Source organism: Diaphorobacter ruginosibacter, assembly GCF_014395975.1.
Classification (GTDB): domain Bacteria; phylum Pseudomonadota; class Gammaproteobacteria; order Burkholderiales; family Burkholderiaceae_C; genus Diaphorobacter_A; species Diaphorobacter_A ruginosibacter.
The window spans coordinates 4,157,931-4,271,630 of the sequence record NZ_CP060714.1 but is presented as its reverse complement, the minus strand read 5'-3'; the positions used below and the strand labels follow the sequence as shown (position 1 = coordinate 4,271,630).

The window sequence follows — 113,700 nt, the reverse complement described above, 5'->3', positions numbered from 1 at the left end:
CGGGGCCGATGGTGCCGCCCGCGCCGGTGGAGTCGCGGTGCGCCACTTCGCCGTCATAGACGATGGTCACGGTCTCGAAGCCGCGGTGCGGGTGTGTGCCCACCCCCAGCCGCTGGGTGGTGGCGGGAAAGTGGTGCGGCCCTGCATGGTCGAGCAGCAGGAACGGGCTGAGGGCGCGGCCGTGGTCGCCGTAGCTGAACATCGAACGCACGGGAAACCCGTCGCCCACCCAGTGGGGGCGCGGTGCTTCGTAGACACCCAGAATCTTCTTGATGGCCATGCTTTTCTCCTGGTGCGGGGCCGGTGGCTCGTTGTGTTGCTTCGAGTGCTCCGGCGCCGTCGTTGAACATGGGTATAAGTATGGGGATGGAACGATGAATTGAGTAGACGCTAATATTCAGTCACAGAGTTCCATTTTTGAGACGATGACACACCCTGATCTCAATGATCTGTATTACTTCGCCCAGGTGGTGGAGCATGGCGGCTTTGCGCCGGCCGGGCGCGCGCTGGGCATTCCGAAGTCCAAGCTCAGCCGTCGCGTTGCGCAACTGGAAGAGCGCCTTGGCGTGCGGCTGATCGCCCGCTCCACGCGGCGCTTTGCCGTCACCGATGTCGGCCAGCGTTATTACCTGCACTGCCGTGCCATGCTGACCGAGGCGCAGGCGGCCGAGGAGTCGGTCGCGCTCACGCAATCCGAACCCGCGGGCGTGGTGCGCCTGAGCTGCCCCGTGGCGCTGCTGTCCATGCGGGTGGGCGCGATGCTCGCGAAATTCATGGCGCTGTATCCGCGCGTGGAACTGCACGTCGACGAGACGAACCGCCGCGTGGACGTGGTGGGCGAACGGCTCGACATCGCGATCCGGGTACGTCCGCCGCCGCTGCAGGACAGCGACCTTGTGCTGCGCGTGCTGGCCGAGCGGCGCCAGTGCCTGCTCGCGAGCCCGTCGCTGATCGCGCGCTGCGGAGAGGCAGCCGGCCCCACCGATCTGTCGCACTGGCCGTCGCTCGACATGGGTATGCCGCAGGGGACGCACCGCTGGGTGCTGCGGGGCCCCGGCGGCGAGCGTGCCGAGGTGCGACATTCGCCGCGCCTGGTCACCCAGTCCATGCAGGCGCTGATCGAGGCCGCGGTGCAGGGCGTCGGCGTGGTCCAGTTGCCGCGCATGCTGGTGACCGAGCAGTTTCGCCGGGGCGAGCTCGTGCAGGTCCTTCCGGGCTGGGAACCACGGGAGGAGATCGTCCACGCCGTTTTTGCCTCGCGCCGCGGGCAGCTTCCGGCGGTGAGGGCGCTCCTGGATTTCCTTGCCGAGGAATTCAAGTCGCTCCACGAGGACTGAGCCCCCGAAGGTCGCAGGCAGGCAGCGGGGATTCGGTGATCGGTACAATTGACACCAGTTTCCCCAGGCAGACCGAGGATCACGTCCTCCTGGTGTCCGATCCATCCACCCGGGCCGACGCAACGCGGCTTGCGGCAGGAGTGATACGAGTCGGGCTTCCGCGCGGCGCCGGCATTCGGACAGATGGTGCTCAAGGGGTTGATTTACAAAGGAATTTCCATGAGCCTCAAATGCGGCATCGTGGGCCTGCCCAACGTGGGCAAGTCCACTCTTTTCAACGCGCTGACGAAAGCCGGCATTGCCGCCGAGAACTATCCGTTCTGCACGATCGAGCCGAACACCGGCGTCGTGGAAGTGCCCGATCCGCGCCTGAAGGACCTGGCGAAGATCGTCGAGCCCGAGCGCGTGGTTCCTGCGATCGTCGAGTTCGTGGATATTGCCGGCCTGGTGGCGGGCGCATCCAAGGGCGAAGGCCTGGGCAACCAGTTCCTCGCGCATATCCGCGAGACGGACGCCATCGTCAACGTGGTGCGCTGCTTCGAGGACCCCAACGTGATCCACGTGGCCAACAAGGTGGATCCGATTGCAGACATCGAAGTCATCCAGACCGAGCTGTGCCTGGCCGACCTGGCCACGGTGGAAAAGGCCTTGAATCGCTACAGCAAGGCCGCCAAGTCGGGCAATGACAAGGAAGCCGCCAAGCTGGTGTCGCTGCTCACCCCGATCCAGGCCGCGCTCGACCAGGGCAAGCCCGCGCGCACCGTGCCGGTGAGCAAGGAAGATGCGCCGCTGCTCAAGTCGTTCTGCCTGATCACCGCCAAGCCCGCAATGTTCGTGGGCAACGTGTCGGAAGACGGTTTCGAGAACAACCCGCTGCTCGACAGCCTGAAGGCCTACGCCGCCGCACAGGGCGCGCCCGTGGTGGCGATCTGCGCCAAGATCGAGGCCGAAATGTCGGAGATGAGCGATGAAGACCGCGACATGTTCCTCGAGGAAATGGGCCTCGAGGAACCGGGCCTGAACCGCCTGATCCGCGCCGGCTTCAGCCTGCTGGGCCTGCAGACCTACTTCACCGCCGGCGTGAAGGAAGTCCGCGCCTGGACCATCCACGTGGGCGATACCGCCCCACAGGCGGCCGGTGTGATCCACGGCGACTTCGAACGCGGCTTCATTCGCGCGCAAACCATCGCCTTCGACGACTTCATCCAGTACAAGGGCGAACAGGGCGCGAAGGACGCGGGCAAGATGCGTGCGGAAGGCAAGGAATACATCGTCAAGGATGGGGATGTGATGAACTTCCTGTTCAACGTCTGACCGGGATCTGAAGGGAGCGCGCTGCTGCGCGTAGACCATCGCGCCAGCATGAGCCGCCCACGGTTCGTGCTGGCGTTTTGCATTTGAAGACCCATCAAACCCGCTATTCTTGCGGCTTCTCACCATGGAGGCATTCCAAACATGAAGCCGCAATTTCGACGCTGCGCCATCGCCCTGGGTATCACGCTGGGCATGGCGCTGATGGCAGCACCGGTCACCCATGCCGAGACGCTGAAGAAACCTGCGCTGGACGCGATTGTTGCCGCGCAGGCGGTGCCGTCTTCCACCAGCTTTGCGCAGTTCCTGAACCAGGTTGCGCAGCAGAACCCCGGCGTGGCGCCCGCCGTGGCGCGCTATGCACAGGGGCAGGCGCTGCAGGGCGATGATCTGGTCAATATCGCGCGCCTGCTGGGTCTCTACACGCGGCTGACGCAGGAGAGCCAGGTGCTCGCGAGCGTCGAGCAGATGGTGGAACTGCCCACCGTGCGCGATGCCAAGATTCCGCCGCACGAGCACCCGGCGATCGTTGGATTCGGTGAGCTCGTCGAGAAGATGTCCAAGGACTTCGGGCTGCAGTTCCGCAATGTGGACAACCGCATCTTCGAGGTGACCTTGCCGGGCTCGGGTGCGGAGGAGTTCGGCATCCTCACGCACGCCGACGTGGTGCCCGTGGTGCCGGCGGAGTGGGTGATCGAGGGCCGGCAGATCGATCCGTTCAAGGTCACGCGCATGGGCGACCGGCTCTATGGCCGTGGCACCATTGACGACAAGGGATCGATCGCCACCGTGCTCTACGCGATGAAGGCGGTGAAGGAGGCGAAGCTGCCGCTTGCGCGCAGCATCCGCCTGATGATCGAGACCACCGAGGAGACCGGCGGCGATGCGATGAAGTACTACCGCGAGAAGACCAAGCTGCCCGAGCACAACATCGTGCTCGACAGCAAGTATCCCGCCGTGGTGGCCGAGAAGGGCACGGGGGCGATCAAGGCGTTCTTTGCCGACGTGAAGCCCGACGCGCAGCAGCCGGCGATCACGGCGATGGCGGGCGCAGCCTCGTCCAATGCCATTGCGCAGACCGCCACGGCGACCATCGAGGCGGGCGATGCCGAGGCCCTGGCCCGGGTTGCTCAGAAGCTGCAGGCCGCGAAGGATGGTTTTGTCGACGGCCACCAGAAGCTCGGAAAATTCGGCATCGACATCGTGCCCGGTGCCCACAAGATCGATATCAAGGTGACCGGGGCATCGGCCCACGGCTCGCGTCCGGAAGAAGGCGTGAACCCGGTGCCGCGCATGGCGCTGTTCGTGCAGCAGGCCCTGCTTGCCGAAGGCGAAAAGCCGCTGCTGCAGGGCAACCAGTACACCGACGCGATCCGCTACATCAACGGTGTGTATGGCCTCGACTATTTCGGCAATGCGCTCAAGCTCGCCTATGCGGACGATTTCATGGGGCCGCTGACGATCTCGCCCAACTTCATCAAGGCAGCGAACGGCCAGTTGGAGGTCACGGCCAATGCGCGCATGCCGCGCGGCAAGTCGCCCGAGCAGTTGAAGGCCGAGGTGGAGAAGGGCATTGCCGGCTGGAGTGCGGCCGCCAAGATACCGGTGAGGATCGACTACACCCAGGGCAACTGGATGGCGCGCGATCCCAAGGGGGCGTGGCTGGCGACGTTGCTGAACATCTTCGGCGACACCACCGGCCTCGATGCCAAGCCCGTGCCCACGGCCGGCAGCACCACGGCCAAGTTGATGCCCAATGCCATCAACTTCGGCCCTGCCATGCCGGGCAAGAAGTACACGGCGCACAACGCGCTGGAATACAAGGAACTGCCCGACCTGCAGGCCGACATGCAGATGTTCACCGAGATGCTGGTGCGCATCGGCAATCTGCAGCAGATGCAGTAAGTAGCTGTCAGGCGACCGCTGCATCGGCGGCAAGACGGACGACCTGCCTGGCATCCAGGCAGGTCGTCCGTACTTCAGGGTGCGGACGGTGCTTGTCAGAACTCCACGTTCGCGGAGATCCAGAGCCTGCGGCCCTCGAGCATGTTGTTGTAGAGGTTGGAATAGGTCTTCACGCCGCCTGCGTTGTCATAGCTTGCGTAGCGCAGGAAGTCCTTGTCGAACAGGTTGTAGATCGCCGCGTTGATGCTGACCTGCTTGTTCACGCGGTAGTTGCCGCCGATGTGGAACTGCGAATAGGCGCGGTAGTTGCCCAGCGCCGCACGCGCCTTGTCGTCCTCGCGGTAGCGCGAGCTGCGGTATTCGGCGCGCATCCAGGTGCTGAACTGCGGCGTCACCTTCCAGTCGAGTTTGGCATTGAGCATGTGCTTGGGTGTGTTGTAGAGCGGGTCGCCGGCGGATGCGCCGCTCTTTTGCACGCTGCGCGTGAAGGTGTAGTTGGTCGTTGCGCTGAGGCTGGTGGTGATCGGCAGGCGCGCGCTCAGCTCGAGGCCCTTGGTTTCGGCCCGGTCGACATTCACCGATTGCGCATAGGTGTCCACGGCGGGCCAGCTGCCGTAGTCCACGCAGCCCGGGCGGTTGGGCTGGGGCGCCCAGCTGCAGTTGAGCAGGCCCTTGCCCTCGGCGATCTTGTCCTTGAATTGGTTGAAGAACAGCGTGCCGCCGAACACCGATCCGCGCTGGTTGTCATACACCGACCCCAGCTCGAACGAGGTGCTGGTTTCCGGCTTGAGGGTGGGCGTGCCGATGGTGGGACGCGTACCCTGGGCGGTGAAGCCCGTGATGCCATCGGCCAGCTGGTCCAGGCGCGGCGTCTTGAAGCCCCGGCTCACGCCACCCTTGACGGTCCATTGGTCCGTGGCGTTCCACACGGCATACGCCCGCGGGCTGAAGTTGCCGCCGAAGCGGTTGTGATGGTCGTAGCGCGCGCCGAGCGTCAGCGTGGTGTTGGGCAGGATCTGCCATTCGTCCTCGCCGAAAACTGCCCATTGCTTGTGCGTATACGGGGCCGGAGCAACGCCGTCCACCATCTTCGCGTTCCAGTGCTGCGCGCCGACGGTGGCGAGATGGCTGTTGCCGAGCGCGGTGACGTACTTCGCGTCGAGGATGGTGTTGGTGGATTCCAGGTCGCGGCTGCTGCCAGGCTGCTTGCCGGGCGTGCCGTTCGGGATGGTGCGGCCCAGCGTTTCGGTGGTGTTGCGCGTGAGGGCCGTTTCGAGGCGACCGCCGCCGATCCTGGCGTTGTAGGCCAGCACGGCCTGATCGCGGTTGAAACGCATCTCGGGCGCGTAGCCCTGCACGCCGAGCGTGCCGAGCTGGCCCCGGGAGTTGTCATAGGTCTGGCGTGAGGTGTCCAGATCGAGGTAGAGCTCGTGGTCCTGGGCCGGCAGCAGCGTGAGCCGCGTGCCGAGCGTGCGGATGTCGGCCTTCACGGCGCTCGGGCCGCGCAGGCTGATGGTGGCATTGCCGGCATCGCCCGTGGGCTCGAGCTCGGATGCCTCGCGATGCCAGGTGCTGGCACGCACGGTCAGCCCGAGCATGTCCTTGCGGATCGGGCCGCTCAGGTAGACATTCGCGCCGTAGTTGCCGCCTCTGCGATCGTCGGACTGCAGCGTGCCGTTGACGCTGGCCGACCCTGTCCATTCCTTGCCGACCTTGCGCGTGATGATGTTGATGACACCGCCCATGGCGTCGGAGCCGTACAGCGTGGACATCGGCCCGCGGATCACTTCGATGCGCTCGATCGCGGACGGGGGTGGCAGAAAGCTCGTGGAGGTCTCGCCGAAGCCGTTGGGCGTGACATTGCCCGCAGCGTTCTGGCGGCGGCCATCGATCAGCACCAGCGTGTATTCGCTGGGCATGCCGCGGATGCTGATGTTCATGCCGCCGGTCTTGCCCACGTCGTTGCCGACATCGATGCCCTCCACGTCGGCCAGGGCTTCGGCGAGGCTGGTGGTGCGCTTGCTCTCCAGTTCCTCGCGCTTGATCACGGTGATGCTGGCGGGGGCTTGCCTGAGTTCCTGCTCGAAGCCCGTCGCGGAGACGACGACCTCGCTCAGTTCGGCGGAAGGGCCGGTGGCCTGGGACCATGTGGCGGCGGGCGCGAAGCAGGCTGCGGCAGCCAGGGCCAGGGGAACAGGGCGCGGCAGGCTGGCGCCGCGCGGCATGCGTGATGGCATGGAAAACACTCCAGAGAAAAAGACAGGGGGTAACGGAAGACCGTTGGCAAACCGTCCAAGTCGTGCGCTCTGAAATGCTTTGTGTATGCGATGCTGACCCGTTGAGGCGGGTGGAATATATAGCAATAAGAATGATTTGTATTTGAATTCAATCAAGATTCCGGAGATTGGATACTTCCATCCGATGAATGCGAGTTTCGTGTTATGAGGGTGGTCTCTGAACGAATGGGGCGCCTGGCAGTGACATGCGTCGATCTGATGCATGCAGAGGTTCCCCGGCTCGTCAATCTACTCCCGGCCGGACGACGGGCGGCATGTGATAATTTTCGACAGCCATTCACCGGCGCAGCCGCCCGCAGACAGATCCCACGCCCCTTGACGCACAAAGACCCTCATTCCGTACAAGCCGACCTGGTGGCGGTGCTGGTCGCCGTGACGGCGGGGCAGCCACGCGTGCTCACCACGCAGGACGGCATCACGCTGCCCGCGGGGCCTTTCACGGCGGGGCATCGGTCGCTGCAGGCCAGCCTGCGTGAGTGGGTGGAGAGCCAGACGCATCACCCGCTGGGCTATGTGGAGCAGCTCTATACCTTTCCCGACCGTGATCGCTCGGAGGCGCTGGGCACGCGCGCCATCTCCATCAGCTATCTGGGCCTCACGCGCGAGGTCGACGACAGCGGCAGGGCGCAGCCGGGCTGGCACGACTGGTATCGCTATTTCCCCTGGGAGGACTGGCGCAGCGGCGAGCCCGCACTGGTCGCCAAGGTGATTCTTCCGCGCCTGCGCGAGTGGAGCCGCGGCGCGGCGGATGCTGCCTCGAAGAAGCTGCGCGCACAGCGCGTGGCGGTGATGTTCGGGCTTGATGACAACGCCTGGAACGAGGAACTGGTGCTGCAGCGCTACGAACTGCTGTTCGAGGCCGGCCTCGTGGAGGAGTCCCGCCGCTACGGCATCCACTCATCGCGCGACGTGCTGCTTCCCGGAGAGGGCATGGGGCACGATCACCGCCGCATCCTGGCGACGGGTATTGCACGGTTGCGCGCCAAGATCAAATACCGGCCGGTGGTGTTCGAACTGATGCCGCCCGAGTTCTCGCTGCTGCAGCTGCAGCAGGCGGTCGAGGCACTGGCGGGACGCGATCTGCACAAGCAGAATTTTCGCCGCCAGATCGAGCAGCAGGCCCTGGTCGAGGAAACCGGTCAGATGGCCCTGGGCGGTTCGGGCCGTCCGGCCAAGCTGTTCCGCTTCCGGCGCAACGTGATCCTCGAACGCGCAATGTCGGGCAACAAGCTTCCGTTGGCACGAGGCTGAAGACGGCGGCTGCTTTCCATTCCAATGCTGGCAATGGGGATGATGATCCTGTCGTCTCATCGATTTGTGCTCATAATCAGCATAAGTTCATGGCGCGCCGCGCTTCCTTTTTTTGGCAAAATATACTCAAAATGAGCATTAAAGACATCAAGGCCCTGCCCATTCCCCCGCTGCCCGACGTGATGCTGGAGCCATTGGTGCGCATGGCGCTGCTCGAGGACCTGGGGCGTGCGGGAGACCTGACCACCGACACCATCGTGCCCGCGGATGCCAGGGCCGAGCTGCGGCTGGTGGCTCGCCAGGAAGGCGTGCTCGCGGGCATCGATCTGGCGCGCATCGCCTTCACGCTGATGGACGCGCGCACCGAGTTCTCGCCCGGCTGCGCGGACGGGACCTTGCTGCAGCCGGGTACGGAGATCGCACGCATTCGCGGTTTCAGCCGGGGGATGCTGAGCGCGGAGCGCACGGCACTGAACTACCTGTGCCACCTGAGCGGCGTGGCCACGGCCACGCATTCGATCGCGCAGGCGATTGCCGGCACGGGAGCGCGCGTGACCTGCACGCGCAAGACCATGCCGGGCCTGCGTTCGCTGCAGAAGTATGCGGTGCGCGTGGGCGGCGGAAGCAACCACCGTTTCGGCCTCGACGATGCGGTGCTCATCAAGGACAACCACATCGCGCTGGCTGGCGGCATCGAGAGTGCCGTGGCGCGCGCGCGTGCCGGGGTCGGCCACATGGTCAAGATCGAGCTGGAGGTGGACACGCTCGCGCAGCTCGAAGCGGCGCTTGCGCTGGGCGTGGATGTGGTGCTGCTGGACAACATGAGCCTTGATGACCTGCGCTCGGCGGTTGCCATGGCAAAAGGCAAGGCCATCACCGAGGCGTCGGGCCGCATCACGCCAGAAACGGCACCCGCCGTGGCGGCGACCGGTGTCGACCAGATCGCGGTCGGCTGGCTCACGCACAGCGCGCGCGTGCTCGACATCGGCCTCGATGCGTGATTGCGAAGGACGCCCTCGCTCCCCTCATGCCGAGATCGCACATATGCTCCAAGGAGAGAAGACGGTGCTGAAGCGACGGTTTTCATGGATGGTGCTGGCATTGGTTGCCGCGTTGCTGGCCGCCGGGGTCTGGGCGTCACGCACGGGCCGGGCGGCGGTGCGTTTCGAGAAACCGGTCACCATCGTCGTGACGTTTCCGCCCGGCGGCGGAACCGATCTGCTTGCGCGGCGCCTGGGCGCGGCGATGCAGGAGCGGCTGGGGCAGACGGTGGTAGTGGAAAACCGTCCCGGGGCCAGCGGCAACATCGGTGCGCGCTACGTGGCGGAAGCGGCGGCCGATGGAACCACCCTGTTGATGGTGAACAGTTCGTTCGCGATCAACCCGGGGGTGTACCAGCACCTGGACTTCGATCCTCGCAAGGACTTTGCCGCGGTGGTCAATGCGGGCACCATCGCCTCGGTGCTGGTGGTGCCGCAGGCGAGCGGCTATCACTCGCTGGCGGACCTCGCACGCGACCTGCAGGGGCAGCATGGCGCGCTGCTGCCGTTCGCCTCGTGCGGCAACGGCACGCCCCAGCACCTGGCGGGCGAGATGATGGCCCGCGCGCTCGATCTTCGGCTGCAGCACGTTCCCTACAAGGGCTGCGGGCCGGCCATCACCGACGTGGCATCGGGGCAGGTGCCGCTCGGCATGGTGACGGCCAGCAGCGCGGCCCCCATGATCGAGGCCGGCCGCGTGCGTGCGATTGCGGTGACGTCCGTGCACCGCCTCGCGCAGTTGCCGGGCGTGGCCACGGTAGCGGAGCAGGGCGCGCCAGGATTCGAGGCGCAGCAATGGCACGGCCTGCTCGCGCCCGCTGCCACGCCCGTGCCGGTGATCGAGCATCTGCATGCCGTGCTGGCCGCGATCCTGCGCGATCCCGCCATGCAGCAGTCGCTGCAGGCGCAGGGATATGTGCAGCAGGAGCAGAGTCCTCAGCAATTCGGACGATTGATTGCATCCGACATCGATCGCTATGCCGATCTGAGCCGGCAGCTGGGTTTGCGAGTGGATTGAGGCGGCCCGAGCGCGAGTGGCTGTAACGCTCTGCGTCGGGACACGAATGCGTCACCTGCCTGCGTGATAATGCGCCCGCTTTCGAGGGTGAAACGAGACTGGAAACGGGCGCACATGACAGGAAAATTCCAACGACACAACGGGGCCGCGTGTCTGTCGACGGCGGCAATGCTGGCGCTGCTGACGCTCGGCGCGCCCGATGCGCGGGCCGCGCGCCCGATGATCACCGATGATGCACGCGTCGTCGATCCCAAGGCCTGCCAGGTCGAGAGCTGGGCGCGCCGCAACCAGGACGGCACCAACGAATTCTGGGCACAGCCCGCCTGCAATTTCACGGGCAACCTGGAGGTGACCGTGGGCGGTGCAGTCACGCGCGAGAGCGGGGGATCCACGCGTGGTTCGGCGCAGGTGCTGCAGGGCAAGACCCTGTTCAAGCCGCTTGATGCCAACGGCTGGGGCTGGGGTCTTGCGCTGGGCACGATGCGTGATCCGGGTGCCGGAGGTGGTCGCAACTGGTATGGCTATGTTCCCGCGAGCTTTTCCTTCCTCGATGACCGATTCGTGCTGCATGCCAATGTGGGCTGGCAGCGCGACCAGGGCACGCGGCGAAACCACGTCACCTGGGGACTGGGCAGCGAGGCGCAGCTCAGCGAACGCACCTTCCTGATCGCCGAGACCTTCGGCGCGGCGGACGGCAAGCCGCACTACCAGATGGGCGTGCGCTACTGGCTGGTGCCGGAGCGGGTGCAGGTCGACACCACCTACGGCAACCGCTTCGGCGGCGGAGGGGATCGCTGGATCTCGGTGGGGCTTCGCCTGCTGTCGCCGGCATTCCTGCCCTAGGGAGCCTCTGCAAAACTCCCTGCCATCGTCTGAACGCGGCCTCGGGCGATCCGCGTCCAGCCGATTGGCGAGGGTCTTGCAGAGGCTCCCTAGCCTTCCGCAGCCCCGGTCCTTCAGATGGACACCGCGTGCAGCAGCACGGTCGTCATCACCAGGTAACGCAGGAACTTGCCGATCGCCATGTAGCCTGCGCAGGGCCAGAACGGCAGGCGCATCCATCCGGCCACGGCGCACAGCGGGTCGCCCACCACCGGCAGCCAGCTCAGCAGGCAGGTCTTGGCCCCGAAGCGGCGTAGCCAGATGCGCACGCGGCGCTCGGTGCGCGTGAGTTCGCGCGGCGGCTTGGCGTCGTGGGTCAGCTCCGGATGCCCGGCGAGGCGCCGCCGCCGGGCGGCGTCCCAGGCCTTGTGTGCGCCGAGGCCCATCCACCAGCTCACCATGCCGCCGAGCGTGTTGCCGGCGGTCGCCACCAGCACCGCGGGCCAGAACAGGTCCGGGTTGAGCTTGATGAGGCCGAACACCGCCGGCTCCGAGCCAAGCGGCAGCAGCGTTGCCGAGATGAACGACACCAGAAACACCGTGCTCAGCCCGAATTGGGGCAGGGCAAGCCATTCCAGCAGTTGATGCAGCCAGATTTCCATAGGGCTTCAAGTGTAGGGCCGGCGCCATGTCCCTCCCCTGTGGGGAGGATGCCCAGTGGGTGCCCGCCGTCAAGCGGGAGCCCCACCATCCGCGTTGGCCTTGTCGGTATTCCCGTTTGCCTAAAATTTGGGCAGGTATAATCGCGCCTCTTTTCAAGCGCATTGCCGCATTTTTCAGCACACTCCCCTATGTCCGCCCTGCACATCGGCCCTATTCCATTGGCAAACAACCTGTTTGTTGCGCCAATGGCGGGTGTCACCGACCGGCCTTTCCGCCAGCTCTGCAAGGCGCTGGGTGCGGGCTACGCGGTCAGCGAGATGGTCACGTCGCGCAAGGATCTGTGGAACAGCCTGAAGACATCGCGCCGCGCGAACCATGAGGGTGAACCGGGGCCGATCTCCGTGCAGATTGCCGGCACCGATGCCGAGATGATGGCGGAGGCCGCGGTCTACAACATCGAGCGTGGCGCCCAGATCATCGACATCAACATGGGCTGCCCGGCCAAGAAGGTCTGCAACAAATGGGCGGGTTCCGCGCTCATGCAGAACGAGAAGCTGGCCGTGGAGATCGCCCAGGTCGTGGTCGAGGCGGCCGTGCCCTACAAGGTGCCGGTCACGCTCAAGATGCGCACGGGCTGGTGCGACGAACATCGCAATGCCGTCACGCTGGCGCGCGCCTTCGAGGGCGTGGGCATCCAGATGCTGACGGTGCACGGCCGCACGCGCGAGCAGGGCTACAAGGGGTCGGCCGAGTACGACACCATCACGGCGGTGAAGAATGCCGTGGGGGTGCCGGTGGTCGCCAACGGTGACATCGACAGTCCCGAGAAGGCGCGCGACGTGCTTGCCATCACCGGGGCCGATGCCGTCATGGTGGGGCGTGCGGCGCAGGGCAGGCCCTGGATCTTTCGGGAAATCGGGCACTTCCTCGCGACGGGCGAGCATCTCGCGCCGCCGCTGGTGGCCGAGGTGCGCAAGCTGCTGCTCGACCATCTGCAGGATCACTACCAGCTCTACGGCGAGCTGACCGGCGTGCGCAGCGCGCGCAAGCACATCGCCTGGTATGTGCGCGCGCTGCCCGGCGGCGATGCCTTGAGGCAATACATCAACACTTTGGATGACTGCGCTGCGCAATGGCGTGCGGTGGCCGACTACTTCGATGCGCTGGGCGCACGGATGGATCGCCTGCCGCGCGTTGAAATTGCGCCATCGACTGACGCAGCATTGGAATTCAGGGAATCGACCCATGAGCAAGAACAACATTGAAGAGTCCGTTCGCGAGAGCCTGCAAAGCTATTTCCGCGATCTGGATGGGGAGTCTCCCGACGGCGTGTATGACATGGTCATCCGCCTGGTCGAAAAGCCGCTGCTGGAGGTGGTGATGACCCACGCCAACGAGAACCAGTCGCGTGCGGCGGAATGGCTGGGCCTGAACCGCAACACGCTGCGCAAGAAGCTTGTGGAGCACAAGCTGCTGTGAGCTGAAAGAACCACACACCGCGGCCGCTGCCCGGCGACGCGGAAAGATCTTGCAGCGAGCGGCCTGCAAGGTCGTCCACGATCCATTGACTTGAACCTTCGCTGTACAAAATGAAAGCACTGATCTCCGTCTCCGACAAAACCGGCATCGTCGAATTTGCGCAAGCCCTGCACAACCTCGGCGTGAAGCTGCTGTCCACTGGCGGCACCGCCAAGCTGCTGGCCGACAAGGGCCTGCCCGTGACCGAGGTGGCCGAAGTCACGCAGTTCCCAGAGATGCTGGATGGCCGCGTGAAGACGCTGCACCCCAAGGTGCACGGTGGCCTGCTTGCGCGCCGCGACCTGCCCGAGCACATGGCGGCTCTCCAGGAGCACGGCATCGACACCATCGACCTGCTGGTGGTGAACCTCTATCCCTTCGAGGCCACCGTTGCCAAGGCGGGCTGCACGCTGGCCGACGCCATCGAGAACATCGACATCGGCGGTCCCGCGATGGTGCGCTCCGCCGCGAAGAACTGGAAGGACGTGGGCGTTGTGACGGCCGCCGACCAGTACGATGCCGTGCTGGCCGAGCTGAGGGCGGGCGGCAAGCTGTCCAACAAGCTGCGCTTCGAGCTCTCGGTGGCCGCGTTCAATCGCATTTCCCAGTATGACGGCGCGATCTCCGACTATCTGTCGTCGGTGAAGTTCGAGGACGAGAAGCTGTCCGAGGAATACGTGCCCGAGCGCACCGCATTCCCCGGCCAGGCGAATGCCCAGTTCATCAAGATCCAGGATCTGCGCTACGGCGAGAACAGCCACCAGCAGGCCGCGTGGTACCGCGACCTGTACCCGGCCCCCGGCTCGCTCGCCACGGGCGTGCAGCTGCAGGGCAAGGAGCTCTCGTACAACAACATCGCCGACGCCGATGCCGCATGGGAATGCGTGAAGAGCTTCGACGAGCCGGCCTGTGTGATCGTCAAGCATGCCAACCCCTGCGGCGTGGCCGTGGGCAAGGATGCACACCAGGCCTATGCCAAGGCCTTCCAGACCGATCCGACCAGCGCGTTCGGCGGGATCATCGCGTTCAACCGCCCCGTGGACAAGGCCGCTGCCGAAGCGGTGTCCAAGCAGTTCGTCGAAGTGCTGATGGCGCCCGAGTTCAGCGCCGAGGCGCTCGAGATCTTCAAGGCGAAGGTCAACGTGCGACTGATGAAGATTGCCTTGCCCCAGGGCGGCAAGACCGATTGGGACAACGGCCGCAACGCCGTGGAATCCAAGCGCGTGGGCTCGGGCATCCTGCTGCAGTCGGCGGACAACCACGAATTGCAGCTGGCCGACCTGAAGATCGTCACCGTGAAGCAGCCCACGCCGCAAGAGCTGCAGGACCTGCTGTTCGCCTGGAAGGTGGCGAAGTTCGTGAAATCCAACGCCATCGTGTTCTGCAAGAACGGCATGACCATGGGCGTGGGCGCGGGCCAGATGTCGCGCCTTGATTCCGCGCGCATCGCATCGATCAAGGCCGAGGCGGCCAAGCTCACGCTCCAGAACACGGTCGTGGCGAGCGATGCGTTCTTCCCGTTCCGCGACGGCCTGGACGTGGTGGTGGATGCGGGCGCTACCTGCGTCGCCCAGCCCGGTGGCTCGATGCGCGATCAGGAAGTGATCGACGCGGCGAACGAGCGCGGCGTGGCCATGGTGTTCACCGGCGTGCGTCACTTCCGTCACTGATCTTCCCGACGTGACGGATAGCTACGACGAAGACGATGTGCCCCGCCGCCCCAGGTGGATTGGCTGGGCGATCGTGATCTTCATGGCGCTGATCGCATTCGGCGTGCTCAACGTGGGCTGGCTCATCATGCGCCCCACGCCCGCCGCCGATGCGATGAAATCCATGCTCGAGGCGCGGCCCGAGCTCGCTGCCGGCAAGGCACTCATCGAGGGTTCGGACTGCATGCGCTGCCACGGAATGCAGCGCCATTTCGTGGGCCCGTCCTTCGAGGCGATCTCGGCCCGGTATGCGGGGGAGGCTTATGCAGTGGAGCACCTCGCACGCCGGATCCGCGAAGGCAGCGTAGGCATCTGGGGCAACGTGATCATGCCGCGCCATCCGCAGATCACACCGGAACAATCGCAGCAGATGGCGGCCTGGGTGATGGCGGTGCCGCCCGCCGCCCCCGAGGCGGCCAGCCAGGTCAGGCCTTGACCAACTCGCCGGGGCGCCCGGCGAGTACCTTCCAGCTGGCATCGGCACTGGCCTTGTAGGTGGTGCTGGTCACCGTATCCACATAGATCCATTGTGATGTGCAGGCCTCGGACGTTGCCGTCACGATCATGTAGCCGCGTCGTGCCGTGTCGCAGTAGCGCAGGTCGGGGATCAGCGTCTCGAGGGCATTTTTCAGGACCGGCGGCTCGATGGACAGGTTGGCGTCGAAGCCCGGCGAGCTCACCGATGCCGTTGCAAACTCGACTCCCACGGCGGCGCCGCCCTGTGTCTTGAGCACGCTGGCCCAGGCGTTGTGCGTGTCCCCCGAGAGCACCACGAGGTTCTTGCCGAGCTGCTGGCTCATCGCGAGCACGCGTTCCCGCGCCGCTGCGTAGCCGTCCCAGGCGTCGAGGTTGTAGGGGATGCTCGGCTGCGCGAGCACGGCCTTGTCCGCTGCAGTGAGCTGCTCTGGGCGGGTCCGCGCAAGCGTTGCGATGCGCAGATACTCACCCACCGAGACGCCGCCTGGCAGGCCCATGAAGCCGAGCAGCAAGGGCGCGGGCACGTTCATGCGGCCCATCACGACCTGCTGGCCGAGCACCTGCCAGGTCGCCCTGGAGGCCGCCATGCCCTGCTGCAGCCATGCGGTCTGCGTGCTGCCCATGAGCTCGCGTGCCGGGTCGCCGAGCGCGGCCTGCAGCGTGGCAGGCAACTGCGCTGCGGGCACACTGAGCAGCTTGGCGTAGTCGAGCTGCTGGTCGCGGCCGATGACGCGTGTGTCCAGCATGTGCAGCGCAAGCAGGTCGCCGAAGGCAAAGCTGCGGTAGATGATCTCCGCACGGCCCACGCGCGTGGGCATCCACTCGTGGTACGCCTTGATCGCGGCGGCCTTGCGCACCGCGAAGTCCCCTTCGGCCGATGGCTGGTGGTTTTCGGCGCCATCCCTCCAGGTATCGTTGCAGATTTCATGGTCGTCCCAGACGGCAATCATCGGCATCTGCGCATGCAGCTTCTGCAACTGCGCGTCGGTCTTGTACTGCGCGTGGCGCAGCCGATAGTCCTTGAGCGTGACGGTCTCATTGACCGGATCGACCACGCGGCCCATGGCGGCGGCCTGCGGCGAGGCATAGACGCCTTTTTCGTATTCGTAGATGTAGTCGCCCAGGTGAACCGCCGCGTCCACGTCGGCATGTGTCGCCGCGTCGCCGTAGACGTTGAAGAAGCCTTGCGGGAAATTGGCGCATGAGAACACGGCCAGCTTGACCTGCTTGACGGCGCCCTGCGGCAGCGTCTTGGTGCGGCCGACCTGCGAGGCCTGCGTGGCCACGCGAAAGCGGTAGTAGTAGACCGATGCCGGCTGCAGGCCCGCGACGTCGACCTTGACGGTGTAGTCCTGGTCCACCGACGTGCGGGCCTGGCCCTGCGCGACGATGCGCTGAAAACCATTGTCGCTCGCGACTTCCCACTGCACGGCGATGTCGCCCACGAACACGCTGACGGGCGAGACGCGCGTCCACAGGATCACGCGGTCGGTGAGCGGATCACCGCTGGCGACCCCATGCAGGTACTGGACCTGGGGGTCGGTGCCATTGTCGGAGCCACCCCCGCCGCAGGCCGCGAGCGTGCCGCTCAGGCCGGCGGCTGCGCCCCAGGCGAGCTGCCGGACGAAGGTGCGTCGGCTCGTAGAGGACGCTGCCGGGGATTGTTCGATGAGATTGATGAGACGGTTCGGCCGCATGGCATGGACGGGTTGGAGTTGTACTCCGACCAGTCTTGCAATGCGCGATGACACCGTCATGAAGCGCCGACCGGCCGGCCCGTCGCGATCTTAGAAGAATGCGGCGGCCGGCGGGGTGTTGTGCGGGAAGGGCTTCCCCGTATTGCTCCTCACGGAGTGCTGTCATGCACTCCGCAGACCCACGTTCCTACAGTGTCCGGAACACCTCGCGCGCCGCCTCGACCGTCTTGTCCACGTCCGCATCGGTGTGGGCGCTGCTCACGAATCCGGCCTCGTAGAGGGCGGGCGCGAAATAGTGGCCGCGGTCGAGCATGCCATGGAAGAACTTGTTGAACACCTTGCCGTCGGTCTTCATGACCTGCGGGTAGCTGGTGGGCAGCTCGGGCAGGAAGAAGAAGCCGAACAGGCCACCCTGGTGATCCACGCTGAAGGGCAGGCCCGCCGCATCGGCTTCCTGCTTGAGGCCGGCCATCAGGCGTCCGGTGCGCGCGTGCAGGGCATCGTGGAAGCCCGGCTGGCTGATGAGTTCCAGTGTCTTCAATCCGCAGGCCGTGGCGATAGGATTGCCCGACAGCGTGCCTGCCTGGTACACGGGGCCGAGCGGCGAGAGTTTTTCCATGATCTCGCGCCGCGCGCCGAACGCTGCCATGGGCATGCCGCCGCCGATCACCTTGCCCATCACCGTGATGTCGGGCTGGAATCCTGCGATCTGCCGGGCATACAGGCTTTGCGCGCTGCCGAGCGCGACGCGGAATCCCGTCATGACCTCGTCGTAGATCATCAGTGCGCCATGTTCCCGCGTGAGCTCGCGGATGCGGCGCGTGAAGTCCACCGAGGCACGCACGAAGTTCATGTTGCCTGCAATGGGCTCCATGATCACGCAGGCGATCTCGCCGCCCAGCTTGGCAAAGGCTTCTTCCAATTGGCCGATGTCGTTGTATTCGAGGACGATGGTGTCCTTGACCACGTCGGCAGGCACCCCGGCGGAAGACGACGCGCCAAAGGTCGCCAGGCCCGAGCCGGCCTTCACCAGCAGCGAATCCGCATGGCCGTGGTAGCAGCCATTGAACTTGATTATCTTGTTGCGGCCCGTGAAGCCCCGGGCCAGGCGCAGTGCGCTCATGCCGGCTTCGGTGCCCGAGCTGACAAGGCGCACCATGTCCATCGACGGCATGATCCTCAGGATGGCCTCGGCCAGCTGCACTTCGCGCTCGGTCGGAGCACCATAGGAGAAGCCTTCGAGAACGGCCTTCTGGACTTCGGCGATCACCTCGGGGTGGCCGTGGCCCAGGATCATGGGACCCCAGCTGCCGATGTAGTCGGTGAACTGCTGGCCGTTGGTGTCCCAGAAGTACGCGCCCAGCGCATGTTCCACGAAGCGCGGGGTACCGCCCACCGCAGCGAAGGCGCGCACGGGCGAGTTCACGCCGCCAGGGATGACCTGCTTGGCGCGCTCGAAGAGGGAAACGTTTGAATCAGTGGGATGTGTCATGAGGAGGAATCTGAAAAGCATCGACGTCCGGGACGTCGCCGGATTCGGAGGACGATTCGTCGTCTTCTTCGTCGTCATCGGGCTGGGCCCAGAACATGCGGTCGGGGAGCAGCTGGCCCATGCCCGGGCGATAACCTGCCATCAGGCAACCATCCAGGTAGAGCAGTGCCTCGCGCGTGGCATCGCCGAGGTCATTGTCACAGGCGATGAGCGCTGCGAGCGCGGCGGAGAGGGTATCGCCGGCGCCGGCGAAGCTGACCTCGAGCCGCTCGAACTGTCCGCTGCCCAGAATCGCCTGGCCCGATGTGAGCACGTTGTCGAAATGCTGGTTGTCCACGGGCACGCCGGTCACGAGCGTGTAGGACACGCCGAGCTGCGAGGCAGCCATGGCGATCTCGCGCGCAGTCGGCGGGCGGTCGCTGTCCCAGTCGGGAAGCAGCCAGCGGCGCAGGGTGCTGTGGTTTCCTACCAACACGGAGGTTTGCGGAAGCATCAATTCCTGGAAGGCATCCAGATACTGGTCAATGAGGTCGTCGCTCCACCAGGAAAGGTTGGGCATGTAGGCGACCACCGGAACCTCCGCATAGTCGGCCGCCAGCTCGGCGATCACGGCCAGATTCTCGGGGCTTCCCGCAAACCCGACCTTGATGGCCTGCACCGGCATATCCTGGAAGACGGTACGTGCTTGATCTGAAACAGCTTCGTCGTCAATAGGGAAGAAATCGACAATCTCTGTTGTATCCCGGACATAAGTGCCGGTCACAATAGTCAGAGCATGCGCGCCAACGGAGGCCATGGCGATGGCGTCTCCCATCAATCCTCCGGCCCCGCTGGGGTCATTGGCGTTGAACGTCACTGCGCAGACAGCGCCCGCGACCTCTTCGGAACCGTCGTTCTCCGACGGGGTGGAATGGGGAAGTGTGGGGTCTTGTTTCATGTACAGGTGCCAGCGTAGCCGGTGGCACGAAAGCTGCATCTCTTCGTGATGTCTAGATACAATCGTTGCATTCTATGTGAAGGCTATTTAAGCTGTGACAGACTCGAAAACTTGGATGTGTTTGATTTGCGGGTGGATCTATGACGAGGCGGAGGGGGCTCCCGAGCATGGTATTCCACCGAATACGCCATGGGAACAGGTACCCATGAATTGGACATGTCCGGAATGCGGCGCTCGGAAGGAAGATTTCGAGATGGTGCAGATTTGACGCAGAACTATCGCCTTTGCGATTTTCAGATTCCCGGGAGCGGTAGAAATTGACTACAGAAGCAAATCCTACGTTCAAAGTGCTTGTTGTCGATGACAGCAACACCATTCGACGCAGCGCAGAAATCTTTCTCAAGCAGGGTGGCCACGACGTGCTGCTGGCCGATGACGGTTTCGACGCGCTCTCGAAGATCAACGACTTTCAGCCGCAATTGATTTTTTGCGACATTCTGATGCCCAAGCTCGATGGCTATCAGACATGCGCCATCATCAAGCGCAACGCGAAGTACGCTGACACGCCCGTGGTCATGCTGTCTTCCAAGGATGGTGTGTTCGACAAGGCGCGCGGCCGCATGGTCGGCTGTCAGGAATACCTCACCAAACCGTTTACAAAAGACCAGCTGCTGCAGGCTGTGCAGCAGTTCGGCAACATGGATCAAGGAGTTAAGTAATGCCAATTCAGAAAGTGCTGGTTGTCGATGATTCGAAAACTGAATTGATGTATCTGACCGATTTGCTGCAAAAGCGCGGTCTGCAGGTGCGCACCGCGGAAAACGCGGACGAGGCGATCAAGCGCCTCGCGGAAGAGAAGCCCGACCTGATCCTGATGGACGTCGTGATGCCCGGCCAGAACGGCTTCCAGCTCACCCGCACGATCTCGCGCGATCCGTTGTTTGCCGATGTGCCGATCATCATGTGCACGAGCAAGAACCAGGAAACCGACCGCGTCTGGGGCATGCGCCAGGGCGCGCGCGGCTACATCACCAAGCCCGTCGATCCGGCCGAACTGCAGGCCAAGATCGACGCGCTGAACTGACGAACTCCTCCTGAAAACTACCTAGCGGATCCATGGCCAATCGCGAAGCCCTCAGAGAGCTCCAGACCCGACTTGCCAGTCGCCTCCAGGCGGCCAAGGCAGAGGGCTCGAACGTGTCGTCCTGGCTGGCAGTGGAAACCGCTGGCGAGCGTTACCTGCTGCCTCTCGGGCATGCCGGTGAAATCTTTCCCTGGAACGGTGTCCAGGCGGTTCCCTATACGCACCCCTGGTTTCTGGGCGTGGCCAACCTGCGGGGCTCGCTCATGGGCGTGGTCGATCTGGGAGGGCTTGCGGGCACTGCCGTCGCGCGCACCGAGCAGAGCCTGGCCGACTCGAGCCTGCTGGCGATGAATCCGGCTCTGGAAGTCAATTCGGCGCTCCTCGTGGACAGGCTGCTCGGCCTGCGCGGCACGGATGCCTTTGTGTCTTCCGAACCCCCGGCCGAAGGCGCACCCGAGTTCTTCGGCACGCGCTACACCGATGGACAGGGCGCGCTCTGGCAGGAACTGAATCTGCAGGCGATGGCCCAGAGCCAAGCGTTCCTGAGTATCGGTGTTTGACGTCGGCGTTTGATATTGGCGTTTGAGATTTTCTGTAAGGCTGCACTATGTCTTTTTCACTTGACAAACTATTCAAGCGCAAGGACGCCAAGTCCGCTGAAGGCGCAGACCCGGCGATCGGTGCATCCGAGCAGGACTCCCTGGTCGCCGGCTCCATGGCCGATTCGTTCCAGAACGAGGGCATGTACAGCGTGCAGGGCGATCCCAGCCAGCCCTCGCAATTCGGCGACGATGATGACTTTGCCAACCAGGACGTCGTGTCGCTGCCGCTGCTGGGCCGTGCATCGCCTGCTGCCCACCAGCGCAAGCTGCTGCTGCTCCTGGGTATCGGCCTTGTCGTGCTGGCGCTGATCGCCGGCTGGGTGCTGCAGCAGTCCAATCGCGTGGCGCAGCAGCTCACGGCGACGGGCCAGTCGCTGATGCAGTCGCAGCGTCTTGCGAAGGCGGTGTCGCAGGCTCTGGTGGGTGCCAACCAGGCATTCCCGGACGTGAAGGAAAGCTCCACCGTGCTGGGTCGCAACGTCAACGCACTGAACAGCGGCGACAGCGAACTGGGCGTGCAGTCGCTTGGCGACAACTTCAAGGCCGACCTGGATGCGATCTCCCCCCTGGTCGAGCGCGCAGAGCGCAACGCCAAGGTGGTGATGAGCCAGCAGAAGATCCTGACCCAGGTGGGTGACGCTCTGCGCACCATCAACCGCCAGTCGGCCGACCTGCTGGAGATCGCGGAGACGGTGTCCTCGCTCAAGCTGCAGCAGAACGCATCGTCCGCAGAAATCTCCGCCGCCGGCCAGCTCGTGATGCTGACCCAGCGTATCGGCAAGTCCGCCAACGAATTCCAGACGACCGAAGGCGTGAGCCCCGAGGCCGTGTTCCTGCTGGGCAAGGACTTGAACTCCTTCAAGGAGATCGCCCAGGGCCTGCTTGACGGCAGCTCCGAACTGCGCCTGCCCGCCAGCCGCGATGCGCAGACGCGCGAGCAGCTGGAAGGCCTGATCAAGCTCTATGACGAAACACGCACCCAGGCGGGTGCGATCCTGGGCAACCTGCAAGGCCTGGTGTCCGCGCGTGAAGCGCAATCCGCCATCGTGGCGGACAGCGAGCCGCTGCGCCGCGGCCTGGAGCAACTGCAGACCAAGCTGTCCGACCAGAGCGGTATCGGCATCGGCCAACTGATCGCACTGGTGCTGGCCGGTGTGTTCGTCGTGTTCTGCGGTATCGGTATTTCCCGCGTTCAGCTGGGCGACTCCCGCAATCGCCAGGCGGCCGCCGAATCGATGCAGCGCGATGCGAAGCGCCAGGAGCAGGAAGCCAAGCGCGTGAACGACGCGAACCAGGCCGCCATTCTGCGTCTGATGAACGAACTGCAGTCGGTTGCTGAAGGCGACCTGACACAGGAAGCGACCGTGACAGAGGACATCACCGGCGCCATTGCCGACTCGGTGAACTACACGGTGGAAGAATTGCGTCAGCTGGTGGGTTCGGTGCAGAACACCGCGACCCGCGTGGCACAGACGACGGCACAGGTGGACGCCACCTCGACCGAACTGCTGGCGGCTTCCACCGAACAGCTGCGCGAGATTCGCGAAACCGGCCGCTCGGTTCTGGAGATGGCGAACCGTATTAACGACGTGTCGGTGCAGGCGCAGGAATCGGCATCGGTTGCGCGCCAGTCGCTGCAGGCTGCCGACCAGGGCCTGACCGCCGTGCAGAACGCCATCGGCGGTATGAACTCGATCCGCGACCAGATCCAGGACACCTCCAAGCGGATCAAGCGCCTGGGTGAATCGTCGCAGGAGATTGGTGAAATCACCGAACTGATTTCCGACATTACCGAACAGACCAACGTGCTGGCCCTGAACGCCGCCATCCAGGCCGCATCGGCCGGTGAAGCGGGCCGGGGCTTCTCGGTGGTTGCGGAAGAAGTGCAGCGCCTTGCTGAACGCTCCGCGGACGCCACGCGCCAGATTTCGGCGCTCGTGAAGGCGATTCAGACCGACACCCAGGATGCCGTGGCCGCCATGGAGCGTTCCACGCAGGGTGTGGTGGAAGGGGCTCGCCTGTCCGACTCCGCCGGTACTGCACTGACGGAGATCGACCGCGTGTCGCGCCGTCTGTCCGACCTGATCGAGCAGTTCTCGACTTCCACATCGCGCGAGGCCGAACTCGCCAACGAAGTGGCCGAGAACATCCAGCACATTTTCGCGGTGACGGAGCAGACCGGAGAGGGTACGCGTACGACGGCCCAGCAGGTGCGAGAGCTGTCGCAGGTGGCCGAGGAGCTTCGCCAATCCGTTTCGCGTTTCAAGATTGCCTGAGCTGTTGTTTCCTCTTTAACGAACTGGCCCTTCGCGGGCCGGGGACGAATCCATGTCATCTCTTGAGGCTGTGAACGCTTCGGTCACTGATTGGACACACGGCGAGCAGGACCTGGGTCCGCTCGCGTGGGTGCTTGATGAACTCCGCAAATCGCTGGATGGAACGGTCAAGGCGATGCGCCGCTTTGTGCGCGACGCAGAAGTCGCCCGCGAATCCGATCTGGCATCCCTTGACGTCGGTCCGCTGCGCATCGCGCGCCAGCAGCTGCACCAGGCCAGCGGTGCGCTGGACATGGTGGGCATGGTCTCGCCCGCGCTGATCCTGCGTGCGCTTGAATCGGCGGTGCAGAAATATGTGCAACGCCCCGAGCTGTGCACCGACGAGGTGGCCAACACGATCGAACGTGCCAGCTTTGCACTCGTTGCCTATCTGGAGAGCGTGCTGGCGGGCAAGCAGGTTTCCGCCGTGTCGCTGTTCCCGCAGTATCGCGAGGCGCAGGCGCTGAATGGCGTGGAGCGCGTGCATCCGGCCGACCTGTGGCCTGTGGAGCGGCGCTTCCGCGAGCCCGAGATGGCGATCACCGTGCCGGCACAAGGCTACGACGCCGAGGCGCGGGGCAAGCTCGACAATGCGGTGCTGCGCATCATCAAGGGCGGCGACCAGGGCGCGGATGCCGAGCTGTTCCAGCTGTGCCAGGGTTTCGCGGCCGGCGAGGCCGACAAGCAGATCCGTTCGTTCTGGAAGGTCTGCAGCGGCTTCTTCGAAGCGCTGGTTGCGGGCCTCGTCAAGCCGGATGTCTACGTGAAGCGGGTGGCTTCGCGCGTCCTGCTGCAGTACGCAACGCTTGCCAAGGGTGATCGCACCATCGCCGACCGCCTGATGCACGAACTGCTGTTCTTCTGTGCACAGGCGAAGGCACCCGAAGGCGCGGCCTCGCAGCCGGCCACGCCGGCGCTCGACGCCGTGCGCAATGCATTCAATCTGCAGCGCCACCAGCCTGTCGACTACAACGTCGCGCGCTTTGGCCTGTATGACCCCGCCGTGCTCGCGCAGGCGCGCAAGCGCATCGGCACGGCGACCGAGACATGGTCGGCGCTGGCTGGCGGCGACCGCAACAAGCTCAAGCCTTCGGTGGACCAGTTCAGCCTGGTCTGCGACTCGCTGCGCAAGCTGCATCCGGGCAGCGAGCCGCTGGCGGCCGCGCTCACGCATGCCGTGGAAGCCACGGCACGCAGCGGCGAGCCCCCTGCGCCCGCGCTGGCCATGGAGGTGGCCACCGCGGTGCTGTACCTGCAGGCCTCGTTCGAAGAACTCGACGTGGCGCAGGAGCACATGGGCGAGCGCGCACAGCGCCTGGCCCAACGCCTCGACGGCGTGGTGGCTGGTGGCGAATCGCAGCCGCTCGAGTCCTGGATGGAGGAGCTGTACCGCCGCGTCAGCGATCACCAGACCATGGGCAGCGTGGTCGATGAACTGCGTGCCACGCTGGCCGATGCGGAAAAATCGATGGACCAGTTCTTCCGTACGCCGGAAGATGTGTCCGTGCTGAACAACGTGCCGGGCCGCCTGGGGCAGATGCGCGGCGTGCTGTCGGTGCTGGGTCTCGACCAGGCATCGCATGCCGTGGTGCACATGCGCGATACCGTGGAGCGCCTGGTGGTCGGCACCGTGCCCGAAGAGGAGCGTCCTGCGGTTTTCGAGAAGCTGGGCAGCAGCCTGGGGGCCCTCGGCTTCCTGATCGACATGCTGAGCTACCAGCGCACGATGGCGCGCAAGCTCTTCGTCTACGATGAGGCACAGGGCGAGCTCAAGCTGGTCATGGGCCGGGCCAAGCAGCATCGCGCGGACGATCACCCGGCTGCAGTGGACGGCGCGGTGGATGCGCGTGGCGCTGCGCCGCTGGCCCCGTCCGTGCCAGAGGCCGCGCCGGTCGCAAGCCCGCTGAACGTGGCCGCAGCAGTGCCGCAGGCATCGGTGCAGCCAGACAGCGTTGCTCCCACCACGTCGCGCGAGCTGGAAAACCTCGGCTTCGACCTGGAGCTCGACAACAGCGCCATGGCGCCCGTCGATTCGCCCGTCACCATTGCCGTCGAACCCATCCAGCCGCCCGCATCGGCCCCGATGCCCGCGCCCGGCGAGGAAGACGATGAACTGCTGCAGATCTTCCTGGAGGAAGCGCGCGAGGTGATCGGCAACGGCAACGCTGCCATCGAGACGCTGGTGCGGACCCCGTCCGACCTGAGCGAGCAGACGACGCTGCGCCGTGCATTCCACACGCTCAAGGGCAGCTCGCGCATGGTGGGCCTGAACGACTTCGGCGAAGCCGCCTGGTCGATGGAGCAGGTGCTCAATGCCTGGCTCGCGGAGCAGAAGCCCGTGCAGCCCGATCTGCTGACGCTGTCGGCCGACACCCTGAACGCCTTCGCGCGCTGGGTGGACGACATATCTGCAGGCAACGCCGCCGGCTGGAACCCGAAGGTGTTCTGCGCATCGGCCGATGCCATGCGCACGGAGGGGCGCCTGGTTCCGCTGGCGTTTACCGCAGCGGCCGTCGTGCCCGAGGCAGAGGTGCCGGCCGTTGCCGAAGGCGCCGCCGTCTTCGATCTGCCGGAACTTGAACCGGGTACCGATGGCGTCGTAGACGCAGGCACGGCAGCAGCCGATGCGTCGGCCCTGGACAGCGAGCCTGTGCCCGACTTCAGCGCGACCCTGCCATTCGAGCTGGACACCGCCGATGTGGCCGAGCCTGCTGCGGCCGTGCCGGCCATCGACCCCGCCACGGTGCAGGAAATCGACTTCTCGGTGTTCGAGCAGGCCCAGGAAGCAACGCTGATGGCCGAACTCGCGGAGCAACCCAGGGAAGGGCCACGGCGCGAAGTGCATGTGGCCAACCTCGAGCCGCACGAACTGCCCAACCTCGGCCTGACGGACGAAGCGTTTGCTCCGGGCATCCTCGATCGCAAGCTCGAGGCACGGGCGCAGGCGCTGTCGCTCGATGCGCTCCCCGCCATCGAGGAGCCGCAGCCGGCCGACGCGCTCTCGCTCGAGCCGGAGGAGAAGGCGTCCCCATCGGCAGAGGGCCTGCAGGTGCAGGAACTGCCGGAGGTGGACTTCGACGTGTTCGAGGCAGAAGTCCGGGCCGATGCTGCTGCGGCCCCCGTGGTGTCCGCAGAGGTGTCCTCGCTCGACATCGACGTGCCCTCGCTGTCTCTGGAGCAGGAAGCCGCTGGCGCGCAGGGCGATGTACCGACATCCGCCGCCGGAAACGAGTTCTTCGCATCGCATGAATTCGAGGCCGAATTCGTGCAGGAAGAGCCCGCAGCCGAGCCCGCTCGGGAAGCGCTTGCCGAGCATGTGGATGTGCCGCAGTCGATCTCCGACTTCACGCTGGAAAGCGCTCCTGCCCTGGCCGCCGAGCCCGTGTCGGAGGAAGTGATCGAGCCTGTTGCCGAATCTGCTGCAGAACCTGTGCCCGAAGATGTGGCGGAACAGGTGGACGAACCACAGCAGCCCGTGCAGGAGACAGCACAGGAAGCGGTGGACGAATCCGTCAAGGTCATCGGCGCACTGCGCATCTCGCTGCCGCTCTACAACGTCTACCTGAGCGAGGCGGAGGAGTGGTCGCAGAAGCTCATCAGCGACCTGCAGATCTGGCACGATGCGCCGAACAAGCCGGTGCCGGAGTCGACGATTGCCCGCGCGCATTCGCTGGCCGGAAGCTCCGCCACGGTGGGTTTCTCCGCGCTGTCGGACATGGCGCGCATGCTCGAACATGCCCTGCAGCACATCCAGCCGCAGCAGTACGCGGTGCCGGCCCAACTGGCCGTGTTCCAGGCCGTTGCCGAGGATATCCGCCGCCTGCTGCACCAATTTGCGGCGGGATTCCTGAAGGACCCGAGCCATCAGCTGATCGGGCAGTTGCAGGAGGTGCTGGACTCCGAACTGATCAGCGGCATGGCGCCGCTGTCGGAGCAGGAGACACAGGCCGAAGCGGTAGCATCGCAAGCCGCGGCAGTGGCAGAGCCAGTGCGCGGCTATGTCGCGCCGGCCCTCTCGGTGCCGGTTCCACAGCACACCGGCTTGCAGGCGCTGGAGCCCGACTCGGGCATGAAGGCCATCAGCCACCACGATGAATTCGATGCGGTGGACGTGATCGATCCCGATCTGTTCCCGATCTTCGAGGAAGAGGCAATCGAACTGTTGCCGGCGCTGGGCGGAGCCCTGCGCCAATGGTCGACCAACCCCGAAAACCTGGCGGCACGCAGCGAGCTGCTGCGCGCGCTGCACACGCTCAAGGGCAGTGCGCGCCTTGCCGGCGCCATGCGCCTGGGCGAGATGGCGCACCGCATGGAAACCGACGTCGAGCACATCGACAAGGACACTGCGCACACCGACGACATCGAGCCGCTGCTCACCAAGCTGGATGCGCTGCAGGAATCGTTCGTCGCGCTGCGCCAGGCGGGCGGCCAGCCTCCGGTACAGCCCGAACTCGTGGTGGCAATGCAGCCTCCCCTGGTGCCCGCGGTTTCTGTGGCCGAGGTCACCGCTGCCGCCATGCCAGTGGGCACATCCGCATCCGCATCCGCAGCCCAGGTGGCGCGCCCGCTCACGCTGCAACTGGCGAGCGTCCGCGCACATGCGGGCCAGACCGTTCGCGTGCGTGCGCAGCTGCTCGACCGCCTGGTCAACCAGGCCGGCGAGGTGATGATCGCGCGCTCGCGCCTCGATGCACGCATGGTGCAGATGCGCAGCTCGCTGACCGATCTGACGGGCAACCTCGAGCGTCTGCGCCAGCAACTGCGCGACATCGAGGTGCAGGCCGAAACGCAGATGCAGTCGCGTCTGGCGCTGTCCAAGGACACGGCGGCAGGTTTCGACCCGCTCGAGTTCGACCGCTTCACCCGCGTGCAGGAGCTGACACGCATGATGGCTGAGTCGGTCAACGACGTGGCCACCGTGCAGCGCAACCTGCAGCGCGCGATGGAAGGCGCCGAGGACGACCTGATCAGCCAGGGCCGCCAGGCGCGGGAACTGCAGCGCGATCTGCTGCGCACCCGCATGGTGGAGTTCGACAGCATCTCCGAGCGCCTGTATGCGCTGGTGCGCCAGGCATCCAAGGAGACGGGCAAGCAGATCAAGCTGGATATCGCGGGCGGCTCCATCGAGATGGACCGTGGCGTGCTCGATCGTATGACACCCGCCTTCGAGCACTTGCTGCGCAACTGCGTGGGCCATGGCATCGAGAGCCCCGAGGTGCGTGTTGCCGCGGGCAAGCCGGCGAACGGCTCGATCACCATTGCCCTGCGCCAGGAAGGCAACGACGTGGCGGTCGAGTTCCGCGACGACGGCGCTGGCCTGAACGTGGGCCGCATCCGCGAGAAGGCGATCGAGCGCGGCCTGATCACTCCCGACATGCCGGTGAGCGATGTGGAGGCTGCGAACCTGATCTTCATGCCGGGCTTCTCCACGGCGACCGAAGTGACGGGCCTGTCGGGCCGCGGGATCGGCATGGACGTGGTGAGAACCGAGGTGAACTCGCTGGGCGGCCGCATCGAAACCTCGACCGTCGTGGGCCAGGGCTCCTCGTTCCGGCTGGTGCTGCCGCTGACCACTGCGGTCACGCAGGTGGTGATGTTGCGTGCGGGCAATCTGTCGATCGGCGTGCCCGCGAGCCTGGTCGAGGTCGTGCGCCGCACGACCGCCCAGGAGCTCTCGAATGCCTACAGCTCGCAGGCGTTCGAGGAGGGCGATGAAAGCCTGCCGTTCTACTGGTCCGGCGCACTGCTGCAGTCGTCGCTGAACAGCACGGAGGCGAACGCCAAGATCCGCCCGGTCGTGATCCTGCGAAGCGCGGCCCAGCGCATTGCCATGCACGTCGACGAAGTGCTGGGCAACCAGGAAGTCGTGGTGAAGAACCTCGGCCCGCAGCTCTCGCGTCTGCCCGGCATGGCCGGCATGTCGGTGCTGGCATCGGGTGCCGTCGTGCTGATCTACAACCCGGTGGCGCTGGCCACGGTGTATGGCCAGAAGGTGCAGGAGGCCACGGTCGCCGCGGCGCAGGCGCAGCAGCGCAGCAGCGACGCGGCAGCGGATGGCGACGCCCCGGCCGCACCGTCCCTGCCGCTTGCGCAGAGCACGCCGCAGGTACCGCTGGTGCTGGTGGTCGACGATTCGATCACCGTGCGTCGCGTCACGCAGCGCCTGCTGCAGCGCGAAGGCTATCGCGTGAGCCTGGCGGCCGACGGCCTGCAGGCACTGGAGCGCCTGCAGGAAGAGCGTCCGACGGTGGTGCTGTCCGACATCGAAATGCCGCGCATGGACGGCTTCGACCTGGCGCGCAATATCCGTGCGGACCAGCGCCTGAAGGACCTGCCGATCATCATGATCACTTCGCGCATCGCGGAGAAGCATCGCGAACATGCGATGGAGCTGGGGGTGAATCACTACCTCGGCAAGCCATACTCCGACGAGGAATTGCTGGGGTTGGTGCAGCATTACTCGATGCTGGAGGCCCAGGCCGCTGCGGCTGGTTGATTGCCTGCTGCTTCGTTCCTCCTTTGAAAGCCGCGGGATGGGGTCTCGCGGCTTTTGTTTTTGCCGAGGTCTTTTTTAGGGCAGAGGCCGGGGGCAGTCCCGGCCTCCCCCTCAAACAAGAAAGCAGGAGTTGAATCAGCCAACCCCATCGAACCCACTCCGCTCAGCCAGCCGCCGTGAGTCAGTTGGGAAGAGGTATGTATGGCAGCTCGTGCCTTGGAGCTTCGTTGGGGCGGGGTTAGGACTTGGCTGCCCGCGGTGCCGGATACTCGCCCTGTGCATGTCCTGGAAAGACTTACGGAAAAAGTCCCCACTTTCCGATCCCGGGGCAGGCCGCCCCATCGCCGGTAAAATGGCGGCATGTCTGAACCCGTGCCCATGAACCTGACGAACCACTTCCTGATCGCCATGCCGGGCATGGAGGACTCGTCATTCACCAAGAGCGTGGTGTATCTCTGCGAGCACACGGAGAAGGGCGCTCTCGGCCTCATCATCAACAAGCCTTCGGAAATCAATCTACAGAGCCTGCTGGCCAAGGTCGATCTTTCGCTCGGCCGGGACGATCTGACCGACGAACCCGTCTTCCAGGGTGGCCCGGTGCAGACCGAACGGGGATTCGTGCTGCACGATCCGATGCGTGCGGGAACGGAAGAGGATGGTGAGACGGCCTATGCGTCGACCATGCAGATTCCCGGCGGGCTCGAGATGACCACGTCCAAGGACGTGCTCGAGGCGCTGTCCGAAGGCGTGGGGCCGCGCCGGGTGCTGGTCACTCTGGGCTATGCGGCTTGGGGCGAGGGGCAACTCGAGACCGAGCTGGCCGAGAATGCCTGGATCACCGTGAATGCCGATTCGGCCATCATCTTCGACACGCCTGTCGATGAGCGCTATGACCGCGCGCTGTCCCTGCTGGGGCTGCAGTCGTGGATGCTCACCCACCAGGCGGGACACGCTTGAGCGGCGGCATGTCAGTGACCGCCGCCTCACCAGCTTCCAGCGTCCCGGAAAATTTCCAGTCCTTTCTTGCCTTTGATTTCGGGGTCAAGCGCACCGGAGTCGCTGTCGGCACGCGCATGCTGCGCAGTGCCACGCCGCAGGGCACGATCAAGGCAGAGGGCGAGGCCGCCCGGTTCACGCAGGTGGGTGAACGCATTCGTGAATGGCAGCCCGATGCACTGGTGGTGGGCGTGCCCTACCACCCCGATGGCGCACCGCACGAGAACACCGCGCGGGCGCTCAAGTTCGCGCGCCAGTTGCGCGGGCGGTTCGGCCTGCAGGTTTTTGAAGTGGATGAGCGCTACAGCACCACCGAAGCCATCGCCAGCGGCGCCGCCGATGCCGATGCGGCCTCGGCCTGCATCATCCTGGAACAGTTTTTGAGGAATCTTCCATGAGCACTGCCCCGTCATCTCCATCACCGTCAAACACATCCCCGCAGACCGCCCATGGCGGTCATCTCACATTGGACGCCGAGGGTCTGTACCGGGAACTGCTGCGTGGCGTGCGCTCGATGCGCACGGAGGGCACCTACCTGGCCGGCGTGGCTTCGGGCGGCATGTGGCTTGCGCAGCGCCTTCAGAAGGATCTGGGCCTCGCAGGCGAAGCGGGGGTGCTGTCCTCGTCGCTGCATCGCGATGATTTCGCGCGCCGGGGCCTGGCATCCAGCGTGAGCTCGGTGCTGCCGTTCGACGTGAACGGTGCCGACATCATCCTGCTGGACGATGTGCTCTATACCGGCCGCACCGTGCGCGCCGTGATCAATGAACTGTATGACTACGGCCGCCCGGCCAGCGTGAGGCTGGCGGTGCTGGTCGACCGCGGTGGCCGCGAGCTGCCGATCGAGGCGGGGTTCGCCGCGGCGCGCGTGGCGCTGCCCGCCCATCAGTCGCTGTCGCTGGCGCGAGCGGAAGACAGCGGTGCATTCCATTTCGAAGTCAAAGTCAAAGAGGCCTGACGGTGCTGTACAAGCGCAATCCCCAACTCAACAAGAACGGTGAGCTGATTCACCTGCTGTCCACAGAAGGCCTGCCCAGGGACATCATCACGCACATCCTGGACACGGCATCCAACTTCGTGAGCGTCAACGACCGCGAGGTGAAGAAGGTGCCGCTGCTGCGCGGCAAGAGCGTGTTCAACCTGTTCTTCGAGAACTCCACGCGCACGCGCACCACGTTCGAGATCGCTGCCAAGCGCCTGTCGGCCGATGTGTTCAATCTCGACATCGCGCGCAGCTCGGCGAGCAAGGGCGAATCGCTGCTCGACACCATCGCCAATCTCTCCGCGATGGCGGCCGATATCTTCGTCGTGCGCCACAGCGAGTCGGGTGCGCCCTATCTGATCGCACAGCATGTCGCGCCGCACGTGCATGTGGTGAATGCCGGCGACGGCCGCCACGCGCACCCCACGCAGGGGTTGCTCGACATGTACACGATCCGCCATTACAAGAAGGATTTCTCGAACCTGACCGTAGCCATCGTGGGCGATGTGCTGCATTCGCGCGTGGCGCGTTCGGACATCCATGCGCTCACCACGCTCGGTGCGGCCGAGGTGCGCGTGGTGGGCCCGCGCACGCTGGTGCCCGGCGATCTCGCGCAGATGGGCGTGAAGGTCTTCAACAAGCTGGAAGAGGGCATCAAGGACTGCGACGTGATCATCATGCTGCGCCTGCAGAACGAGCGCATGAGCGGTGCGCTGCTGCCTTCGAGCCAGGAATACTTCAAGAGCTTCGGCCTGACGCCCGAGAAGCTGCGGCTGGCCAAGCCCGATGCGATCGTGATGCATCCTGGCCCGATCAATCGCGGCGTGGAGATCGACTCCGCCGTGGTCGATGGGCCGCAGGCGGTGATCCTGCCGCAGGTGACCTTCGGCATCGCGGTGCGCATGGCGGTGATGTCCATCGTCGCGGGCAATGAGGCCTGATGGCACCGTGCGAAACGAACGAACAGGAAAAGTTGGAAGCAGGTAGGCACCGAACCATGAAGCTACTCATTCAGAACGGCCGCGTCATCGATCCGGCCAGCGGTCTCGACAAGGTATGCCATGTGGCGATTGCCGCGGGACGCATCGTCGCCATCGACCGCGAGCCCAAGGACTTCACCGCGAACCGCGTGATCGATGCCAAGGGCTGCTACGTGCTGCCCGGCCTGGTCGACCTGGCCGCGCGCCTGCGCGAGCCCGGGCACGAGCATGAAGGCATGCTCGAGTCGGAAATGGGCGCGGCGGTGGCTGGCGGTGTGACCAGCCTGGTCTGCCCTCCCGACACCGATCCCGTGCTCGACGAGCCCGGCCTCGTCGAGATGCTCAAGTTCCGCGCCGAAAAGCTGCACCAGGCGCGCCTCTTCCCCCTGGGAGCGCTCACACGCGGCCTGGCGGGCGAGGTGCTCACCGAGATGGCCGAACTCACCGAGTCCGGCTGCGTGGGCTTCAGCCAGGCGGATGTGGCGCTCAAGAGCACGCAGGTGCTGCAGCGTGCACTGCAGTACGCGGCCACCTTCGGCCATACCGTGTGGCTGCGGCCCCAGGAGCTGTACCTGGGCGGCGGCGTGGCGGCCAGCGGCCCGCTCGCGACGCGCCTGGGCCTCTCGGGCATCCCCGTGGCGGCAGAGACCATCGCGCTGCATACGATCTTCGAGCTGCTCAAGCCTACTGGCGCACGCGTGCACCTGTGCCGCATCTCGAGCGCAGCGGGCATCGAGCTGGTGCGCCAGGCCAAGGCCGTGGGGCTGAACGTGACCTGCGACGTGAGCATCAACTCGCTGACCTTCACCGACGCGGACATCGGCTATTTCGACAGCCGCGCGCGCCTCATGCCGCCGCTGCGCCAGCAGCGTGACCGCGATGCGCTGCGTGCCGCGCTGGCCGATGGCACCATCGACGCGCTGGTCTCCGACCACACGCCGGTCGACGAGGATGCCAAGGTGCTTCCTTTCGCTGAAGCCGAGCCCGGTGCGACAGGCATGGAGCTGCTGCTGTCGGCCGCCATCAAATGGTCGGCGGATGCGGACGTGCCGCTGTCCCGAGCGCTGGCGGTCGTCACGGCGGAGCCGGCACGGGTGCTGGGGGCGTCGCTCGGAACGCTGCAGGCCAGCGTGGGGCGGCTCGTCGAAGGCGGCGTGGCGGACCTGTGCGTGGTCGATCCCGCGAGCTCGTGGGTGGTCACGCCCGAGGCGCTGCGCAGCCAGGGCAAGCACACGCCGTTCGCAGGCTATGAACTGCCGGCCCGCGTGACCTGCACGCTGGTGGGCGGCCAGGTCGCCTTCGAGCGCGGCTGAGCCAGAGGCATGAACCGGATGCTGCCGTCTCGCCGCGGTATGCCGTGATGCTGCGCGCATTCAAGGCCCTCTGGCGCGTGGTGCGCCTCGCGCTCCATGCACTGCAGGGGCTGCTGATCGTGCTGCTGCGCTTTCCCAGGTTGTCGGCGGAGCAGCAACAGGCGCATGTGCAGGCATGGTCGCTGAAGATGCTGGCGATCGTCGGCATCACGCTCGAGGTGCGCGGTCAGCCCGTGGCGGGCGGCCCCGTTCTGATGGTGGCCAATCACCTGTCGTGGCTGGACATTCCCGTGATGCATGCAGGGCGCTACTGCCGCTTCATCTCCAAGTCCGACGTGAAGGAGTGGCCGATCGTGGGTACGCTCGCGACGGCTGCGGGCACGCTCTACATCGAGCGCACCTCCCGGCGTGATGCGCTGCGCATGGTTCAGGCCATGCAGGATGCGCTGCAGGCACGCGAGGTGCTTGCCGTGTTTCCCGAGGGCACGACGGGCGACGGCCGAGAGCTGCTGCCGTTCCACGGCAACCTGCTGCAGGCCCCGATCGCGACGGGAGCACCGGTGCAACCCGTGGGCCTGCGGTTCGTGGACCGGGCCAGCGGTCAGGTCAGCCACGCACCGAGCTATATCGGGGACGAAACGCTGCTGGGATCGATCTGGCGCACGCTGGTGGCACCGCCGATCATCGCAGTGATCCATTACGGCGCGCCCGAAACGGCCGAAGGGCATGACCGGCGCAGCTGGAGCCTGCATCTGCATGCGCGCGTGGACGCGCTTCGCAAGACCTGAGGGCTGAGGACAAAGGGGCTGCGGCTCGCGCCCTCCGTTGCTGCGTACACTCGTGCGCATGAACCCATCATCCAGCACATCCTCTCCCCGTGTCACCATCTATCACAACGCCCGCTGCAGCAATTCACGCGGGGCCCTCGCGATCCTGCGCGAGCAGGGTATCGAGCCCGAGATCGTGGACTACATTGCCCAGCCCCTGGATGTATCGCAGTTGAAGGCACTGATCGGCCTGCTGCGCGTGCCCGTGCGCGACGTGATGCGCAGCAAGGAAGCGGTTTTCCAGGAGCTGGGACTCGATGCCGCAGGGGTCTCCGATTCGCAACTGATCGAAGCCATTGCGCAACACCCGATCCTGCTCAATCGTCCCATTGTCGTCACGGGAGAGCGGGCGCTTCTCTGTCGCCCGCCGGAGTTGGTCCGGAATCTGTTGGAAAACTGATTCCTTTAATAAAACTTACAAACAATAGTGATAACCCTGAGTTTTGCTCTGATGAATGGCTAAGATCAGACTTTTTTTGACGCATTCCATACAATCCGCTGAAATTACTTACGAGATCTAACAAAACCACATAACGAGATCTCGCCGGTGAAACCCACAACACCTGGAACAAGCATGCAACGCAATGATTGCCTGGTGGTCAAGGAATTCGGCGCAGCATTCGGAACCAAAATCGTTTTGGCGGATGTGGAATTTGTCCTGGAACAGAACTCCATCACGGTGTTGATGGGGCCATCCGGCTCGGGCAAGTCCACGGTTCTCCATTCGCTCGCCGGGACCTATCTCGACCATCCTCGCTACCGATCATGGGGACAAGCGCTTTATCAAGAGCGCCCGATCTCGAAGGACAACCACCCACCGCTCGTGCAGCAGCACGTGCGAATCCTCTCCGGCACGGTGCAGGACGCCCTGGTGGAGCTGGTGCGTGCGCAGCTGTCGCTTTCGCCGCTTGCGCTGCGCGAGTGGTGCGTCGCCTATCTTCGCGATGCCGGCTTCCCCGATCTCGAGTCGCTGCTCGACCATCCGTTCACCGATCTCTCCGACGTGCAGATGCGCGCCGTCGCCATCCTGCGCGAGGCGGCGGTCGCACCGTCGGTTTTGCTGGTCGACGAACCCACCGCAGATCTTGACGACTATGACGCGTTCCTGCTGGTCGATCTGATGCGGCAACTGGGCCGCAGGATGTCGCTGCTGGTGGTCACCCACAACCAGAAGCAGGCTCGCCAGCTTGCGCAGCGCGTGATCCTGCTGGCGGGCGGCAGAGTCCAGGAAGAGCGCGCGGTCGAGGACTTCTTCAATGCGCCGCTCTCCGAGGCCGGCCTGCAATTCATCCGCACGGGCAGCTGTTCGGTGGCGGCACTGGACGCCGACCCGAGCACGCTGGCCGAAGGCGTGCCTGCGCCGGCGCCCCTGCCGGCCGAGGCACTGACCGCGGCCGCATCCGGGCAGGAGCCCCAGGCTGCACCGCTGATGAGCACGGCGGTGCTTCCGGGCGGGATGCCCACCCTCAACGAGCCTCATGCCGCGCAGGGCGCCGTCGCTGCGTCATCGGGCGGTCCCACCGGCTTCCTGTGGATCGTGCCGGGCAAGCTCGCCGGCGCGGCCATGCCAGGTGCCGTGGACGACATCCATCACGATCTCGCGCTGCTCAAGCGCGTGGGCGTCACCACCCTCATCACGCTGACCGAGCGCGACATCGACCAGGCCGCGCTCGCGCAGCACGGGCTCAAGAATGTGCACCTGCCGGTCTACGACCGCGAGGCGCCGAGTCTCGGGCAGATCCAGATGCTGCTCAAGCGCATGGAAAGCCTGATGAGCCGTGGTGACGTGCTGGCGGTGCACTGCCTTGGCGGCCTGGGCCGCACGGGCACGGTGCTCACGGCCTGGCTGATACGGGAAGGGTTGACGGCCCAGGAGGCGCTGCGACGCGTGCGCCTGCTGGATCCCAGATATGTGCAGAGCGCCGAGCAGGAGGTGTTTCTGCATGAGTACGAAGAGCTGATCCTGCAGAAAATCATTTGAATTCAATCTACATAAAAGGGGAGTTTGGAAATGAGTTTTGACGACGCTTTAAGCAAGGCCGCCGCATCGGTACCCGAGTGCGTGGCAGCGGGCTATGTGGACGTGGCATCCGGCATGCTGCTGTCGCTGAAGACCGTGGATTCGCACCCGCGCCAGGTCATCGACCTGCTGGCGGCCGCGACAGCCGACATGTTCAACGGCCCGAACGTGAGCACCATCGAGCGCATGTTCAAGAAGGCGCGAGGCCTTCAGGACGATGGCTACCACTATTTCCAGGAAATCATCGTGAACAGCGAGAACCTGATTCACGTGTTCATTCGCGGCAAGCTCAATCCCGAATACGTGGCCGTGTTCGTGTGCCGCAAGACCGCCAACCTGGGCATGGCGCTGACGAAGGCGCGGCTGGCGATGCCACCGCTCGAAGCCGCCTTCTGAGCATCGGTACCTCTGCCGTGCACACAGGAAGAGACCCCCGCCGGGGTCTCTTTTTTTATACCTCCCGCCGAATCTGCAGGCCCGAATCCGCTTCCCTAAGTCTGCCCTAAGTGTCCGTATTCAAACTTTGTCTCCATGGAACTCCGGTAGAGGTCCGCAGAGGAAAGGCAAGGTTGAAAATGAACACTATGATGAAGACTCCCCGTGGTCTGGTTGTCGCGCTGGTAGCCGCGGGCGTGATAGGCGGCGCGGGTGCGGGACTGGCTACCAGTCATTTCGCGAGAGCGGAGCAGTCGCCCGTGGCCAGCATGGCGCAAGGCGTTGCCGCCAGTGGTGGTGCGACGAGCGCATTGCCTGGTTTCGCGCAGATCACGCGGCAGAACGGTCCGGCCGTTGTGAATATCAGCGTGAGCGGTACGCGCCACGCCAGCGCTGCGTCTGGAGATGATGACGACGATGCGCCCGCTGCCGCGCAGCAGCGCATCGACCCCGAGGATCCGTTCTATCAGTTCTTCAGGCAGTTCGGCATCCCCGCGCCGGGCATGCAGCAGCGCCAGATGCCGCGCGACGTGCCTGTGCGTGGCGAGGGCTCCGGATTCATCGTGAGCCCCGACGGCATCGTGCTGACCAATGCGCACGTCGTGAAGGATGCGGACAGCGTCACGGTGAAGCTCACCGACCGCCGCGAGTTCAAGGCCAAGGTGCTGGGCAGCGATCCCAAGACCGATGTGGCCGTGCTGAAGATCGACGCGAAGAACCTGCCCACCGTGAAGATCGGCGACACCCGGTCGCTGAATGTGGGCGAGTGGGTGCTGGCCATCGGTTCGCCGTTCGGCTTCGAGAACAGCGTCACGGCCGGCGTGGTAAGCGCCAAGGGCCGCTCCCTGCCCGATGACAGTTCCGTGGCCTTCATCCAGACCGACGTGGCGGTGAACCCCGGCAATTCCGGCGGCCCCCTGTTCAACGAGCGCGGCGAGGTGGTCGGCATCAATTCGCAGATCTACAGCCGCTCGGGCGGTTACCAGGGACTGTCGTTCGCGATCCCGATCGAGGTGGCCACGCACGTGAAGGACCAGATCATGGCAACGGGCAAGGTCGAGCATGCGCGTCTTGGCGTGATGGTTCAGGAGGTGAACCAGACGCTGGCGGACTCGTTCGGTCTCGACAGTCCCGAAGGTGCACTGGTCTCCAATGTGGAGAAGGGCGGTCCCGCCGACAAGGCCGGTCTGCAGTCGGGCGATGTGATCCGCAGCGTGAATGGCCAGAAGATCGTGGGCTCTGGCGACCTGCCGGCCTACGTGGGCATGGCCGCACCCGGTGCAAGGCTCGAGATGGAGGTGTGGCGCCAGGGCAAGAAGGTGGATCTGGTCGCGTCGCTTGGCAATGCCAGCGACAAGGCCGCCAAGGTGGCCAGCAGTGGCGACAAGGCTTCGCACGGCAAGTTGGGTGTGTCGCTGCGGCCGTTGCAGCCGGATGAGCGCAAGCAGATCGGCGCGGAGGGCGGCCTGCTGATCGAGCAGGCACAGGGGCCTGCCGCGAAGGCCGGCATCCAGCCGGGCGACGTGCTGCTGGCCGTGAATGGCACACCGGCCAAGGATGTGGAGCAGGTGCGCAGCGCCATCGCCAAGGCCGGAAAGTCGGTGGCCCTGCTGGTGCAGCGCGACGGCACGCGCATATTTGTGCCGGTGCAGTTAGGATAAGAGCAGCCGCGCGCCGCAAGGCGCGGTTGCAAGCCAGGCTTCCAAGGAGCTTTTCCTGCTTTCTCACACAGGTGATTCGGACCATGCGATTGCTGCTGGTGGAAGACGACATCATGATCGGCGAGGCCGTGCAGGATCTGCTGCGCGCCGAGCGCTACGCGGTCGACTGGGCCCGCGACGCAGCGAGTGCGGACACCGCATTGCGCACGCAGGGCTACGACCTCGTGCTGCTTGACCTGGGGCTGCCCGGGCGCGATGGATTGAGCGTGCTGCGTGACATGCGCACGCGCAGCGACCGCACGCCGGTGCTGATTGCCACCGCGCGCGATGCCGTCTCCGAGCGTGTGAAGGGGCTCGATGCAGGGGCCGACGACTATCTTCTCAAACCCTATGACATGGACGAGCTGCTGGCCCGCATCCGGGCACTTACGCGCCGCGCAGCGGGCCGTGCCGAACCCGAGTACGAGCACCAGGGTGTGACGATACGGCCGGCCACGCGCGAGGCCGCGGTCCATGGACAGCCGGTGGTGCTATCCGCACGCGAGTGGGCGGTGCTGGAGCCCTTGCTGGCCCGGCCCGGCGCCGTGCTCTCGCGCCAGCAGCTCGAAGACAAGCTCTACGGCTGGGGCGACGAGGTCAGCAGCAACGCGGTCGAGGTGTACATCCATGGCCTGCGCAAGAAACTGGGCGCCAGCATCATCGTCAATGTGCGTGGCGTCGGCTACATGGTGCCCAAATGAGGATCATCCCCCCGAGGCGCTGCGCGTCTTTCCCCTTGTCCCGCATCGCGTGGCGATGCTGCTGCGGCTTTTGCATGGGCCTGAGGCGCGCATGAACCTGCAGATCCGTCGCCTGCCCACCGCGCTCAGCAAGCGCCTGTTGCTGCTCATCTGCGCGGCCATTGCGCTCACGGCGATGCTGCAGGGGGCGTTCGCGTATCGCAATGCCCTGGCGCAGACCGACACCCTGTTCGACTACCAGATGCAGCAGACGGCATTTGCGCTGCGCGCGGGGCTGCCCGTCGATGCACGGGGACATGCGCAGGGCACACCGTCCGAGGACGAAAACCGCGAGTTCATCGTACAGGTGTGGACCAACGAAGGCCTGCGCATTTTCGAATCGGCACTGGGCGCGGCCTTGCCGCAGAACGCGGTGCTCGGATTCGCCGACGTGAACGCGCGTGGCACCACCTACCGTGTGTTCTCGCTGCAGACCCGATCGCAGGTCATCCAGGTGGCGCAGGACATGCGCGTGCGTCGCCTGCTGGCGCGCGAGGCGGCATGGCAGAGCCTGCTGCCGATTGCGCTGCTGGTACCGCTGCTCGCTTTGGCCGTGTGGTGGGTGGTGCGCTCGTCGCTCGCGCCAGTGCAACGGGTACGGCGCGAGATCGCCTCGCGGCGGCCGCAGGACCTCTCGCCCGTGGCCATGGACGATCTTCCCGACGAGGTGCAACCGCTGGTGAGCGAATTCAATGCGCTGCTCTCGCGCATGCAGCGCGCCTTCGAGGCACAACGGCATTTCGTGGCCGATGCGGCGCATGAGCTGCGCTCTCCACTGGCGGCCTTGAAGCTGCAGGTGCAGGGCCTGCAGCGCGCATCGGATGATGCCGCGCGAGCGCAGGCAACGGCCCGGCTGGTGGCAGGGATCGATCGTGCAACCAAGGTCGTCGAGCAGCTCATGCTGCTGGCGCACCAGGAGGAGCGCGCCGCGGCGGGCGGTATCGACCAGCGTGTGCGGCTCGATGACATCGCGCGGCAGGCGGTGGCCGATGCCGCACCGTTTGCAGCACAACGCCACATCGACCTGGGCCTGGCACAGGCGGCCGAGGTCACGGTGGCCGGGCGTGCTGACGCGCTGCAGGTCCTCATGCGCAACCTCATCGACAACGCCATCAAGTATTCACCCGAAGGTGCGACGGTGGATGTGCTCGTGCAGCAGGACGGAGATGAGGCGTTGCTCATCGTCGACGACAGCGGGCCGGGCATTCCTGCGGAGCATCGTGCGGATGTCATGCAGCGCTTTCACCGCGCCGCCCGCGAGGGTGCTGCCCAGGTGCCGGGCAGCGGGCTGGGTCTTGCAATCGTCGAATCGATTGCGCGCGAGCATGGCGCTCAGGTCACGCTGGACACGGCGCCGGAACTGGGCGGGTTGCGCGTGACCGTGCGCATGGCCTCACTTTGATGCGCGCAGCTGAACGCCGTCGAGCGATGGCGCATGGGTCGAGGGCAGGGGCGATGCCACGGGCTTGCCGAACCGCGACGTGGATGAGCCGCCGCCGTCGCGCAGGTGTGCCTCCCACTGTTCGCGGGCCTCGCTCACTTCCTCGGTGGTGCGGGCGACGAAGTTCCACCAGATGATGATGGCCTCTTCCATGGGCTCTCCGCCAATCACGATCAAGCGGCTACCCTGTGCGCAGTCAAGCGCGATGGATTCCGTGCCGACGGGCAGATAAAGCAGCTCCCCTTCGGGCAGAGGCTGTCCGTCGACCTGTACCTCGCCGGACAGCATCAGCACCGCATGCTCGAAATCCTTGCGCAGCGGCATGGAGGCCTGGGCGCGACGACCCTCCTCGATCTGCTCCGCATGCAGGTCCACGCCCATCAGCGGCGTGTGCACTTCGGCGGGAGACAGCAGCCCGAGAGCCTCGCCCGCGAGCACCGTCGCCGTGAAATCGCCGACCCGCGTTTGCGGCAGGTCGGGGTAGTGCTGGAAGCGTGGCTCGCCATGGCGATGCGATTCGGGCAGCGCGATCCACAACTGGGTCGCGTGGATGTGCCAAGGTTCCTGGCTTTCCTCCGAATGCGCAATACCGCGGCCTGCCGTCATCAGGTTCACCTGGCCGGGCCGGATGATCTGCTCGCTGCCCAGGCTGTCGCGGTGCAGCACCTCGCCGCGGATCATCCAGGTGAAAGTCTGCAGCCCGATGTGGGGGTGCGGTCCCACCTGCATGCCCGGCGGCTGCGGGTCCGCGGGGCCCGCGTGATCGAGGAAGCACCATGCGCCCACCTTGCGCAGCGTGCGCTGCGGGATCGCGCGGTGGATGGGAATGCCGCCCACATCCGCAATGCGGGTCGGCAGATGCTGGGGCTGGAGGTCTTGTGTGGTGCTCATGGTGGCGCTTGTTGGTCTGGCTTGCAAAGGGGATGCGCCAGTATCGACCGAGGCGCGATTCCGTGCAAAGCAGCCAGGATATTCGCGGGCTTTCACTGCGGCACGCGACACGACGGCGTTCATTTTTTTACAACTGCGCCGCAACTCTGGCGGATGGCTGACACGCCGAACATTCAGGCTTTGATAACTTCAGGGTTCACACACGGATGGATCGTTTTCTCGATCCAGCGACGTGGCCGCTTCGCGCATTCAATCAACGCGCGATTCTGGTGGCCATGATTTCGCAACCACAACAGCATGGTTTCAGTACCCCGCCTCGTGCGGGCTGCGGGCGGGTGTGCCGGGCGATGACATCGTCATCGTGCGGTCACACACGCATGGAATGTATGCGCATTGATTTCAACCAGAAGGAGGATCCACATGAACCCACAATCGACAGACAACGGCGCGGCACCCACAACGGGCGAAACCGCGGTCGAGGTACAGCGCTTTCCGGATCACTTCCGCGCACGCGTCGATGGCAAGGTGCAGCATCGTCCGGGTGACGGTGTTCTGGAGGATATTCCGGTCGGAACCGAGGTGCAGGTCGATACCGCGCTCGCAAGCTATGTGCTGTCATGGAACGACACGGACGATCATCCGATGATCGTCACGCTGGCCAAGCGGGAATTCGAGTTTTATGTGGATGAGGGGGCGATTGTGATTGCGATCGGTGCGGCGGGCTGACCTGCCTGGTGCGAATCACCCAGAATGAGGCATTGGAGTTGCTGCCTGCCCATAGATAGTCGAGTTGGGCGCATCTGCTTTCTATGTTTTAGGGCGGAGGCACTCCCGGCCTCTGTCCTAAAAAAAGACCTTGGCAGAAAACCGCCCCGGGCGATCTTTCCCGCGCGAGGTCAAACGCTCTCGCTCCAAGTTCCCAACAAAGAAAATGCCAGTCAGCGTTTAACTGACTGGCATTGGCCCGAAGGCGACTCTCTGATCAGCCTGGTCGCCTGCGGTTTCGCGCCAGCCCGAACATCGCCAGCAGCGATGACAGGGCGATCAAACCCCATTCACTCAGTGTCGGGACAGAGGTGGGTGCGATTGCCACCGGTGCGGCTGCAATCGTTATGCTGAAGTCCTGCGTGGCCGTATGCAGCGGAGCAGCCTTTGTCACTGACTTCGGCAAGCCTTCGCTGTCCACCACCGTAATGCTGAAGTTCGCTGTTTCAGCCTTGGTGGGTGAGCCGGAAATAACACCGGTTGCGGGGTGGAGGTTCAGACCTGCAGGCAGGTTGCCGGACAGCGAGAAGGAATAGGGTGGAAGCCCTCCAGTCACCGAAAGCGAGGCGCTGTAGGCAGTGCCGACGGTGCCGGGGGCCAAAGCGATGGGGGAACCTGCACCCACAAATGCAAGGTCTGTGCTGGGCGTGACAGGTGCACTCTCTGCGGATGGCTGGCTGTCGCCTCCATCATTGGTTGCCACGACCTTGAACTTGTAAGAAGTACCGTTGGTCAAGCCTGTGACGGTGCAGCTGGTTGCTGGCTCCGTTGCCGGAGGTACGACCTCACTGGTGCAGGAGCCGTTCGGAGCTCCTGTAACGGTGTACTTCGTGATGGCCGGACCTGCGTTGTTGGGAGCCGTCCAGTTCACGGTGACCTGTCCGTTGCCTGGAATTGCCTGCAGGTTGGTCGGTGCGGAGGCAAGGCTCAGGTTGAGAAACTTCACAAACTGCACCTCGAAGTCCGAGTCATAGTTGGCATCGTTCGTCTGATCGCCAAAAACGATGACCCCCTGCTGGGGGCCTGTCGATGCCATGGGACGGGTGAGTTTGGGCGTTGCCGTTCCTGCCACGATCTCGTCAAAAGAGGCATCCACAAAAACGTCAAGTTGGCTGTTGCTGTAGCGGATGGCGTATTCATGAAACTGGGTTGCATCGTTTGTAACGGCAGCCGTGTCATCCGCCCACCCTATCGTGTTGGTATCGATATAGAGCATCGCCGAGCGTTGGGTTGGGGTTCCAAGGTTCGAAAAATTATCTCCAACGCTGAACATCAATCCAGCATCGTGGGAATTATGGGTATTGACTGCATACACCTTGAGTCGTATGGATGCAATGAAGCTGTTGGTCCCCGTAGCGTATGTATACAGGTTTGCATCACTCGTTCGGGAACCACTCGCGGTTTTCGTTTTGAAGCGGGTTGTGCCGGCAGATGTGGTGACATCGGGTGTACCTAGTTGAGTCTGTGACCAGGCTGGAGCCATTGGCGCGCTGCTGCCGTCATAGATCACCACGGGTGCCGCATGGGCAGCAGGCCATAAAAGAGCACTTGCAAAGGCAAGGCACCAGGTCGAAGCTTGCAGGGATCTTTTGCGCATGGCGACGTCACCGAAAGTGGAGATGAGGTTGAATTCTATTGCGTATCGTTAGCGTTTGTTAACGGCTCCGCAATGAGATTGGCAGGCATCCGGTGCCCACCGGATAGAAGTTCAAACACGATGCGTGGTGATGTGGCGCGGGACTACCTCACTGTCAAGCGCCTGATCGACCTGACGATGTTCGCGATCAACGTGGGTATGGCCGGCGCGTGCGGCTCCCAGGCCGTGCAGAACATCAATGCGGGACGGGTGGAGCAGGGCTGCTGCAACCTGATCGCCTGGACGCCCACCGGCGCGCCGAACTGGAGCACCGCAGGCGGGGTGTTTGTTCAGGGGCTGCAGAACCGGAGGCAGGCAGAGCGCAAGCTGTGCCTTGAGCAGTCATGACCGTGAACCTCAAGGTATTGATCGCTCTGGCCATCTTCGCGCTGGGGCTGGCCGCTGGCTGGGCCGTCAACGGCTGGCGCGGCGCTGCCAAGGTGGCCAACTGCAAGACGGAGCAGGCCCAGGGCGTGGCCACCCGCGCCGAAGCCGCGCGCCAGGACGAAACCCAAACAGCAGCAAAGGAGCACCAGCATGCAGCATCGACCATCACCATCACCATCACCATCACCATCACCATCACCATCTCCGACACCCTCACGACCGCGAAATCCAGCGTGGACGATCAGCTGCGCGCTGAGCTTGCTGATGCTCGCCGCCTGCAGCTCGACGCCACCCGCAGAGCCGCCACTTATCGCGCGCAAGCCCAAGCCGACGCCCAGGCCCGCAGCGATCTTGCGGATCGATCCGAAGCCCTCGACCGGCAGCTTGCAGAGGGGCTGGGAGTGGTCGCAGAACTCCGCGCGGATCTTGGGCGACGAGACGCCGAGGTGAGCGCGCTGTGTGACTTGGCCAACGCCGACGCGACGCTGCTGGGGGAACCAGGTCGCGCATGTGCCGGCCAATGAAAAGCCGCCCGAAGGCGGCTCTCAGATCAGCCCTGACGCTGGCGGCTTCGCGCCAGCCCAAACATCCCGAGCACGAACGATAGACCAATGAGTGCCCATTCTGAGAGTGTTGGAACGGGCGTTGTCTCTGTTGGCTGTACTGAAGTCTTGCAATCAATGAGTATGTTTGTCACATTGGAATCAGCAATTTGACCTGATCCATTTGAGAGTGAACAGACTGCACCCTTCGGCTGGCTACCTATTGTTACGGCATACGACGACCCACTCCCCATTGATGAGGGAAAGACGAACGGGCCATTTGACGTCAGGGTAATCACATCACTGCCATTTGACACTTGTAGTGCTGTCCCTGGTTGCAAGCCCGTGATTTGGCCTCCAACCGTGTAAGTTGGGGGTGAATATTGGCAAGCAATATTAGCAGTCGAGGCTGACTGCTGAACGCCGACGCTCGCCGAAAAATCACCTTGCGCAGGATCAATTGTGTTCGTCAATGACGTGTTGCATGTATTCACGTCCGACGACCATTGCACATCAACAGTAATAGCGCATTGTCCATTGGCAGGGATACTCCCGTTATTTAGAGTGACTAACTGTCCGCTCAAAGTGGGAGTGGCGCCGCATGTGGATGTGGAAGAAATAACATTCAATGGGGATGGAATTAAGTCTGAAACATTGACCCCAGTAGCATTCCATGCGTTCGGATTTGAAAGGGTGATTGTGAGTTGACTGCTTGCGCCAGGGGTGACAGTAGCGGGGGAAAATGCTTGAGCCAATGTCGCCGGCTCGGGTAATTTACACGATGCATCCGCTTCCAACGCAGCTAGCATTGCATTTCCAATTTTTCCATTGTTGCCACTATTGTCGAGCATTGAGGCATCAATTGATGTGATGAGGCACGATCCCAAGCCGTTGTTTGAATCGTTTGCTGGCAAAATGACTGTGTATGCATTGATGTTTCCGATATTGGTCGGCGTTCCTCCTTGTGGGAGGTATAGGACATTATTTGCAGGGACGTTGGTCAGCGGACGATACCTATTTCCGAGCATCGGATTGAGGCTGGTAAAGCTCGAACTGAAGCTGGATTGGGTATTTAAAGGGAAGCTGGTGTGAGATGAGTTATATGTTCCTGTCGCCACATTGGAAAAAGGAGTCCCCCCCATTTCCCTTAAAACATCTACCATCCAGTTGTAACCTGTTGGGCTGCATGTTGAGCACCCATCAGTGAAAAGGATTACCTGAGGAATAGTTCGATTGGCAATCGCACTCTTAATTGCTGCTAAGTTGTCAAGCCTTGGAGAGGGGGTTGCGTAGACCGTTAGAACAACAAGAGTGTCATATGGACCTCCTGTTGTAAATGTACTTTCTGAAATACTGCCTGGAGTATCCAGTGTATTCACATGCGTAACATTGCCGGTCCCGCCGAATTCTGTAATGGCAGCATTAAAAATGGGGGCTGCCACTGCGTCGTTTGCCGTTAGCATTAGCACTTTGGCTGAGGCGTTATTTATGCCGATGATTGCAAAAAGCGCAATGAAAAATGTCCTTATAAATGATGATAAATTCATTATTGCTCCCGAGATAGTAGCTGATTTCGTTTAACGAATAGGCGCTCGGTCTTTGATTATTGGTCTTTTTGTTTGGATTTTTGACATAAGGCGAGCCGCACTATTGCCAATGATCGTAACTAAACGTGCTCATGTAAAGTGCAAAATCCCCTGGTATTTCAAAGTAATCTATCAACAAATGTTAATTAATGTTCCTAATCAATAGGAATTTTCAATCTTTAAGACGGTAGGCAGCCGTCGAAGGCCTAGCATGGGGCGTCGTGCGCGTGCTGTATGCGATGGCGTGGATGAAGGGGCTATGGGTGCACTGGATCCGGCCAGCCCGATGTCCGAATTCCGGCATCGGAACAATCCAGCTCACTCCCGAGGTCAAGAAGTGATTCCGACGTTGATTATTGAGAAGGCTGCACCTGGCGAGTACTTTGTTGGGGTTCGGTATGAACACTCTGTGGTTCAGGTCTATACAGTTGCCTCCATACATGAAGCCATTGGCGAAGCTGTGACCCTGATCCCGAGTGCGTATGCGTTTCACATCTGGCTTGAGCATGTGAGCATGTGAGCATTGGCACCACCCCGGCCCTGAGCATGCGGCATGACGCCGAGACCTTGGCCAACCGCCTGAAGCTCTTGCACGGGCAGTTCCGGGGCTGAGCTTGCCGGAAGAAATCCGGGAACCTTCCGGCCTGTGCCGACCCACTCCGGCGCCCCCTCTGCTGTGCGGCCACATTCCGACGGTGACAGGGATAAGGAAAACTCATGGCAGGGACTGATCATTTTAATCAATCGGTGACTATTAATAAAAAAAGGCCCTTGGGCCTTTTCTTAAATAAATCGCGCTAGAATGGTACTACGGTTGGTACACTAGTTGAATACCTGGATATTTTGCCAAATAGAGATCTAATGGCTGAAATTGAGAAATGCGAGATGTTGGATTCCCTCCACCTATAACATCTTCACATGATGTGTTAGCTGTAGAGATGAGACCAGTCCCATAGAGGTTTGCATCTTTGTAAAGGACTACTGGTCCCCCTGAGTCACCGCGTGTACCGCAAAGATTCGTGCTTATAAGCATTGCCAATCTGTTTGGTCGCCCTGGCTGATTGACGGGAGATAATGTCACTGGGCCAGTTACATCCCCGCATCTCCAGCCTGACATCCAACCATCTGCACACACAAAGCTCGCAACTGGAGAGCTTCTAACGCCTCTAATTGGCACACCTCCACTTCTCAAAATTGGACTAGGAGTATGAGCATTATTCCAGTTTGAAACCGATGCTGCATCAATTTGATGGTTGTTAGTGAACTCATCGAGCCAAACGTTACCTATGAACATGCCACTAGATTCAATGCCTGGGCCCCCATTATTAAAATTTCCCTCTGTGGCGACCTGACTTGGTAAATCAATACAGTGCCCGGCTGTAATTACGTTGTAATAGAGCCCGTCAACTATTGAATTAAACCCCGCCGTACAGGCTTGTCTCTCCACTCCGCCTTTCAAGAGAATTGGTTGACCATGATAAATTGTAGCTACAGGAACCGGTTTGCGCGCCTCTATAAAATAAAGCATTCCCATGTCATATCCAAGCTCTTTTAATGCGTTGGACACCTTTTCTATTTCTCCTGGATTGACTCGAACTACCAAAGCGTTGTTCTGGTAATCAAGTGAAGCAGAAGTAATTTCAAAGGGAGCAGAAGAGTTTGTGATGTACTTAAATAGCAGGTCCTCATAAACATCCATCAATTGCTTATGAGAATATTTGACAACGATGACTTTAATATTTTTATCGTCTTGAATGGCTTTGCTTGAAAATTTAGTGCTCGTAGTGGCAACTACTTGATATGCTGCATTTTTGTCATCATAAGCTATCCAAGTGCCGGCATAATATTCGCCTAGATCGGAAATAATTCGTTCGGTATTGTCAGCTGCATTTGACGTTACTTGTGCATTTTCGGGGGTAAGGTATTTTCTAATGCCCACCTTGTCGATTGCTTCGTCTATGGTCCGAAAGCCAGGTTTGCCTGCCGTTGCCTCTTCTGGTCTGTAATCATTGTCCGCTGCGTAACCAATAAAAGAAATCGCCATCCCTGCAGCAACGGCAATAGCATTTTTAAAACTAAAGATCGATTTCATAAGGCATTCCTCGTCTTTGATTCTGGTTAACTTCGTTTGGTAAAGTTAGAGAATCTCATGTGAGATTCATAGCTATTAAATATAATTTACTATATTTATAAATAGTGGTAAACCCTATATATTGCTGATTGGTTATATTTGTCGTTTTGAATGATTCAGACCTGGACAGGCGACGAGGCAATACTCGTCGGTTGCCTCGCTCTGGAGCCGCGCGCGAGCGTCTGGCGGGCCGTTCCGGGGCCGCATTGGAGCGCGTGGAAAGTGGCGGCGGGGCTGGGAAAAAGTCCCCGCAAAGTCCCCGAGGGTGTGGAGAAAAGCCTAAGCCATTGATTTCATTGCGAGGCAATGGCCTCTCCGACAGGAATCGAACCTGTATCTAGCGCTTAGGAGGCGCTCGTTCTATCCATTGAACTACGGAGAGAGGGGTCTTCGCTCAAGGGCGAAACCCAGCATTGTACGGGCAGCGAACCGGTGTTGCAGGAAATGGCCGTTTTCGGGAGCCATCTGCCGGTTGGAGCGCCGGGCCCGTCTGTTGCAGGCCCGGCGCTCGCGCCGGCTCAATCCTTGCGCACCGTGTAGATCAGGTCGATGGCGCTGGTGGCTCCGGTCTGGCCGCGCACGGTCAGGCGGCGGGAGAGGTCGTAGAAGATGTAGATGGTGCCCATGGCGCCCGAGAGGCTCTGCTCGTAGGTGAGGTAGAGCTTGTCGGACAGGCGCTTGCCCAGGGTGAGTGCGGCGCCGGAGGCGTCGGTGCCTTCGCTGGGGCCCTTGAAGCCGACTTCGTCGAGGCCCAGTCTGCCAGCGATCTTGCCGCTGCCGCTGTTGCCGCCCGCAAGCAGCGCGAGTGCTGCCTGCTGGAGCAGGGCGCTTTCCGCGCCGCCGGAGGCGGGGTCACGGCCCATGACCACCCACGAGAGTTTTTCCGCATCGGGCAGCTCGGGGTCCGAGTACAGGCTCACGCGCGGTGCCATGGCCGTGCCCAGCACCTGCACGCCCGCACGGACCGAGATGTTGGGGCGGATCGCGAGGATGTCGAGCGACGGGTTGTTGTACGGGCCGTTGAAGCGGATGAGTCCGGATTCCACGTCGAGGGACTGGCCCCAGGCGCGGTAGCGGCCCTGTTCGGTGCGCACTTCGCCGGTGATGCGGGGCGGCCCGCCAGGAACGCTGGCGCCCTGGATTTCCAGGTCGCCGCGCAGGCGCGTGGTGATACCGAAGCCCTGCAGCGCAAAGTCGCGGCCCAGGTCGAGCTTGACCAGGATGTCCGGCAGCTTGCGCGGCACGGCCCGGGCATTGGCCTTTTCCGTTGCCAGCCGCTGCTTGCGCGCCTCTTCTTCTGCCGCCTTGCGTGATGCGGCGGTGTGCACCACCACGTCCTTGTCGAGCGAAGGCGCCGATTCTTCCGGCAGGATGATGGTGGCGCGGTCGGTGGTGATATCGCCGCGCAGCGTGAACTGGCCGTTGTCCAGTTTGGCGCCCAGCGTGCCGGATACGCTGACCTGTCGGTCTGCGCGCACCAGCACCTGCAGCTTCCTGGCCGTGGCCTGCAGGTCCATCACGAAGTTGCCGCCCTGGCCTTCGCCGGCGGGAGCGATCCACTGGGCAAAGCCGCTGCCCGTGAGCTCGCCGCCGTCTTCCGGCGCGTTGGTCAGGTTGCCGCTGAAGCCCAGGATGCGTGCGCTGCTGCCCCTGCCGCCCCGGATGCGGAGTTCGGTGATGTCGAGGCGCGTGCCCTGGAGTTTGGCGCGCAGCACGCCCTGCTGGAGGTCGATGCCATCGATCACTGACAGCATGCTCAGGTTGTCGGCCTTGATGTCGCCCGCCCATTGCGGATTCGAGCGATCGCCGGAGATGACCGCGTCGGCCTGCAGCGTGCCGCTGACGCGCCAGCCGGGCGGAGCGAACAGGGACCAGATGCCCATGTCGGGCATGCGTGCACTGAGCTTGCCCGACAGGGGGGCTTTCTCGTCCCAGGCCCATTGCCCGTCCTGCTGCACGAGCTGGGTCGTGAGGTCGGCGGTGACCGTGCCTGCGCGTTCACTGTCCCACACCAGCTTGGCGTTGACGCTGCTGCCTTGTGCGCGCACATCGATGCGTGCGTCCTTGATGCGGGCACGCATGCCCGCGCCGGTCACCTTGCGTGTGGTCTGCGCATTGCCCGTGCCTCCTGCCACGTTCGGGCCGCTGGTGCGGATCACGGTGGTGCCGCCCGTGCCGTCATCGACCGCCAGGCGCAGGTCGCCAGCGGCGCGCTCGACCGTGAGCAGGGCCTTCAGTTCGGGGCCGGTGGTGTCGATGTCCCATTGGCCGTTGAAGCTCAGGTCGCCGCTCAGGCCGGCGGCGGCGAGTGGCGGGTCGCCTTCGCCCATGCTGAACGCGTCGGCCCACGCCAGGGGAATGCCCTTGACGTTGCCCGTGCTGCGGAGCGACCAGTTGCCGTCGCCCGCCTGGGTGGCGCTGGTGTCGTTCCATGCCAGTGAGACCGGCGGCAGCGGCTCTGCCTGGGCGCGGCGCTGCGGCATGGCGGGTGGGGTGATCTGCAGGGCGCCGGCCGAAACCGCGTAGCGCGTGGACAGCACGACCTTGTTGCCGCGCGTTGCGCCGGTCTGCTGGGAGAGGGTCACGGGCGAGGGCGATTGCAGCCTCACGTTCCAGGGACCGGGCTTGTCCTTGCCGAGGCCCAGTTCCGCCTGCAGCTTGCCGATGGCTGCGTTCCAGTCCAGCGGAGCGGCACCGCTGCCGGTGGAGAGGCCCGCCTGCAGCGCGGTGGCGAGCCGAATGCTCTGTGTGTCGCGGCGCGCCGTGGTGTCGAGCGTGATGTCGGCCTTCTCCGGGCTGCCCTGCGCCTGGAGCGCCAGCGCGGGCACCACGATGGCCTGCTCCGCGGGCGTACCCGCGGCCTGGTAGCGCAGGTTGTCGCCGCGCAGGTCGGCCTTGATCTGCAGGCCGCTTGCGGGCAGAGGGGCACCTGCGGCGGCCTGCAGGCGCTTCAGCAGGTTGCCGTAGCCGCCGCTCCAGTCGAGCTGCAGCCGTGCCTTGCCGTCAAGCTTCGCGCCTCCCAGCAGGTCTTCCTTCACGCCGGGCAGGCTGTGGGCCCAGGCGATCAAGGCGGGCGCGGACTGGAGCTGCAGGGCCGCCTGGCCCTTTCCGTTGGCGGGACTGATCTGGCCGTTGGCCTCGAGCACGGCACCGGGCACTTCGGCCTTGAGCTTCGCGCGCGCGTCCTGCTGCTCGACGTTGTACTGCACGGCAGAGGCCTGGATGGCGGCCTGCAGCGCTTCCACCCTGAGCTGCGAGAGCGACAGGACGGGCTGCTGCCATTCGCCCTTGGCCGCGAGCGTCTGGATGCGCAGCGACTTGCCGCTGGCGCGCGGCGTAGGGCCCGAGGCCTTGAGGTCGGCCTCGAACAGCACCTTCCGCGCGGCGTCCGCGCGTGCGCTCAATGTGCCCTGCAGCGGGGCGGCGTCGAGCGTACTGTACAGGTCGGCGGGGTTGAGCTGCTGCACCCTGGCTACGCCCTCGAACATCTGGCTGGCGGGCTCGAAGTAGCCGGCCGCCTCGATATGGCCCTTGCCCACATCGATCTGCGCCTGCTTCACCTGCCACCGTTCGCCGGTGTAGAGCACGTCGGCGGAGATGGCGTCGAGCGGCAGGCGCTGCTTGTCCCACGCACCGCGCATGGTGTTGGCGAAGCGGGCCTTCAATTGCCACTGCTGCCCGGCCTCGGGGGCTTCACTCCGGACCGGTCCCGCGTCCAGCTCTCCGCTCAGCAGGGTGCGCGGACCCTGCGGCCAGAAGGCCGCGACGTCCACGTTCTTCAGCGAGGCCTGTGCCGTATGCAGGGGCTGTGCCTGCCAGGGCATCACGTTGGCCTGCACATGGGCCTGCATGGGGGCCTGCATCGGCTCGGCACCCGCTTTCTTCTCTTTGCCCGCGCCATTGCTCACATGGTTGCCGGGGATGGCGCTTGCCTGCGCGGTCACGTCGATGCTCGCGGCCTCGGTCGCGAGCGTGCCACTGGCCTCGACCTGTGCGGAGACGGCAATCGTCGAATCATCCTGTGCCATTGGGTTGGGCACCTGCAGGTCGCCCGACGCCTGCGCCTGCAACTGCATGGGGCTTGCGCCCTGCAGCCTGAGCCTGGCCTGGTAGCGGCCGTCTGCCCAGCGCACTTCGTTCACGTCGAGCTGATGCGCATCGCCGTCGTAGGCATAGTGGCCGGTGAGGCCGTCCACCGTGGTTTCCGGAGGGCCTTCCCAGATGATCCTGTCCACGGCGAAGGGCAGGTCGATCTTGATCGGCAGCGTAAGTTGTTCCAGCGGCGAGGAGGGCTCCTTCGGTTCGGTGCCGGGCGTGCTTTGGAGGCGCAGCTCGGCGATGTGGACCTCGCCCAGCTTGAGCGTGCGCGAGAGCAGCGGCTGCAGGCTCCAGCCGATCCGGGCATCGCGCAGCTGCACCCGCATGGTGGGGCTTTGCCATTGCAGCGAGCCGATCCGCCCGCCCGCGCGTACCGAACCCGTGACTTCGCGCGCCTCGAGATGCTGGCCTTCGGGCAGCAGGCGTGCGACCCGCTGCAGCGTGTTGGCCAGCGAGTCGTCGCGGCCGGCCCACCACCAGAATGTACCCAGTGCCGTGACGATGACGAGCACCAGCGCGAGCAGCAGCCAGCCCAGGCCGCGCAGCAGGCGGCGGCCGGCGGAGCGGCGCGGCGGCCCTCCCGAAGGAGACGGCGCGGACGAAGATGAGGACGAAGGCGAGGGCACCTGTGCTGCGCCGGACGAGGATGCGGTCATGTCTGCCGATCCGTTCACTTGAGAATCCACCATGATCAGAAATTGAAACCGAGTCGCAGGTGCAGGCGCAGCTGGTGCTCCTGCAGTCCATAGGCCAGGTCGGCCTGCAGCGGCCCGACCGGGCTGCGCCAGCGGATGCCGGTGCCGACGCCCACGCGCGCATACATGCGGTTGACGTCATCGCCCACGGTGCCCGCGTCCACGAAGACGGCCTGCTCGAAATCCTGCGTGTTGCCCTTGATGACGATGGGGCGCTGCCATTCGACGCTACCCGCCGCGAGATAGCGGCCGCCGATGACCTTGCCGTTGTCCGTCTTGGCACCGATCGACTGGTAGCCATAGCCGCGTATCGAGTTGTCGCCGCCGGCTAGGAACATCAGCGTCATGGGCAGGTCGGCGTCGCTTTTCGCCGTGATCGCGCCGCCCCATGCGCGCAGCTGAAGCCGGCTGCGGCGCTGGGTTTCATCGTCGGGCTTGCCGAGGGGCATCAGGGTCATCCAGCGCCCCGTCACGCGCGTGAACGGCGTGCGCTGGGGCGTGAGCGTGGTGCCCACGCCTGCCTCCCAGGCGAAGCCGTAGCCCGAGGTGGGCGAGATGTTGTTGTCGAAGTAGCGGCCCGTCCAGCCGTAGTTGGCCAGCAGGGATGAGCTGGCTGGGGGCGCGCCCGAGCCCTGTGTCTTGGCCCAGTCGTACTGCAGGTAGTAGTTGCGCTCGATGCGCTCCTCCGACTTGGCGCGGCCGGCGCGCAATTGGGCGGAGTTCACATCGAAATCGCCCACGGGCTCGCGCTCGAGCTTCGCGCCGACGAAATTGCGCCAGTAGTCTTCGCCCGGCAGGCCGGTGAGCTGCGTGGAGATCAGCGGATTCTTGCGGTCGATCTGCAGCTTGGTCACCGCACGCCAGTTGAGGCCGGGCACCTTGTTGTGGATGTGGTCGATCGACAGGCGCGGGCCGGTATCGGTGCTCACGCCCACGCCGAACACCCATTTCTGCAGGCGCGCCTCGCGCACCTTGGCGATCACGGGCGAGGTGACATCGGAGCCCTGCTCCGCGCGTGCCTCCTGCTGCTTCTGCTCGGAATCCCCGAGCGAGGCCTTGGGCGTTTCGGCCAGGGCCAGGAACACCGAGTCGAAGTAGCCGCTCGAGACCAGGCGCTGCTGCGTATCGAGCATGACGTTCTGGTCGTACACCTTGCCCTCGGGCAGGCGCGCGATGCGCGCGAGGCCCACGGGGTCATAGCGCTCCGTGCCCTCGATGACGAGCGGGCCGAAGGTGTAGGCAGCCCCGGGATCGTAGGTCACCCCGACGCTGGCCTCGTTGTGGTCCGCATCCACGTCGGCCAGGCTGGTGTCGATGCGCGCGGTGGGATAGCGCCTTGCCTGCAGCACCTTCAGGCCGCCGCTCTTGGCGCTGCTCCACTGCGATTGAGAGAATGGCTCGCCGGGCTTGAGCGGCCACTGGTCGCGTATCGCATCGCGCTGCGCCTTGCCCTCGGGATCCTGTGCGTTCGCGCCGCTGAAGCGGACCTCGCTGTGCTTGATGGTGGTGGCCGGGCCGGGGTCCACGTTGACGATGACCTTGCGCGGAGCCTCTTCGGACTCGGGTGTTTCCTTGACTTCCACCGTGACCGTGGGGCTGAAGTAGCCCAGGGTGCCGATCAGGTCGCGCACATTGGCGCTGGTGGCGCCCAGCAGCCGCGTGAGTTCGCGGCGCTGGAGGTCGGACTGGTGCTGGAAGCGCTTGAGCTCGAGATGCTTCTGCAGCAGGTCGCGCACCTCCTTGGGGGCCTCGACCTCGAGCGTGAATGCGGGCTTGCCGCTGGCCGCGGCGACTGCGGAGTCGTCCTGGCGGTCTTCCTTCCTGGACAGCAGACTGCAACCGCTCAGTGCCAGAGCGGTCGTGATGAGGAGAGCGGACCTGATGGCCGGAACATGCAGTTTGCTGGATTGACGCATTGAGTTATTTGGAGAGCAGCCGCATGGCCTCCTCGAGTCCTTTGAGGGACAGTGGATACATGCGGTTGCCCGTCAGTTGCTGGATGATGCTGATGCTCTGGCGATATTCCCAGACGCCTTGCGGCTCCGGGTTGATCCACGCGAACTTGGGGAACGCGTGGATCAGTCGCTGCAGCCATTCGGCACCGGCTTCTTCGTTGTTGTACTCGACGCTGCCGCCGGGCTGCAGGATCTCGTACGGACTCATCGTGGCATCGCCGACGAAGATGAGCTTGTAGTCCTTGTTGTACTTGCGGATGATGTCCCAGGTGGGGTACTTTTCCGAGAACCGGCGGCGGTTGTTCTTCCACATGAAGTCGTAGACGCAATTGTGGAAGTAGTAGAACTCGAGGTGCTTGAACTCGCTTTTCACGGCGGAGAACAGTTCCTCCACGCGCTTGATGTGCTCGTCCATCGTACCGCCCACGTCCATGAGCAGCAGCACCTTCACGTTGTTGTGGCGCTCCGGAATCATCTTGATGTCGAGGAAACCGGCATTCGCAGCGGTGCTGTGGATGGTGTCGGGCAGGTCGAGTTCGAGCTCGTTGCCCTCGCGCGCGAACTTGCGCAGGCGGCGCAGCGCCACCTTGATGTTGCGCGTGCCCAGTTCCTGGTTGTCGTCGTAGTCGCGGTAGGCGCGCTGGTCCCACACCTTCACCGCGCTCTTGTTCTTGCCCGGCCCGCCGATGCGGATGCCCTGCGGGTTGTAGCCGCCATGGCCGAACGGGCTGGTGCCGCCCGTGCCGATCCACTTGCTGCCGCCCTCGTGGCGCTCCTTCTGCTCTTCCAGGCGCTTCCTGAGCGTCTCCATGAGCTCGTCCCAGCCCATCTTCTCGACGGCGGCCTTCTGCTCGGGGGAGAGCTCGCGCTCCAGCATCTTGCGCAGCCATTCGGCAGGCAGGTCGCGGCGCAGGTCGGCGATCATCTCCACCCCCTTGAAGTAGGCCGCGAATGCACGGTCGAACTTGTCGAAGTGCTTCTCGTCCTTCACGAGGATGGTGCGCGAGAGGTGGTAGAAGTCGTCCATGCTCCAGCCGTCCTCGGACTTCGGTCCGACGACACCTGCCTCCAGCGCCTCGAGCAGCGTGAGGTATTCCTTCACCGAAACGGGCAGCTTGCCCGCGCGCAGTGTGTAGAAGAAATCGATCAACATACGGACTTCTCGGTTGGTGCGTGAGGACGGGAGCCGCGGATGCGAGACATAAGGGGCGAGAAGGCGCCGTGGGCGTCCGGGCTCTCTCGTTTCGCTTTGCGGAATCCGGCCATCATGCGTTAGGGACGTTAATTCGAAACAGGCTTGCGCTGCGTAGGGCATTGCCGCAGATTGCCTCGTCCGCGCGGGTTTTCGGAAACAAGACGCACGGACGGGCCGTTCGGCGAGCGGCTGCCACGGCGCGCAGGCCCGCAGACCGGCAGCGGCCTTATTTTCCGGTGTTCCCGGGGGATGCGGCGGCATGTGCGCGCGCCATGCGCCAGCGCCTGGCGATGTTCAGGCCGAATCCGCCCCCGAGGCCGACGAGCGCGATGCCGAGGATGCTGCGCGTGTCGTAGCCTTCGGAGAAGATGTCGAACCCGAGCAGGTGACCGATTCCGAAACCGATCAGTGCTCCACCAAGGAATCCGACGGCATCGGTGGCACCCTCGACGAAGAGGCGTCGGACGTCGCTCATGACGGTTCCTTTCAGCGGTTGCGCTGGTTCATGAATACCAGCTTCTCGAACAGGCTCACGTCCTGCTCGTTCTTGAGCAGCGCGCCCACCAGCGGCGGCACCGACACCTTGTTGTCGGCGCTTTGCAGCGCCTCCATCGGAATCTCCTCCGCGACCAGCAGCTTGAGCCAGTCGATCAGCTCGCTGGTCGAGGGCTTCTTCTTGAGGCCCGGCAGGTTGCGGATGTCATAGAAGGTCTTCATCGCCACGGTCAGCAGCTCGCTCTTGAGCCGGGGGAAGTGCACATGGACGATCTCGCGCATCGTCTCGGCTTCGGGGAACTTGATGTAGTGGAAGAAGCAGCGGCGCAGGAATGCGTCAGGCAGTTCCTTCTCGTTGTTCGAGGTGATGAACACCAGGGGGCGATGCTTGGCGCGAATCATTTCGCGGGTTTCGTAGCAATAGAACTCCATGCGGTCGAGTTCGCGCAGCAGGTCGTTGGGGAACTCGATATCGGCCTTGTCGATTTCATCGATCAGCAGCGCCACGGGTTCCTCTGCGGTGAATGCCTGCCAGAGCACGCCCTGCACGATGTAGTTGCGGATATTCTTCACGCGCTCCGAGCTTTCCGCATCGCCCAGTTGGCTGTCGCGCAGACGACTGACCGCGTCATACTCGTACAAACCCTGTTGGGCCTTGGTGGTGGACTTGATGTGCCACTGCAACAGCGGCATGTTCAATTCCCTGGCCACCTCCTCGGCCAGCATCGTCTTGCCGGTGCCGGGCTCGCCCTTGACGAGCAGTGGGCGCTGCAGTGTCTTTGCCGCATTCACTGCGAGTTTCAAATCCTGGGTGGCGACGTAATTCTGTGAACCTTGGAATTTCATGGGCCGTATTTGAGGGAAATCGTTGATGAATATGCTTGACAGTGGCTGGCTATAATCGCCAAGCTCTTTCCTAGAGCGCCTACACGAGACCGGGACAACTCACTCAACACAGATTGTGCGCGGAAAATGAAAAGAACGTTCACCACGATATTCGGCCTGGCTGTCGCTTTGGCGACCGGCATGGTTCAAGCCCAGGAAATCAAGGGAGACGCGAAAGCCGGGGAAGGCAAGGTCGCGATGTGCATTGGCTGCCACGGCATCGTCGGCTACCAGGCCAGCTTCCCCGAGGTCTACCGGGTGCCGATGATCTCCGGCCAGAATGCCAAGTACATCGTCAATGCGCTGACCGAGTACAAGAAGGGTGAACGCAAGCATCCGACCATGCGCGGCATCGCCGATTCGCTCTCCGAGCAGGACATGGCCGATGTGGCCGCGTTCTACTCCACGCACACCAAGGACGTGCAGCCCGCGCCCGACAAGGCCCGCGAGCCCAATGCGCAGGTTGCCCAGCTGCTGCAGAAGGGTGCCTGCATCTCCTGCCATGGCGCGAACTTCTCCAAGGCGATCGACCCGTCCTACCCCAAGCTCGCAGGCCAGCACAAGGACTACCTGTACGCCGCGCTGCGCTCCTACAAGGATGAGAAGAACCAGTACCTCGGCCGTACCAACGCCATCATGGCAGGCATGGCCAAGCAGTTCACCAATGCGGAGCTGAAGGAAATCGCGGGCTACATCAGCTCGCTGCCCACCGAACTGCAGACCCTGCCGGAATCGCGCTTCCGCTGATCCCGCGCTCGTCTTTCTCCTCATCCCTCCAGCCCGCAGGTCAGGTGACCTGCGGGCTTTTTCGTTCGTGTCCCGGAGAAAGAGGCCGCGCCGGCATGCGTCGATCAGGCTCGTGCGGTGGGCCTCAAGGTATTCTGGCAAGGATTGGTGCGGTATGGCCGCGTGACTTGGCTCAAGAACCATCACTGCCTAGAATGGCTGGATGCATCGTTTCATCGCGTCCATGACCCTTCGGTCGCTGTCCTTGCCGACAGCGGAGATGGTGGCTGCGCGCCTCTGTCAAGGGACGGGTGTTCAGAAACCAGCCTCACCGGCCGCAGATTCCTGAGCCCGGCGGCTTCCCCCAAGCCTTCTTCTCCGCCAGCGCGTCATCGATCTCCGAACCGCCGGGCCCCTCTCCAGTCTTCATCATGCCGAACAGTGCTGCAGCCGCAAGGTGGGCACCTGTCGTGTGTCTGCCCGATCCGGACGGGGTGCACACCCAGCGTGTCGAAATACATACATGCAGGGAAGTACCCATTCACCTATCGGCTCCAGAGGTGAACAGTCACATTCAATGATGACGCAGCCGTGCGGTGGCAGTGAGCGCCCGCCCGGCCGGAGAAGTTCGTCGTCATGGACTTGCCGTTGCATCTCCATCCACAGGCAAGCCGATTTCCGGGAGGAGGACGCTCATGAGAATACAGACCATTGCAGCATTGACAGATTTTTCAACCCAGGCCGAACAGGCGCTGGACCGCGCGGCATTGCTGGCCGCGCAGCATCAGGCCCATCTGATCCTGGTCTACGCGGCCGAGGAGCTCAATCCCCGGTTCGTGAACCCGCAGGCGCGGCTCGAGCAGCGGGCGCGCCAGTTGGCGCGCCGCCATGAGATCACGGTGAACACGCGGGACTTCGACGAGATCAGCGACGTGGCCGACCGGGCGCTGGCCGCCGCAGCCGTGGCGGACCTGCTGGTCATGGACCGGCGCATGGAGCGGGCGTGGTCGCGTCCCTGGCGCGGCTCCACGCTGGCGCACTGCCTGCGCATGAGCCCATGCCCGGTACTGGTCGTCCAGCAGCCGATTCCGGATGTCGAGGACCTCTCGGCCCACTATGCGCGCATGGTGGTGGCAGTCGATGGCACGGGCCGCTCCCGTGAAGTCCTGCAATACGCGGCCAACCTGCAGACAGTGGCGGCGGTCGACCTGTTCCAGGCCGAAGGCGGAATGCAGCAGGAGCTTGAGCAGTACCGCGACGAACTGCAGGAAGAGGCGGATGATCGCCGCCTGCGCATCAAGGACGCCTTCGATGCACGCCGCAACCGCGTGGACAGCCACACCGGCGCGCGCGACGTGACGCGCCAGCTCATGGTGCAGCAGCAGCGCTCGGGGGCCGACCTGATCGTGATTGGCGCGCCGCGCCACCACTGGATGGACCGCTGGGCACTGAGCGCACGCGGGGCGCGTCTGATGGGGCTGGTGTCGTGCGACGTACTGGTCTGCGGCCAGCTGCCGCAGGACCGCAAGGACCTGGAAATGCCGGACCTGCGCGGTGACAGCCGGCTGCCGCAGTTCAAGTTCTGATCGGATAGGAGGCATGCAGCGGAGCTCTAGGCTCCCGCAGGCCTTTTCTCGCTCATCACGAAGGTTCGGGATCGAAAGTTTGGGCTTTCCAAACGACAGCCTGAGCAGCGTGCGCCCGCTATGAACTGGTCACTCCAATGCTGAGATGGCCCCTCAGACGCGACGCAAAGGCGCAGACAGTACTTTGGTACGGCAAGCCTTTGCAACAAAGTATGAGGGGCCATATCAGCAGCTCCACACGAAGACTCTTACCGCAAGCGCTAAACGTCCATTCGTCACGCGACTCAAAGGACCCGGTATTCCGCGAAGAACCTTTTCCCTTTCAGTCGCGCGTGGCGCGGCGCTGTACGGCGGCTACATAGGCATCGCCGTCTGGCGGCCGGCCGGAGCGCTGGCTCTCCCAGAGCATGGTACCCAGGCACTCCATGGCGGCGTGGTGCGCGTCATGCAGTGAATCAAGACGCTTGGACAGCAGCTCGACCGCCTGGCGGATGCCGCGTGGCTGGTCGATGCTGCACTGCTCGCTGATCGACAGGTGCATCGACAGGTGCAGGAACGGATTCGTGCGATCCGGTGTTTCGTCGTAGTTGCGCTTGACCGCTTCCTCGGCATCGGCGAGGTCGGCGCGGTATTCGGGATGTTCCTCGATCCACAGGGCGGCCAGGGTCTCGATGGCCTCCATGGGTTGATGGGCTTGCTGCTTGGCGAGTGCGCCACAGAAGAAACGGCGCACGTCGGCTTGGGACGGGTTGAACATGATGGGGGCAGGGTAGCACGGGGCCCCTGTCCCGCGCCGGCGTAGGACTTGCGTGACGCTCTGGTTCTTCGTGGAATACCGGGCGGAGTGCATGGGTTTGCGTGGCGAATGGACGGGCGGTGCTTGGGGTGAGAGTCTTCGTGTGGGGGTGCTGATATGGCCCCTCATACTTTGTTGCAAAGGCTTGCCGTACCAAAGTACTGTCTTCGCCTTTGCGTCGCGTCTCTTGGGCCATCTCAGCATTGGGGTGAACAGTTCAAGGCGGGCGCGCGCTGCGAAGGCGGTCGTTCAGAAAGCCTTCTTCTCTGACAAGGCTCGATGAACCAAAAAAAAGCCCCGGCCGAAGCGCGGGGCGAGGTTGCGAGAGGAAATCGGGTCGGGGCGTTCCGTTCAGGTGGCGGAGACGGCCTTCTGCCAGGCTTCGTAGAGGTCTTCGCCTTCGTCGCGCACGCGGTGGCTGATGAGGGCCATCTCGCGCTCGCGTTCGGGCTTGGCCAGTTCCACATAGCCGCGTGCGGCGGACAGGTCGTAGGGCTCGCCGTCTTCATTGGAATAGGCGAAGTACACCGTCTTCACGCCGGCCAGCAGCATGGCCGTGTAGCACATGGTGCAGGGGTAGCCGCTGGCGTAGACGACCGCGCCCGACAGGTCCGTGCTGCCCTGCGCCTTGGCGGCCATGCGCACGGCCTGCATTTCGGCATGGGCCGACGGGTCGCACAGATCGTCCACCTGGTTCACCGCACGGGCCAGCACCTTGCCGTCCCTCACCAGCACGGCGCCGAACGGCCAGGTGGCCTGCTTGCGCCCCTTGACGTTGCCCATGGCCAGGCGGATGGATTCGATCACGTACTTTCCCGTGTCGTTACGGTCGGTGGTGTTGCTCATTGGGTCATTCCCTCTGGTTGAAAAAATGGTGGTCAGCTGCCGCGGTAGGTATTGAAGAACCACGGCGAGCAGAGCATGGGCACGTGGTAGTGCTGCGCTGCGTCGAAGATGGAGAAGCGCACCAGCACTTCTTCGGAGAGCGCAGTGGGCTCCTTGAAATGCTCGCCCACGTAGAAGCGCAGCTCGAAATCCCCGGTACGCGCCGCTGCCGCCGCCATCATGGGAGCGTCGGTGCGGCCGTCGGCATTGGTGCGTGTGCTGGTGATGCGCTGCGCGGGCTTTTGCGCAATGTCATAGAGCTCCACCCGCATGCCGCTGATGGGGCGGCCGGTGGTGAGGTTGAGTACATGGGTGCTGATGCCTGCCATGGGATCTGTCCTTTGGATGTGCCTGTCACTTGCCTGTGGATGGGGGAGGGAGCGTTGCGTTGCCTCAGCTGCCGCGCGAGTACGTGTAGCTCCAGGGGCCGAACTGGATCGGCAGGTGGATGCGCTCCGAGACGTTCGCGATCTGGAAGCGCACCGGCAGCTTGGAGAGGAATGGCGGCCGCGGCAGCTTGGTGGCTCCCTTGGAGGCAAAGTAGTCATCCACGTGCAGCAGCAGCTCGTAGCGGCCTGCGCGGTAGCTGTCGTCGATCAGCAGCGGTTCGTCGGCGCGGCCATTGGCGTTGATGGTGAACGAGCGCACCAGCGCATAGGCCTCGCCGTCGAAGCGCGAGAAGTCGATGCGCAGGCCGGTGGCGGCCATGCCGTGGTAGGTGTCGATCGTGTGGACCGTCAGGCGCGGGCTCACACCGTGCAGCACGATGGGGCCCGAGCTCTGTGCGGGGGCTGCGGGCGCAGGTGCATCGGCCGCGTGGGCTCCGCGTGCGGCCACGAGGGCCGAGGCGCCGAGAGCGAGGCCTCCCAGTGCGAACTGGCGGCGTGCGGGAACGAGGGGCTGCGTGCCGGAAAGGTGGTCGGGATGGATGTCTGGATGGTTGTGGCGGGGCATGGGCCGGTCTCCTTGTTTTGCGGAATGCGGTTGCGTGGGCTTTTGGCGGGCTTCAGCGGCTCTTGCGGCGCTGCATGCGGGCGATGAAGGCGATGGCGAGCACGGCTGCCATCGCTTCCACGATGGCCACCAGGTACAGGCCGGGAGCGACCTTGCCCGTCGATGCCTTGATCAAGCCCATCAGGTAAGGGGCTCCGAAGCCGGCCAGGTTCGCAACCGAGTTGATCAGTGCCACGCCCACGGCGGCGGCGCCACCGCTCAGCAGCATGTTGGGCATCTGCCAGAACACCGGAATGGCGCTCATCGTGCCCACCAGGGCCAGCACCATGGCGGTCAGCGCCAGGGCCACGGGAATGCTGCTCATGCCCATGGTGAAGGCGAGCGCCAGCAGGCCCGTGGCACCCACGAGGGCCGAACCCGCGAAGTGCCAGCGCACCTCGCCGCGATGGTCGGAATGGCGACCGTTGAGAATCATGCCTGCCGCGCCCAGCACGTAGGCCGCTCCGGCGATCCAGCCCACTTCCATGGGGGTCGTGAAGCCGGCTTCACGGATCACGGTGGGCATCCAGAACGTCAGCGTGGAGTTGGCGCACAGCAGGCAGAAGAACACCGCGATCAGCAGCCACACCATGGGGTTGGCGAACAGGGTGCGCCAGTCGCTGTGGCGTTCGCCCTGGGCCTTGTGGTCGAGCTCGAGCTGCTGGCGGATGATGGCGCGGTCGTTGTCGGTGAGCCACTTCGCCTGCTCGGGACGGTCGGTCATGTAGAAGTACGCGAAGATGCCGGCCAGCACGGAGGGGATGCCCTCGATGATGAACAGCCACTGCCAGCCATGCATGCCGTGCGCACCCGCGGTCCAGGTCATGATGCCGCCTGCCAGCGGGCCGCCGAGCACGCCTGCGATGGCCGATGCCGACATGAAGGTGCCGAAGGCCTTGGCACGGCGCTTGGAGGGATACCAGTAGGTCAGGTACAGGATGACGCCGGGGTAGAAGCCCGCCTCGAATGCACCCAGCAGGAAGCGCAGGATGTAGAACTGCGTTGGCGAGGTCACCCAGGCCTGCAGGATGCAGATGACGCCCCAGCCGATGGTGATGCGCATCACCGTCTTCTTGGCGCCGATCTTCTGCAGCAGCATGTTGGAGGGCACTTCGAACAGGAAGTAGCCGATGAAGAAGATGCCTGCGCCGAGGCCGTAGACGGCTTCGCTGAACTTCAGGTCATCGAGCATCTGCAGCTTGGCGAAGCCGATGTTGACGCGGTCCAGCCAGGCCAGCACCCACAGCACGCCCAGGAAGGGCAGCAGGCGCCAGGAGATCTTGGAATAGGTGGCGTCGACCTGGTCTACAGAAGAGGCCGCGCCACTGATGGGCACACTTTGAGCGTTCATTGCGAGTCCTTGTCTCAGGAATTTGTAGTTGGGGTTTGCGGACACTTTCATGGTCGCGGGTTGCGGCGATATGCGAAACTAGGCAGCTGCTATGAGCCGCATAGCAAAATGCATATTCATAGGGAAAACACGTGTCTCGCAGTGAAGATCCGTTCGACACTTACCTGCTGCGTGTGCTATGCACATTGATCAGCGAAAAAAGCGTGTCCCGTGCCGCCATCCGCCTGAATCAATCGCAGCCGGCCATCAGCGCGGCGCTCAGGCGCCTGCGCGCCGTCTTCAACGACCCGCTGCTGGTGCGCGACAAGAACCGCATGGTGCCCACGGCGCGGGCTCTGCAGGCCGTGGAGCAGGCGCGTGCGGCCCTGACGCTGATCGACGGCCTGCTCACCTCGGGCAAGGAGTTTTCCGCCGACACCACGCAGCAGCGCTTCACCATCGCCACGCCCGACTACCTCGCACCGCCCTTCATGGGACGCGTGGTGCAGCTCATGCGCGCCCAGGCACCGGGAGCGCGCCTGGTGGTGCTGCCGCTCGGGCCGAACTTCGACTACGAGCAGGCGCTGCAGAACGGCGACGTCGATATCGTCATCGGCAACTGGCCCAACCCGCCAGAGCACCTGCACATCTCCACGCTGATCGAGGACGAGGTGGTGTGCCTGCTCGACGAGCGGCACCCGCTGGCCGCCCCGGGCCAGCTCACGTCCGAGCACTACCTGCAGGCGGCCCACGTGGTGTTCACCCCCTATTCGCCGGACCAGCGCGGCGTGGTGGAGAGCAGCCTGGGCACCATGCGCGTGAGCCGTGACGGCCGCGTGCAGTGCACCTACTTCTCGCAGGCTCCGGACCTGCTGGTGGGCACCGACCTGCTGCTCACCACCAGCCGCCATTTCGCGGCCTACCACGCGCGGCGCCTGCCGCTGGCCATGGTGCCGCTGCCCGTGGGCAACCGCACCATGCGCTTCTATCAGCTGTGGGCCACGTCGAGGCACCGCGACGCCGCCCATATCTGGCTTCGCGGCCTGCTGGGCCAGGCGTCGCAGGTCCTGTCCGAACCAGCGTAGCCCGCTGCTATACGCTCTATAACAAGTCAGGACTGTGAGGGGCGCGGCGCGCTTCCTACACTGGCCGCATGACTACCAACACGATCTCCTCCGTCCCCACGCTCGACGAGCTCAACGCCATGACGCCTGCCGCGTTCGTGGAGGCGCTTGGCGAGGTCTTCGAGTACGCGCCCTGGGTGGCCGAATCGGCTGCGGCACAGCGCCCGTTTGCCAGCATCGATGCGCTGCACGCGGCGATGATCGGTGCCGTGCATGCCAGCCCGCGCGAGCAGGCCGTGCGCTTTCTCTGCGGCCACCCCGAGCTCTCGGCCAACGCGGTGCGCTCCGGCACGCTGACCGCCGATTCGCAGCAGGAGCAGCAAGGCGCGGGCTTTGGCGAGATGGCCCAAGAACAGGGTGAGCGCCTGGCCGCGCTGAACCAGACCTACCGCACGCGCCACGGCTTCCCGTTCATCGCCTGCGTGCGCCACTACACGCGCGTCGGCATCTTTGCCGAGCTGGCCTCGCGCACCGAACGCGGCACCGAGCAGGAGTTTTCCGAGGCGCTGCGCCAGATCGGGTTCATCAGCCGCCTGCGCCTGTCGCAGCGCGTGCGTGGCTGACGGAGCACCTGCTGCTCACTGACTTTCACTGTCGCTGCAGCAGCGGATCGCCGGCAAACAGTTCCACCACCCAGTCCACGAAGGCGCGCACCTTGGCGCTGAGGTGCGAGTTGGGCGGGTAGACCACGTAGATGGGCAGCGGCAGCTGGGCCCAGTCCGGAATGATCCTTACGAGCTCGCCACGCTCCAGATGCGGTTGGGCCTGGAACGTGGTGATCTGCCCGATGCCGTGGCCCGCGAGCAGCACCGACGTGTAGGCATTCGATTCGTTGACGGTGATCGTCGAGGGCGCGCTGATCTCGATGAGCTCGCCCTCCTTCTGGAACTCGAGTGGATAGGGCCGTGCGGACACGCGCGCGAAATACAGCACGCTGTTGTGGCCCTTCTCCAGCTCGCGCGGATGCGTGGGCGTGCCGTGGCGCTTCAGGTACTCGGGCGACGCCACCGTGATGAACTCGAGGTTGCCCACGCGCCGCGCCACCAGCGACTGGTCGGTGAGTTCGCCGCCGCGGATCACGCAATCCACGTTGTCGCCGATGAGATCGACCGGGCGGTCGCTCACGCCGAGGTCGATCTGGATGTCCGGATAGCGGGCCTGGAATTCGGCCAGGTGCGGGATGATGAGCAGCCGGGCGATCGATGAGCCCACGTCCACGCGCAGGCGCCCGCGCGGGGTGGCGCGCACCTGGCTCATGCTGGCCTCGAGATCGTCGAAGTCGGCCAGTACGCGCACGGCGCGGTCGTAGTACGCCGCGCCGTCGGTGGTCACGGTCACGCGGCGTGTGGTGCGATTGAGCAGCTTGACCTTGAGCCGGTCTTCCAGGGCCTGGACGTGCTTGGTCACAGTGCCCTTGGGCAGCTGCAGCGAGTCGGCGGCGAGCGTGAACGTGCCCGACTCCACCACTCGCGCGAAGATGCGCATTGCCTGTATCTGATCCATGTACGGGACTCCCGGTGCCTTGCAGAAGGTGCTGGATTCTCACATGGGTTCAATGCACGATTGTTCGGGTTTTGGAAACAGTGCGGGCAAGGAATGGTGATTGATAGGTAGGATCGCAGGCAATACAGTTCAATCCCATCTGCCCCAACCCGTGAGGCACACCATGTCCACCAGCAAACCAGCATCTTCCCGTCCCGTACAGCAAGCGCGTGTCACCGACACCATCGTCCCGATGGAGTCCGGCGAAGGCGTGGCGGTGCGCGTGTATGGCAGCAAGCCGCCGGCGGGGCAGAGTGTTCCTCTCGTGCTGCATTTCCATGGCGGCGCCTTCATCGATGGCGATCTGGACAGCGGCTGCACCGTTGCCGGCCTGTTGCAGGCCGCGGGGGCGCGCGTCGTCTCGGTTGCCTACCCGCTGTCTCCCGAGCACCCGTTTCCGCGTCCATTGGAGATCGGATACGTCGTGCTGCAGTGGTGCTACAAGCATCGCACCCGGCTTGCGGGCAAGGGGGCGCAGCTGTATGTGGCGGGCGAGGAGGCAGGGGGGAACCTGGCCGCCGGCGTGTGCCTGATGGCGCGTGATCAACGCCATCCACCGCTGGCCGGACAGATACTCATCTCGCCCATGCTCAATCCCTGCGCGGGCACGCCGTCCCTGCGGGCCGTCACGGGCGAGGCCACCGATTGCAAGTGGGCCCAGGGCTGGCTCAAGTACCTCGGCTGCACCTACGACGCCGTGCATCCCTATGCGGTTCCCGCCATGGCGCAGCGGCTGGCCGGGCTGCCGCCCTCGCTCATCCTGGTGGGCGAAGGCGACCCCATGCGTGACGAAGCGCTCGCCTATGCGGCGCGACTCAAGGGTGCGGGACTCATGGTGCAGGAACATGTACTCGACGAGGCCAAGCAGTGGCCCGACGCATTGCTGGAGCCGGCCCCGGAAGGCTGCCCGTGCGCACCGCAGGTGCAGGCCCAGGTCGGTATTTTCTTCGAGGCGTCGCGATGTCACATGCCCAGTTGAACCCTTGATCGAATCTTCTTCGTGAGGGCGCCACGCGCGGCCACTCTCCAGGGTGAGGAGAGCGGCGCATCGCGCGTGACGTCCTGAACACACCACCCGCCACCACACCACTGTCATCGAAAACCATTGCCTGCGTTGGCAAGGATCAGCTGTCGGCTCTTGCAGGCCGCAGGGGAGATCCGTTGCCGCGTGAATCCGACAAGGCACTTTGCCGACGCCTCCACTTTTTCTTGAACAGGAAGTCATCATGAGCCATCCACACAACCCCGTTTCTTCGCAACGCCGCCGCTGGACCGGGATCGGCGCCGCGGTGGCCACCGTCGCCGCGATTGCCGCTGCGGGCGGCACGGTCTTCGGACTGCAGAGCTCGCACGCGAATGCGCCGGCGGAAAACGCCGCCCCCGCGGCCGTGCCGGTATCGGTCTCCGCAGTGCTGCACCAGGAGGTGAGCCTGTGGGACGAGTTCTCCGGGCGGCTGGAGGCCGTGCAGCGCGTGGACGTGCGTCCGCGCGTGGCCGGGGCTCTGCAGTCCGTGCACTTCAAGGAAGGCGCGCTGGTGAAGGCGGGCGACCTGCTGTTCACCGTGGATCCCGCACCCTTCGCCGTGGAGGTGGACCGCGCACAGGCCCAGGTGGTGGCTGCCCGGGCGCGCATGAGCTACGCCCAGAGCGAGGCCGAGCGCGCCGCGCGCCTGTGGGACGAACGGGCCATCGCGCAGAAGGAGCTCGATGAGCGCACGAACGCGCAGCGCGAGGCCGATGCGAACCTGCGCGCCGCACAGGCGGCTTTGCAGACGGCACAGCTGAACCTGGGCTACACCCAGGTGCGTGCCCCGGTGGCAGGCAAGGTGGGGCGCATCGACGTCACCGTGGGCAACCTCGTGAGCGCGGGGGCCGGCGCGCCGGTGCTGACCACCCTGGTATCGGTGAATCCGATGTACGCGAGCTTCGACGCCGACGAGCAGATCGTCACCAATGCCCTGCAGGGGTTGCAAAGCGGCAAGAGCGCTCGCGCGCTCATCGAGAGCATTCCCGTGCAGATGGGCGTGGGCACGAGCGGCGACACGCCCTACCGCGGCCACCTGCAGCTCATCGACAACCAGGTCGATGCAAGGAGTGGAACGGTGCGCGTGCGCGCGGTGTTCGACAACGTCGATGGCGCGCTCATGGCCGGGCAATTCGCGCGCATCCGCATGGGCCAGCCGCGCAGCCAGGAGGCGCTGCTCATCAATGAGCGCGCCGTGGGCACGGACCAGAGCAAGAAGTTCGTGCTGGTGGTCGGCGAGGGCAACAAGGTCGAGTACCGGGAGGTGCAGCTCGGCGCGCCCGTGGACGGCCTGCGCATGGTGACCAGCGGCCTGAAGGCCGGTGAGCGCATCGTCGTCAACGGCCTGCAGCGCGTGCGTCCCGGTGTGGTGGTCGCGCCGCAGGATGTGCCGATGCAGGCGAAGTCCGAACTCGCGGGCGGCGAGGCCGCGCCGAAGAAGCCCATGGCCTGAGGGCCGGGGACAACCCACAAGAAGAACACATCATGAACCTATCCCGATTTTTCATCGACCGCCCGATCTTCGCGGGCGTGTTGTCGGTGCTCATTTTTCTCTCGGGCCTGATCGCCATGCGCGCGCTGCCCATCTCGGAGTATCCCGAGGTGGCGCCGCCTTCCGTGGTGGTGCGCGCGCAGTACCCGGGCGCCAGCCCGAAGGTGATCGCCGAGACCGTGGCCACGCCGCTGGAGGAGTCGATCAACGGCGTCGAAGGCATGCTCTACATGGGCAGCCAGGCCACGACCGACGGCGTGATGACGCTCACCGTCACCTTCAAGCTCGGCACCGATCCCGACAAGGCGCAGCAGCTCGTGCAGAACCGGGTCTCGCAGGCCGAGCCGCGCCTGCCCGAGGAAGTGCGCCGCCTTGGCGTGACCACGGTGAAGAGCGCGCCCGACATCACCATGGTGGTGCACATGGTCTCGCCCAACAACCGCTACGACATCGACTACCTGCGCAACTACGCGGTGCTCAACGTGAAGGACCGCCTCGCGCGCATTCCGGGCGTGGGGCAGGTACAGATCTTCGGCGGCGGCGACTATTCCATGCGTGCATGGCTCGACCCGCAGAAGGTGGCGCAGCGCGGGCTTTCGGCCAGTGACGTGGTGGCGGCCATCCGGGGCCAGAACGTGCAGGCGGCGGCCGGCGTGATCGGAGCATCGCCCGGATTGCCCGGCGTGGACATGCAGCTTTCGCTCAACGCCCAGGGCCGTCTCTCGACCACCGAGGAGTTCGGCGACATCATCGTGAAGACCAGCGCCGACGGCGCGGTGACGCGCCTGCGCGACGTGGCACGGCTGGAGCTGGGCGCGGCCGACTATTCGCTGCGCTCGCTGCTCAACAACGAACCGGCCGTGGGCATGGGCGTGTTCCAGGCACCCGGCTCCAATGCGCTCGAGATTTCGAACAATGTGCGCCAGACCATGGCCGAGCTGCAGAAGAACATGCCCGAGGGCGTGGAGTACCGCATCGCCTACGACCCGACGCAGTTCGTGCGCGCCTCCATCGATTCGGTGGTGCATACGCTGATCGAGGCCATCGCGCTGGTGGTGGTCGTGGTGATCCTGTTCCTGCAGACCTGGCGCGCCTCGATCATCCCGCTGCTGGCCGTGCCAGTGTCGGTGGTGGGTACGTTCGCCGTGCTGCACCTGCTGGGCTTCTCGATCAACGCACTGAGCCTGTTCGGCCTGGTGCTTGCCATCGGCATCGTGGTGGACGATGCCATCGTGGTGGTCGAGAACGTGGAGCGCAACATCGAGGCGGGATTGACCCCGCGCGAGGCCACCTACCGCGCGATGCGCGAGGTGTCCGGTCCCATCATCGCGATCGCGCTGGTGCTGGTGGCCGTGTTCGTGCCACTGGCCTTCATCAGCGGCCTCACGGGGCAGTTCTACCGCCAGTTCGCAGTGACCATTGCCATCTCCACGGTGATCTCGGCCATCAATTCGCTCACGCTGTCGCCGGCGCTGGCCGCATTGCTGCTCAAGGGTCATGACGAACCCAAGGATGCGTTCACGCGCGGCATGGACCGTGTGCTGGGCGGGTTCTTCCGTCGCTTCAACGCCGTGTTCCATCGCGGCTCCGAGGCCTACAGCGGCGGGGTGCGCCGCGTGATCGGCCACAAGGCGGGCATGTTCGCGGTGTACCTGGCACTGGTGGGCGCGACCTGGGGCCTGTTCCACATGGTGCCGGGCGGCTTCGTTCCGGCGCAGGACAAGCAGTACCTCGTCGGCTTCGCGCAGCTGCCCGATGGCGCAACGCTGGACCGCACGGACGACGTGATCCGGCGCATGGGCGAGATCGTGAAGAAGAACCCGAACGTGGAGGACGCCATCGCCTTCCCGGGCCTGTCGATCAATGGCTTCACCAACAGCTCCAACTCGGGCATCGTGTTCGTGATGCTCAAGCCGTTCGCCGAGCGCACGCGCGCCGACCAGAGCGGCGGTGCGGTGGCGGGCCAGCTGAACCAGGCGTTCGGCGAGATCCAGGAGGCGTTCATCGCCATGTTCCCGCCGCCGCCAGTGGCGGGCCTGGGCACCACGGGCGGCTTCAAGCTGCAGCTCGAGGATCGCGGCTCGCTCGGCTACGAGGGCATGGACGCAGCCGTGAAGGCCTTCATGGCCAAGGCTTACCAGACGCCGGAACTCACGGGCCTGTTCACGAGCTGGCAGGTGAACGTGCCGCAGCTCTATGCCGACATCGACCGCACCAAGGCACGCCAGCTCGGCGTGCCCGTGACGGACATCTTCGAGACGCTGCAGATCTACCTGGGCAGCCTGTACGCCAACGACTTCAACCAGTTCGGCCGTACCTACAGCGTGCGCGTGCAGGCCGATGCCGCCTATCGCGCGAAGGCCGAGGATGTGGCGCAACTCAAGGTGCGGTCGACGACGGGCGAGATGGTGCCGCTGTCCGCGCTCATGAAGATCAAACCCAGCTTCGGCCCCGAACGTGCCATGCGCTACAACGGCTTCCTGTCCGCCGACGTGAATGGCGGACCTGCCCCGGGCTTCTCCTCGGGCCAGGCGCGCGAAGCCGTGGAGCGCATTGCGGCCGAGACACTGCCGCAGGGCGTGGGCTTTGAGTGGACGGAGCTGACCTATCAGGAGATCCTCGCCGGCAACTCGGCGGTGCTGGTGTTCCCGCTGGCCATCCTGCTGGTGTTTCTGGTGCTGGCCGCGCAGTATGAAAGCCTGACGCTGCCCATCGCCATCGTGCTGATCGTGCCGATGGGGCTGCTGGCCGCCATGACCGGCGTGTGGCTCTCGAACGGTGACAACAACGTGTTCACGCAGATAGGACTGGTGGTGCTCGTGGGGCTGTCGGCGAAGAACGCGATCCTGATCGTGGAGTTTGCGCGCGAACTCGAGTTCGTCGGGCGCACTCCCGTGCAGGCCGCGATCGAGGCGAGCCGCCTGCGCCTGCGCCCGATCCTGATGACCTCGATGGCCTTCATCATGGGCGTGCTGCCCCTGGTGCTGTCCACCGGTGCGGGCGCGGAGATGCGCAGCGCCATGGGCATCGCCGTGTTCTCGGGAATGATCGGGGTGACGGCGTTCGGCCTGTTCCTCACGCCCGTGTTCTACGTGCTGCTCAGAAAGCTCGCGGGCAACCGGCCGCTCGCGCACCACGGTGCGCATGTGGCACCGATTGCGGACACCGGCTCGCCCTCCCTGGCCGCCTCCGCGCAGCCGATGCTGGCCGCGCCACGCGGTCACGACGAATGAAGAAAGCAGCCATGAACAGGGAGAACCCCATGAAGACCATGAAGAACGCGTGGAGCCGCATGGCACTGGCTCCGCTCGCCGCCGCCTTGCTGCTCGCGGGCTGCGCGACCGCGCTGCCGCCGGCCGAACCGCTGGCGGGCGTGCAGCCGCCGGCCGCGTTCAGCACGCCGCAGGAACAGGCCTCCTGGACCACGGCGGCGCCTGCCGAGGCCCAGCCGCGCGGCGAGTGGTGGCGCGCATTCGCGGACGCCGAACTGACGGCGCTGGTCGAGCGCGCGGCCGTCGCCAACACCGATGTGCAGACCGCCGCCGCACGCCTGACCGAGGCGCGCGCGCTGCTGCGCTCGGCCGATGCGCAGCGCATGCCGCAGCTCGGTGCCTCCGCGGGGGCGGCACGGCAGGCTGGCGCCAATACCGCCAATGGCACGCAACCCGCCACGCTGCTCACGGCGGGCTTGAACCTGTCCTATGAGGTCGATCTGTTCGGCCGTCTCTCGAATGCCAGCGAGGCCGCGCGCCAGGACGCCCAGGCGCAGGCCGCCCTGCTGCAGAGCACGCGGCTGATGGTGCAGGCCGATGTGGCGCAGACCTACCTGCAACTGCGCTCGCTGCAGACCGAGCGCCAGCTCGTGCAGCAGAGCCTGTCCGCCTATCGCGACACGTTGCGCCTCATCGAGAGCCGCCACCGCGCGGGCGATGCGGCGGAACTGGATGTGGTACGCATGCAGAGCGAAGTCTCCACGACCGAAGCCGAGACGCTGGCGCTTGAGCGCCAGCAGGCCACGCTCACGCATGCGCTGGCGGTGCTTGTCGGCGACGTGGCCACGGGCTTCGTGCTGCCGGCTCCGGCAGGCCAGACCGCGCTGCCGGTGATCCCGGCGGGAGTGCCCGCAACGGTGCTCGCACGGCGGCCCGACGTGTCTGCGGCGCAGGCACGGGTGCTGGCGGCGCAGGCCCGCGTGGGCGTTGCGCAGGCTGCATGGTTCCCCGCCATTTCGCTCACGGGTGCGGGGGGCTTTGCCTCGCCCGATCTGGGCGACCTCTTCAAGTGGTCGGCCCGCTCCTGGGGACTGGGTGCGCTGTTGTCGCTGCCGATCTTCGATGGCGGTCAGCGCGCGGCGCAGGAGGAGGGTGCCAAGGCCCGTCTCGAAGCCGCCGTGGCCGAGCAGCGCGGGCAGGTGCTTGGTGCGTTGCGCGACGTCGAGGACCAGCTCAGCACGCTGCGCCTGCTGCAGGGCCAGGCCGAGGTGCTGGGGCAGGCCGTGCAATCGGCCGAGCGTGCCACGCATCTCTCGGATGTGCGCTATCGCAACGGCCTTGTGAGCCAGCTCGAATTGCTGGATGCGCGCCGCAATGAACTGCGCAACCGCAGGCAGGCGCTGCAGGTGCGCACATCGCAGTACACGGCCACGATTGCACTCATCCGCGCACTGGGTGGCGACTGGTCGGTGTGAGATATCCACGGTTATCCCTGTGGATGCTGGACAGACGTGTGGATAAGTCCGTACAACTGCTGTATTGGAGGTTTAAGTGATTGATTTTAAATGGTATTCAATCAATTGCTTAAATTTTGATCAGTGGTGCCGGACTTGTGCCCGCCCGCGCTGGACAGCTCTGTGGATAACTGTGGACAACACTTGTATGGGGTGCTTAAGTCGTTGATTTCACAGCGAAGTCCATGCGGTGCTTAAAAAATGGGCATATTCGAGGTGCGCCTTGGTGAACTTTTAGGCAATGCACCCCATTCGACGCAAACCCGCGCGGCCATGCGGTTTATCCCTTGTTTTGCTGGACAAGCATGTGGATAAGCCTGAACTACTCCTGTACGGTGCTTGCAAGTGCTTGATTTCAAAGGAATCCAAGCATACTGCCTCAATTATGGGCAACATGTGCCTGGTTATCCCAGCCTGCGACGGACAATCTTGTGGATAAGTTTGAATAAGCACTGTATGGGAATGGCAAGTGCTTGATAACAAAAGAGATTCAATGAGTTGCTGAAAAAACGGGCATTCTGCGGGCCCTTTTTTCAGCTCGGGAGCGCGTGACGACCTCGGTGCGGGAAGACCCTCGGCACGCTCTCCACGTCAACGCCTGCGCGTGACCATCAGGCGCGAGATGGCCTGCGAGGCCTGCAGCAGTTGCGGCAGCAGTTCGTTCTTGAGCTTGTCCACGCTCGTACGGTTGGAGTGGCCGCTGATGTTGAGCGCGGCGATCGTGTGTCCGGCGCGGTCCTTGATGGGCGCGGCAATCGAACTCAGCCCTTCCTCCAGTTCTTGGTTGAGCAGGCACCAGCCCTGTTCGCGCGCCTCGCGGATGCGCTCGAGCAGGACGTCGTCGTCCACGGCGGTGTACTGCGTGTACTGGCGGCGCGGCAGGCGCGCAAGGCGTTCGCGCAACTCGTCCTCGGGCAGCCCGGCCAGCAGCACCCGGCCCAGAGAGGTCCAGAACGCGGGCAGGCGCGAGCCCACCGACAGGTTCGTGCTCATGATCTTGTGCGTGTGCACGCGCAGCACGTAGACGATGTCCAGGTCGTCGAGCACGGCGGTGGAACACGACTCATGCACCTTCTCCACCAGCTGGTCCATGAGCGGCTCCGCGAGGTCCCACATGGGCATGGAGGTGAGATAGGCGAATCCGAGATCGAGGATCTTGGGGGTCAGGCGGAAATACCGGTCGTCGCTCTGCACATAGCCCAGCGTCTGCAGCGTCAGCAGGATGCGCCGTGCACCGGCGCGCGTGAGGCCGGTCTGCGCAGCCACTTCGGAGAGCGTCTGCTCGGGGGCATTCGCACTGAATGAACGGATCACTTCCAGTCCGCGAGCGAAGGACTGGACGTAGGTGTCTCCGGGTTGGGGTGTTGTCATTGTTGAAATTCTCCCGCCGTTTTGCTGTAGGACACATCGAATACTAGGGTTATCACCTAGGTGTAAGGCATTGTGAAGCATCGGTCGTCCGGCCTAGAATTCATTATACGAACATTTGTTCTATATGCGAACAAATATGCAGTCCGGATCCCTATCGGGATTGCAGCCCGGATCAGAACCGTCAGCCCCGTGGCTGACGGCTTCCTCCTGTTACACCAAACCCATCAAGACATGATCAACAAGATTGCGGACTCAGTGGCTGCGGCCCTGGAGGGCATCCAGGACGGTGCCACGGTATTGATCGGCGGATTCGGCACGGCCGGCATTCCCGGCGAGCTCATCGACGGCCTCATCGAACAGGGCGCGCGCGACCTCACCGTGGTGAACAACAACGCGGGCAATGGTGATTCGGGCCTTGCGGCGCTGCTCAAGGCCGGCCGCGTACGCAAGATCCTGTGCAGCTTCCCGCGCCAGGCCGACAGCTACGTGTTCGACGAGCTGTACCGCAGCGGCAAGCTGGAACTGGAACTGGTGCCGCAAGGCAATCTGGCCGAGCGCCTGCGCGCCGCCGGTGCGGGCGTGGGCGCCTTCTTCTGCCCGACGTCCTTCGGTACCGAGCTCGCCAAGGGCAAGGAAACCCGCGAGATCAATGGCCGACAGTACGTGCTCGAGTACCCCATCCATGGCGACGTGGCGCTCATCAAGGCCGAGGCCGGCGATCGCTGGGGCAACCTCGTCTACCGCAAGGCTGCCCGCAACTTCGGGCCGGTGATGGCCACGGCCGCCAAGCGCACGATCGCTTCGGTGCATGAGGTCGTGGAGCTGGGCCGGCTCGACCCCGAGAGCATCGTCACCCCCGGCATCTTCGTGAGCCAGATTGTGAAGATCGACCGTGTTGCCACGCAGGCTGGCGGCTTCAAGCAGTAAGGATTCCATCGTGAGCAACTACACCAAACGTACCAAGGACGAACTGGCCCGCCGCGTGGCGCAGGACATTCACGACGGCGCCTACGTGAACCTGGGCATCGGCATGCCGACCACCGTGGCCAACCACATTCCCGAAGGCCGCGAAGTCATCCTGCAAAGCGAGAACGGCATCATCGGCATGGGACCGGCGCCAGCCGCCGGACAGGAGGACTACGACCTGATCAATGCCGGCAAGCAGCCGGTGACGTTGCTTGCGGGTGGCGCGTTCTTCCATCACGCCGACAGCTTCTCGATGATGCGCGGAGGTCATCTCGACATCTGCGTGCTGGGGGCCTTCCAGGTGTCGGCCACCGGCGACCTGGCCAACTGGAGCACGGGCGAGCCGGGCGCGATTCCCGCCGTTGGCGGTGCCATGGACCTGGCCATCGGCGCCAAGCAGACCTGGGTGATGATGGACTTGCTCACCAAGAAGGGCGAGAGCAAGATCGTGCTGCAGTGCAGCTATCCGCTCACCGGAATCGGCTGCGTCAAGCGCATCTACACCGACGTGGCGACCCTTGCCTGCACGGCGGACGGCCTGCAGGTGATCGACCTGGTCGACGGCCTCACGCATGCGGAGCTCGAGCAGCTCGTGGGCCTGCCCGTCAAGGCAGCCTGAACCGCGCTTCCCCGGCGAGTTCATATTCATCCATTCTTTCGTATCCATCCATCGCAACGGAGACATCAGGACATGACCACGCAACAAGCATTCATCTGCGACGCCATCCGCACACCGTTCGGCCGCTACGGCGGCGCGCTGTCGGGCGTGCGCACCGATGACCTCGGCGCACTGCCGATCAAGGCCCTCATGGAGCGCAATCCGAACGTGGACTGGAAGGCGGTCACCGACGTGCTGTACGGCTGCGCGAACCAGGCGGGCGAGGACAACCGCAACGTCGCGCACATGTCCTCGCTGCTCGCGGGCCTGCCCGTCGATGTGCCGGGCGCCACCATCAATCGCCTGTGCGGCTCGGGGCTGGACGCCGTGGGTTCCGCGGCGCGCGCCATCAAGGCGGGCGAGGCCACGCTGATGATCGCCGGTGGCGTGGAAAGCATGAGCCGCGCACCGTTCGTCATGCCCAAGGCCGAAAGCGCGTTCAGCCGCAGCAACGCGGTGTACGACACGACGATCGGCTGGCGCTTCATCAACAAGCTCATGAAGCAGCAGTACGGTGTGGACTCCATGCCCGAGACGGCGGAGAACGTGGCCGACGACTTCAAGATCGAGCGCGAGGCGCAGGATCGCATGGCGCTGGCTTCGCAGCAGAAGGCCGCCGCGGCAATCGCAGCAGGCTACCTTGCGAAGGAGATCGTCCCGGTGTCGCTGGCACAGAAGAAGGGTGATCCCGTCGTCGTTGCGCAGGACGAGCATCCGCGTGGCACCACGCTCGAGGCGCTCGCCAAGCTCAAGGGCGTGGTGCGGCCCGACGGCACGGTGACCGCGGGCAACGCGTCGGGTGTGAACGACGGCGCCTGCGCACTGCTTCTGGCCGACGAAGGCACGGCCCGGCAGTTCGGCCTGACTCCCAAGGCCCGTGTGGTCGGCATGGCCACCGCGGGCGTGGCGCCGCGCATCATGGGCTTCGGCCCGGCGCCTGCCGTGCGCAAGGTGCTGCAGCTCACCGGACTCACGCTGGAGCAGATGGACGTGATCGAGCTGAACGAAGCCTTTGCGGCGCAAGGCCTTGCCGTGCTGCGCGACTTGGGGCTCGCCGACGACGACAGGCGCGTGAACCAGTGGGGCGGCGCGATCGCCCTGGGCCACCCGCTTGGCGCATCGGGGGCCCGTCTTGCGACGACGGCCGTGAACCAGCTGCACACGCTGGGCGGCCGCTACGCGCTGTGCACGATGTGCATCGGCGTGGGCCAGGGCATTGCGGTGATTCTGGAAAAGGTTTGAAGAAAAGTGAGCAACGAACAATTCATCGCCGTGCAAGGCGGCAACCTCCGTGTTCGTGTGGATGGTCCGCACGATGCCCCTGCGCTGGTGTTCTCCAATTCGCTGGGAACCACGCTGGAGATGTGGGACGCCCAGGCAGCGAAGTTCTCCAGGGACTTCCGTGTCGTGCGCTATGACACGCGCGGCCACGGTGGCAGCGTCGTCTCGCCCGGAGCCTACAGCTTCGATCTGCTGGGATCGGACGTGGTGGCGATCCTGGATGCGCTCGATATCGCACGTGCACATTTCTGCGGCATCTCGATGGGCGGGTTCACCGGCCTCTGGCTGGGCCTGAATGCTGCATCGCGCATGCACAGCATTGCCGTGTGCAACAGCGCCGCCAAGATCGGCACGGCCGAAGGCTGGAACACGCGTTCCGCCATGGTGCGCGAGAAGGGCGTGGCCGCGATGAAGGAACTCGCGGACTCCTCGCCCTCGCGCTGGTTCACCGAGGCATTCATCGCGGCGCAGCCGCAGGTGGTGGCGCGTGCGCAGTCATGGATTGCGGGCGTGGACCCGCAAGGGTATGCGGGCTGCTGCGATGCATTGGCGGGGGCGGATGTGCGTGACCGGATCGCCGGCATGGCCGTGCGCACGCTGATCGTCGCGGGCAGTGCCGATCCCGTCACCACGGTGGCCGATGGCCGGTTCATGCAGGAGCACATTCCCGGCGCGACGCTCGCCGAAGTGCCCGCATCGCATCTGTCGAACCTCGAGGCGCCACAGGCATTCGATGACGCGCTCGGCCGGTTCCTGCGTGCGTGATGACTCCGTGGATCGAAGTGCAAGGTGGCGGACATGACGGATCGTAGGGCAGAGGCAGCAAGGGGCAACCCGCGCTGGAAGCAGCGTCCCGAGGGCTCGACCTGGGGTGACTTCGGCGTGGATGACCAGCTCGGCCGCCTGAACCTGCTCACCGCCGAGAAGGTGCGGCAGGGCGCGGCAGAAGTGAAGCAAGGCCTGAGCTTCGCGCTCAGCCTGCCGCTCGACTATCCGGGCGGCAACGCGCTGAACCCGAACCGCAATCCGCCCGTGCTGCGCCCGCTGCTGCGCAAGGGTCTGGTCAATTTCAACTGCCTGCTGGGCGACCTGGAAGAGGGCCGCACCGACGTGCTGTCCGACGACCTCGCGATCCTGCACCTGCAGTACTCGACGCAGTGGGATGGCCTGGCACATGCCGGCGGCATGTTCGACGCGAATGGCGACGGCCTGCCGGAGGCGGTGTACTACAACGGCTTTCGCGCTGGGCGCGAAGTGGTCGGGCCCACCGACGTGAGCGACTGCGGCGTGCCCGCCGCGCCCGGAGCCGCCAGGAGCACCTCGTCCGCGGGACCGCTGGGCATCGAGGCCATGGCCTCGACCGGCGTGCAGGGCCGCGGCGTGATGATCGACCTGCGTGCCCACCTGGGTGACGAGCGCGTGGTCGTCGGCTACGACACGCTGATGCGCGTGATGGAGTCCGACCACGTGGCCGTCGAGGTGGGCGACATCGTCTGCCTGCACACCGGCTTTGCGCAGCGCGTGCTCGACATGAGAAAGCAACCCGATCCGGCCGTGCTCGGCGCCGCCTGCGCGGTGCTCGACGGCCGCGACGCCAAGCTGCTCAACTGGATCACCGACAGCCAGCTCGCCGCCATTGCCGCGGACAACTATGCGGTCGAAGGCTTTCCAGCAAGGCAGGGCCCCGCCTGCTGCGCGGCGCTGCCGCTGCACGAGCACTGCCTGTTCAAGCTGGGCGTGCATCTCGGCGAGCTGTGGCATCTGACGCCGCTTGCCGCCTGGCTGCGCGAGCACGGACGCAATCGCTTTCTGCTGACGGCTCCGCCACTCAACCTGCCCGGGGCGATCGCATCCCCGCTCACGCCCGTCGCAACGGTGTGATGAGCTGAACCCAGTCATCGGCCCTGCTTCGCCGCAGGGCTGCAAAGAGTCACCGGCGCTCCCCCTTGTCCGGCATGTATGAGCCCGCCGGCGCCAATGCGGCGGGCAGCAGGAGACAAAGCGGTGCCCTACATCATTGAAACCTTCGACAAGCCGGATCACCAGCATCTGCGCAAGGCCACCCGCGCCGCGCACCTGGAATATCTGGAGCGCAACAAGCACCTGCTGCATGCATGCGGTGCCAAGCTGGCCGACGACGGCGCGGATCTTGGCGGCGGCCTGTATGTGGTGGCGCTCGACACGCGCGAGGAGGCCCAGCGCTTCATCGAGGCGGACCCGTTCCATGCGGCCGGCCTCTTCGACCGCGTGACGCTCACCCGCTGGCGCAAGGCCTATGTGGATGGTCGCTGCTATCTGTGACGTACGGGCCTGTTCTGCAGGCCGTGTCATTCCTTCAGGAGATTTCTTTTCATGACCGTTTCATCCCATCGCGAGCGCGTGCTCATCACCGGCGGCGGCGCCGGCATCGGTGCGGCCACCGCGGAGCGCTGCCGTGCCGATGGCTTCGAGCCCATCGTGATCGACCGTGTCGTCGATCATGTCCCCGGTGGCATCGAAGCCGACCTCTCCAATGTCTCCGCCACCGCGCGCGCGCTGGCCAAGGCCCTGGAGGGCGGCCCCATCACGCGCCTCGTGAACAACGTCGGTGTCGTGGTCCCGGCCGAGGCCGAGGCCCAGACGCTCGAGCAGTTCGACCTGGCCTATGCGCTCAACCTGCGCTGCTCGCTGCAGTGCATGCAGGCGCTGTTGCCCGGCATGAAGGAGGCGGGCTTCGGGCGCATCGTCAACATGTCCTCGCGTGCCGCGCTGGGCAAGGACCTGCGTACGGCCTATTCCGCGACCAAGGCGGGCCTCATCGGCATGACCCGCGTGTGGGCGCTGGAGCTCGGCAAGTTCGGCATCACGGCCAACGCGATCGGTCCCGGCCCCATCCGGACGGAGCTGTTCGACAGGGCCAATCCGCCGGATGCGCCGCGCACACAGGCCATCATCAACGCGGTGCCGGTCAAGCGCGTGGGCACGCCCGATGACGTGGCGCATGCCGTGTCGTACCTGCTCGATGCGCGCAGCGGCTTCGTCACGGGCCAGGTGCTCTACGTCTGCGGCGGCATGACCGTGGGGGTGGCCGGCGTATGAGCGCGTAGACGCGCCCCGAACCAGCCCCGTTTTTCGAGCAACCAGGAACACCACAGGCGGCAGGGCCAGCTGGCCTTCCCGCGACGCGCAGACGCCACCCGGCGCGCGCCGCGGAGGAAGGCAGGGCGAAGCCTTGCCCGCCACAGAACCAAGCTTATCCAAGATGTCCAAAATCACAGCATTCTTCACCGAACTGATGCGGCGCTACCTGCCCGATCCGTTCGTCTTCGCCATCCTTCTCACGCTGCTCACCATGGTGCTCGCCATCGTGGTCGAGGGGCGCCTGCCCACGGCCACCACGATGGACTGGGGCAAGGGCTTCTGGAGCCTGCTCGCCTTCACCACGCAGATGGCGGTGATCCTCGCCATGGGCTATGTGCTGGCCTCGGCGCCGCTGGTCGATCGCCTGCTCAACAGCGTGGTCGATCGCGTGCACAGCCCGCGCAAGGCCATCATCGTGGCAACTCTGGTGGGCTGCATCGGCAGCTACCTGAACTGGGGCTTCGGCCTGATGATCGGCGGCATCGTGGCCAAGAAGCTCGCGCGCCGCGTCAAGGGCGTGCACTATCCGCTGATCATCGCCTCCGCCTACAGCGGCTTCACCATGTATGGCCTGGGCTTCTCGGCCACGATCCCGGTGCTGATCTCCACCAAGGGCCATGCGTTCGAGTCGAAGATGGGCCTGATCCCGCTGACCGAGACCATCTTCTCCACGCCCATGCTGCTGACCTCCCTGGCCGTGCTGATCGTGCTGCCGCTGCTGAATGCGGCCATGCACCCGAAGGCGGGCGAGACAGTGGTCGAGATCGATCCGTCGCTTGACGACAATGCGCCGAAGAAGGCCGTCGGCGAGAGCCTGCTCGGCGACGAGAACACGTTTGCTCACAAGCTCAACCACAGCCGCCTGCTGAGCCTGCTGATCGGCATCGTGGGCATGGCCTACGTGGTGCTGCACTTCGTGAACAACGGCACGATGGACCTGAACCTGATCAACTTCTTCATCCTGTTCCTGGGCATCCTGCTGCTGGGCACGCCGCTGAACTATGTGGAGAAGCTCAACGAAGGCGTGAAGACCATCGGCGGCATCATCCTGCAGTTCCCGTTCTATGCGGGCATCATGGCCATCATGGCGGCGTCCGGCCTGGTCGAGACCATCGCCCATGCGTTCGTGAACATCTCCTCGCCGGACACGCTGCCCTTCTGGGGCCTGGTGAGCTCGTTCTTCATCAACTTCTTCGCCCCGTCAGGCGGCGGCCACTGGGTGGTGCAGGGCCCGTTCATGATCGATGCCGCCAACACCATGGGCGCGCAGATGGCGCCGACCGCGATGTCGGTGATGCTGGGCAACGCCTGGAACGATCTGGTGCAGCCGTTCTGGATCCTTCCCGCGCTTGCCCTGTCCCGCCTGAAGCTCAAGGACATCATGGGCTACACGGTGGTGTCGATGTTCGTCGTCGGCGCGATCTACATCGTGGCCATCGTCGCGTGGCCGCATTTCTGAGTCGTCTTATCTTTGTTTTTCTTTGAAGGAGAAATTTCATGCTGTACATGGTTGAAATGGTGGTGAAGATTCCCCACACGATGCCCGCAGAAGTAGCTGCCGAAATCAAGGCCCGCGAGAAGGCCTACTCGCAGCAGCTGCAGAAGGAGGGCAAGTGGCGCCACCTCTGGCGCGTGGTGGGCGAGTACTCGAACGTGAGCATCTTCGACGTTGCGAGCAACGACGAGCTGCACACGATGCTGAACAACCTGCCGCTGTTCCCGTACATGGAAATCAAGGTGAAGCCGCTGGCGAACCACCCCTCTTCCATCGTCCAGGAATAAGCCACCGCGCCTTCAGGACGCGACGGCCCGCGCTCATGAGGCGCGGGCCCGCCCGGACACATCCATCCCCTTCACGATTCGAGGAAACAAGACACCATGGCCCTGATGTTCAACCCCAAGCGACGCTCCGTTCTCGCCACGCTGGCTGCCGCTGCATGCGCAATGCCGTTTGCCGCATCCGCCGCGGACAACTATCCGAGCAAGGTCATCACGATCATCGTGCCGTTCTCCGCAGGCGGAACGACCGACATCCTGGCGCGCGTGATCGCGCAGGACCTCACCCGGCAGCTCGGGCAGTCGGTCGTGGTGGACAACCGCGCCGGCGCGGGTGGCAACATCGGTGGTGCCCTGGCCGCGCGTGCCCCGGCGGATGGCTACACGCTGTTCATGGGCACGGTGGGAACGCATGCGATCAATGCGGCGCTCTACAAGAAGATGCCGTTCAACCCCGTGAAGGACTTCCAGCCCCTGTCGCGCGTGGCGAACGTGCCCAACCTGCTGGTAGCCAACCCCAACCAGCCGTTCCGCACGGTGCCCGAGCTGATCGCCTATGCCAAGGCACATCCGGGCCAGGTGAACTTCGGTTCGTCGGGCAGCGGCAGTTCCATCCACCTGTCGGGCGAGCTGTTCAAGATGATGACCAAGACCGACATGGTCCACGTTCCCTACAAGGGCAGCGCGCCTGCCGTGACCGATCTGCTGGGCAACCAGATCGCCATCATGTTCGACAACATGCCGTCGGCGATCAACCATGTGCGCGCGGGCAAGCTGCGCCCGATCGCGGTGACGACCGCCAAGCGCTCGCCGGAGCTGCCGGATGTGCCGACCATCGCCGAGGCCGGCGTGCCTGGCTATGAGGCCACTTCGTGGTTCGGCATGTTCACGGTGGCCGGAACGCCCAAGCCCGTGGTCGACAAGCTGTCCGCAGCACTCGCGAAGTCGCTTGCGTCGCCGGAAGTGCGTACCAAGATCAAGGAGCAGGGCGGTGAGGTGGTGAGCGAGACGCCCGAGCAGTTCGCCGCGTTCATCCAGTCGGAATCCGACAAGTGGGCCAAGGTGGTGAAGGCTTCCGGGGCCACCGCGGATTGATGTTCCGTTGAAGCCGCCCCGGAGTGGTCCGGGGTGATCCGACGCAGGGGGTCAGCGGGGCGTATCGGCCACGGCGCCTTCTTGGCCCACTACGCCCTTTTCGCCCTCTACACCCTCTGCCCCGCCGGGCGCTGCGCGTTGCGCCAGTTCCTCCGCCAGCGCGGCCTCGCGCTTCTTGCGCTCCTGGCGTTCCTTGGCCATCTGCTCGACCAACTGGGCCCGGCCCTGCTTGGCCACGTCGATCATCTTGGCGCGATCGTGGTGGTGCCCATACATGAGGTTGGCGAGCTCGATGTTGTGGTCGCGAAAGCGCCGGGTCACATACTCGGCCTCGCTCGCCGGAAGGCCCTCGAGTTCCATCACCGTGCGCCCGCTCAGCAGGCTGGACTCGAAGAGCTCGCGCTCGACATACTTCACGCCCAGGTCTCGCAGCTGGTTCCAGTGCGTCACATCGCGCGCCCGTGCGACCACGTTCAGGTGCGGGAAGTGCTTGTTCACGATCTGCACGATCTTGTTGGACTGCTCGGGCTGGTCGACCGCGATCACGATGGTGCGTGCGTGCTCCGCGCCGGCAATACGCAGCAGGTTTACGCGCGTGGCATCGCCATAGAACACGCGGTAGCCGAAGGTGTGCGCCACCTCGAGCATCTCGACGTCATGATCGAGCACGGTGGCCGGAATGCCCTGCGCAAGCATCATGCGCGCCACGATCTGGCCGTAGCGCCCGAAGCCCGCGATGATCACCGGCGCGGATTGCGGCTCGTCGATCTCCTTCACGTCCGACGGCACGGTCTTGAGCGTGGCGAAGCGCTTGAGCAGCAGCCTGTCCATGGCCACCAGCAACAGGGGACTGAGCAACATCGACAGCGCCACTGCGCCGATCAGCATGGATGCCGTCTCGGCGGGAATGGCGTTGAACGATGCGCCGCTCTGGAAGACCACGAAGGCGAATTCGCCGCCCTGCGCCAGCAACAGCGTGAAGACCGGGCGTTCCTGGTAAGGCATCCGGGTGATCTTGGCCAGCGCATAGATGGCAACGGCCTTGATGACGAGAAAGCCCACGAGCAGGCCCAGCATCATCCAGGGCGACTGCAGCAGGACGCCGAAGTCGATGCTCATGCCGACGGCGATGAAGAACAGGCCGAGCAGCAGGCCCTTGAAGGGTTCGATGTCGGTTTCGAGCTCGCGGCGGTATTCGCTGTCGGCCAGCAGCACGCCGGCAAGGAAGGCGCCGAGCGCCATCGACAGGCCCACGGTGAGCATCAGCATGGCGATGCCCACCACGAGGAACAGCGATGCCGCGGTGAAGATCTCCGGCGTGTTGCTCTTGGCGATCCAGCGCAGCAGCGGGCGCAGCAGAAGGCGGCCGCCGAGCACGATGGCGCCAACCACGCCGATGATCTTGGCCACCTCGAAGGCCACGTGCCCGGGGTCATGCGTGAGTCCCGCTCCGCCCGCAATGGCGCCGGCGCCCAGCAGCGGCAGCAGGGCAAGAATGGGGATCGCGGCAACGTCCTGGAACAGCAGGATGGAGAAGGCCTTCTGGCCCCCGTCGGTGCGCATCAGGTTGCGCTCCTCGAGCGACTGCAGCGCGATTGCCGTGGAGGAGAGCGCCAGCCCCAGTGCGCCCACGAGGCCCACGCGCCACGGCAGCCCCATGGCCCATGCGGCCAGCCACAGCAGTCCCGCGCACAGCACCATCTGCGCGGAGCCCAGTCCGAAGATCGGGCGGCGCAGGTTCCACAGCCTGCTTGGCTGCAGTTCCAGCCCCACGAGGAACAGCATCAGCACCACGCCGAATTCGGCGAAATGCAGGATGTCCTGCACATTGCTGATCAGGCGCAGGCCCCACGGGCCGATCGCGATGCCGGCCGCAAGATAGCCGATGATGGCACCCAGTCCCAGCGCGCGTGCGATGGGAACGGCTATGACGGCCGCGGCCAGGTAGGTGAAGCCGTAGGTGAGCCAGGCGGGGGCGTTGGACATGGATGAAGCGCCGTATGGATGTTGTGTTGTGCGGATCGGGTTCGCCAGACGATAGCAATTTGCGGAAAAGCCGCGCCCATCGGGCTCCGGTGTATTTGTAATTTTTCGTTATTGACCTCGCCCGCGCTCCGGCATGCGGGGCGCGGCAGCACGGGCACCTGCCACTGACTAGAATTTGCGGATCTTCATTTTTGGCCGGATCGGGCGGGAGTTTCAGCATGGAATGGCATACCTGGGTCGCGTTTTTCATTGCCTCCTGGCTGATTGCCATTTCTCCCGGTTCCGGCGCCGTGCTGTGCATGAGCCACGGGCTGTCCTACGGCGTGCGCAAGACCGAGGGCACGATCATCGGGCTCGAGATCGGCCTGCTGTTCATTCTGGTGGTCGCGGGTGCGGGCGTGGGCTCGCTGCTGATCGCCTCGGAAGTCGCGTTCAACGTGGTCAAGGTGCTGGGTGCCTGCTACCTGATCTACTTGGGCTTCATGCAGTGGCGCTCCGGAGCGGGCAGCCCCATGGAGGCCGGCGAGCAGGTGGCGCCCATGAGCCTGCGCCGCCGCATCTTCACCGGCATGCTCACCAATGCCACCAACCCCAAGGGCATTGTCTTTATGGTGGCGGTGCTGCCGCAGTTCATGACGGATGCGCGCCCGCTGTGGATGCAGCTCCTGGTGATGGCGGTGACCCTGATCTTCGTCGACATGATCGTGATGACCGGCTATGCTGCCAGCGCCAGTGCGCTGCGCCGCTGGATGCGCAGCCAGCGCGCGATGCGCAACCAGAACCGCGTCTTCGGCGGATTGCTGATGCTGGTGGGCACGGGGCTCTTCTTCGTCAAGCGCGGAGGCCAGCACGCCTGAGCCCGGTGGACGAATGATGTGCAAAGGAGTCAGGCATGGCGGTAGTTGCAGTCGCGAATCCCAAGGGCGGGGTCGGTAAGTCCACGCTCTCCACCAATGTGGCAGGCTACCTCGCGCGCCGCGGCGAACGCGTGGTGCTGGGCGATGTGGATCGCCAGCAGTCGTCGCGGCTGTGGCTGAGCCAGCGGCCCGAGGCGGCACGCTCCATCGGCCTGTGGAAGACGTCGGCCGACGACTTCGAGCGTCCTCCGGCCGACGCCGTGCATGCCGTGCTCGATACCCCCGCGGGGTTGCATGGAAAACTCTTCAAGGAAGTACTCAAGGTTGCCGACAAGGTGATCGTGCCGCTGCAGGCAAGCGTGTTCGACATCTTCGCGACACAGGCGTTCCTCGCGGAGCTGGCGCAGCACAAGCACGCGAGCGGGGTGCAGGTGGGCATCGTGGGCATGCGGGTCGATGGTCGCACGCTGTCCTCGGGGCAATTGGCGGAATTCATCGAGGGCCTGCGCCTGCCGGTGCTGGGCTACCTGCGCGATACGCAGAACTATGTGCACCTGGCCGCGCACGGGCTCAGCCTGTTCGATGTGACGCCGGGCAGGGTGTCCCGTGACCTGGAGCAGTGGGCGGGGATCTGCCGCTGGATAGACGAGTAAGCAACCACTCTCGTTTTCAGTACACCCCGTTATTCCACGAAGATACAAAAAAAGCCGCCTCGCCATGGGCGAGCGGCTTTCAATGGGTCGTTCTATACCGTCGTGGCCCGCAGGCCACGCAAGGGTATTACTGCACGGAGCCTTCACCGAAGACTGCAACGCCGCCATGGGCTGCGGCGGCAGCCTGGCGCTGCACATCGCTGCGGGTCGCCGTCGACTGGCTGCGGGCGCTTGTGTCGACATAGCTGTCGCCACCGGCCAGGGGCAGGGAGCCATCCTTGCGGGCGGCCAGGAAGGCGTTGCTCACTTGCTGGCGGGACATCGAGCTCTGGGCGTTGACGATGTCGGTGGCGTAACCGGCTTCGGCGCTCTGGACCTGGGCCTGGGCGCTCACGGCACCCAGGGCGAGGACGGCAACGGCAACAGTGGTGTTCAGAATGTTCTTCATGGTCTTCTTTCCTTTCAACTCAACGATCGGTTTGTTCATTTCGTTTGGCGGGCAGGGTGATCGGATTGATCGTCCATCTGCTTCCGTCATTCGGTGTGCGGGGATACCGTGCATCGATGGGTCAACTGTATTCGTGTCATCAAACTGAAAAAAGCCTCTGATAAGCAATTCATTGTTTTAGAAATTGAAATAATATTGGGGAACTTTCCCAAAGTGGTGGCGGCAAATGGACAAACTCCAGGCAATGCACGTTTTTCAGGCGGTGGTCGATGAGGGTGGTTTTGCCGCCGCCGCGCGCGTGCTGGACATGTCGCCGGCGGGGGTGACCCGCTATGTGTCCGAGCTCGAGAGCGATGTCGGTGCGCGGCTGCTGCAGCGCACCACGCGCAAGGTGTCGCTGACCGAGGCTGGCGAGGCCTATCTCGCACGGGTGCGGCACATCCTGAGCGACGTGGAGGATGCGCGCGCGGTGGCCCAGGCCCACACCATGGAGGTCGCGGGCGTGTTGCGCATCACGGCCGCGCCGCTGCTGGCCTCGCATCTGCTGGCACCCGCGATCGCTGGATTCCGCCGCCTGCATCCGCGCGTGACCTTCGATATTTCCGTCGAGGCCGGGGGCGTGGGCTCGGTGAGCGACTATGACATCCGGCTGCTGAGCGCACCGTCGGACTTCAACGGCAACATGATCGCGCGGCCGATCATCACCACGGTGGGCGTGCTGTGCGCGTCACCCGAGTACCTGAAGGAGCATGGAACGCCGAAGACACCCGACGAACTGCAGCACCACGACTGCCTGCAGTTCAAGCACCCGGACCGGCGCAGCGGCGTCGTGCTGCTGACCAATCCCGAGGCGGATGGGCTGACGGTGGAGGTGCCCGTGCGCCCGGTCTGCCAGATCAATTATGTCGATACGCTGTTGCGGGCCGTGCTCGACGGGGCTGGCATCACGGCGCAGCCCATGGAGCTGGCAGCACCCTATCTCAACAGCGGCAAGCTGGTGCGGGTGCTGGCGCCCTGGACCACGGCACAACTCACGCTGTACGCGGCGCTGCCGAGCCGCAAGTTCCTTCCGGCACGCACCCAGGCGTTTCTGGACTATCTCACCCAGCGCACGCGCAATTCGGTGCACACCGCCATGCTGGGCGCTCTGCACGTGCAGCGTCCTTGAAGGAGGTCAGCGGGCCGCCTGGGCCGAGCCGGGCTGCGGGAATCCGTTCTGACGCCAGGCCTCGAACACCGTCACTGCCACGGCATTGGACAGGTTGAGGCTGCGCTGGTCGGGCAGCATGGGCAGGCGCAGGCGCTGCTCGTTCGGGAACGAATCGCGCAGTTCGGGCGGCAATCCGCGCGACTCGGAGCCGAAGATCAGCCAGTCGCCCGGCTGGAAAAGGGTGTCGAACACCGACTGGCTGCCGCGCGTGGTCATTGCGAACATGCGCGAGAAGTCCGGCGTTTCGTCACGCAGCAGGGCCGTCCAGCCGGCATGGCGACGAACCTCGGCGTACTCATGGTAGTCGAGGCCGGCGCGGCGCATGTAGCGATCCTCCATCGAAAAGCCGAGGGGCTCCACCAGATGCAGCGTGCAGCCCGTGTTGGCGGCCAGGCGGATGACGTTGCCGGTGTTGGGCGGAATTTCGGGTTCGACGAGGACGATATGCAGCATGGCCCGTATTGTCATGCGGTTCTGCCCGGCCCGTGTCGAGCCGTCAGGCGGTGCGCGCCAGCACCCAGGCGCTCACGGAGCGTGCGCCGGCACCGCGCAGCGCAAGCGCGGCGGCCTGCAGCGTCGCGCCGGTGGTCATCACGTCGTCGATCAGCAGCACATCACGGCCGGCCAGCCGATGCGCCATGCGAGGCTCGACGGCGAACGCGCCCTGCAGGTTGCGCAGGCGTTCCCTGCGGCCAAGCCTGCTCTGCGCGGAGGGGTGCCGCACCCTCTGGAGCAGGCGGGAATGCAGCGTTCCCGGCAGCGCAAGATGCCGCGCAAGCAGCAGCGCCTGATTGAAGCCCCGCTCGGCCAGGCGTTCGCGCGACAAGGGCACCGGCAGCACCAGTTCGGCATGCTGCCGGAGGCTGGCGGCCCGCGGCGCCCGGAGCATGAGGCGCGCGAGCGTACCGCTCCAGCCGGGATCGCCCGCGAACTTGAACGCGGTGATCGCGTCGGACCAGGGGTAGGCATAGTCGAGGGCCGCCGTGCAGGCGTCGAGCGCGGGAGGGTGAAGCAGGCACTCGCCGCATTGCGCGATGTCCGGTGGCAGGGCCATCGCGCAGGTGAGGCAACGATGGCGCCGAAAGGCGAAGCGCGCAACGCAGCGCTCGCAGATGCGTGAGGCTGGCCACGCGCGGCACACGGCGCATTGGCTCGGAAGCCGGTGCCAGAGGTTGGCAATGGCCGATGCGGCGGCTGTAACCGAGGCGGCGGCCACCGGGAGCCGCGCCGAAATCCCTCTCGTGCTCGTGATTTGCATGATCTCCCTACAATCCTGCACTCTCCATGTCAGAACAATTGCCTCCCACCATCGACCCGACCGCCGCGCAGCGCTGGCATGCGCGCGCTGCGGACGCCTCCCCCTGGCTGCACGAGGAGATCGCGCGGCGCATGCAGGAGCGGCTCCAGTGGATGCGCGAGAAACCCGCCAACTGGTGCGACTGGGATCCGCTGCGGGGAGGCATCGAGGGCCATGCGCTGGTGCAGCAGCAGTTCGCGCAGGCCGCCTGCCAGATCAACGAAACCTCGTCCGCCCAGGGGCGCGAGCGCGTGCAGGAGCTGCTCGGCAAACCCTGGTGGACCCTTGGCCGCTGGTCGGGGCCCGCGCAGCGGTTCGGCATCCCCGAGGATGCCAGTGTGCAGATGCTCTGGTCCAACATGGCGCTGCACTCCGCTGCGAATCCTCAAGCCTTGATCGAGCAGTGGCATCGTTCGCTGGCCGTCGGCGGCTATGTGATGTTTTCCTGTCTCGGCCCGGACACGGTGCGCGAGATCCATGCGGTCTACGCGGAACAGGGCTGGCCGGTGCCGGGCCATTCGATGACCGACATGCACGATTGGGGCGACATGCTGGTTCATGCCGGATTCGCCGAACCGGTGATGGACATGGAGCGCATCACGCTCACCTTCGCCTCGGCCGCCCGCCTGCTCGAGGAACTGCGCGGCCTGGGCCGCAACCTGCACCCGCAGCGCTTTGGGGCCCTGCGCGGGCGCGGCTTCAAGGCACGGCTGGAGCAAGCACTTGCGGCACGCCTGGCGGGCCCGGAGCAGGGCGGGCAGCTGGCGATCACCTTCGAGATCATCTACGGCCACGCCTTCAAGCCCCAGCCCCGGGTCAAGGTGGAGGCGCAGAGCGCGGTGACGCTCGATGACATGCGCACGATGTTGCGTAAAGGCCGTCAGTGACTCTGCAATATTGAGATTGCTTGGCGGCGCGTCAATGATTTTCGTCAATGCACGCTACAATTCTTGGTGATTGCGAATTCGGAACTTTTTGCGAGCGGGCCGATCTTGGCGCTCCGCCTCGCATATCTTGACGGGAGTCAAGATCCATTTTCGGTCGTGTCGAATCGTCTCGGGACTAATGCGGATTGCATGAGTTTTGGCGGGTCGGCATGCTCCTGTCATTTGGATGGTTTCAAGCGGGACAAACTAATCGGGTAGTCGATTGACCCTCGCGATGGATTGCGGAGACAACAGGCTGATGGATAACAGCCTGGATTTGATGGAAACCGGGTTCATGTGGACTGCGGACTGCTGGCGGGCGGCACCCTTGCGGGCGTGGTCGGCCGGCGCTCCGGTGAAGTGGAATTCGCATGGCTTTGCTGGTGCTTGACCCACGAGGGCGCAGCAAGGGATTGGTCAAATTGAGGCTTAGAAGTAAGTGAGAACTATGAAGAGCATTTCCAAAAAGCTGGCTTCTATGCTGCTGGTGGCCGGGACGTGGATGGGCACAGCAGCCCACGCGGTTCAGGATCTTCCCGGTGGTCCGGCAGTCAAACAGCTCAATCTTGCGCCACCAGTCACGCGCATTGCTGAAGAGCAGCATTTCCTTCACTGGATGATGTTGATCATCTGTACAGTGATTTTCATCGGCGTGTTCGCCGTGATGTTCTATTCCATCTGGAAGCATCGCAAATCCCGGGGCGCCAAGGCCGCGAATTTCCATGAGTCCGTCACCGTCGAGGTGGTGTGGACCATCATCCCCTTCATCATCGTGATCCTGATGGCTCTGCCGGCCACCAAGGTGCTGGTGGCCCAGAAGGACACCACCAACGCGGATCTCACGATCAAGGCCACCGGCTACCAGTGGAAGTGGGGCTACGACTACATCTCCGGCGAGGGGGAAGGCCTGGGCTTCATCTCCACGCTCGATACGGCGCAGCGCCAGATGTCCAACAGCGGCGACGTGAGCCAGGCGCCCAACGACTACCTGCTCAAGGTGGACAACCCGCTGGTCGTGCCGGTCAACAAGAAGGTGCGCGTGATCACCACCGCTCAGGACGTGATCCACTCGTTCATGGTGCCGGCCTTCGGCATCAAGCAGGACGCGATCCCCGGCTTCGTGCGCGACACCTGGTTCCGTGCGGAAAAAGTGGGCGACTACTACGGCCAGTGCGCCGAGCTCTGCGGCAAGGAGCACGCCTACATGCCGATCCACGTGAAGGTGCTGTCCGCGGAGGACTACACCAAGTGGGTGGATGGCGAGAAGAAGAAGGCTGCGGCCAAGCAGGATGACCCGAACAAGGTCTGGACGCTGACCGACCTGGTGGCCCGTGGCGAAAAGGTCTACGCTGCCAACTGCGCGGCCTGCCACCAGGCCAACGGCAAGGGTGCCGGTCCGATCAAGGCGCTGGATGGCAGCCCCGTGGTGCTGGGCCCGACCGCCGACATGATGCACGCCGTGCTGGAAGGCCGTGCGAATGGCGCGATGCCCGCATGGAAGCAGCTGAGCGATACCGACCTGGCAGCCGTGGTCACCTTTGCCAAGAACCACTGGGGCAACAAGACCGGCCAGCTGGTCCAGCCTGCCGAATTCGTTGCCGCACGCGGTGGCAAGTTCCCTGAAGGCGGCGGTGCCGCAGCCGCCCCGGCGGCAGCAGCGGCTCCTGCAGCCCCTGCGGCTGCGGCACCGGCCAGCGCCGACGCCACGGCACAGGCCAACGGCCCGTTCCAGATCTTCTTTGAGACCGGCAAGAGCGAACTGGGCCCCGAGGCCCAGGCCGAAGCCAAGCGTGCAGCCGACTACTGGAATGCGCACAAGGATGGCAAGATCGCCCTGTCCGGTTTCGTCGATTCGACCGGCAGCGCCGACGTGAATGCCGAGCTCGCCAAGAAGCGCGCCCAGGCCGTCGCCAAGGTGCTCACGGACCATGGCGTGGCAGCAGACCGCATCGAGCTGCGCAAGCCCGAAACGGTGACCGCAGGGGCCGGTGGCGATCGTCAGGCGCGCCGCGTCGACGTCGTCGCCGCGCAATGACGAGTCCAGCACAGAAGATCGATTGGAGATAAGAAATGAGCGCAGTACTGGACAACCACGGTCATGCAGGCGGTCACGATCACGGACATGACGACCACCACCATGGCGCGCCGCACGGCTGGCGTCGCTGGGTGTTCGCCACGAACCACAAGGACATCGGGACGCTGTACCTGCTGTTCTCGTTCACCATGCTCATGGTGGGCGGCATACTGGCGCTGCTGATCCGCGCCGAGCTGTTCGAGCCCGGCTTGCAGCTGGTCAATCCCGAGCTGTTCAACCAGCTCACCACCATGCACGGCCTGATCATGGTGTTCGGCGCCATCATGCCGGCCTTCGTGGGCTTCGCCAACTGGATGATTCCGCTGCAGATCGGCGCATCCGACATGGCCTTCGCCCGCATGAACAACTTCAGCTTCTGGCTGCTGATCCCCGCGGCCATCATGCTGGTCGGTTCGTTCTTCATGCCCGGCGGCGCACCCGCCGCAGGCTGGACGCTGTATGCACCGCTGACCCTGCAGATGGGCCCGTCGATGGATGCCGGCATCTTTGCCATGCACATCATGGGTGCCTCGTCCATCATGGGCGCGATCAACATCATCGTGACCATCCTGAACATGCGCGCTCCCGGCATGACGCTGATGAAGATGCCGATGTTCTGCTGGACCTGGCTGATCACCGCCTACCTGCTGATCGCCGTGATGCCCGTGCTGGCAGGCGCCATCACCATGACGCTGACCGACCGTCACTTCGGCACCAGCTTCTTCAATCCCGCCGGCGGCGGCGACCCGGTGATGTACCAGCACATCTTCTGGTTCTTCGGCCACCCCGAGGTGTACATCATGATCTTGCCGGCGTTCGGCATCGTGAGCCAGATCGTGCCGGCCTTCAGCCGCAAGAAGCTGTTCGGCTATGCATCGATGGTGTATGCGACCGCCTCCATCGCGATCCTGTCGTTCATCGTGTGGGCGCACCACATGTTCACCACCGGCATGCCAGTTACCGGCCAGCTGTTCTTCATGTACGCGACCATGCTGATCTCCGTGCCCACGGCCGTGAAGATCTTCAACTGGGTGGCGACGATGTGGCGCGGCTCGATGACCTTCGAGACCCCGATGCTGTTCAGCGTGGGCTTCATCTTCGTGTTCACGATGGGCGGCTTCACCGGCCTGATCCTGTCGATGGCCCCGATCGACATCCAGCTGCAGGACACCTACTACGTGGTGGCCCACTTCCACTACGTGCTGGTGGCAGGTTCGCTGTTCTCGATGTTCGCGGGCTACTACTACTGGGCCCCCAAGTGGACCGGCGTGATGTACTCCGAAACGCGTGGCCGCATCCACTTCTGGGGCTCGCTGATCACCTTCAACGTCACCTTCTTCCCGATGCACTTCCTGGGTCTTGCCGGCATGCCACGCCGCTATGCCGACTACCCGATGCAGTTCGCCGACTTCAACATGCTCGCGTCGATCGGCGCGTTCGGCTTCGGCCTCATGCAGGTGTACTTCTTCCTGTTCGTCGTGGTGCCGGGCATGCGCGGCAAGGGCGAGAAGGCCGCTGCGAAGCCATGGGAAGCCGCGGAAGGCCTGGAGTGGGAAGTTCCCTCGCCGGCACCGTTCCACACCTTCGAGAACCCACCCAAGCTGGACGCCACCGCAACCCGCGTGATCGGCTGATCGCAGGCGGCAATTTCAGGAAACTTCGACACCATGGCAACACCCGATCAGAAGAAAGCGAATGCCCGGCTGGGATGGATCCTGCTGTCGGTGGCCGTCGCCTTCTTCATCGGCTTCATGGTGAAGATGGCCTGGTTGCATTGAGCGGGACGACGTGACATGAGCACCCAACGCGAAAACATCAAGATGGTCGGCAAGCTGGCAGTCATCACTGTCGGCATGTTCGCGTTCGGCTATGTGCTCATTCCCATCTACAAGCACATCTGCGAAGTCACGGGCATCAACATCCTTTCGCTCTCCGAGCGCCAGGTGCCGGGCAACGGTGCCGCCGGCAAGGACGTTCGCGTGCCCTCGAACTCGCAGGTCGACTACAGCCGCACCATCACCGTCGAGTTCGACGCGAATGCGCGCGGGCCATGGCAGTTCAAGCCCGCCAAGAGCTCGCTCAAGGTGCATCCGGGCGAGCTCGCCACGGTGATGTACGAGTTCCAGAACGTGCAGAACCACAGGATGGCCGCGCAGGCCATCCCGAGCTATGCACCACGCCAGGCGACCGCCTTCTTCAACAAGCTCGAGTGCTTCTGCTTCAACCAGTACACGCTGGAAGCGGGCGAGAAGCGCGAGTGGCCGGTCACGTTCGTGATCGACCCGCGCCTGTCCAAGGACGTCACCACCATCACCCTGTCCTATACCTTCTTCGAGGTGGGCGGCAAGACGCCTCCGGCGCCTGAATCCACGGCTGCGCTGCAGCAGCCTGCAGCAGTCACTGCACCCGCAGCGGGAGGGCAATCGTGATGACGAGCAAGGAAGCAGTTGCGATGCAGGATGAAGAGCACAAGGAGCAGGGCAGGGGCCAGGGCGATTCGCCGCTCGAGCGCAAGGGATCGCTGCTGCGCACCGTGCGCGCGGTGGCATGGTCGATGATCGGCCTGCGAAAGGGAGCCGAGTACCAGAAGGACATCGAGAAGCTCAATCCCATCCACATCATCGTGGTGGGGCTGGTGGCGCTGGTGCTTCTGGTGGTCGGGCTGATAGTGCTGGTGAACTGGATAGTCTGAACAAGAGACAACACGAGACAACACGAGACGACAAGCGAAGCTCGCGTTTCGCGGCAACACAAACCGATAACAGAGATTTGAGAGATTCAGGAGCTGAAATGAGTGCAACAACCCACGGCAGCACGCCTTACTACTACGTACCGGCCGATTCGCGTCATCCGGTCATGGCGGCGATCGGTTTGTTTCTGGTGATCCTGGGCGCGAGCCAGTGGATCAACGGCCATGAGTGGGGCATGTATTCGCTTGCCATCGGCCTCATCTGGTGGCTGTTCGTACTCTGGCAGTGGTTCGGTGATGCACGCCGCGAAAGCGAGGGTGGTCTGTACAGCACCCGCATCGACCTGTCGTATCGCTGGAGCATGAGCTGGTTCATCTTCTCAGAGGTGATGTTCTTCGGTGCCTTCTTCACCGCGCTGTGGTGGGGCCGCTCGCACTCGGTGCCGGCGCTTGGCAGCCTGGACAATGCCCTGCTGTGGCCCGACTTCAAGGCCGTCTGGCCCAGCGTCGCCGCCGGCGTGACGGCAGCGCCTGCCGGCCTCGTCGAGCCGTTCCAGACCGTGGGTCCCTTCTGGTTGCCCACCATCAACACGGCCCTGCTGCTGACCTCGGGCGTGACCTTGACGATTGCCCACCACGCGCTGCGTGAGAACCATCGCAGCAAGTGCATCAACTTCATGTGGATGACCGTGATCCTGGGCCTGATCTTCCTGTTCGTGCAGGGCTATGAGTACCACCACCTGTATTCTGAACTGAACCTGAAGCTCAATTCGGGCATCTACGGCTCCACGTTCTACCTGCTGACCGGCTTCCACGGCTTCCACGTGTTCGTGGGCATGCTGATGCTGTTCTTCATCACGCTGCGCCTGATGAAGGGCGACTTCACCGCCGAGAAGCATTTCGGCTTCGAAGGTGCCGCCTGGTACTGGCACTTCGTGGACGTGGTGTGGCTGGGCCTGTACATCCTGGTGTACTGGATGTAGTCCAGGGTTCTTTCCCAACGAAAAAGCGCCTCCTTGTGAGGCGCTTTTTCGTTGGGGGCGGCAGCGGATCAGAGTGTCGTCCAGATGGCGTCCCAGCCGTCGTACTCGCCAAAGTGCTGGGTCAGCGGTTCGATCGGGCGGGTGGGGTCGTGCCGGGCTCCGACGATCTGCAGGCGCCTGAAGCGGTGGGACTCGGGCAGTTGCAGGTTGCGTATGGCGAAGGTCGGAGTGCAGGCCACGCACGGCATGTGGATGCCCAGGAACAGCAGCACCTTCTCGCACCGCCCCAGTGGCGTGGAGCGGAACCAGTCGACCGTCCCCCGATCAATGCCGTTGCGCGGCAGGTAGAGCATGGAGTGGGGGATGCGCGACGCATCCAGGCCATGGCCCTGGCGAGGCAGCTTGCCCAGGTAGTCATGGAGCAGCAGGCGGACCGACTGGGGGGCGGGCGCTGCGTGTCCGGCACTGATCCAGCGCGCCAATACCTTCGCGTTCTCGGGCATGCATTCCATGGTGGGGCTTTCAAGGGCTGAGGCGCACGGACAAGAACAGGGACAAAAAAAATGACCGGCCAGCAGGCCGGTCACCTCAGCAAAGTTGAAACTGGAGTTTCTAGGACCGATCAACTTCATGACGCTGATGTCCGCATTCGATTAGCCAAAATGCGAATACGGATGCGCCAATGTATCTAATCTTGGAAATTCAAAAAAATGAAAAATATCTACTGAGATATTTGTTCTGGAGGATTATTCAAGATGCATCTATATGCTCTTATTTATATTTCATAAATAAATCTTGGAAGAGTGATTGAATATGGAAAAATGAAGGTTTATATATCGTTTATTCGATTTTTGATCGAATAGTAGTTCAGCGATAGGTGCACCTCTGCAACGTCTAAGAGCGTGAATAGACGTTTGTCAATCTAGAGGTTATCGTCAATCAGAATTTCTTTTTGCTATTGGCAAATATGTATACTTTGGCGATAGGCGGAATCAAGATCCCGCCGCCATAGCAGTGCAAGAGCCGGAGACAAAATGATGAAAATGCCCTGTGTCCGCTCCACCAGCCTGTTGGACGGATGAAGGCCCCGGCAGGAGCCCGGGCAAGAACGAGCGCGGTTGCGGGGCGGTGGTGCGCCAGGGGCGTCAGCGAACGGGCAGGCCCGTCGGCTGGATGTAGCCGAGCTTCCAGGCCAGCAGCACGCACAGGAACAGTGCAATGGAGAATGCGACCCGTGCGGTCAATGCCCACGCCATGCGCTTGCCGCGTGAGCGGTCGTCTCCCTTGCCGCGCATCATGAAGAACAGCGCGGTGCCCAGGCTGGCGAGAATGGCCAGGAAGGCGAGAGCGACCAGGAGTGATTTCATGGAGAGTGATATTACGTGAATACGAACAGCTTGCGGGCCTTTGGATGGCGTTTCTGGATCATCACCATGGCGGCCCTCGCCACCATGGCGGTGACGGCGTCACTCGGCCGCTGGCAGCTCTCGCGGGCTGCGCAGAAAGAGGCCCTGCAGCAGGCCATGGATCGCCGCATGCACGAGCCGCCGCTCGAAGCAGGGCAGTTTCTTGCCGGGCTGCAGGCCCTGTCCGGGCCGCTGGACGACGCGCAGGTGGATCCGCTGCTGCACCGCCAGGTTCGGCTGGCGGGGCATTGGGTGCCCGATGGAACGATCTATCTCGACAACCGCCAGATGAACGGCCGCCAGGGCTTCTTCGTGATGACGCCACTGCGGCTGAACGACGCCTCAGGGGCGGTGGTGATGGTGCAGCGCGGCTGGGTGCCCCGCAATTTCGAGGATCGCACCAAGATTCCTCAGGTGCGCACGGCTGCCGACGAGGTACGGATCCTCGGTCGCGTGGCCGCGCGTCCGGCACGCCTGTACGAGTTCGACACATCCGGAAACGACGCAAGGGCTTCCCGCATCCGGCAGAATCTCGATCTGGCCACCTATGGGGCCGAGACAGGCCTGCCGATCCTGCCGCTTTCAGTGGTACAGACGGCGGGCGACACCGACGATGGCATGCTGCGCGACTGGCCGGCTGTCGATGCCGGTGTCGACAAGCATTACGGCTACGCATTCCAATGGTTCGGGCTTTGCAGCCTGGTGGCAATACTCTATGTCTGGTTCCAACTCATCCGACGCTTCCTTCGCCCACGCCGCCAGCCGTCCGCCTGAGGCCGTGGCCGAGAGCCCTCTCGCATTCACGGTGCATAGCATGCCGCGCGCCGGCGAGGCCATGGCCGAGGCCGAGACCCGCCAGATGCGCACGGGGCGCTGGAAGATGCTGTCCGTGCTGCTGGTCTGCGCGGCTCCGGTGATTGCGTCGTATTTCACCTACTACGTGATCCGTCCCGATGGGCGCCGCAACTTTGGTGAACTGATCCAGCCGCAGCAGGCCATGCCGGCGCAGGCGGTGGTCACCTCACTGGACGGCGCGGCACGGCCGCTCGAGGAGCTCAAGGGCCAGTGGCTGCTGGTCAGCGTGGCGCCCGCGGCATGCGACGACGCCTGCCGCTCCAACCTGTACCTGCAGCGTCAACTGCGGGAGAGCCTGGGCAAGGAGAAGGAGCGCATGGACTGGGTCTGGCTGGTCAGCGACAAGGCGGACATCCCCGCCGACATCGCGCCGGGACTCAAGCAGGCCACCGTGCTGCGTGCCGACGATGCCACGCTGGCCGCCTGGCTGAAGCCCGCGCCAGGGCAGAAGCTGTCGGACCATCTGTATCTGATCGATCCCATGGGCCATTGGATGCTGCGTTTTCCGGCCCGGCTCGATGCAAAGAACGCATCGCAGGCCAAGCGCGATCTGGATCGTTTGATGCGTGCCTCCTCGTCATGGGACAAGGCGGGGCGCGAAGAGGAGATCATCAAGCCGTGAGCTTGACCGGGTATGAACATGAGTGATATGCAGCCGCTGTACGACTTTGCGCCGGTGCTGGAGCTGATGGCTTTCGGCCTCGTGATCGCGCTTGCGCCCATCACCTGGGTGTGGCTGCGTAATCGCCATCACACGCCGGTCCGCAGGCTGCAGGCGCTCACCGTGCTGACCCTGTTCCTCACGTTTGACCTGGTGATGTTCGGCGCCTTCACGCGCCTCACCGATTCCGGACTGGGCTGCCCCGACTGGCCGGGCTGCTACGGCAGTTCCAGCCCGGTCGGCGCGCGCGAGGAAATCACCGCGGCACAGACGGCCATGCCCAGCGGTCCGGTCACGCATGGCAAGGCCTGGGTGGAGATGATTCACCGCTACCTCGCCACCACCGTCGGCGTGCTGATCATCGTGTTGACCATCGGTGCCTGGTGGCAGTGGCGGCAGTACCGCAAGGGCCTGGCCGGCGCACCGGAGCACAGCCCGTGGTGGCCCACGTTCACGTTGTTCTGGGTGTGCCTGCAGGGCGCCTTCGGCGCATGGACGGTGACCATGAAGCTGTTTCCCGCCATCGTCACCGCGCACCTGATCGGCGGCTCGGTGCTGCTGATCCTGCTGGGCGTGCAGGCGGTGCACCGCACGCTCGGCAGCAGGCAGCAGCAGCCCGTGCGCGTGCCGCGCGGCATCTGGATCGGCCTGGCCGTGGCAGCCTTCCTCGTGGTCATTCAGACGCTGCTCGGCGGCTGGGTCAGTACCAACTATGCGGTGCTGGCGTGCACCACCTTCCCGACCTGCCAGGGCAGCTGGTGGCCCGCGATGGACTTCTCGCAGGGTTTCCAGATCTGGCGTGAGCTGGGCCTGCTCAAGGACGGCAGCCACATCAGCTTCCAGGCGCTGACCGCCATCCACTACGTGCATCGCCTGGCGGCCTACGTGGTGCTGGCGGCGCTGTTCGCGCTGGCGTGGCGCATGCATCGCACCGGCGTGCTGCGCGACCAGACGAGATGGCTTGCGGGCCTTGCGGTGTTGCAGTTCCTGACCGGCCTGTCGAACGTGGTCCTGGACTGGCCGCTGGTGGCAGCGGTCTTGCACACGGGTGGCGCAGCGGCGCTGCTGGTGGTGCTGACATGGGGATTGGCGGCCAGCCAGCCGGCGGATGCGGCAGAGGTGGCCGAGTCGGCCCCGGCGTCCGGCCACCCCGATCAGAATACGGTGCGTGCGCGCACCACGAAAGTTTCCGCATGAGCGCAGCTCCTACTTCCCCTCCCTCCTCGTCCCCTGCGGCAGCGGCCGGCAATCCGCCCGCGGCCCAGGCTTCCGGCGCACACATGCCTTCGCGCGTCAAGCAGTTCTATGCACTCACCAAGCCACGCGTGGTGCAGCTCATCGTGTTCTGTGCCTTCATCGGCATGGTGCTGGCCGTGCCCGGCATGCCCAGCCCCGCGCAATGGAGCCTGATGGCCGTCGCCTGCGCCGGCATCTGGCTGGTGGCGGGCGCGGCTGCGGCATTCAACTGCATTGTCGAGCAGGGCATCGACGCGAAGATGAAGCGCACGGCCTGGCGTCCGACGGCCAAGGGCGAGCTCTCGAATGTGCAGACGCTGCTGTTCTCGGCCGTCCTCTGCGCGATTGGCTCGGTCATCCTGTACGTCTGGGTGAACCCGCTCACCATGTGGCTCACCTTCGCCACGTTCGTCGGCTATGCGGTCATCTACACCGTGATCCTGAAGCCGCTCACGCCGCAGAACATCGTGATCGGCGGGGCATCGGGCGCGATGCCTCCGGTGCTGGGCTGGGCCGCGATGACCGGCCAGGTCGGGCCCGAGGCGATGATCCTGTTCCTCATCATCTTCCTGTGGACCCCGCCGCATTTCTGGGCACTGGCGCTGTACCGCGTGGAGGACTACCGCAGATCGGGCCTGCCAATGCTGCCGGTCACCCATGGCAACGAGTTCACGCGCCTGCAGGTGTTTCTCTACACCCTCATCCTGTTCGCGGGCTGCCTGATGCCCTTCGTCTACGGCATGAGCTCGTGGATCTACCTGGTGGCGGCCGTGGTGCTGAGCCTGGGCTTCTGCGTCTATGGCTACCTGCTCTGGCGCGACTATTCCGATGCGCTCGCGCGCAAGACCTTCCGTTTTTCCCTGGTCCACCTGAGCGTGCTGTTTGCAGCGCTGCTGGTCGACCACTATGTGCTGTGAGTGGATGCCATGATGAACAAGCGTGATGCCCTGAAACGATTCGCCCTGGCGGGTGTCGCTGCCGCCTCCGTGGTGCTGGTCGCCGCCTGCTCGCCCAAGTCCTCTAGCCCCAAGTTCCAGGGCATCGACGTGACAGGCGCAGACTACGCCAAGGACCTGCCGCTGCCCGACCAGGATGGCAAGCAGCGCAGCATGAAGGATTTCGCGGGCAAGGTGGTCGTGGTGTTCTTCGGCTACACCCAATGCCCCGACGTGTGTCCCACGACGATGAGCGAACTCGCCGAGGTGAAGCGTTCACTGGGCGAGGATGGCAACCGCCTGCAGGGCGTGTTCGTCACGGTCGACCCCGAGCGCGACACGCCCGAGGTGCTCAAGGCCTACATGGCGAATTTCGATCCCACCTTCGTGGGTCTCACGGGCACGCCGGAACAGCTGGCAGCCGTGGCCAAGGACTTCAAGATCTACTACAAGAAGGTGGATGGCAAGACTCCGACGAGCTACACCATGGACCATTCCGCGGGCAGCTACGTCTACGACCCCAAGGGCCGACTGCGCGTCTACCACCGCTACGGAAGCGGTGCGCAGGCGCTGCAGGCAGACGTGAAAGCCCTGCTCGCGGAGTAACTAGCGCCCCTGCGTCCTGCCTGGGCGCAATCCGCCCGTACTCACGAACTCACTCTGCGCGGATCTTCTGATCCTTGATGATCTTCCCCATGGTCGCCGTGTCCGCCTTGATCCGGTTGGCCAGTCCCTCGGGGGAGGATCCCACCGCCTGCCAACCCTGCTGGAACAGCTTGGTGCGCACCTCGGGCGAGCGCGCGATCTCGATCAGTGCATCGGACAGGCGCGCCCGGATCTCGGCAGGCATTCCCGCCGGCGCGGCGAATGCGTTCCACATCTCCAGGTTCAGGCCCGACACGCCCGCTTCGGCCAGGCTCGGCACATCGGGGGCCAGCGTGCTGCGCCCCGCGGCCGTCACGCCGATCAGGCGCAGCTTGCCGGCCTTCTCCTGGGCCTGGGCCAGCGCCGGGGGCAGCAGCGCCATCTGCAGCTGCCCGCCCAGCATCGCCTGCGCGACCTGCGGGTAACCGGGGTAGGGCACGTGCACGGGCGCAATTCCCGTGCGGGCCTTCATCAGTTCGGTGCCGATGTGGCCCACGGTTCCCACGCCCGGTGTGCCATAGCTCCACTTGTCGCCGGCTTTCTTCGCGGCGGCCAGGAATGTGCGCGCATCGTTGCCGTCGGGGACATCGGCCAGATGCACGGGCGCAGTCAAGACCAGCGGCGATACGCCCACCAGCGTCAGCGGTGCCAGGTCCTTCTGCGGGTTGTAGGGCACGCGTGAGTTGATCAGGTTGGCAATGGTGAGGTTGCCGTTGATGAACAGGCCGATGGTGTGATCGTCACGGGCCTTGGCCACATAGTCGGCAGCAATGTTGCCGCCCGCGCCCACCTTGTTTTCGACGATGACCGGCTGCCCGAGCATCTTCGACAGCGGCTCGGAGAACGTGCGCGCCGTCAGGTCGGGGGATGAGCCGCCGGGAAAGCCCACGATGATGCGCAGCGGCTTGGCGGGCCATCCGGGCGTGCCGGCGGTGCTGCTGCCGCCAGCCGCGTGGGCGCCGGGGAGTGCGAGTGCCGAGGCGCTCATCAGGGCTGCTGCCAGCAGGCTGCGGCGCAAGCGGGAAGTGGAGGAGGACATGACGAAAACGCTCCTGGTCGATTCGAGAGGCAAGAAAAAAGCGTGCAGCCCAGGGACTGCACGCTCTCCATTATCGACCCGCCGGTGACCGGCGGGGTACGGTCGGCATCAGGCGTACTCGGCCAGGGCCTTCTTCATCTTCTTCATGGCGGCCACTTCGATCTGGCGAATGCGCTCGGCGCTCACGCCGTACACGGCCGCCAGCTCATGCAGCGTCATGCCGCCGGAGCCGTCGTCGTTCACCTTGAGCCAGCGCTCTTCCACGATGCGGCGGCTGCGGTCGTCCAGGCCTTCCAGTGCCGTGGCAATGCCATCGCTTGCAAGGCGGTCGCGTTGCTCATGCTCGATCATCGCGGTGGGCTCATGGCTTGCATCCGACAGGTAGGCGATCGGGCCAAAGGCCTGTTCTCCATCGTCGCTGGGTGCCGGATCCAGAAGCACATCGCCGCCCGACAGGCGGGTTTCCATCTCGATCACTTCCTCGCGCTTGACATTCAGCTGCTCGGCCACCATATCAATCTCATGGTCGGACAGCGTGTCGCGATGCGTTGCGGCATCGTCCAGCGCGGCGTCGGCCTTGAAACCCTGTTTCATCGACCGCAGGTTGAAGAACAGCTTGCGCTGGGCCTTGGTGGTGGCCACCTTGACCATGCGCCAGTTCTTCAGGATGTATTCGTGGATTTCGGCCTTGATCCAGTGCATGGCGTAGGACACCAGACGCACACCCTGATCGGGGTCGAAGCGCTTGACGGCCTTCATCAGGCCCACGTTGCCTTCCTGGATCAGGTCGCCGTGAGGCAGCCCGTACCCAAGGTATTGGCGCGAGATCGAAACCACCAGGCGCAGGTGCGAGAGCACGAGGCGCCCGGCGGCGTCCACGTCGTTGTCTTCCTTGAGACGACGAGCGAAGGTTTGTTCCTCGTCCGCGGTGAGCAGCGGCAGCCGGTTCACAGCGGAGATGTAAGCATCAAGGTTCCCGAGCGGAGGCACCAGGGCCCATGGGTTGGCGGGTGCCAGAGACGTCGAGGACGATGCGGTCTGCAGAGTCATCAGGGACATCCTTTCATCAATGCGGTTCATGTTAGCACTCCGTTGGAGCGAGTGCTAAAGGATAAGTTCCCAACTTTTTTACTTGGGTATAAATTCTGCTATTTCAATAGCACAAGCCCCATGTCTACCAAGGGCTCCTCGGGCGCATGCCGGGGAATTCCGTAGTGAACCCGCCCGGATGTCCGGCCCGGGAAGCCCGGATTCCTGGTTGGGACTTTCCATCTGCGGGGGAATTCTCGGCTGGCTGCCCCCCGGACGGGGTCATTCAATTTTGATCGCGCCTGTCGGAAAAGTTCGCCCCCTTCGCTTCCTCGCGGCCGGGGTGCGTCATTGGCGTCTTGCATGACGGGCATGAGGCCTATTTCCTATTTGTTCGGTTGATAGAACAAATATTTCCAAATTCGCTACCTAATAAGGGAATTGCTGCATCAGCACAATTTGAGTGCGTATGTGAGTGATCCAGGAGCGCGGCACTTCAAACCATGGCCGTGATTCCTGTCAGGCAAAAAATACCCTTCTCATCCTTTCTTGTGTCGATCTCGCGGCGGCGGCATTTTTGTTTTCAACCTATGAAGATTAAAAGCAGAGTGATTGTTGGTTTTAAGAAAAAAAGGATCAGTGACGCCGCTACCGCATTTGGCAAGGACTTTAGCTTGCGTACACGCAATGCGCTTCTGGGAGCGGGTCTCGACGACCAAAAGAAATTGCACGAATGCATCCGGAGTGGAAAGATTTTTAATACTCCACGCCTGGGTCCCAATGGAATCAAGGAGGTGATTACATGGGCATGGAGTCAATTCATTGATCCCCATGGTAAAAATCATCGCTCACCCAATGACACTCATTGATGTCGTTGAGGTGGGCAGGTTTGTATGAAAATTCAGTACCAGCTGATTGACTTTTTGAAGTCTCTACTTAAAAAAGAGAACGTGTCTACCCATTGGGTTGGCAATACCCTTCATCTTGTCGGGCCAGAGATGCAAGGCGGCACGGTGTTTATTTTTCCGCAGAGCTATTGGGGTCAGTTTGAAGGCGCAACATCGGAAACGAGAGAGAAAATATTTCATTCGATTTGCATGTATATGCGCGAGGCATATCGAGCTTCGACGAACTCTTATACCCGCTTCATTGAAATTCCCTGTCTCGAGGGGTGCGAGTGGAAAATATCGAAGCTGTGTACCTGCTGCGTCGTGTGTGCAGTGGAGACAGGTACCGCCTCATCCTGATCCAAGGCGTCTTGCGGAGGCTCCTTGAGGTTCAGAGGCGGATGCGCTGCGGTATGGTTTCGCCAAGGAAGTCCAGAAAACTGCGTACCGCTGGCCGCAGGCCTTGGCGTGATGGGAAAACGGCATGCACGATACCGGCACTCTGCGTCCATTCGGGCAGCAATTCGACAAGGCGGCCATCCTCAATTTCTTGGTGGCAAAGAAAGTCGGGCAACCAGCAGAAGCCTATGCCACTCATTGCGGCGAATTTCATCATCAGCAGGTCGTCGACCACATAGCGAGGCTTGAGCGGCACCAGAGCCTCCGTGCCCTCCTCATTGAATAGCTGCAGTGTGGCATGCCCGTTATCTGCTGCGATCGACAGGCTGTCGAGGTATTCCAGATCCTGCGGCTCGTGAGGCGTTCCCTGGCGCACGAGCAGGTCGGGGCTTGCCACCATCCTCACGCGACCTTCTCCAAGGCGCTTGATCACCAAGCTGCCACTGTCCTCAAGTGATTTGCGAACGCGCAGAGCGATATCGATGCCTTCCTCGACCAGGTTGACGGGCCGATTGAGCACGCGTACTTCCAGACGCACCTGGGGGCAGCGCTTCATATAGGTCGGGATGAGTTCGCCGAGCACTGTCCGTGCCAGGGTGGGTGGGCAGGTGACGCGCACGGTGCCGCATGGCACGGCTTGTACCTGCTCCACCGCATTCGCCGCAGCCACGGCCTCATCCCGCATGGATTGACAGTGGCGCAAGTAGATTTCACCTACCTCGGTCGGCGAAAGCTTGCGCGTAGTGCGTTGCAGCAACCGTGCTCCTAGTTGCCGCTCCAGTTCGCTGATGCGTCGGGACAGTCGTGACTTGGGAATTCCCAGTGCCTTGCTCGCTGCGGTGAAGCTGCCACGCTCCAGGATTTCGGCGAAATAGAGCATGTCATTGAAGTCTTGCATGGTAGGCAGCTCGGTTCATTTGTCTAACTCATAGAACAATTAATTCCGATTCTGCCAGCTAATAAAATAATTACCGGATAGCTGAATTCAATTGCACGGGTGGCGTCAAAGGTTAATGTGGCCGCCTGGCACCCCTGAACTGGTATCCCACGAATATGAAAAAATTATGACGTGGGAGCAATTGGCACCACGTCAGCGCCGCCGATTATTCATTCCCTCGATGCATCGAGGACCCTCGACTGGTATTGACCCAGACGGTTTCCGGGAGGGTGTTTATATGCCCTGCGATCCACCTGCACTATGCCGTCGTTTTCACATGCAGCCGGTTCGACTGGCAGCGGTGCAGCGCGCGGTAATGCTCCACGGGCCGGCCATTGGCGCCATAGGCAATGGATTCGATCCTGAGCAGTGGCTCGTGGTCCGATATTTCCAGCAGCTGGCGGGTGGTCTCGTCGGGCATGACGGCGTCGATCCAGCGCTCGGCCCGGACGATGCGCAGGCCGTACTGGCGCTTGAGAATGTCGTAGAGCGAGCGGTTCTCGAGCCGGGCGCGATGCAGGCCGGGGGCCAGGTCCGCGGGCAGCGCCGTCTCGACCAACAGGCGCAGTTCGCCGTCGACGCTGCGCAGGCGCTTGAGGGCGACCACGCTGTCCCCTTCCTTGAGTTCGAGCGCGCGGGCTTCCTGGGCGCTCGGGGCGCGCAGAGTCTGCTCCAGCACCTGGGTGCGGACGGTCATGCCCTTGCGGGCCATCTCGTCCGAGAAGCCGAGCACGGTGGAGACAAAGTCCTCGTCGCGCTCGCGGGTGGCGACGAAGGCGCCCTGGCCCCGGATCTTGTAGATGAGGCCGCTGCGCACCAGATCGGCCAGCGCCTCGCGCACGACGATGCGGGAGATGCCGAACTGTTCGCCGAACTCCGCCTCCGTGGGCAGCCTGGCCTCGATCTCCAGTTCGCCGCCGAGGATGCGCGCACGGAGCACGTCGCGGAACTGTATCCACAGCGGGGTACTGGCCTCGCGGTCCAGTACGGGGTGGGATGCGGCGATGGTGGGGGCGAGTTCGGCGTTCATGTCGGCACGGAAGAGGGTGACAGCGGTTCCGCGCGGGGCGGCGCGGAGACGGCGGTCGTTGCGGTATGTTGCCGCAGGTGGGGTGCGGCGTGGGGCAGTGTGTTCAGTCTCGCGACTCCGTGGTGTTCTCTCAGCAGGCGGCTGCAGGCGTCCAGTTCCTGCCGTGCGCGTTCCGCGCTCCATTGCAGTGCCTGGGCCGCCAGATCGCACAGCTCTTGCAACAGGGCTGCGTGCATGCGTCCGCCGATGGCCAGCAGCGTGCGCCGCAGCACCAGGTCGTCGAGGTGCGCTACGCCGCTCTGGCGGCAAAGATACCGCACTTCGGAACTGGAGTAGTCCGGTGCGTGAATCAGCGGCCTGTCGTCGCCGTCCACTCGGGCGCAGGCGATCACTTCGAGCGCCCTCGTGCCGTAGCGCGAGAACAGGTCCTGCGCGCGCTGCACGCTCACGTCGCTCTCGAGCGCCAGCTGCTCGACCAGCCGGCGCTGCTCGTCGTCGCTTTGCGGATAGTGGCGTCCCCCGCCGATGGGCAATCCGGCGGTCGAGTGCACACGGGATTTGCCAAGCGCCTGCAGCACCTGGTCGGTCGCGTCCTGCGCGAGGGCGCGGAAGGTGGTCCATTTGCCGCCGACGAGGCAGACCATGGGCACGTGGCGCAGGTCGTTGGGGGCCTCGGTGACGACGCTGTGCTCGCGCGGGATCTGGCCAGGCCGGTCCGCCGGTGCGCGCGCGAGCGGACGCACGCCCACATAGGTATAGAGCACCTGCGCGGCATCGAAATGCAGCCGGGGGAACACCTCGCCAAGCACGTCCAGCAGGTAGCGTACCTCCTGAGGATCGGTGACCGCATGGTCCGGGTTGTCCACCGGGATGTCGGTGGAGCCCACGAGCACGCGGTCGAGAAAGGGATAGACGATGCACACGCGCCCGTCCGCCGCCTCGAAGTACACCATGCGGCCGTCGAGCTGGCGGTGCAGCTCGGGGTGGTCCAGGATCAGGTGCGATCCCTTGGTGCCGATGACGCGCGCGGCATCGGCATTCATCACGCGGGCGCTCTGGTCCAGCCAGGCGCCGGTGGCGTTCACAACGCAGTCGGCGGTGACCTGGATGGCCTTGCCGGTGATCTCGTCGCGCAGCCGGATCACCTTGCCTTCGCAGCTGGTCGCACGGCAGTGCGTGGCCGCGACGCTGCCCGGGTGGTCTCGGTGCGCATCGACGATGAGCTCATGGATCAGCCACTCCGGATGGCGGATCCATGCATCGAAGAACTCGGCGGTCCAGCGCACACCGGATCGCAGCAGCCGCTGGTCGTTCGCGGCAACGCCCGTGATGCGGTGGTTGGGCATGACCCGTTCGCGGCGCCCGAGCAGGTCGTACAGGCGCAGTCCGAGCGAGACCACGTAGAGGCCGCGCTGGCTGCCGGTGCCCCGGGCGCCCAGAAAGCGCAGGGCGCCCCCCATGAAGCCCCCGAAGCGGTTGGACAGCGGCACCACGGTCTTCAGCGGCCTGACCAGGTGCGGCGCGTTGCGCAGCAGCAGGTTGCGCTCGTGCGTGGCCTCGGCGACCAGTGCGAAGGAGCCGTGCTCCAGGTAGCGCAGGCCGCCGTGGATCATGCGCGAGGGCGCGCTGCTCGCGCCGCTGGCGATGTCGCCCTTGTCGACGACGAGGCAGTCCACGCCCTGCAGGCTGAGGTCGCGGAAGACACCGACGCCATTGATCCCCGCGCCGATGATGACGGTGGAGAAGTGCCGCCCGTCGAGCGCTGCGGGCCGCACGTAGGCGGAGGGTCTGGAGCTGGCGGTGGGATTCATGGGCGGGCCTTGTGAGGATGCGCGAAGGCGGGGGCGAGCTGCTGCATGAGCTCGCCATGGCTCGCGAAGAAGTCGGCATGTGCGCCGCCATCGAGGTGGTCGGGTTCGATCGTGCTGCAGCGCGCTGCCAGTGTGTCCGCAGGGGCGCCCTGCGACTGCGCCGCATAGATGGCCGCGCCGCGCGCGCCGGTCTCGTCGTCGCCGCAGCGCTGCACGGGGTGCCCGAGCAGCGAGGCGAGCAGTTGCACCATGCGCACGTCACGCGCTCCTCCGCCGAGCGCCGCGACGCGGCCGGGCTCGCCGAGTCGGCATGCGGCCAGATGGCGCAGGTGCACCGCGTGCCGGGTGAGCACGGCATCGATGACGGCGCGCGCCATGTGGGCGCGATCATGGTGGCTCGACAGGCCGATGAAGCCGGCCGTGGCGTGGGGCGGCGAGCCGCCGCCGTTGATGAATGGTGCAAAGCGCAGGCCGTCGGCACCGAGCGGAACCGTCATGGCGCATTCGACGACGGCCGCCGCGCTGGGAAAACGCAGCGTGCGCGCGAGCCACGCCACGTTGGCCATCGAGGACGGACTGTTCTCCATGTAGAGCCGCTGGTCGGCGGGACCGAAGCGCATGATTGCGGCCACCCTGGGCTGTGTCTCGCGCGTGGGGGCAATGACCGCGTTGACGCACCAGGTGCCGAGCACCGCGACCGCCTGGCCCTGCGCCGCACCGCCCACCGCATGCAGCGATGCAAGCAGGTCGATCGCCCCCATGGCCACCGGCGTGCCCGCGGGCAGTCCCGTCAGGGCCGCGGCCGCAGGTGTCAGCCTGCCGATCTGCGTGCCGCTCGGCGTCAACTCGGGCAGGGCGCCGCGCAACCCGGGCAGGCCGACCACGTCGAACGCGAGCTCCGAGCTGCGTCCGCTGGCGAGCGACAGCAGGCCTGCGGTGCTGACGTCGCTTGCATCCGTGGCCAAGGTGCCGGTGAGAAGCCATGCGAGATAGTCCTTGGCGAACACCAGGTGCCTGATCTTGCCCGCATCGAGCTCGCCGCGCGCGATGAGCTCCGCCATCACCAGCGAGGGTTGCCCGGACCAGGGCTCGCAGCCCACCTCGTCGTAGAGTGCGGCGCCGTGGTCCTTGCCGATCCGCGCGGCCAGGGCCGCCGCGCGCTGGTCGGTCGAGGCGACGGCCAGCCCGCGCAGCAGTTCGCCGTGCTCGTCGAGCGCATACAGGCCCGCGCCGTGGCCGGTGCAGCAGATCGCGCCGATCCGCGCGGTGTGCTCGCCCAGCTGATCGCCGAGGCTGCGCAGCGCCTGCATGAGTGCGTCGCGGATGTCGTCCGTGGTCAACTCGCAGGCTCCGCCGCTGCTGCGCCGGTGCACCAGCGCATCGCCCGCAGTGGCCAGGCTTCTGCCGCTCTCAGATTCGAACGCCACGGCCTTCAGGCCGGTGGATCCCATGTCGATGCCAATGAAGATGTCTGTTTTCATGTCATAACATCGTTACGCATGAATTCATCGAGCGCATTAGTGTTTTACCTAGATTGCTTTCGAAAACGCTAAGCTACATTGCATCAATGTCATGACAACGTGATTGCAAATTGCAAAGTCAGACAGACAAAGGCAAAGGGCCGAGAGCCCGGTCAATCATCAAAACAGGAGACGGCAATGAGGCGTGATTTCTTGAAGACTGCGGCCCTGGCGGGCGCGGGTGTGATGGGCGGAATGTCTGGCACGGGAGCCATGGCACAGGCGCAGGCGGGCGCAGGTCTGCGCGGCAATCCCGGAGATACCTACGTGATGAACGTGATGGTGTCCGGCGTCGAATACTGGTTTCCGGTCTACGAGATGATGAAGCAGGCGGGCCGCTCGCTGGGCGTGAAGACACGCTACAGCGGCACGCCCGAGTACGACGTGAACAAGCAGCTGGCGTCGTTCGAGCAGGAGCTGGCGCGCAAGCCGGCAGGCATCCTGCTGCACCCGATGAACCCCGATCCGTTCATCGAGCCGATCAACCGCGCGGCAGCCATGGGCATCCCCGTGGTGACGTTCGCGGCCGATTCGCCCAATTCCAAGCGCGTGTCGTTCGTCACTTCCGACAATTTCCGTGAAGGACAGCAGGCCGCCGATGCGATCGCAGCGGCCATGGGCGGCAAGGGCGAGTACGCGGTGCTCGAGAACCCGGGGCAGGACAACCACGACCGCCGTGTCTCGGCGTTCGTCGACCGCATGAAGACCAAGCACCCCGGCATGAAGCTCGCGGGCCGTGCCGCCAGCAACCAGGACCCCAACAAGGCCTACCAGGCCACGCTGAGCCTGGCACAGGCCAATCCGAACCTGGGCGCGATCTTCATGCCGGAGGCCAACTCGGCATTGGGTGCCGCGCAGGCCAAGGTCGAGAGCAAGAAGAACATCCGCGTGATGTGCTGCGACGTGAACGCCAAGATCCTCGACATGATCAAGTCGGGCGATGTGTTCGGCTCCATCAACCCCAACCAGGGCGTGCAGGGCTACATGGGCATGATGATGCTGTTCCTCGCGCGGAACGCACAGCTCATCG

At 64.3% G+C, this 113,700-nt stretch carries 102 protein-coding genes and 1 tRNA gene (2 of these 103 running past the window's edge); 68 read left to right on the top strand and 35 right to left on the bottom strand.

What is annotated here, in order from left to right:
* Positions 1-274 carry the 5' portion of a pirin family protein gene (locus H9K76_RS19350; RefSeq protein WP_187600744.1) on the bottom strand. It extends 605 nt beyond the left edge of the window, so 274 of the gene's 879 nt are visible here — the first part of the coding sequence; its start codon is at positions 272-274; the stop codon falls past the left edge of the window.
* 151 nt (positions 275-425) lie between these two features.
* Between H9K76_RS19350 and H9K76_RS19345 the strand changes: the two genes are divergently transcribed.
* From H9K76_RS19345 to H9K76_RS19335, 3 genes are all read left to right on the top strand, one after another.
* Complete coding sequence (locus tag H9K76_RS19345) at positions 426-1,337, top strand: LysR family transcriptional regulator (RefSeq protein ID WP_187596920.1); 912 nt, start codon at positions 426-428, stop codon at positions 1,335-1,337.
* A gap of 219 nt (positions 1,338-1,556) precedes the next feature.
* On the top strand, positions 1,557-2,651 hold the full coding sequence (ychF, locus tag H9K76_RS19340; RefSeq protein ID WP_187596919.1) for a redox-regulated ATPase YchF: 1,095 nt from the start codon (positions 1,557-1,559) through the stop codon (positions 2,649-2,651).
* 141 nt (positions 2,652-2,792) lie between these two features.
* Positions 2,793-4,553: a dipeptidase gene (locus H9K76_RS19335; protein ID WP_187596918.1), complete on the top strand. Its 1,761-nt coding sequence runs from the start codon at positions 2,793-2,795 to the stop codon at positions 4,551-4,553.
* A 95-nt stretch (positions 4,554-4,648) separates the two neighbouring features.
* Here H9K76_RS19335 and H9K76_RS19330 read toward each other — a convergent pair whose 3' ends face one another.
* The gene (locus H9K76_RS19330; protein ID WP_187596917.1) at positions 4,649-6,790 is read right to left on the bottom strand and encodes a TonB-dependent receptor domain-containing protein; all 2,142 of its coding nucleotides are present in this window, start codon (positions 6,788-6,790) and stop codon (positions 4,649-4,651) included.
* A 375-nt stretch (positions 6,791-7,165) separates the two neighbouring features.
* Here H9K76_RS19330 and H9K76_RS19325 point away from each other — a divergent pair, with 375 nt between their 5' ends.
* From H9K76_RS19325 to H9K76_RS19310, 4 genes are all read left to right on the top strand, one after another.
* Positions 7,166-8,101 (top strand): NUDIX hydrolase, encoded by a 936-nt coding sequence (locus tag H9K76_RS19325; protein ID WP_187596916.1) that lies wholly within the window; start codon positions 7,166-7,168, stop codon positions 8,099-8,101.
* Positions 8,102-8,232: 131 nt separating this feature from the next.
* Entirely contained in the window at positions 8,233-9,102 is an 870-nt protein-coding gene (gene nadC, locus H9K76_RS19320) for a carboxylating nicotinate-nucleotide diphosphorylase (protein ID WP_187596915.1), read from the top strand.
* Between the two features lie 43 nt (positions 9,103-9,145).
* Positions 9,146-10,159 carry a tripartite tricarboxylate transporter substrate binding protein gene (locus tag H9K76_RS19315; protein ID WP_425489626.1) on the top strand — a complete coding sequence of 338 codons (1,014 nt, stop codon included), beginning with the start codon at positions 9,146-9,148 and terminating at the stop codon, positions 10,157-10,159.
* A gap of 114 nt (positions 10,160-10,273) precedes the next feature.
* Positions 10,274-11,002: a hypothetical protein gene (locus H9K76_RS19310; RefSeq protein WP_425489625.1), complete on the top strand. Its 729-nt coding sequence runs from the start codon at positions 10,274-10,276 to the stop codon at positions 11,000-11,002.
* Positions 11,003-11,115: 113 nt separating this feature from the next.
* Here the strand turns inward: H9K76_RS19310 and H9K76_RS19305 are convergent, their stop codons facing one another.
* Positions 11,116-11,631, bottom strand: coding sequence for a YqaA family protein (locus tag H9K76_RS19305; protein WP_187600741.1), 516 nt, complete (start codon positions 11,629-11,631; stop codon positions 11,116-11,118).
* A gap of 201 nt (positions 11,632-11,832) precedes the next feature.
* Here H9K76_RS19305 and dusB point away from each other — a divergent pair, with 201 nt between their 5' ends.
* The 4 genes from dusB to H9K76_RS19285 all read left to right on the top strand — a co-directional run bounded on the left by dusB (position 11,833) and on the right by H9K76_RS19285 (position 15,307).
* Complete coding sequence (dusB, locus tag H9K76_RS19300) at positions 11,833-12,909, top strand: tRNA dihydrouridine synthase DusB (protein ID WP_187596914.1); 1,077 nt, start codon at positions 11,833-11,835, stop codon at positions 12,907-12,909.
* The gene (locus H9K76_RS19295; RefSeq protein ID WP_187596913.1) at positions 12,890-13,123 is read left to right on the top strand and encodes a Fis family transcriptional regulator; all 234 of its coding nucleotides are present in this window, start codon (positions 12,890-12,892) and stop codon (positions 13,121-13,123) included. Before dusB ends, H9K76_RS19295 begins: the two co-directional genes overlap by 20 nt.
* 110 nt (positions 13,124-13,233) lie before the next feature.
* Positions 13,234-14,832 carry a bifunctional phosphoribosylaminoimidazolecarboxamide formyltransferase/IMP cyclohydrolase gene (gene purH, locus H9K76_RS19290; protein WP_187596912.1) on the top strand — a complete coding sequence of 533 codons (1,599 nt, stop codon included), beginning with the start codon at positions 13,234-13,236 and terminating at the stop codon, positions 14,830-14,832.
* 10 nt (positions 14,833-14,842) lie between these two features.
* A complete protein-coding gene (locus tag H9K76_RS19285) occupies positions 14,843-15,307 on the top strand; it encodes a c-type cytochrome (protein ID WP_246475161.1) in 465 nt (154 codons plus the stop codon).
* On the opposite strand, the gene H9K76_RS19280 is transcribed toward H9K76_RS19285, so the two are convergent.
* The 3 genes from H9K76_RS19280 to thiD form a co-directional block, all read right to left on the bottom strand.
* Positions 15,297-17,045: an alkaline phosphatase D family protein gene (locus H9K76_RS19280; RefSeq protein WP_187596911.1), complete on the bottom strand. Its 1,749-nt coding sequence runs from the start codon at positions 17,043-17,045 to the stop codon at positions 15,297-15,299. The two genes, H9K76_RS19285 and H9K76_RS19280, sit on opposite strands and share 11 nt — an antisense overlap.
* 187 nt (positions 17,046-17,232) lie before the next feature.
* The gene (gene hemL, locus H9K76_RS19275) at positions 17,233-18,537 is read right to left on the bottom strand and encodes a glutamate-1-semialdehyde 2,1-aminomutase (protein WP_187596910.1); all 1,305 of its coding nucleotides are present in this window, start codon (positions 18,535-18,537) and stop codon (positions 17,233-17,235) included.
* Positions 18,521-19,474 carry a bifunctional hydroxymethylpyrimidine kinase/phosphomethylpyrimidine kinase gene (thiD, locus tag H9K76_RS19270; RefSeq protein WP_187596909.1) on the bottom strand — a complete coding sequence of 318 codons (954 nt, stop codon included), beginning with the start codon at positions 19,472-19,474 and terminating at the stop codon, positions 18,521-18,523. The genes hemL and thiD overlap by 17 nt, the downstream gene beginning before the upstream one ends.
* A gap of 94 nt (positions 19,475-19,568) precedes the next feature.
* Between thiD and H9K76_RS19265 the strand changes: the two genes are divergently transcribed.
* From H9K76_RS19265 to H9K76_RS19180, 18 genes are all read left to right on the top strand, one after another.
* The gene (locus H9K76_RS19265) at positions 19,569-19,742 is read left to right on the top strand and encodes a rubredoxin (RefSeq protein ID WP_187596908.1); all 174 of its coding nucleotides are present in this window, start codon (positions 19,569-19,571) and stop codon (positions 19,740-19,742) included.
* Between the two features lie 49 nt (positions 19,743-19,791).
* Positions 19,792-20,193 carry a response regulator gene (locus tag H9K76_RS19260; protein WP_187596907.1) on the top strand — a complete coding sequence of 134 codons (402 nt, stop codon included), beginning with the start codon at positions 19,792-19,794 and terminating at the stop codon, positions 20,191-20,193.
* On the top strand, positions 20,193-20,558 hold the full coding sequence (locus H9K76_RS19255) for a response regulator (protein WP_187596906.1): 366 nt from the start codon (positions 20,193-20,195) through the stop codon (positions 20,556-20,558). The genes H9K76_RS19260 and H9K76_RS19255 overlap by 1 nt, the downstream gene beginning before the upstream one ends.
* A 32-nt stretch (positions 20,559-20,590) precedes the next feature.
* Positions 20,591-21,118, top strand: a complete 528-nt coding sequence (locus tag H9K76_RS19250; RefSeq protein WP_187596905.1) for a chemotaxis protein CheW — start codon at positions 20,591-20,593, stop codon at positions 21,116-21,118.
* Between the two features lie 47 nt (positions 21,119-21,165).
* The gene (locus H9K76_RS19245; protein WP_187596904.1) at positions 21,166-23,436 is read left to right on the top strand and encodes a methyl-accepting chemotaxis protein; all 2,271 of its coding nucleotides are present in this window, start codon (positions 21,166-21,168) and stop codon (positions 23,434-23,436) included.
* 52 nt (positions 23,437-23,488) lie between these two features.
* Complete coding sequence (locus tag H9K76_RS19240; RefSeq protein WP_187596903.1) at positions 23,489-29,971, top strand: hybrid sensor histidine kinase/response regulator; 6,483 nt, start codon at positions 23,489-23,491, stop codon at positions 29,969-29,971.
* Positions 29,972-30,331: 360 nt separating this feature from the next.
* Positions 30,332-30,928, top strand: coding sequence for a YqgE/AlgH family protein (locus H9K76_RS19235; RefSeq protein WP_187596902.1), 597 nt, complete (start codon positions 30,332-30,334; stop codon positions 30,926-30,928).
* An 8-nt stretch (positions 30,929-30,936) separates the two neighbouring features.
* Positions 30,937-31,365, top strand: a complete 429-nt coding sequence (gene ruvX / locus H9K76_RS19230; RefSeq protein WP_187596901.1) for a Holliday junction resolvase RuvX — start codon at positions 30,937-30,939, stop codon at positions 31,363-31,365.
* Positions 31,362-31,925, top strand: coding sequence for a bifunctional pyr operon transcriptional regulator/uracil phosphoribosyltransferase PyrR (gene pyrR, locus H9K76_RS19225; protein WP_187596900.1), 564 nt, complete (start codon positions 31,362-31,364; stop codon positions 31,923-31,925). Before ruvX ends, pyrR begins: the two co-directional genes overlap by 4 nt.
* A gap of 2 nt (positions 31,926-31,927) precedes the next feature.
* Positions 31,928-32,890 (top strand): aspartate carbamoyltransferase catalytic subunit, encoded by a 963-nt coding sequence (locus H9K76_RS19220; protein WP_187596899.1) that lies wholly within the window; start codon positions 31,928-31,930, stop codon positions 32,888-32,890.
* Between the two features lie 56 nt (positions 32,891-32,946).
* Positions 32,947-34,242: a dihydroorotase gene (locus H9K76_RS19215; RefSeq protein WP_187596898.1), complete on the top strand. Its 1,296-nt coding sequence runs from the start codon at positions 32,947-32,949 to the stop codon at positions 34,240-34,242.
* A 47-nt stretch (positions 34,243-34,289) separates the two neighbouring features.
* The gene (locus tag H9K76_RS19210; protein WP_187596897.1) at positions 34,290-35,030 is read left to right on the top strand and encodes a lysophospholipid acyltransferase family protein; all 741 of its coding nucleotides are present in this window, start codon (positions 34,290-34,292) and stop codon (positions 35,028-35,030) included.
* Between the two features lie 58 nt (positions 35,031-35,088).
* Positions 35,089-35,469: an arsenate reductase (glutaredoxin) gene (arsC, locus tag H9K76_RS19205; protein WP_187596896.1), complete on the top strand. Its 381-nt coding sequence runs from the start codon at positions 35,089-35,091 to the stop codon at positions 35,467-35,469.
* A gap of 174 nt (positions 35,470-35,643) precedes the next feature.
* Positions 35,644-37,050: a phosphatase domain-containing putative toxin gene (locus H9K76_RS19200; protein ID WP_187596895.1), complete on the top strand. Its 1,407-nt coding sequence runs from the start codon at positions 35,644-35,646 to the stop codon at positions 37,048-37,050.
* 30 nt (positions 37,051-37,080) lie between these two features.
* Positions 37,081-37,485, top strand: coding sequence for a hypothetical protein (locus H9K76_RS19195; RefSeq protein WP_187596894.1), 405 nt, complete (start codon positions 37,081-37,083; stop codon positions 37,483-37,485).
* 179 nt (positions 37,486-37,664) lie between these two features.
* Entirely contained in the window at positions 37,665-39,185 is a 1,521-nt protein-coding gene (locus tag H9K76_RS19190) for a DegQ family serine endoprotease (protein ID WP_187596893.1), read from the top strand.
* An 83-nt stretch (positions 39,186-39,268) separates the two neighbouring features.
* Positions 39,269-39,925: a response regulator gene (locus tag H9K76_RS19185; RefSeq protein ID WP_187596892.1), complete on the top strand. Its 657-nt coding sequence runs from the start codon at positions 39,269-39,271 to the stop codon at positions 39,923-39,925.
* A 91-nt stretch (positions 39,926-40,016) separates the two neighbouring features.
* Positions 40,017-41,366 carry an ATP-binding protein gene (locus tag H9K76_RS19180; protein ID WP_187596891.1) on the top strand — a complete coding sequence of 450 codons (1,350 nt, stop codon included), beginning with the start codon at positions 40,017-40,019 and terminating at the stop codon, positions 41,364-41,366.
* Here H9K76_RS19180 and H9K76_RS19175 read toward each other — a convergent pair.
* Positions 41,358-42,296 (bottom strand): pirin family protein, encoded by a 939-nt coding sequence (locus H9K76_RS19175; protein WP_187596890.1) that lies wholly within the window; start codon positions 42,294-42,296, stop codon positions 41,358-41,360. The two genes, H9K76_RS19180 and H9K76_RS19175, sit on opposite strands and share 9 nt — an antisense overlap.
* A 420-nt stretch (positions 42,297-42,716) precedes the next feature.
* Here H9K76_RS19175 and H9K76_RS19170 point away from each other — a divergent pair, with 420 nt between their 5' ends.
* Positions 42,717-43,022 (top strand): hypothetical protein, encoded by a 306-nt coding sequence (locus H9K76_RS19170; RefSeq protein WP_187596889.1) that lies wholly within the window; start codon positions 42,717-42,719, stop codon positions 43,020-43,022.
* A gap of 256 nt (positions 43,023-43,278) precedes the next feature.
* Here the strand turns inward: H9K76_RS19170 and H9K76_RS19165 are convergent, their stop codons facing one another.
* Positions 43,279-44,658, bottom strand: coding sequence for an IPTL-CTERM sorting domain-containing protein (locus H9K76_RS19165; RefSeq protein WP_187596888.1), 1,380 nt, complete (start codon positions 44,656-44,658; stop codon positions 43,279-43,281).
* A gap of 120 nt (positions 44,659-44,778) precedes the next feature.
* Between H9K76_RS19165 and H9K76_RS19160 the strand changes: the two genes are divergently transcribed.
* Positions 44,779-45,045, top strand: coding sequence for a glycoside hydrolase family protein (locus tag H9K76_RS19160; RefSeq protein ID WP_187596887.1), 267 nt, complete (start codon positions 44,779-44,781; stop codon positions 45,043-45,045).
* Positions 45,042-45,608, top strand: a complete 567-nt coding sequence (locus H9K76_RS19155) for a hypothetical protein (RefSeq protein WP_187596886.1) — start codon at positions 45,042-45,044, stop codon at positions 45,606-45,608. The genes H9K76_RS19160 and H9K76_RS19155 overlap by 4 nt, the downstream gene beginning before the upstream one ends.
* Positions 45,609-45,634: 26 nt before the next feature.
* Here the strand turns inward: H9K76_RS19155 and H9K76_RS19150 are convergent, their stop codons facing one another.
* Positions 45,635-47,173: an IPTL-CTERM sorting domain-containing protein gene (locus tag H9K76_RS19150; protein WP_187600739.1), complete on the bottom strand. Its 1,539-nt coding sequence runs from the start codon at positions 47,171-47,173 to the stop codon at positions 45,635-45,637.
* A 298-nt stretch (positions 47,174-47,471) separates the two neighbouring features.
* On the opposite strand from H9K76_RS19150, the gene H9K76_RS19145 reads away from it, so the two are divergent.
* Positions 47,472-47,732 (top strand): hypothetical protein, encoded by a 261-nt coding sequence (locus H9K76_RS19145; RefSeq protein WP_187596885.1) that lies wholly within the window; start codon positions 47,472-47,474, stop codon positions 47,730-47,732.
* 288 nt (positions 47,733-48,020) lie between these two features.
* On the opposite strand, the gene H9K76_RS19140 is transcribed toward H9K76_RS19145, so the two are convergent.
* The 7 genes from H9K76_RS19140 to H9K76_RS19110 form a co-directional block, all read right to left on the bottom strand.
* Positions 48,021-49,304 carry a S1 family peptidase gene (locus tag H9K76_RS19140; RefSeq protein ID WP_187596884.1) on the bottom strand — a complete coding sequence of 428 codons (1,284 nt, stop codon included), beginning with the start codon at positions 49,302-49,304 and terminating at the stop codon, positions 48,021-48,023.
* A gap of 346 nt (positions 49,305-49,650) precedes the next feature.
* Positions 49,651-49,725: transfer RNA gene (locus H9K76_RS19135), tRNA-Arg, on the bottom strand.
* 136 nt (positions 49,726-49,861) lie between these two features.
* On the bottom strand, positions 49,862-54,130 hold the full coding sequence (locus H9K76_RS19130) for a translocation/assembly module TamB domain-containing protein (protein ID WP_187596883.1): 4,269 nt from the start codon (positions 54,128-54,130) through the stop codon (positions 49,862-49,864).
* A gap of 2 nt (positions 54,131-54,132) precedes the next feature.
* Entirely contained in the window at positions 54,133-56,052 is a 1,920-nt protein-coding gene (locus H9K76_RS19125; RefSeq protein ID WP_187596882.1) for an autotransporter assembly complex protein TamA, read from the bottom strand.
* A gap of 4 nt (positions 56,053-56,056) precedes the next feature.
* On the bottom strand, positions 56,057-57,244 hold the full coding sequence (locus H9K76_RS19120) for a vWA domain-containing protein (protein ID WP_187596881.1): 1,188 nt from the start codon (positions 57,242-57,244) through the stop codon (positions 56,057-56,059).
* Positions 57,245-57,512: 268 nt separating this feature from the next.
* A complete protein-coding gene (locus H9K76_RS19115) occupies positions 57,513-57,761 on the bottom strand; it encodes a hypothetical protein (protein ID WP_187596880.1) in 249 nt (82 codons plus the stop codon).
* 11 nt (positions 57,762-57,772) lie between these two features.
* Positions 57,773-58,627, bottom strand: coding sequence for an AAA family ATPase (locus H9K76_RS19110; protein ID WP_187596879.1), 855 nt, complete (start codon positions 58,625-58,627; stop codon positions 57,773-57,775).
* A 126-nt stretch (positions 58,628-58,753) separates the two neighbouring features.
* Here H9K76_RS19110 and H9K76_RS19105 point away from each other — a divergent pair, with 126 nt between their 5' ends.
* Positions 58,754-59,413 carry a c-type cytochrome gene (locus tag H9K76_RS19105; protein WP_187596878.1) on the top strand — a complete coding sequence of 220 codons (660 nt, stop codon included), beginning with the start codon at positions 58,754-58,756 and terminating at the stop codon, positions 59,411-59,413.
* Between the two features lie 674 nt (positions 59,414-60,087).
* The gene (locus H9K76_RS19100; protein WP_187596877.1) at positions 60,088-60,978 is read left to right on the top strand and encodes a universal stress protein; all 891 of its coding nucleotides are present in this window, start codon (positions 60,088-60,090) and stop codon (positions 60,976-60,978) included.
* A 322-nt stretch (positions 60,979-61,300) separates the two neighbouring features.
* Here H9K76_RS19100 and H9K76_RS19095 read toward each other — a convergent pair whose 3' ends face one another.
* The 5 genes from H9K76_RS19095 to H9K76_RS19075 form a co-directional block, all read right to left on the bottom strand.
* Positions 61,301-61,735: a DUF1841 family protein gene (locus H9K76_RS19095; RefSeq protein ID WP_187596876.1), complete on the bottom strand. Its 435-nt coding sequence runs from the start codon at positions 61,733-61,735 to the stop codon at positions 61,301-61,303.
* A gap of 390 nt (positions 61,736-62,125) precedes the next feature.
* On the bottom strand, positions 62,126-62,620 hold the full coding sequence (locus H9K76_RS19090) for a nucleoside deaminase (RefSeq protein WP_187596875.1): 495 nt from the start codon (positions 62,618-62,620) through the stop codon (positions 62,126-62,128).
* A gap of 32 nt (positions 62,621-62,652) precedes the next feature.
* On the bottom strand, positions 62,653-62,988 hold the full coding sequence (gene uraH / locus H9K76_RS19085; RefSeq protein WP_187596874.1) for a hydroxyisourate hydrolase: 336 nt from the start codon (positions 62,986-62,988) through the stop codon (positions 62,653-62,655).
* Between the two features lie 64 nt (positions 62,989-63,052).
* Positions 63,053-63,613 carry a hydroxyisourate hydrolase gene (locus H9K76_RS19080; protein WP_187596873.1) on the bottom strand — a complete coding sequence of 187 codons (561 nt, stop codon included), beginning with the start codon at positions 63,611-63,613 and terminating at the stop codon, positions 63,053-63,055.
* 52 nt (positions 63,614-63,665) lie between these two features.
* The gene (locus tag H9K76_RS19075; protein ID WP_187596872.1) at positions 63,666-65,003 is read right to left on the bottom strand and encodes an MFS transporter; all 1,338 of its coding nucleotides are present in this window, start codon (positions 65,001-65,003) and stop codon (positions 63,666-63,668) included.
* Between the two features lie 131 nt (positions 65,004-65,134).
* Between H9K76_RS19075 and H9K76_RS19070 the strand changes: the two genes are divergently transcribed.
* Positions 65,135-66,067: a LysR family transcriptional regulator gene (locus tag H9K76_RS19070; protein WP_187596871.1), complete on the top strand. Its 933-nt coding sequence runs from the start codon at positions 65,135-65,137 to the stop codon at positions 66,065-66,067.
* Between the two features lie 68 nt (positions 66,068-66,135).
* Positions 66,136-66,669 (top strand): 2-oxo-4-hydroxy-4-carboxy-5-ureidoimidazoline decarboxylase, encoded by a 534-nt coding sequence (uraD, locus tag H9K76_RS19065; protein ID WP_187596870.1) that lies wholly within the window; start codon positions 66,136-66,138, stop codon positions 66,667-66,669.
* Between the two features lie 25 nt (positions 66,670-66,694).
* On the opposite strand, the gene H9K76_RS19060 is transcribed toward uraD, so the two are convergent.
* On the bottom strand, positions 66,695-67,609 hold the full coding sequence (locus tag H9K76_RS19060; RefSeq protein WP_187596869.1) for a LysR family transcriptional regulator: 915 nt from the start codon (positions 67,607-67,609) through the stop codon (positions 66,695-66,697).
* 163 nt (positions 67,610-67,772) lie between these two features.
* Between H9K76_RS19060 and H9K76_RS19055 the strand changes: the two genes are divergently transcribed.
* The 4 genes from H9K76_RS19055 (at position 67,773) to H9K76_RS19040 (ending at position 74,851) form a co-directional block, all read left to right on the top strand.
* Positions 67,773-68,627 carry an alpha/beta hydrolase gene (locus tag H9K76_RS19055; protein ID WP_187596868.1) on the top strand — a complete coding sequence of 285 codons (855 nt, stop codon included), beginning with the start codon at positions 67,773-67,775 and terminating at the stop codon, positions 68,625-68,627.
* A gap of 247 nt (positions 68,628-68,874) precedes the next feature.
* Positions 68,875-70,125: an efflux RND transporter periplasmic adaptor subunit gene (locus H9K76_RS19050; RefSeq protein ID WP_187596867.1), complete on the top strand. Its 1,251-nt coding sequence runs from the start codon at positions 68,875-68,877 to the stop codon at positions 70,123-70,125.
* A 32-nt stretch (positions 70,126-70,157) separates the two neighbouring features.
* Positions 70,158-73,397, top strand: a complete 3,240-nt coding sequence (locus tag H9K76_RS19045) for an efflux RND transporter permease subunit (RefSeq protein ID WP_187596866.1) — start codon at positions 70,158-70,160, stop codon at positions 73,395-73,397.
* A 29-nt stretch (positions 73,398-73,426) separates the two neighbouring features.
* Complete coding sequence (locus H9K76_RS19040; RefSeq protein WP_187596865.1) at positions 73,427-74,851, top strand: efflux transporter outer membrane subunit; 1,425 nt, start codon at positions 73,427-73,429, stop codon at positions 74,849-74,851.
* 630 nt (positions 74,852-75,481) lie between these two features.
* Here the strand turns inward: H9K76_RS19040 and H9K76_RS19035 are convergent.
* Positions 75,482-76,261 (bottom strand): IclR family transcriptional regulator domain-containing protein, encoded by a 780-nt coding sequence (locus tag H9K76_RS19035; RefSeq protein ID WP_187596864.1) that lies wholly within the window; start codon positions 76,259-76,261, stop codon positions 75,482-75,484.
* Positions 76,262-76,492: 231 nt separating this feature from the next.
* Here H9K76_RS19035 and H9K76_RS19030 point away from each other — a divergent pair, with 231 nt between their 5' ends.
* The 10 genes from H9K76_RS19030 to H9K76_RS18985 all read left to right on the top strand — a co-directional run bounded on the left by H9K76_RS19030 (position 76,493) and on the right by H9K76_RS18985 (position 85,157).
* Complete coding sequence (locus tag H9K76_RS19030) at positions 76,493-77,188, top strand: 3-oxoacid CoA-transferase subunit A (protein WP_187596863.1); 696 nt, start codon at positions 76,493-76,495, stop codon at positions 77,186-77,188.
* A gap of 10 nt (positions 77,189-77,198) precedes the next feature.
* Positions 77,199-77,846 carry a 3-oxoacid CoA-transferase subunit B gene (locus tag H9K76_RS19025; protein ID WP_187596862.1) on the top strand — a complete coding sequence of 216 codons (648 nt, stop codon included), beginning with the start codon at positions 77,199-77,201 and terminating at the stop codon, positions 77,844-77,846.
* 72 nt (positions 77,847-77,918) lie between these two features.
* Positions 77,919-79,127, top strand: a complete 1,209-nt coding sequence (gene pcaF, locus H9K76_RS19020; protein ID WP_187596861.1) for a 3-oxoadipyl-CoA thiolase — start codon at positions 77,919-77,921, stop codon at positions 79,125-79,127.
* Between the two features lie 6 nt (positions 79,128-79,133).
* Complete coding sequence (pcaD, locus tag H9K76_RS19015; protein WP_187596860.1) at positions 79,134-79,931, top strand: 3-oxoadipate enol-lactonase; 798 nt, start codon at positions 79,134-79,136, stop codon at positions 79,929-79,931.
* Between the two features lie 33 nt (positions 79,932-79,964).
* Entirely contained in the window at positions 79,965-81,047 is a 1,083-nt protein-coding gene (locus H9K76_RS19010; protein ID WP_187596859.1) for a cyclase family protein, read from the top strand.
* Positions 81,048-81,170: 123 nt separating this feature from the next.
* Positions 81,171-81,467 carry a YciI family protein gene (locus tag H9K76_RS19005; RefSeq protein ID WP_187596858.1) on the top strand — a complete coding sequence of 99 codons (297 nt, stop codon included), beginning with the start codon at positions 81,171-81,173 and terminating at the stop codon, positions 81,465-81,467.
* A gap of 51 nt (positions 81,468-81,518) precedes the next feature.
* Positions 81,519-82,244: an SDR family oxidoreductase gene (locus H9K76_RS19000; protein ID WP_187596857.1), complete on the top strand. Its 726-nt coding sequence runs from the start codon at positions 81,519-81,521 to the stop codon at positions 82,242-82,244.
* 163 nt (positions 82,245-82,407) lie between these two features.
* Positions 82,408-83,745, top strand: a complete 1,338-nt coding sequence (locus H9K76_RS18995; protein ID WP_187596856.1) for a short-chain fatty acid transporter — start codon at positions 82,408-82,410, stop codon at positions 83,743-83,745.
* A gap of 38 nt (positions 83,746-83,783) precedes the next feature.
* The gene (gene catC, locus H9K76_RS18990) at positions 83,784-84,068 is read left to right on the top strand and encodes a muconolactone Delta-isomerase (protein ID WP_187596855.1); all 285 of its coding nucleotides are present in this window, start codon (positions 83,784-83,786) and stop codon (positions 84,066-84,068) included.
* 96 nt (positions 84,069-84,164) lie between these two features.
* Positions 84,165-85,157: a Bug family tripartite tricarboxylate transporter substrate binding protein gene (locus H9K76_RS18985; protein ID WP_187596854.1), complete on the top strand. Its 993-nt coding sequence runs from the start codon at positions 84,165-84,167 to the stop codon at positions 85,155-85,157.
* 51 nt (positions 85,158-85,208) lie between these two features.
* Here the strand turns inward: H9K76_RS18985 and kefC are convergent, their stop codons facing one another.
* On the bottom strand, positions 85,209-87,143 hold the full coding sequence (gene kefC, locus H9K76_RS18980) for a glutathione-regulated potassium-efflux system protein KefC (RefSeq protein ID WP_187596853.1): 1,935 nt from the start codon (positions 87,141-87,143) through the stop codon (positions 85,209-85,211).
* 218 nt (positions 87,144-87,361) lie between these two features.
* Here kefC and H9K76_RS18975 point away from each other — a divergent pair, with 218 nt between their 5' ends.
* On the top strand, positions 87,362-88,000 hold the full coding sequence (locus H9K76_RS18975) for a LysE family transporter (protein ID WP_187596852.1): 639 nt from the start codon (positions 87,362-87,364) through the stop codon (positions 87,998-88,000).
* A 35-nt stretch (positions 88,001-88,035) separates the two neighbouring features.
* Positions 88,036-88,653 carry a ParA family protein gene (locus H9K76_RS18970; RefSeq protein WP_187596851.1) on the top strand — a complete coding sequence of 206 codons (618 nt, stop codon included), beginning with the start codon at positions 88,036-88,038 and terminating at the stop codon, positions 88,651-88,653.
* 127 nt (positions 88,654-88,780) lie between these two features.
* Here the strand turns inward: H9K76_RS18970 and H9K76_RS18965 are convergent, their stop codons facing one another.
* Positions 88,781-89,101, bottom strand: coding sequence for a hypothetical protein (locus H9K76_RS18965; RefSeq protein WP_187596850.1), 321 nt, complete (start codon positions 89,099-89,101; stop codon positions 88,781-88,783).
* Between the two features lie 226 nt (positions 89,102-89,327).
* Between H9K76_RS18965 and H9K76_RS18960 the strand changes: the two genes are divergently transcribed.
* A complete protein-coding gene (locus tag H9K76_RS18960; RefSeq protein ID WP_187596849.1) occupies positions 89,328-90,269 on the top strand; it encodes a LysR family transcriptional regulator in 942 nt (313 codons plus the stop codon).
* 6 nt (positions 90,270-90,275) lie between these two features.
* Here the strand turns inward: H9K76_RS18960 and trmL are convergent, their stop codons facing one another.
* Both trmL and H9K76_RS18950 read right to left on the bottom strand, forming a co-directional pair.
* Entirely contained in the window at positions 90,276-90,764 is a 489-nt protein-coding gene (trmL, locus tag H9K76_RS18955) for a tRNA (uridine(34)/cytosine(34)/5-carboxymethylaminomethyluridine(34)-2'-O)-methyltransferase TrmL (protein WP_187600738.1), read from the bottom strand.
* 43 nt (positions 90,765-90,807) lie between these two features.
* Positions 90,808-91,569, bottom strand: a complete 762-nt coding sequence (locus H9K76_RS18950; protein ID WP_187596848.1) for a ComF family protein — start codon at positions 91,567-91,569, stop codon at positions 90,808-90,810.
* A 26-nt stretch (positions 91,570-91,595) separates the two neighbouring features.
* Here H9K76_RS18950 and H9K76_RS18945 point away from each other — a divergent pair, with 26 nt between their 5' ends.
* The 7 genes from H9K76_RS18945 to H9K76_RS18920 all read left to right on the top strand — a co-directional run bounded on the left by H9K76_RS18945 (position 91,596) and on the right by H9K76_RS18920 (position 98,280).
* Positions 91,596-92,495 (top strand): class I SAM-dependent methyltransferase, encoded by a 900-nt coding sequence (locus H9K76_RS18945; protein WP_187596847.1) that lies wholly within the window; start codon positions 91,596-91,598, stop codon positions 92,493-92,495.
* Between the two features lie 487 nt (positions 92,496-92,982).
* Positions 92,983-94,569: a cytochrome c oxidase subunit II gene (coxB, locus tag H9K76_RS18940; protein ID WP_187596846.1), complete on the top strand. Its 1,587-nt coding sequence runs from the start codon at positions 92,983-92,985 to the stop codon at positions 94,567-94,569.
* 35 nt (positions 94,570-94,604) lie between these two features.
* Positions 94,605-96,242, top strand: a complete 1,638-nt coding sequence (gene ctaD / locus H9K76_RS18935; protein ID WP_187596845.1) for a cytochrome c oxidase subunit I — start codon at positions 94,605-94,607, stop codon at positions 96,240-96,242.
* Between the two features lie 33 nt (positions 96,243-96,275).
* Positions 96,276-96,386, top strand: coding sequence for a cytochrome oxidase small assembly protein (locus H9K76_RS23335; RefSeq protein ID WP_223196259.1), 111 nt, complete (start codon positions 96,276-96,278; stop codon positions 96,384-96,386).
* Between the two features lie 15 nt (positions 96,387-96,401).
* On the top strand, positions 96,402-97,037 hold the full coding sequence (locus H9K76_RS18930) for a cytochrome c oxidase assembly protein (protein ID WP_187596844.1): 636 nt from the start codon (positions 96,402-96,404) through the stop codon (positions 97,035-97,037).
* 23 nt (positions 97,038-97,060) lie between these two features.
* On the top strand, positions 97,061-97,300 hold the full coding sequence (locus H9K76_RS18925; RefSeq protein WP_187600737.1) for a DUF2970 domain-containing protein: 240 nt from the start codon (positions 97,061-97,063) through the stop codon (positions 97,298-97,300).
* A gap of 98 nt (positions 97,301-97,398) precedes the next feature.
* On the top strand, positions 97,399-98,280 hold the full coding sequence (locus H9K76_RS18920; protein WP_187596843.1) for a cytochrome c oxidase subunit 3: 882 nt from the start codon (positions 97,399-97,401) through the stop codon (positions 98,278-98,280).
* A 68-nt stretch (positions 98,281-98,348) separates the two neighbouring features.
* On the opposite strand, the gene H9K76_RS18915 is transcribed toward H9K76_RS18920, so the two are convergent.
* Together H9K76_RS18915 and H9K76_RS18910 are read right to left on the bottom strand one after the other, a co-directional pair.
* Positions 98,349-98,783: a hypothetical protein gene (locus tag H9K76_RS18915; protein ID WP_187596842.1), complete on the bottom strand. Its 435-nt coding sequence runs from the start codon at positions 98,781-98,783 to the stop codon at positions 98,349-98,351.
* A 642-nt stretch (positions 98,784-99,425) separates the two neighbouring features.
* The gene (locus H9K76_RS18910) at positions 99,426-99,647 is read right to left on the bottom strand and encodes a twin transmembrane helix small protein (RefSeq protein WP_187596841.1); all 222 of its coding nucleotides are present in this window, start codon (positions 99,645-99,647) and stop codon (positions 99,426-99,428) included.
* Between the two features lie 15 nt (positions 99,648-99,662).
* Here H9K76_RS18910 and H9K76_RS18905 point away from each other — a divergent pair, with 15 nt between their 5' ends.
* From H9K76_RS18905 to H9K76_RS18885, 5 genes are all read left to right on the top strand, one after another.
* Positions 99,663-100,460, top strand: a complete 798-nt coding sequence (locus tag H9K76_RS18905) for an SURF1 family protein (RefSeq protein ID WP_246475157.1) — start codon at positions 99,663-99,665, stop codon at positions 100,458-100,460.
* Positions 100,402-101,163 carry an SCO family protein gene (locus H9K76_RS18900; protein WP_187596840.1) on the top strand — a complete coding sequence of 254 codons (762 nt, stop codon included), beginning with the start codon at positions 100,402-100,404 and terminating at the stop codon, positions 101,161-101,163. Before H9K76_RS18905 ends, H9K76_RS18900 begins: the two co-directional genes overlap by 59 nt.
* 18 nt (positions 101,164-101,181) lie before the next feature.
* Entirely contained in the window at positions 101,182-102,399 is a 1,218-nt protein-coding gene (locus H9K76_RS18895; RefSeq protein ID WP_187596839.1) for a COX15/CtaA family protein, read from the top strand.
* 83 nt (positions 102,400-102,482) lie between these two features.
* On the top strand, positions 102,483-103,355 hold the full coding sequence (gene cyoE / locus H9K76_RS18890; protein ID WP_246475554.1) for a heme o synthase: 873 nt from the start codon (positions 102,483-102,485) through the stop codon (positions 103,353-103,355).
* A gap of 12 nt (positions 103,356-103,367) precedes the next feature.
* Positions 103,368-103,979, top strand: a complete 612-nt coding sequence (locus H9K76_RS18885; protein ID WP_187600735.1) for an SCO family protein — start codon at positions 103,368-103,370, stop codon at positions 103,977-103,979.
* A gap of 49 nt (positions 103,980-104,028) precedes the next feature.
* Here H9K76_RS18885 and H9K76_RS18880 read toward each other — a convergent pair whose 3' ends face one another.
* Positions 104,029-105,057 carry a Bug family tripartite tricarboxylate transporter substrate binding protein gene (locus H9K76_RS18880; protein WP_246475156.1) on the bottom strand — a complete coding sequence of 343 codons (1,029 nt, stop codon included), beginning with the start codon at positions 105,055-105,057 and terminating at the stop codon, positions 104,029-104,031.
* 108 nt (positions 105,058-105,165) lie between these two features.
* Positions 105,166-106,107: an RNA polymerase sigma factor RpoH gene (gene rpoH / locus H9K76_RS18875; protein ID WP_187596837.1), complete on the bottom strand. Its 942-nt coding sequence runs from the start codon at positions 106,105-106,107 to the stop codon at positions 105,166-105,168.
* Positions 106,108-106,589: 482 nt separating this feature from the next.
* Here rpoH and H9K76_RS18870 point away from each other — a divergent pair, with 482 nt between their 5' ends.
* Positions 106,590-106,955, top strand: coding sequence for a hypothetical protein (locus tag H9K76_RS18870; protein ID WP_187596836.1), 366 nt, complete (start codon positions 106,590-106,592; stop codon positions 106,953-106,955).
* Between the two features lie 409 nt (positions 106,956-107,364).
* Here H9K76_RS18870 and H9K76_RS18865 read toward each other — a convergent pair whose 3' ends face one another.
* The 4 genes from H9K76_RS18865 to H9K76_RS18850 form a co-directional block, all read right to left on the bottom strand.
* Positions 107,365-108,270, bottom strand: a complete 906-nt coding sequence (locus H9K76_RS18865; RefSeq protein ID WP_187596835.1) for a LysR family transcriptional regulator — start codon at positions 108,268-108,270, stop codon at positions 107,365-107,367.
* Between the two features lie 298 nt (positions 108,271-108,568).
* A complete protein-coding gene (locus H9K76_RS18860; RefSeq protein ID WP_187596834.1) occupies positions 108,569-109,339 on the bottom strand; it encodes a GntR family transcriptional regulator in 771 nt (256 codons plus the stop codon).
* Positions 109,336-111,150: a glycerol-3-phosphate dehydrogenase/oxidase gene (locus H9K76_RS18855; protein WP_187596833.1), complete on the bottom strand. Its 1,815-nt coding sequence runs from the start codon at positions 111,148-111,150 to the stop codon at positions 109,336-109,338. Before H9K76_RS18855 ends, H9K76_RS18860 begins: the two co-directional genes overlap by 4 nt.
* Complete coding sequence (locus H9K76_RS18850) at positions 111,147-112,631, bottom strand: FGGY family carbohydrate kinase (RefSeq protein ID WP_187596832.1); 1,485 nt, start codon at positions 112,629-112,631, stop codon at positions 111,147-111,149. Before H9K76_RS18850 ends, H9K76_RS18855 begins: the two co-directional genes overlap by 4 nt.
* A gap of 177 nt (positions 112,632-112,808) precedes the next feature.
* Here H9K76_RS18850 and H9K76_RS18845 point away from each other — a divergent pair, with 177 nt between their 5' ends.
* Positions 112,809-113,700, top strand: partial view of a substrate-binding domain-containing protein gene (locus H9K76_RS18845; RefSeq protein ID WP_187596831.1) — the 5' portion only. It continues 152 nt past the right edge of the window; the window shows 892 of its 1,044 coding nt (coding positions 1-892); its start codon is at positions 112,809-112,811; its stop codon lies beyond the right edge, outside the window.

What these genes read in the sequence shown, in the direction of transcription:
- H9K76_RS19345 (WP_187596920.1), top strand. Translation starts at nt 426, where the DNA reads ATGACACACCCTGATCTCAATGATCTGTATTACTTCGCCCAGGTGGTG.
- ychF (WP_187596919.1), top strand. Translation starts at nt 1,557, where the DNA reads ATGAGCCTCAAATGCGGCATCGTGGGCCTGCCCAACGTGGGCAAGTCC.
- H9K76_RS19335 (WP_187596918.1), top strand. Translation starts at nt 2,793, where the DNA reads ATGAAGCCGCAATTTCGACGCTGCGCCATCGCCCTGGGTATCACGCTG.
- H9K76_RS19330 (WP_187596917.1), bottom strand. Translation starts at nt 6,790, where the DNA reads ATGCCATCACGCATGCCGCGCGGCGCCAGCCTGCCGCGCCCTGTTCCC.
- nadC (WP_187596915.1), top strand. Translation starts at nt 8,233, where the DNA reads ATGAGCATTAAAGACATCAAGGCCCTGCCCATTCCCCCGCTGCCCGAC.
- H9K76_RS19315 (WP_425489626.1), top strand. Translation starts at nt 9,146, where the DNA reads ATGCTCCAAGGAGAGAAGACGGTGCTGAAGCGACGGTTTTCATGGATG.
- H9K76_RS19310 (WP_425489625.1), top strand. Translation starts at nt 10,274, where the DNA reads ATGACAGGAAAATTCCAACGACACAACGGGGCCGCGTGTCTGTCGACG.
- dusB (WP_187596914.1), top strand. Translation starts at nt 11,833, where the DNA reads ATGTCCGCCCTGCACATCGGCCCTATTCCATTGGCAAACAACCTGTTT.
- H9K76_RS19295 (WP_187596913.1), top strand. Translation starts at nt 12,890, where the DNA reads ATGAGCAAGAACAACATTGAAGAGTCCGTTCGCGAGAGCCTGCAAAGC.
- purH (WP_187596912.1), top strand. Translation starts at nt 13,234, where the DNA reads ATGAAAGCACTGATCTCCGTCTCCGACAAAACCGGCATCGTCGAATTT.
- H9K76_RS19280 (WP_187596911.1), bottom strand. Translation starts at nt 17,045, where the DNA reads ATGCGGCCGAACCGTCTCATCAATCTCATCGAACAATCCCCGGCAGCG.
- hemL (WP_187596910.1), bottom strand. Translation starts at nt 18,537, where the DNA reads ATGACACATCCCACTGATTCAAACGTTTCCCTCTTCGAGCGCGCCAAG.
- thiD (WP_187596909.1), bottom strand. Translation starts at nt 19,474, where the DNA reads ATGAAACAAGACCCCACACTTCCCCATTCCACCCCGTCGGAGAACGAC.
- H9K76_RS19255 (WP_187596906.1), top strand. Translation starts at nt 20,193, where the DNA reads ATGCCAATTCAGAAAGTGCTGGTTGTCGATGATTCGAAAACTGAATTG.
- H9K76_RS19250 (WP_187596905.1), top strand. Translation starts at nt 20,591, where the DNA reads ATGGCCAATCGCGAAGCCCTCAGAGAGCTCCAGACCCGACTTGCCAGT.
- H9K76_RS19245 (WP_187596904.1), top strand. Translation starts at nt 21,166, where the DNA reads ATGTCTTTTTCACTTGACAAACTATTCAAGCGCAAGGACGCCAAGTCC.
- H9K76_RS19240 (WP_187596903.1), top strand. Translation starts at nt 23,489, where the DNA reads ATGTCATCTCTTGAGGCTGTGAACGCTTCGGTCACTGATTGGACACAC.
- H9K76_RS19235 (WP_187596902.1), top strand. Translation starts at nt 30,332, where the DNA reads ATGTCTGAACCCGTGCCCATGAACCTGACGAACCACTTCCTGATCGCC.
- ruvX (WP_187596901.1), top strand. Translation starts at nt 30,937, where the DNA reads ATGTCAGTGACCGCCGCCTCACCAGCTTCCAGCGTCCCGGAAAATTTC.
- pyrR (WP_187596900.1), top strand. Translation starts at nt 31,362, where the DNA reads ATGAGCACTGCCCCGTCATCTCCATCACCGTCAAACACATCCCCGCAG.
- H9K76_RS19215 (WP_187596898.1), top strand. Translation starts at nt 32,947, where the DNA reads ATGAAGCTACTCATTCAGAACGGCCGCGTCATCGATCCGGCCAGCGGT.
- H9K76_RS19210 (WP_187596897.1), top strand. Translation starts at nt 34,290, where the DNA reads ATGCTGCGCGCATTCAAGGCCCTCTGGCGCGTGGTGCGCCTCGCGCTC.
- arsC (WP_187596896.1), top strand. Translation starts at nt 35,089, where the DNA reads ATGAACCCATCATCCAGCACATCCTCTCCCCGTGTCACCATCTATCAC.
- H9K76_RS19200 (WP_187596895.1), top strand. Translation starts at nt 35,644, where the DNA reads ATGCAACGCAATGATTGCCTGGTGGTCAAGGAATTCGGCGCAGCATTC.
- H9K76_RS19195 (WP_187596894.1), top strand. Translation starts at nt 37,081, where the DNA reads ATGAGTTTTGACGACGCTTTAAGCAAGGCCGCCGCATCGGTACCCGAG.
- H9K76_RS19190 (WP_187596893.1), top strand. Translation starts at nt 37,665, where the DNA reads ATGAACACTATGATGAAGACTCCCCGTGGTCTGGTTGTCGCGCTGGTA.
- H9K76_RS19185 (WP_187596892.1), top strand. Translation starts at nt 39,269, where the DNA reads ATGCGATTGCTGCTGGTGGAAGACGACATCATGATCGGCGAGGCCGTG.
- H9K76_RS19180 (WP_187596891.1), top strand. Translation starts at nt 40,017, where the DNA reads ATGAACCTGCAGATCCGTCGCCTGCCCACCGCGCTCAGCAAGCGCCTG.
- H9K76_RS19175 (WP_187596890.1), bottom strand. Translation starts at nt 42,296, where the DNA reads ATGAGCACCACACAAGACCTCCAGCCCCAGCATCTGCCGACCCGCATT.
- H9K76_RS19170 (WP_187596889.1), top strand. Translation starts at nt 42,717, where the DNA reads ATGAACCCACAATCGACAGACAACGGCGCGGCACCCACAACGGGCGAA.
- H9K76_RS19165 (WP_187596888.1), bottom strand. Translation starts at nt 44,658, where the DNA reads ATGCGCAAAAGATCCCTGCAAGCTTCGACCTGGTGCCTTGCCTTTGCA.
- H9K76_RS19160 (WP_187596887.1), top strand. Translation starts at nt 44,779, where the DNA reads ATGCGTGGTGATGTGGCGCGGGACTACCTCACTGTCAAGCGCCTGATC.
- H9K76_RS19155 (WP_187596886.1), top strand. Translation starts at nt 45,042, where the DNA reads ATGACCGTGAACCTCAAGGTATTGATCGCTCTGGCCATCTTCGCGCTG.
- H9K76_RS19150 (WP_187600739.1), bottom strand. Translation starts at nt 47,173, where the DNA reads ATGAATTTATCATCATTTATAAGGACATTTTTCATTGCGCTTTTTGCA.
- H9K76_RS19145 (WP_187596885.1), top strand. Translation starts at nt 47,472, where the DNA reads ATGGGTGCACTGGATCCGGCCAGCCCGATGTCCGAATTCCGGCATCGG.
- H9K76_RS19140 (WP_187596884.1), bottom strand. Translation starts at nt 49,304, where the DNA reads ATGAAATCGATCTTTAGTTTTAAAAATGCTATTGCCGTTGCTGCAGGG.
- H9K76_RS19130 (WP_187596883.1), bottom strand. Translation starts at nt 54,130, where the DNA reads ATGGTGGATTCTCAAGTGAACGGATCGGCAGACATGACCGCATCCTCG.
- H9K76_RS19125 (WP_187596882.1), bottom strand. Translation starts at nt 56,052, where the DNA reads ATGCGTCAATCCAGCAAACTGCATGTTCCGGCCATCAGGTCCGCTCTC.
- H9K76_RS19120 (WP_187596881.1), bottom strand. Translation starts at nt 57,244, where the DNA reads ATGTTGATCGATTTCTTCTACACACTGCGCGCGGGCAAGCTGCCCGTT.
- H9K76_RS19115 (WP_187596880.1), bottom strand. Translation starts at nt 57,761, where the DNA reads ATGAGCGACGTCCGACGCCTCTTCGTCGAGGGTGCCACCGATGCCGTC.
- H9K76_RS19110 (WP_187596879.1), bottom strand. Translation starts at nt 58,627, where the DNA reads ATGAAATTCCAAGGTTCACAGAATTACGTCGCCACCCAGGATTTGAAA.
- H9K76_RS19105 (WP_187596878.1), top strand. Translation starts at nt 58,754, where the DNA reads ATGAAAAGAACGTTCACCACGATATTCGGCCTGGCTGTCGCTTTGGCG.
- H9K76_RS19100 (WP_187596877.1), top strand. Translation starts at nt 60,088, where the DNA reads ATGAGAATACAGACCATTGCAGCATTGACAGATTTTTCAACCCAGGCC.
- H9K76_RS19095 (WP_187596876.1), bottom strand. Translation starts at nt 61,735, where the DNA reads ATGTTCAACCCGTCCCAAGCCGACGTGCGCCGTTTCTTCTGTGGCGCA.
- H9K76_RS19090 (WP_187596875.1), bottom strand. Translation starts at nt 62,620, where the DNA reads ATGAGCAACACCACCGACCGTAACGACACGGGAAAGTACGTGATCGAA.
- uraH (WP_187596874.1), bottom strand. Translation starts at nt 62,988, where the DNA reads ATGGCAGGCATCAGCACCCATGTACTCAACCTCACCACCGGCCGCCCC.
- H9K76_RS19080 (WP_187596873.1), bottom strand. Translation starts at nt 63,613, where the DNA reads ATGCCCCGCCACAACCATCCAGACATCCATCCCGACCACCTTTCCGGC.
- H9K76_RS19075 (WP_187596872.1), bottom strand. Translation starts at nt 65,003, where the DNA reads ATGAACGCTCAAAGTGTGCCCATCAGTGGCGCGGCCTCTTCTGTAGAC.
- uraD (WP_187596870.1), top strand. Translation starts at nt 66,136, where the DNA reads ATGACTACCAACACGATCTCCTCCGTCCCCACGCTCGACGAGCTCAAC.
- H9K76_RS19060 (WP_187596869.1), bottom strand. Translation starts at nt 67,609, where the DNA reads ATGGATCAGATACAGGCAATGCGCATCTTCGCGCGAGTGGTGGAGTCG.
- H9K76_RS19055 (WP_187596868.1), top strand. Translation starts at nt 67,773, where the DNA reads ATGTCCACCAGCAAACCAGCATCTTCCCGTCCCGTACAGCAAGCGCGT.
- H9K76_RS19050 (WP_187596867.1), top strand. Translation starts at nt 68,875, where the DNA reads ATGAGCCATCCACACAACCCCGTTTCTTCGCAACGCCGCCGCTGGACC.
- H9K76_RS19045 (WP_187596866.1), top strand. Translation starts at nt 70,158, where the DNA reads ATGAACCTATCCCGATTTTTCATCGACCGCCCGATCTTCGCGGGCGTG.
- H9K76_RS19040 (WP_187596865.1), top strand. Translation starts at nt 73,427, where the DNA reads ATGAAGACCATGAAGAACGCGTGGAGCCGCATGGCACTGGCTCCGCTC.
- H9K76_RS19035 (WP_187596864.1), bottom strand. Translation starts at nt 76,261, where the DNA reads ATGACAACACCCCAACCCGGAGACACCTACGTCCAGTCCTTCGCTCGC.
- H9K76_RS19030 (WP_187596863.1), top strand. Translation starts at nt 76,493, where the DNA reads ATGATCAACAAGATTGCGGACTCAGTGGCTGCGGCCCTGGAGGGCATC.
- pcaF (WP_187596861.1), top strand. Translation starts at nt 77,919, where the DNA reads ATGACCACGCAACAAGCATTCATCTGCGACGCCATCCGCACACCGTTC.
- H9K76_RS19010 (WP_187596859.1), top strand. Translation starts at nt 79,965, where the DNA reads ATGACGGATCGTAGGGCAGAGGCAGCAAGGGGCAACCCGCGCTGGAAG.
- H9K76_RS19000 (WP_187596857.1), top strand. Translation starts at nt 81,519, where the DNA reads ATGACCGTTTCATCCCATCGCGAGCGCGTGCTCATCACCGGCGGCGGC.
- H9K76_RS18995 (WP_187596856.1), top strand. Translation starts at nt 82,408, where the DNA reads ATGTCCAAAATCACAGCATTCTTCACCGAACTGATGCGGCGCTACCTG.
- catC (WP_187596855.1), top strand. Translation starts at nt 83,784, where the DNA reads ATGCTGTACATGGTTGAAATGGTGGTGAAGATTCCCCACACGATGCCC.
- H9K76_RS18985 (WP_187596854.1), top strand. Translation starts at nt 84,165, where the DNA reads ATGGCCCTGATGTTCAACCCCAAGCGACGCTCCGTTCTCGCCACGCTG.
- kefC (WP_187596853.1), bottom strand. Translation starts at nt 87,143, where the DNA reads ATGTCCAACGCCCCCGCCTGGCTCACCTACGGCTTCACCTACCTGGCC.
- H9K76_RS18975 (WP_187596852.1), top strand. Translation starts at nt 87,362, where the DNA reads ATGGAATGGCATACCTGGGTCGCGTTTTTCATTGCCTCCTGGCTGATT.
- H9K76_RS18970 (WP_187596851.1), top strand. Translation starts at nt 88,036, where the DNA reads ATGGCGGTAGTTGCAGTCGCGAATCCCAAGGGCGGGGTCGGTAAGTCC.
- H9K76_RS18965 (WP_187596850.1), bottom strand. Translation starts at nt 89,101, where the DNA reads ATGAAGAACATTCTGAACACCACTGTTGCCGTTGCCGTCCTCGCCCTG.
- H9K76_RS18960 (WP_187596849.1), top strand. Translation starts at nt 89,328, where the DNA reads ATGGACAAACTCCAGGCAATGCACGTTTTTCAGGCGGTGGTCGATGAG.
- trmL (WP_187600738.1), bottom strand. Translation starts at nt 90,764, where the DNA reads ATGCTGCATATCGTCCTCGTCGAACCCGAAATTCCGCCCAACACCGGC.
- H9K76_RS18950 (WP_187596848.1), bottom strand. Translation starts at nt 91,569, where the DNA reads ATGCAAATCACGAGCACGAGAGGGATTTCGGCGCGGCTCCCGGTGGCC.
- H9K76_RS18945 (WP_187596847.1), top strand. Translation starts at nt 91,596, where the DNA reads ATGTCAGAACAATTGCCTCCCACCATCGACCCGACCGCCGCGCAGCGC.
- coxB (WP_187596846.1), top strand. Translation starts at nt 92,983, where the DNA reads ATGAAGAGCATTTCCAAAAAGCTGGCTTCTATGCTGCTGGTGGCCGGG.
- ctaD (WP_187596845.1), top strand. Translation starts at nt 94,605, where the DNA reads ATGAGCGCAGTACTGGACAACCACGGTCATGCAGGCGGTCACGATCAC.
- H9K76_RS23335 (WP_223196259.1), top strand. Translation starts at nt 96,276, where the DNA reads ATGGCAACACCCGATCAGAAGAAAGCGAATGCCCGGCTGGGATGGATC.
- H9K76_RS18930 (WP_187596844.1), top strand. Translation starts at nt 96,402, where the DNA reads ATGAGCACCCAACGCGAAAACATCAAGATGGTCGGCAAGCTGGCAGTC.
- H9K76_RS18925 (WP_187600737.1), top strand. Translation starts at nt 97,061, where the DNA reads ATGCAGGATGAAGAGCACAAGGAGCAGGGCAGGGGCCAGGGCGATTCG.
- H9K76_RS18920 (WP_187596843.1), top strand. Translation starts at nt 97,399, where the DNA reads ATGAGTGCAACAACCCACGGCAGCACGCCTTACTACTACGTACCGGCC.
- H9K76_RS18915 (WP_187596842.1), bottom strand. Translation starts at nt 98,783, where the DNA reads ATGCCCGAGAACGCGAAGGTATTGGCGCGCTGGATCAGTGCCGGACAC.
- H9K76_RS18910 (WP_187596841.1), bottom strand. Translation starts at nt 99,647, where the DNA reads ATGAAATCACTCCTGGTCGCTCTCGCCTTCCTGGCCATTCTCGCCAGC.
- H9K76_RS18900 (WP_187596840.1), top strand. Translation starts at nt 100,402, where the DNA reads ATGTCTGGTTCCAACTCATCCGACGCTTCCTTCGCCCACGCCGCCAGC.
- H9K76_RS18895 (WP_187596839.1), top strand. Translation starts at nt 101,182, where the DNA reads ATGAGTGATATGCAGCCGCTGTACGACTTTGCGCCGGTGCTGGAGCTG.
- cyoE (WP_246475554.1), top strand. Translation starts at nt 102,483, where the DNA reads ATGCCTTCGCGCGTCAAGCAGTTCTATGCACTCACCAAGCCACGCGTG.
- H9K76_RS18885 (WP_187600735.1), top strand. Translation starts at nt 103,368, where the DNA reads ATGAACAAGCGTGATGCCCTGAAACGATTCGCCCTGGCGGGTGTCGCT.
- H9K76_RS18880 (WP_246475156.1), bottom strand. Translation starts at nt 105,057, where the DNA reads ATGTCCTCCTCCACTTCCCGCTTGCGCCGCAGCCTGCTGGCAGCAGCC.
- rpoH (WP_187596837.1), bottom strand. Translation starts at nt 106,107, where the DNA reads ATGACTCTGCAGACCGCATCGTCCTCGACGTCTCTGGCACCCGCCAAC.
- H9K76_RS18870 (WP_187596836.1), top strand. Translation starts at nt 106,590, where the DNA reads ATGGCCGTGATTCCTGTCAGGCAAAAAATACCCTTCTCATCCTTTCTT.
- H9K76_RS18865 (WP_187596835.1), bottom strand. Translation starts at nt 108,270, where the DNA reads ATGCAAGACTTCAATGACATGCTCTATTTCGCCGAAATCCTGGAGCGT.
- H9K76_RS18860 (WP_187596834.1), bottom strand. Translation starts at nt 109,339, where the DNA reads ATGAACGCCGAACTCGCCCCCACCATCGCCGCATCCCACCCCGTACTG.
- H9K76_RS18855 (WP_187596833.1), bottom strand. Translation starts at nt 111,150, where the DNA reads ATGAATCCCACCGCCAGCTCCAGACCCTCCGCCTACGTGCGGCCCGCA.
- H9K76_RS18850 (WP_187596832.1), bottom strand. Translation starts at nt 112,631, where the DNA reads ATGAAAACAGACATCTTCATTGGCATCGACATGGGATCCACCGGCCTG.